A 114,160-nucleotide genomic window follows, 5' to 3' on the forward strand; every position below is an offset into this window, starting at 1 on the left:
TCGGTCGATCGCTATTTCGCCGAGATCGAAGGTCTGGAACCGGTGAACCGCGAACCGACCGTCGACCTGTTCCGTCAGGTCATCCTTCAAGACGAGATCGAATGCCCGGCGCCAGTTGCAGCCGCGCCTGCCCCGAGAACAACCACCACAACCAGAACACAAACGTCCCAGCCCGCGCCGCGCCCGGCGGCCCCAGCGCCCGCACCGGCACCCGCACCGGCCCCGTCTGGTGGCCTCAGCAACTCGAACCTTGGCGGGGTCTTCCGTTGACATGATCCGGAACCGGGGCGCAAAGCGATGAGTTTCGACGTCGATCCAAGCTTCAGGAACTCCGGCCAGCGGTCCCGCAAGCGGAAAACGCGGCGTAAGGCGCGCCGGGCCCTGTTGGCCCTCTCCGGCATTGCAGGGATCGCGATTTTGGGACTTCTGGGATGGGTGGGCGCAAAGGCTATCGGCAACCGCGACACATCTGCAGCGACGGTCACGGCCAACGAAGACGGATCGCTGCAAGTCGCGGATGATGGGTTCGCGATGGTCCAGACCGCCGGAAGCGCAGAGGCAGGTATTCTTGCCGCCCGCGCTGTGTTCATCGACATCGCCAAGGACCCGATGATCCTGCGATTTGACAGTTCGGGGCTGGAAGAAGGGTCGCGGCTGGAAGGGCCGACAGCCCTGCCCGCGGCGCGTGTCGGGTTCCCGCGTCCGGACAGATTGGCCCTGTTGCGGGACGATCTGGTGTTGCAGGAAACCCGGCTGGTAACAACGATCCCGTCTTCGCGCGAGGATCTGGCCTATTTCCAAGCCCAGCGCAGTCAGGGGATCGCAGCCCTCTCGGAAACCGGGCCACAATCCAGCGGCCCGCAGGTCGAAGCGGAAGCAGGTGACGTTGTTTCCGTCGACGGGGCGGACGGCAGTTGGGGCGAATTGATCGGTGGCTCCGATGGGGTGACCGAGGACGACACGGCCACCTACGTCGAAACCCAGATCGAGAACACCACCAGCGTCGCGTTTCTTCTTCGAGAGAGCGAGCGGCTTCCCCTTTACGAAGACAACATCGTGGTCAACCAGACGGCCCGCGACCTGACCGAGATCATCACGTCGGCCGGGATCGACGAAGCTGGTGCCGGCCTCGCCGCTTCGGCGGCGGCGCGACTGATCGGGATTGAAGGACAGGTGCCCGCCGGGGCCATCGTGGCAATGCGGGTCCGGCCCGATGTGCGCGGTCCGCAATTGGTGCAGATGTCCTATTACCTGGGCGAGGAATATGTGGGCACACTTGCGCAAGTCGGCGCGGGACGGTTCGACACCGGGGCTGACCCGTGGATCGACACCGATCTGCTAACCCTTTCCGACGACGTGCGACCCGCTGCAACCCAGCAACGCGATATCCGCCTGTTGGACGCGCTCTATTCCGCCGCGATTCGCAACGGACTTTCAACGACCCTGGTCGGTGAATTGGTGGTGATGATGAGCCAGCGGCACGATCTGGACCGCTTCGCGGCGGTCGGCGACCGGGTCACTATCCTTTATGCGACCGAGCCGGGCAGCGAGGGGGCCGGTGCCGGTCAGATTCTCTATGCCGGGGTGCGCGGCCCCTCGGGGACGATCGACTGCTATGTCGTGCCCGACCCGGTGACCGAAGGCTACGGGTGCTTCGCGCCCGGCGGCGGCGGTGCGGTCGGTGGGATTGGCGGCGGGCTGATCATCCCGGTCAGCGGCACCAAGACATCGGACTTCGGCCCACGGATGCACCCTGTGTTGCGCCAGCTGCGCAACCACAACGGTGTCGATTGGGCCGCGCCGACCGGCACGCCGATCCACGCCGCTGCTGACGGGGTCATCTCCTCCAAACGGGTCAGCGACAGCTATGGCAACGTCATCTACATTGACCATCCCGGTAGCAGGCAGACGCGATATGCCCATATGGACCGCTTCGCCGACGGGATCAGTCAGGGAAGCCAGGTTCGGGCGGGCGATCTGATCGGCTATGTCGGCACGACCGGGCGGTCCACCGGGCCGCACCTGCATTTTGAATTCTGGCTGAATGGCACCCCTGTCGACCCACTGACCGCCCCCGGAACCGGCGGGCGGCCCGGCGGCGGGTCGTCGTCGGACGCGGTCGAGGCGCTGGTCAACCAGATCATCGCAGTCGAAAGTGGCGGGCGTGCCGATGCCGCCAACCCCAATTCCACCGCCGTGGGGCTTGGCCAATTCATCGAAAGCACGTGGATCCGGATGATGAACAACTACCGTCCTGATCTTGCGCAATCCATGTCGCGGGCCGACCTTCTGGCCCTGCGGACCAACCCGGAACTGTCCCGCGAAATGGTCACCAACCTTGCCCGCGAGAACGAGGCCTACCTCCGGTCGCGCGGCCATACCATTACGCCGGGGCGGCTCTACCTGTCGCACTTCCTTGGTCCGGCGGGGGCGAACACGGCGCTGAACGCCCCGCCCGACGCGATGGTCGTCGATATCATGGGGGAAGGTGTGGTTCGGGCGAATGGCTTCTTGCGGGGGAAAACCATTGCCGACCTTTGGGCATGGGCCGACCGAAAGATGGGCAACGCGCCAACCGTCGCAATCGCCCGCGCACGCCCCGTCCCACCCGAAGTGCGGGCCTATATGGACCTGATCGAACCGATCATCGAAGAGGGCTAGATCGCTGCGTCGAAGGCCTCTTTGACGATCTTTTTGAACCCTTCTCGTATGACCATTTGCTTGATCGTGTTCGATGTCACAAGCACGGCAAGGCCACTTCCTGCCATCTTCACCCCTCGGGCAAAGTAGACGGTATAGATACCTTCCTTGATCAGGTCCTGGGCAAAAGACACCAGTTGCCCATAGGCCATCTGGCGAATGGCCGGGTCACGCATGGCGATGTCGGGGGTGGCATAGGCTTGCATTGCAACCTCGGCCAGAACACGGCCCTTCTTGCCGATGAAGGGCAGAAAGGACTGTGCCTTTTCCTTCCAGCTAACCGTTCCGTCCTGATTGAAATCATGGTCATCGTAGAAGGAAATGATGACTGCGGCCTTGTTATCCACGAACCCGACCGCACCGATGGCCTTGTCGTTCCGCCCTTTCACCAACATCCAATCCAACGCCATCCGCACCACCTCCAAATCGTATGACAAAATCTATTTGTAATTTGCTTTGGCCACCAGAAACAGCTTGTGCATCCAGGCCCAGACCGCGTCCCGGCCTTCCAGTTCCTGCTTCATCTTGACCTTGGTCTTGTCGATCTTGTGCAGGGCGTAGAGGCCAAGCACTCCGCCCGCCGCAAAGGTCGCGGCCTTGGTCTTGAATCCGGCGCCCACTTCCTCGATGTATCCGTCCTCGCCGGCCTCTTTCCATGGGCACCCGCCCATCGCGCCGTGGGTGCAGTGAAACGACCGCTCAAGGTAGAACACTTTGCCCGCCGCCTTGCGTCCGCAATTGCCAAAGATCTCGCGGCTTTCGGCGCTGTCCGCCCGAACTGCGTGAAAACAGTATTTCACATTGTCAGGGATGGTGTTCACGCGGTCGTCCACGATGGACCGATCCACCGCGTCGAATAGCAGCATCGCATGTACCGGAATCTTCGCCTCTTTCAGCTTGTAGGCCGCTTCGATCACGGCCGCCCCGCCCCGGCTGTATCCGGTCAGGAAAATCCGGGGCGGCTTCGGGAACAGCTTTGGCTTTTCCGCGTGCAGCTTGGAAAAGATCGTATAGGTGCCCTTGGCAAAGTCATAGGCGTGCCGGGCCTTGCCCACGGTTTCCAGTCCGTGGGTCGTGGGTCCACGATGGTAATCGTGGACCCGAAACCCGGGCGTGTTGCGGCAGAGTTTCTGAACAAAGCTGTCCTTGAAATCCTTCGCATAGGTATCGTCGCTGGACGGGCCAGTCCCGTCCACGCCGACGATGATATCGCTACTCATCCAGCTTCACCTCCTACTCGAAACCGTAGTCGAACGCCCCGTCCTTCACGCTGACCGTCACTTTCTTGATAGGCTCGCCGGATACCATGCGCCCAAGTACTTGCCGCGACAGGTCCGGCAGGATCGAATTGGTGATGATGTTGTCGATCATGCGGCCACCGCTGTCGGGGTCGCGGCACTGGTCGACGATATGGTCTGTCACGTCATCGCCATAGACCAGCTCTGCACCATGCGCGCCCTTCATCCGCTTCTGGACCGACTTCAGTTTCAGCTTGGTGATGCCGCCCAGAACCTCTTTGCCCAGCGGGAAATAGGGGATGGACACGATCCGGCCCAGCAGTGCGGGAGGGAAGACCTCTAGCTGCGCGGGCTTCATCGCGGCTTCCAGCACTTCGAGATCGGGGATGTCTTCACCGTTCTTCGACAGGTCCATGATCACATCCGTCGCCACGTTTGACGTCAGTAGGATCAGCGTGTTCTTGAAGTTGATCGGACGGCCGTTGCCATCTTCCATGATCCCCTTGTCAAAGACCTGGAAGAACAGCTCGTGCACGTCAGGGTGCGCTTTTTCCACCTCATCCAGCAGAACGACGGAATAGGGCTTGCGCCGGACCGCTTCGGTCAGGCGGCCGCCTTCGCCATAGCCCACATAGCCCGGAGGCGCCCCTTTCAGCAGCGAAACGGTATGCGCTTCCTGGAATTCGGACATGTTGATGGTGATGATATTCGTCTCGCCACCATAAAGCGCCTCTGCCAGGGCAAGGGCCGTTTCCGTCTTGCCGACGCCCGACGGGCCGCACAGCATGAAGACACCAATCGGCTTGTCGGGGTTGGACAGGCCCGCGCGGCTGGTTTCGATCCGCTTGGCGATCGCGGTCAGGCCGTGGTCCTGCCCGATCACCCGCTCCTTGAGGTGGTCGGCAAGGTTAAGGATGCTTTCCAATTCGTCCTGCATCATCCGGCCGGCGGGGATACCCGTCCAATCCGCAATAATGGTCGCAACAGATTGTGCATCGACATGGGCATAGACCATCCGGTCGTCAGGGCTGCCCTTCTCCAACTCGGCCATCGTGGCCTGCATGTCTTCGCGGGCCTTGGCCGGGTCCAGCTTTTCGGCCAATTCCTCCGCCGCTTCATCACTTGCGGCGTCTTCCTCTTCGGGCCGGGCATCGGGCACTTCGTCCACGTTGCCGCCTTCGGCGACCGCGATGGATTTGCGGAGTTCCAGAACCTTGTCGACCAGGGCCTTCTCGGCTTCGTACTTGGCCTCCAACTCGGCCAGCTGCGCCTCGGCCTCTGCCTTTTCAGCCTCGGCCTCGGGGATGCGGTCCTCGTTCGTTTCGCCCAGATCACGTTCGGCGATCTTGCCCGCGATCTCGGTCTCGATCGCCGCGATCTTCTGGCGCAGGTCTTCGATCCGGGCCGGGGTGGACGACTGGCTGACCGCCACCCGCGCACAGGCAGTATCCAAGAGCGACACCGCCTTGTCCGGCAATTGCCGCGCCGGAATATAGCGCGCGGACAGGGTCACGGCGGCCACGATCGCCTCGTCCGAGATTCGAACGTTGTGGTGTTCTTCCATCGGCGCAAGGATACCGCGCAGCATGTAGCAACACTTTTCGATATCCGGCTCGTCCACCTGCACCGGCTGGAACCGCCGGGTCAGCGCCGGGTCTTTTTCAAAGTATTTGGCGTATTCCGACCAGGTCGTCGCGGCGATCGTCCGCAGCGTCCCCCGCGCAAGCGCGGGCTTCAGCAGGTTGGCGGCATCGCCCGTCCCCTGCGCACCACCCGCACCGATCAGGGTATGCGCCTCGTCAATAAACAGGATGATTGGCGTTGGCGAGGATTGAACCTCGTCGATCACCGATTTCAGGCGCTGTTCAAACTCGCCCTTCATCGAGGCACCCGCCTGCATCGACTGAATGTCCAACTCGTAGAGCTTTGTGCCCTTCAGCTTGGGCGGCACCTCTCCCTTAGCCAGACGCTGCGCGAACCCTTCCACCACGGCGGTCTTGCCGACCCCGGCCTCGCCCGTCAGGATCGGGTTGTTCTGGCGACGCCGCAAAAGCACGTCGATGATCTGGCGGATCTCGTCATCGCGCCCCTTGATCGGGTCCATGCTTGCCGCGTTTGCGGTCATGTCCTTGGCAAACCGGCCCAGCGCGGTCGAGGCCCCGGCACGGGCATCCCCATCCGCGGCAGCCCCGCCGCCGGAGGACAGACCCGACCCGTCCATCGGCCGCATGTCGTCTTCTTCGCTGTCAGCCCAAAGGGTCCGCGCCTCTGCCGACAATTGATCGACTGAAATCTTGTCGAACTCCTTGGAACAGCGCAGCACCGCCCGCTTGAGGTTCTGATCGTTCAGAAGGGCGACGAGGACATGGCCGGTCCTGATCTGCGCCTCGCCAAACAGAAGGGTGGCGTAGGTCCATGCGTGGTTCAGCGCATCCGCCAGCGTTTCCGAAATGCCCGGCGTTTCCGTCACGTTCTTGTCGAGCGCGGCCATCGCCTGATCAATGTCCTTGAGCACCCGCCCACGGTCGAGCCCAAGGCCGTTCAGCGTGACGGAGATATCCGCATTCTGGTTGGACACCGCGTTGAACAGGAAATGGGGAATATCCACATATCGGTTCCGTTCGGTCCGCGCGTGACGCATCCCCTGGATAAAGGCGTCATAGCCGGCCCGGTTCATTTTGCCGGCATATTTCTCGATGCTGATATCAGTCATGTCCCTGTGTCCCCCTGAATTCGATTGCTGTTAATATCTTGTGCGTCATGCCGCCTGCGCCTTTTCCCCCGCGTCAGCATGGTGTTCGAGGTCCAGACGATAGTTTGTCCCCTGAACCAGCGCGTCGCTGCCCCCCGGCGGGGCAACGCATGCCATCCAACCCAGCTGCGCCGAGGTTCCAAGCTGGGCAGGCTCGACCTGTGACTGTGGCAGCCAGACGGCCACGTCCACCTCGAACGCAACACCCAGATACCCCAGCACGATCATTTCCAGATGGGCGTGATCCGGGCCGCCCGGCAGAAACCGGCGATAGGCGCCAAGTGTCCGGGTTCGGACATGCAGCCGGATCTTCTCGCCAATGGACTGAATGCGGCTGCCCAAATGGATGTCTTGCCCAAGCGTCGATCCCTGGGCTCCAAGCCGGGCCAGCCCGTCCGGTTCGAACTCCATCCAGCCGGGCACCATCTCTTCGACCCGAATGTCGGTATTAAGTAGCTTTTCAAGCATTTGCCGCAGCCGCGTCGGGCTCTTGACCCGACCGACGGACAGGCCGCTGTAGCCCAATCGCAGGGTATCGGGGAATAGTGCCTGTCCCCGGAACGCAGGCGTTCCAAGGCCCGCGAAAGACAAGAGGTATTTCTGGAACCTGTCATCATCGGGATGGTCGAATTGGGTGATGCTGCGGACATCGGCCCAGGCACGGTAGAACAGCTGCAGAAACCGGGTGGCGAAGATATCGGTAAACTCAACAAAGGCGCGGTCGCCCGTTTCTGTCCAGCGAAAGACCTCTTCGGTTGTATTCAGCGGCAGCGCGCCGAAGGGTCCAAAAAACCCAAGAAACCGGGGGCGGACCACGGGTGGGGATTTGGACACATCCACAGCGCTAAGGTCACTGTCCGGGAAGGCAAGGAACGGGTCCTGTCCCAGCCGGGCGATCTCTTCACGTGTGCGCCGGCTTCGTCCGATGCGTGGTTTGCCATCCGCTCCCCGTTCTAGCACCCGCAACAGAGACAAGTATCCATAAGCCGCGACATCGTCCGGGTTTTCTGCCGAAGCTGTCGCAGACGCCGGGGGCGGGCCTTCGGATCGTTCGGCTATCTGCTCTGCCGGGTGATCATCGGGCGACCCTTCGAACGGCGAGGCCGGGGCGATATCTTCCGCGATGTCGGGATCAGCGATCGTTTCGGGTTCTTCTTCGGGAACAGGAACCTCGTCTATGACCGGTTCTGGCGCGGTCGGGCCTTCGTCCTCCTCCAGGGTATCCAGATTGCCCCACGGGTCATCCTCGTCGTCGGTCGCCTCCGCGGCCTCTTCCTCGGTCAATTCGGCGGCAGTGACGAGGTCCTCCTCGACGGGCGGGTCGTCCGGTTCCTCAACGGCTGCGGGTTCTGCAAAGTCAGCGGCCTTCGGCGCCGACACGACTGGAAGCGGCATCATCACCGTCCGGTCATTATCCTCTTCGGGCGGAATGTCATCATCGCCGATCATAGGAGCGGACCCGTTCCCGACCGTGGCGGCCATGTCTTGATCACGCCCCGTTGAATCGAGGCAACAACGCATTGGGTAAAGGAGTTCACCGCCGCGTACTCGGCAAGAAACCTGTCGAGGATCGCGCCCATCAGGATCACGCCCGACCCTTCGAATTCGTCCTCGTCAAATGTCAGCTTGATCTCCAGCCCTCGGGCGGGGTGAAACCCGTCTTCGCGCCTGATCGTGCGGACAACGGGCCGCGTATCTACCGTCTTCAGACCTTCAATCTGGGCTTCGGTGATGCTGTCGGACAGGTTGGCGAACAGAGACAGAAGTTCGCGCATGGGGGCCGCGCCCGCGCCGCGCCTATCGTTCAGTATGCCGTGGAAACTGAGTGACAGGAAACTGATCAACCGCCAGTGACTGTCCCCATCGGCCGCGCGGTGGCCGCTGCGATGATCTACGTCCAGAAGCGATTCGCGAGGCGGAGTCGGTCCGGCCACACAAGACAGGGTCACCGTCTGATCCTCGCAAAGGTAGAATTCGTCTTTCGCCTGCGCGATGGGAAGATACTCGGTCAGGTGCCGGTTTGTGCACAGGGTCTTGATTTGTAACCGCTGGGCAGGTTCCGCCTCCGGTGGCTCATAAACGGAAATATAGGTTTCAGTCCCCCGATACCGATACCGCGATGCGCCGAACCTGCGCTCCTTCGCCGTCAAACGGCGGCCCTTCTGCCGCGAGGTATAGTAAAGGGTCTGCCGGGGGTCGCGCCCGTCTGGTGGCAGCCCATAGAGTGGATAGACCTTTTCCTTGTTCTGGTGCCCGGCGTAATGCGCCACCACATCGGTAATCTGATACACCTCGTAGTGGGTGACCGGGCTGCTGTCCGGCGTGACGACATATTCCGTAAACTTCTTGTCCAAACGAACAGAGTTGGAACTTTCGGCGAAGAGATTGACCGCGGGTACGCAGTAGAGTCCCAGGTGTTCCGCCTCGAGCCGGGCGGCAAGGTTCGGATTGGATGAGTCGAATTCGAGGATCAGCTGCATCTTTCCAGACTTGATCCGGCGTAGGGCCTGCTTCAGCCCTGTCAGCCGCAGGCCAAGGAACTTGCGTGGAAAGACAAAGGCATCCCGCAAGAGCGAGAAACCTTCGAACAGAACGCCATTATGCGGCAACAGCGGCCCCTGTTCGTCAAACCCGACCTGTTCGATTGCCTTGGGTGATAAGCGCAAGAAGACCGGATCGCCGTTCTTGTCTTCATACCGCAGCGAGGCGCGGGTCAGCCCAGCATGGACCTGTTCATAAAGCGGCACTGCTTCAGCCAATGGACCAATGAAATGGATCGGCAGGTCTTCGACATCCACTTCGGACAGGGGCTGGTCCGGCGCGGGCTTGCCCGAGGTGCCGATGCGTGACAGCTCTATCTCAAGCCCCGCTTTGGTGCCGGGGGCAACATCCTGGCCCAGCGCGCCGATGGTGCCTGCACCCTGATGATATTTCAGCCGGGTGATTGCCAGCGGCCACATCACCAGATTTCCCGCAAGACGGAACCGGCAAGATACACGCTTGTCCGCGTCGGTGAACCGCGCGTCCATGTATTCGCCTTCGGCGAAGCGCACCCCATTCACTATGTCGCTGTCGCCGAACGGCGGGTTGGCCTGAACCAGCATCGCGCTCGGCGTGGGACGCAAAGCATCGGGAAAAATCTGATCAAGGAGCTCGTGGGTGAAGGTCCGAAACTCTTCATCCATCTTCAACTGAACGCGGGCGGCAAGGAAGGCGGACCCCTCAAGAAGGCCAGCAATGGCCGGGTCCAGGTTTTCTTCCATCAGCCCGCCCAGCCGGTCGGCAAGGCCCGGATAGTCGGCGGCAAATTCGGTCGACCGTTCCTTCAGGATCGCGAGCTCGCGGTTATATGCGTCGCGGAATGCCTTTTTCACGATTGGACCCTCAGTGCCGACATATGCAGTTTGCCTGCCCCCAGATCGACTTCGGCATCAAAGTCGATCGGAACATCGACAGGGTCGCCCATCAATTCGGCGGTGACGCTGATCGAGAGACGATGCCGGTTTCCGCCGGCGCGCTCCGATACCTTTACATCAAGGCTTTCGGGGATGATCCGGGGTTCATGATCCAGCAAGGATTCGCGGATCGACTTGACGACCGAGCTGCTGTTGAGATCCTGCGCCGTCACATCCGACAGGTCGCGAAACCCGTAGTTCAGCACCGAATGCATGACATGCGGGGCGTCTTCCAGAGATACCGCGGAATCAAGCCGGATCGTGTTCATCAACGCGTTGAGATCGGCCTGAAGATGCCGCTTGAGCGAATCCTCGTCCATGCCTTCCCGGCGTTGCTTGCTGCGTTGGGTGATTTCCGTTTCACCATCTTCGGTGCGGGCACGGGCAACCCGGGCATCATGTTCGTAATGCGCCGAACGGAAGATATGCATCACTGACACCTTCGACCGTTCGCCGCGTTGCCAGCTGCGTTTGCCGCCTTGGTCCGAACTGCCACTTCTGGTTGCCATCTGGGTGTCGCCGCCCCGGTTCAGGAGAGAGTCTGGCCGACACCACTTTTCCGGTGTTCGAGCCTGGTCGCACCCGGTTCAAAGGGAAAAGGCAAAGGCCGGACAAACCCGCCGTCAAACTTGAATGGTATGGCAGGGCATCGCCAAGGGACGCCCCGCCAAAATCGTTGTCGCGGTCCGATCAGACGGCGACGTTCTTCTGGATATCCCAGCCGGCGGTGCTTTCCGGACCAGCCGATCCATCCATTTCCTGCTTGGTGTAGGTCACTTCGAACTTGGCGAAGTTGATCGAGATGGATTCGGAGATCCGGTCCAGCCCATCCTGCGACCCCTGCGTCTGGTAGGAGGTGATGATCAGATCGGTCAGGACCATCTTCCAGTAGACAACAGGCGCATCGCCACCGGCCTTCATCACGATCAGTTCGGCGGTCGGGATGTGCTTGCCGTTGCAGACATGCTTGATCAGGTCGTGGGTCGAGGCATCGACGAACTTGGTAACGTTCAGATCCTGAACAGAAACCTTGCCGCCGCCACCGCCCATACCTTCGTGGGTGGTGCCGGATTGGGTCGCGCCCCAGCTCCAGGCGTGGATCTGGATCCAGTCCTCGTATCCGTCGATGGGCGATTCACCTTTGATTTCATCACCCAGTTTGAGAACAATATTGTCGGCCATTCCTAATACTCCTTTCAAAACCGCCTCTAACAACTATGGCGGGAATTTTCGCTAGCTCAAATGGTTATTTGCCCTGCGGTAGTTTGGACACCAGGCTCATCCCGATATCCATGCCTTCAAGCTGGAAGTGCGGCTTGAGGAAGAACTTGCCCATGTAGTAGCCGGGGTTCAGCTCGTCCTCGATCACCTCGACCTTTGCGGCTGCAAGCGGCTTCTTGGCCTTCTCCAGCTCCGTTGCCGACTCCGGGTTGCCGGTAACATACTTGTTGATCCACGCCTGCAACTGCTTTTGCAGCTGCGACTTGTCCGGCGTTTCACCAATCTTGTCGCGCACCATGACCTTCAGGTAGTGGCTGAAGCGGGACACGGCGAACATGTAGGGAATGCGCGACGACATATTGTCGGATGCGGTCGCGGCATCATCCACGTACTTCTTCGGCCGGTACAGCGATTGCGCCCCGATAAAGGCCGCCTTGTCAGTGTGCTGCCGGTGGATCAGGCCGATCAGGCCCGCCTTGGACAGCTCCCCTTCGCGACGGTCAGTGATGGAAACCTCGGTCGGGCACTTGAGGTCCTTAGACCCGTCGCCGGTATCGAACACATGGGTCGGCAGGTTCTGAACTTCGCCGCCGGACTTCACACCGCGAATGCGGACAGTCCAACCATGTTCCTTGAACGCGCGGTTGATGTTCACGGCCATCGCATGGGCCGAGTTCATCCAGGCGTATTTCGCACCACCATGGCCGTCGGTTTCTTCGACGAAGTTGAACTCCTCGACCACCGAATTGGAGTTGGGGCCATAGGGTTCGCGGGCCAGAACACGCGGCAAGGTCAGCGCAAGGAAACGGGCGTTTTCGCTGTCGCGAAGGCTGTTCCACTGAGCATATTCCGGAGTCTCGAAGATCTCGGACAGGTCCGGCGGCGTCGCGATTTCGTTCCAGCTGTCCAGACCGATCAACTGCGGAGCAGCGGCGGAGATGAACGGACATAGCGCAGATTCCGCAATCTTGCTGATCGAGTTGAGCAGGTTCACGTCGGCACTGGAATGATCGAACTGGTAGTCGCCGATCAGGCAACCGAACGGCTTGCCGCCCAACGTCCCAAGGTTCTGTTCATAGACCATGTCATGCAGCGGTGACTTGTCCCACTTGGCCCCCGGATAGCGGCGCATCATCGCCTGCATTTCCGACTTCGAGGCGTTCAGAACCTTCACCCGCAGCGACGCATCCGTTTCGGAATTGTTCAGCGTATAGGCCAACCCGCGCCACGACGATTCGATCTTCTGGAATTCCTCATGGTGGAGGATTTCGTTCATCTGCGCGGTCAGCTTTTCATCAAGCTTGGCCAGCATCGCATCAATGGTGTCGATCACGTCGTCCGCTACGACGGACTGATCGCCCATCGCCTCGCGGACAAGCGCGACGACCGCGTTGTCGACTTCCTTGGCCGCGACTTCGGTGCGCGGCTTGATTGTCTGTTTCAGGATGTCAGAGAATTCAGAAAGTTCGTCGAGCGCTTCGCCTGCGGCTGCGCCTTCCTGTTGTGCTTCAGTTGCCATGTGTCAAATCCCTTCTTGCGAATACCGGTTTGGAACCTAGTCTTCGCCATCCCCATCATCTTCGTCCTTCACCCGTTCGGCCAGCGCGGCCATCAACTCGGGATCGGCAAGCAGTTTCTTGATATGCTCCTGCGCCTTCGGCTTTGCCGCCATGTAGCGCTGAAGGTTCGCAAGATGTTTGCGGGCCTCCAGAAGCTTGTTGAGCGCCGGAACCTGTTCGGCAATCTTGGCCGGTTCGAAATCATCCATCGAGTTGAACTGGAGGTTCACACCGATCTTGTCCTCGGAATTCGGGTCAAGCTTGTTCTGGGTCATGAACGTCACGCCCGGCTTGATTGATTCCATGTATTCGTCGAGCGTGTCCTTGGTCACGTCGGCAAAAGTGCGATCTTCGACCGCCGGTTTTTCGACACCGGGGTTGTTGCCCGAAAGATCCGACAGCACACCCATGACCATGGGCAGCTCGACCATCTTTTCGCTGTCATAGGGATCCTGATAGGAAATCTGGACCCGCGGAGGTCTGTTGCGCTTAATGAAGCCGGAACCAGTATCTGAAGCCATTTTTCTCTCCGAAATTTTCTTTGATTGAACGCCTTGTCAGGGGTGTGAGTCAACGGCTTTGCCGGGTCTACCCTTCCTGGCGGTTTGAACACCTATCCCTCTGGTCGCGGAATCAACTCGTCAACCAGGGCCTGGAAATCCTTGTCGAGATAGCTCCGCGCCCGCTGGAGCAAGATCGGAACCGGGCTGCTTTTCTCTCGACTGCGGAAGAAATCCTCGACCCCTCGCATGACTGTGGCCACATCGGCGCTGGATTGTATGTGCGGTGGATCACCAACTTCGGCATCGTCCACACCCGCTTCGGGAACCGGAAGGTTGTCGTCGCTCAGGGACTTCAGCCGATGTGCCGGAATTGCAAACCCGGTCTGCGGACCAAAGGCGACGATGGCCCGGCCACAGATTTCAGGCAATAGCGTTTCAAGCGCCGCAACAAGTGGCATACCAATCAACTGACGGGCCTGACGGACCAGCAACAGGGCCGCCGACGACGGCTCTTTCGTCTGGAAATAGGTTTCGCAGGCGACAAGGGCCTGCCGCGCTTCGGCATGGGATTTGACGGCAGTCGGCGGCAGGGCCGGCGCTGCCTGACCCGTCGGCGCTGTCGCCGGGGCCGCACCATCCGCGGCAACCTCTGCCGGCGCATCGGAACCGTTGTCCGCGTCCGCCATGTCGGCCTCGGCCCCGCGCAAATCGGGCCGGGCCGCGGTGATCGCTTCGCGCATCTCGGCAAGGACCGCCAGCGTCTGACTGAAATTCGGAGAGAATGGGGCGGATTCACTGACCTTGCAGGCGGATGAGATGCGGTTCAGCGCATCAGTCATCCGCATGAGCGCTGAATGGGCCGCATCGACCTTGGCCCGGTTGCCTGGCGACCCGAGCGTGTCGCGCAGCATCTGCGCGTTCAGGTCTTCTTCGCCCGTGTTCGGTGAAAATTTCCCATCCGCGACCTGCAACTTGCGCAGGGTTACATCGGTCGTGCCCGTCAATCCCATATAGCGCAGGGCCGTCACAATCGAAATCGGCTGGGCAAGTTCGGTCAGCGCATCGCGCCGTTCGCCCGGATCGCCCTCGATCGCCGGATGAACCACGTCTCCAAATGCCTTCAGAAGATCGGCGATGGTTTCGACGGCATCTGCCATCGGCTCGATCCGCCCGGCAAGGCATTCAAATTGTGCCAGCAGCGTCAGAAGCCGAATATCGCGACTGCGCTGAAGCAGGCCGTTGATCTGTTTCGCTTCGGTCTTGATGTCGATGGACTTGGGGTCAAAAATCCGGTCTTCGGTCCGGCGCCCCTTTTCAGTCTCCATACCCGGCGTGACATAGCGGTCGGGAATACGCCCCAACGCATCGAAATAATATTCGACGAATTCCTCATCGTCCGAAGTGTCAAGGTTGGGGCCGCACGGTTCGTCGTCCGAAACCGGCTCCAGCGCCCAATCAAAACTCATGTCTTCGCCCCCCATAGGCCATCCGTGCGTTTCCCGCTCCGGCTGCTTTGTGACCCATGGTTAAGCGGATTGATTGTCCGGTCAAGTCATTGATGCAAAAGGTAAGGAATGCCTCACCCCTGCATTCAGTCGTCCGCCTTGCCCGCCGCAGCGGCATAGGATTTGGCAAAGGCCGTCAGGAAAGCATCCAGCAGGCCGTTCTCTCCGGCCTCGGCCTTGGCATCCCAACGTTCGACATAGGTCTCCCAGAATTTGCCCTTGCTTGCCCCGCCAAGAATACCCGATCCGGCGCTGTCTTCGATCTCGTCAGGGGACAATCCGGACAAAAGCGAGGCCAAAGCGGGTTGCAAGGCGGCAAAGACCGCCGACTGGTGACGACGCACATCGCGCAGCGCATTGGAAAACCCGTCCGGGCCCTTCATGAACCCGTCCCGGTGCTTGAGAAACATGGTTTCAAGCGCCTGCTGGGAATCAGGAAGGAATTTCATAGGGTTGTTTCCCGTGGCGCTGCGCATGGTCCGTTCACCACCTTTGGTGAACTGCTTTACTGCGGCGCGATCCTTCAACATGGTCATGATTTCGTCAGAGGACCCGCGTACCACGGCACCAAGATCCCGGACAAGGCTTTCCACGTCCACACCCTGATAGTCGGCTGCGTTCAACCCCGCCCCTTCACAAAACGCCCGCAAGATTGCATCCCCACCGGCGACCGGGGCTGGGGCCGGGGCCTGCGGCTGCTGGAAGGGCGACGGCTGGAAGCCGTGCGGCGGAACCGAAGCGGCCTCGGGATTGGGCATCGGCACAGACGGCACGAAATCCTGCGCGACATCGTCAAGGTGATGCGGGTTGGATCGCTGCGGCAACGGATTGATCGGCTCTGCCGGTCCGCCGAAATCCCAGGGGTCATTATCGTCCACAGCAGGTGCCGATGCGGGTGCAGGCGCCTGCATCCCCGGCGGGGTCTGCAGCATCGACGGCGACTGGGTCGGCGTGGTCGGCTGCTGAACCGGAGCAGCGGTGCGGACATCGGCGGCGATCACGTAGTGACCCACGGTGAATCGGTCGCCGGTCTTGATCTGGTGTTCACCCTGAATCCGGTGGCTGCTGCCCTGAACGAAGGTCCCGTTCGTGGACGTATCAGTAAGAAAATAGGCGCCACCCCGAAACGCCACGGTGAAATGGCGGCTGGAAATGTGCCGTCCCGGATCTGGAAGAACCCAGTCCATCCCTTTGCCGCGTCCGATATCAGCGCCCTTGCGATCCAGAACGATGCTGGTCGGGCCTCCATGGTCGAGGACGTCGAAATTCTCGATTCGCAGGGTCAGGGTCATTGCGGCATTTCAATAGTTTTGTTGCAGAACCCTGACTTAGTAGGCCCTGAACAATGATTCCGCCAGAGTAAGAAGTTTCGCAAGGTGATGCGGGCGGTTGGCAAGGTTGCACTGCGCCAGTGCCGACAGCACAGCGGAATTGACCGCGCGGGGGGTCCGCTGCGCCGGAACTGGCGTCGGATCATTCGGCGCAATCTGGGGTCCGGCCCATCCTGCCGCAAGCCCAAGGACCACTGCGGCCGTGCGTTTCTCCGCGAACAGGGCGGTGCGCATAATATCGTAACGGACGTCCGTATCGCCATTGGTCGACCAGCGCGCGATCTTTTCAAGAAGCTCTCGGTCGTGGCTGCTGAAATCGGCGCGCAGGTTTCGCAAGCATTCATAGCCCCACCAGACGGACATTTTCGGGCGGGCAGCAAAAGCGGTGAAGGTAATCGCTTCTTCCGGTGTCTGCGATTCGTAGAGGCGGTGAAGAAAGTCCATCCCGTCCTCGTCATCGCGCGGACGCAACTGGGTCATTTCCCGCAACTGAGGGAAATTGGCATAGAGCTCGGATGGCGACGCATAGCGCAGCGCCGTCACGGGCGGACGTGTCTTTTCGCTGTCGTCGATGGTCGTGTCCCCTTCCATACCTTACAATCCCCGGCGATTGCCGCCCGGTCAACGAATTTTGCGCATCGCCGCGAAAATGACGAAGGGCGGACCGGCAAAACCGATCCGCCCCGCGCCAAACTAGTCTGAATCGACCCTAGTTCAGGTCGAAACGGTCTGCATTCATGACCTTGATCCAGGTGGCCACGAAATCAGCCACGAACTTCTCGGCGTTGTCATCCTGGGCGTAAACCTCGGCATAGGCCCGCAGGATCGAGTTGGACCCGAACACAAGATCAACGCGCGACGCCGTGAACTTCACCGCATCGGTTTTCCGGTCACGGATTTCATAGACCCCGTTTTCGACGGGAACCCAACGATAGTTCATGTCGGTTAGGTTCACGAAGAAATCGTTGGTCAACACGCCGGCCCGGTCGGTAAAGACCCCATACTTGGAACCACCGTGGTTGGTTCCCATGGCGCGCATCCCGCCGATCAGAACGGTCATTTCCGATGCCGTCAGACCCAAGAGCTGCGCCCGGTCGAGCAACAGTTCTTCCGCCGTCACAGCATAGTCAGCCTTGAGCCAATTGCGGAACCCGTCCGCCTTCGGCTCCAGCACCTCGAAAGCCGCTGCATCGGTCATGTCTTCGCTCGCGTCACCCCGGCCCGGTGCAAAGGGCACCGTCACATCGAACCCGGCTGCTTTCGCGGCCTGCTCGACGCCCACGTTCCCAGCCAGAACGATCACGTCCGCGACAGAGGCACCGGTTTCCGCAGCAATCGGTTCCAGAACCGAAAGGACACGGGAAAGGCGGTCAGGTTCGTTGCCTTCCCAATCCTTCTGCGGGGCAAGCCGGATCCGGGCGCCATTGGCCCCACCGCGCAGGTCGGACTGGCGGAAAGTGCGGGCGCTGTCCCATGCGGTCGACACCATATCGGCGACCGACAGGCCAGAGGCGGCGATCTTCGCCTTGACGGCATCGACGTCATAGCCGGTGGACCCCGCCGGGATCGGATCCTGCCAGATCAGGTCTTCCTGCGGCGCGTCCGGCCCGATGTAACGGGTTTTCGGGCCAAGGTCGCGGTGGGTCAGCTTGAACCAGGCGCGGGCAAAAGTATCGGCAAAATAGGCCGGATCAGCGAGGAACTTTTCGCAGATCGCGCGGTAGGTCGGGTCCATTTTCATCGCCATGTCAGCGTCGGTCATGACCAGCATCGCCTTCTTCGACGGGTCCGACGGGTCGGCGGGCAGATGCTCTTCCTTGATGTTGACCGGCTTCCACTGGTTGGCTCCGGCGGGCGATTTTGTCAGTTCCCAGTCATAGCCGAACAGCAGTTCCAGATAGCCCATGTCCCATTTGGTCGGGTTGGTGGTCCATGCCCCTTCGATGCCCGAGGTTACCGCGTTCGATGCCTTGCCACCCATGTTCGGGTTGATCCAGCCAAAGCCCTGGTTCTCGATCTCGGCGCCTTCCGGCTCGGCGCCCAGCGCCCCGGCATCGCCATTGCCGTGCGCCTTGCCGACGGTGTGGCCACCGCAGGTCAGGGCCGCGGTTTCTTCGTCGTTCATCGCCATGCGGGCAAAGGTTTCGCGCACCTGTGCGGCGGTCTTCAGCGGATCGGGCTTTCCGTTCACGCCCTCGGGGTTCACATAGATCAGGCCCATGTGGACCGCGGCCAGCGGGTTTTCCAGCGTCGACGGATCGTCAAGGTTGTCGTAGCGGTTTTCGCTCGGGGCAAGCCATTCGCGTTCCGCACCCCAATAGGTATCTTTTTCCGGGTGCCAGATATCTTCGCGACCGAAGGAGAACCCAAAGGTTTTCAGGCCCATCGATTCATAGGCCATCGTTCCCGCCAGCAGGATCAGGTCGGCCCAGCTGATCTTGTTCCCGTATTTCTTCTTCAGCGGCCAAAGCAGGCGGCGCGCCTTGTCCAGGTTGCCGTTGTCCGGCCAGCTGTTGAGGGGTGCGAAACGGATGTTCCCGGCACCACCGCCGCCCCGCCCGTCGGCAAGGCGGTAAGACCCCGCCGAATGCCACGCGAGACGGATCATCAGGCCGCCGTAGTGGCCCCAATCCGCCGGCCACCAATCCTGGCTGTCAGTTAGCAGCGCAACCATGTCTTTCTTGAGCGCTTCAACGTCGAGCGATTTGACCGCATCGCGATAGTTGAACCCTGCTCCCATCGGGTTGGTCTTGCTGTCGTGCTGGTGAAGGATGTCCAGGTTCAGGGTCTTGGGCCACCAATCGGTGACGCTCGCCTCGCCAGTCGTGATCGCGCCGTGCATCACCGGGCACTTGCCGGCATTATTTCCGTCCATGATATCCTCCGATCATTGTAATTTGAGTGGTTGATAGGACCACAGCGCGGGATGAATCCGCGCCAGCCATTTCATTTGTGGTGCAATGGCTATCAACACAAGTCGATATGATTAAGTTGCATTTTTCAATTGGTGCAATAATTTTTCCCTATGGCAAACATCACGCTTCGACAGCTACGCTATTTCGAATCCGTCGCCCGGCATGGGCATTTCGGGCACGCAGCCTCGGCTGTATCTGTCTCGCAACCCGCCTTGTCCGTTCAGATACGAGAGCTTGAGACCGAGCTTGGAAGCCCCCTATTCGAACGTCAGCCGCGCAAGGTATCCCTGACCCCTTTGGGGGAAGAGTTTCTGGGGCGTGTCCGGGACATCCTTCGGTCGGTGGATGAACTGAGCGATTTGGCCCGTGCGGCGCGGGGTGGCGTGGCCGGGCGGCTGAACATCGGCATCATCCCGACGATCGCCCCCTACATGCTGCCGACGCTTATCGGGAACCTGGGCCGCAGCTACCCCGGCCTTGACCTGCACATTCGCGAAACGCTGACTCCGCGACTTGTGCGTGAACTGGAGGACGGAGCTTTGGACGCGGCTATTCTTGCGCTTCCGGTCAACGAACCCAGCTTCAAGGAGGTGCCGCTGTTCGACGAAAGCTTTGTGCTGGTCCGACCAGAAGCGGAGGCCGACCAACCAGTACCCGACGGCGAGACCCTGCGCCGGATGCGGCTTTTGCTGCTGGAAGAAGGGCATTGCTTCCGCGACCAGGCGCTGGCCTTTTGCAATGTTCAATCTTCCCTGCCCCGCGACGGTTTGGATGGCAGTTCGCTGTCGACACTCGTTCAGATGGTGGGCGCCGGGATCGGCGTCACCTTGATCCCGGAAATGGCCGTTCCGGTTGAAACCCGGTCAGCCGCTGTTTCGGTCGCGCAGTTCAACACCCCGCGCCCCCGCCGGACCGTCGGGATGATCTGGCGGCGGTCGAATCCGATGGGTCCGCAACTGCACGATATCGCAGCCTTGGTCCGCACCTCTGCCGAGGACATGCGGACCGCCGCCCATTCCACCAAGGTGAGTTGAGTTCAACCGGGATAGCCCGTATCACCGACCCAACCGCAGACCGGCCAAAGGACGAGGCATGGCGAACCACCTTTATCAGAACGATCTGCCCGACGGGCTCGACCTTGGCCCGGTCGTCGCCATTGATTGCGAAACCATGGGGCTGAACCCGCACCGGGACCGGCTGTGCCTGATCCAGATGTCGGGCGGCGACGGCAACTGCCACCTCGTTCAGGTCTCCATCCGGCAGACCGAGGCACCCAATCTTGTCCGGATGCTGGAAGACCCCAATGTGCTGAAGCTGTTCCATTTCGGACGCTTCGACATCGCCGCGCTCTACAACACATTCGGGGCCACGACCGCGCCGGTCTACTGCACCAAGATTGCGTCGAAGATGGTGCGCACTTTCACCGACAGGCACGGGCTGAAATATCTACTTCAGGATCTGGTCGGGATCGACATTTCAAAACAGCAACAACAAAGCGACTGGGGCGCCGCGACGCTGACCGATGCGCAGCTGGAATATGCGGCCTCGGACGTTCTGTATTTGCACCGGCTCAAGGCTGAATTGGACAAACGCCTCGCCCGTGAAAATCGGACCGACCTGGCGCAGGCCTGTTTCGACTTCCTGCCGACCCGCGCCAAGCTGGATATCACCGGCTGGCCCGAAATCGACATCTTTGCGCATTAGGTGCCCATGTTGGATCGGTCAAAACTCCTCGATACCGCCCGTCAGGTGATCGGCGACGAAGCGCGCGCGCTGGATACCATGGCGGTCACGCTTGGCGATGGGTTTGTCGAGGCGATCGAGACCATCCTAGCCGCAACCGGCCGCGTGATCGTTTCCGGCATCGGCAAATCGGGGCACATCGGGCGCAAAATCGCCGCGACATTGGCCAGCACCGGCACGCCCGCGCAATTCGTTCACCCGTCCGAGGCCAGCCATGGCGACCTTGGCATGGTCACCAAAGCGGATGTCGTTCTGGCGATTTCCAATTCCGGCGAAGCGCCGGAACTTGCCAATCTCATCGCATTTGCGCGGCGGTTTGGTATCCCGCTGATCGGGTTATCCAGTCGGCCGGACAGCACGTTGATGTCCCATTCGGACGTCAAACTTCTTATCCCCGCGCTTGGCGAGGCCTGCGGCGAAGGAGTCGTTCCGACGATTTCCACGACCCTGACCCTTGCAATGGGCGATGCGCTTGCCGTCGCATTGATGCAGCACCGCGAGTTTACCGCCGAACATTTCCGGGATTTCCATCCCGGCGGCAAGCTTGGCGCACAGCTGTCCCGTGTCCGTGATCTAATGCACGCGGGCGATGCGGTTCCGCTTGTCGGGCTCCACACCCCCATGAGCGACACGCTGCTGACGATCAGCCAAAAGGGCTTTGGCGTGGTTGGAGTTCTTGATGACGATGGCCAGCTTGCCGGAATTGTCACTGACGGAGACCTACGCCGTCACATGTCGGGCCTCCTTGACCATACCGCGGGCGAGGTCATGACGAAATCCCCTCGGACAATAGGCCCGGACTCGCTCGCACAAGACGCAGTGGCGATCATGAACGACCGCAAGATCACCTGCCTGTTCGTGGTCGATCCGGATGGATCGCGGCGGGTCGCTGGCATCCTGCACATTCACGACTGTCTTCGAGTCGGTGTGGTGTAACCGGTGCGCGGAGAGGTCAATCGCTACAGCCAGTTTGTCGGCTGGCTGAAGATCATCCTGCCACTGGCCGCGATTGCACTTTTCTCCACGCTATTCCTGTTCGCGCAGGGGCGTGGGGGCAATGGGACGATTCCATTTGCCGAGGTCGAGGAGATTGCCCGGGAAAACAGGCTGTCGAGCCCGGATTTCACAGGGGTTTCCGACGACGGCACCTTATTCAGCTTGACAGCCACCTCTGCGCGCCCCCTGCCTGACCAGTCCCATATTGTCGCGATTGATGATATTCGCCTGTCGGTCGAAAGCCGCAAGGGACTTGGGGTGAATGTGACCGCCGGTGTCGCAAGCTTTGACAGCGAGACACGTGTCGCACTGATCGAAGGGTTGGCGCGCGTTGCGTCGACCGACGGCTACATGATGGAAACGCGGGGGTTGCGGGCGCAGATCGACGATGGACTGCTTGAAAGTCTCGGACCACTGGAGGTGCGCGCCCCATTCGGCGAAATGACTGCCGGTCATCTCGTTGTCAGCCGCAGCGCCAATGGGGATGGGCTTCAAATGCTTTTCAACCAAGGCGTCCGGCTGGTATACCAGCCCGAGAAATAGGGGATGTATGAAATGTCGGTTCTTCGGTTGGCTGCGATGGTGTTTGCCCTGCTTTTGTCGACACAAGCGATGGCGCAGGGAACGAACGTCACCCTTGGTGGCATAAACGCCGACCCGACGGCCCCAGTTGAAGTGACCGCCGAAAGCCTGAGCGTCGACCAGGAAAGTGGCACCGCAATCTTTTCCGGCAACGTGACGATCGGTCAGGGCGACGTGCGCATTTCAGCGGCCGAGGTTCGGGTGGTCTATGGGGAAAACACCGGCCAGATCGCACGACTTGTCGCTTCTGGAGGGGTAACTTTCGTCACCGCGACAGAGGCCGCCGAAGCCGAAAACGCAGACTATGACATAGAGAACGGTCAACTTGTCCTGACGGGCAATGTTCTTTTGACCCAAGGTGCCAGCGCACTTGCGGCGGAACGTATGGTCGTTGACCTGACCAACGGCACAGCCCGGATGGACGGGCGGGTGCGCACCGTCTTTCAGCAGCAGAACGGCGGCAACTGAACCATGGCCGAAACTCCTGAACTCTCCGTCACCGATGGGGCCGCCGGCCTCCGGGTGGAAAACCTGCGCAAAAGCTATCGAAAGCGGTTGGTGATTCGGAATGTCAGCCTTGAACTGGCACGCGGAGAGGTCGTAGCGCTGCTTGGGCCAAACGGATCAGGCAAGACCACCTGTTTCTATTCCATCGCCGGGCTTGTCACGCCCGAAGGCGGTCGCGTTGTGGTGGACGGCCGGGACGTGACAACGCTGCCGATGTATCGCCGGGCCAAGTTGGGGATTGGCTATCTTCCGCAGGAAATGTCGATTTTCCGTGGGCTTAGCGTCGAAGACAACATCCTGTCTATCCTCGAGATTGCCGAACCTGACCGCTCGGCGCGGCGCGAACGACTGGAAGAACTGCTCTCAGAATTTTCGATCGAACACCTGCGCCGGGCGCCGGCGCTCGCCCTGTCCGGCGGTGAACGACGCCGGGCCGAGATCGCCCGCTGCCTTGCGGCGGGTCCGAAATACGTGCTTCTCGACGAACCCTTCGCAGGTGTCGACCCGATTGCCGTGGGGGAAATTCGTCATTTGGTGTCCGACCTCAAAACTCGCGGCATTGGTGTCCTGATCACCGACCACAACGTGCAGGAAACACTCCAAATCGTGGACCGGGCCTATATTCTCCATGACGGCAAAGTCCTGATGAGCGGCACCACCGAAGAGGTCGTCAAGGACGACAATGTTCGGCGTGTTTATCTCGGGAACAGCTTCCGGGTCGGCTGAAATCCTCCGCATTCTCACCAGAGACTCATTGACAACCGCCGACCTCCTGTCGCCAAATGGAGGGGATGATAGTCCAGGTTTCCCATTGCCTTTCCGGTCGGGCGCTTTTGCCCGTGGAGTGCATTAAAACCCAAGGAAACCCGATCGTTATCATTATCCCCCCGCGCCTGACTTAACCCCAAAACAGGGGGAATACCTGTTGGGCGCACCAAGAAAGAAGAGGAGAAGCGATGCGGTATCAGATCAGCGGCAAGCAGATTGACATCGGTGAGGCCCTGCAAACCCACGTGCAGGATGAACTTGGCGCAACGGTGGAAAAGTACGCCGGGCGACCGACCGAAGCGTCCGTGGTCTTCTCGAAATCCGGAAGCGAGCTGAATTGCGAAGCAATCGTTCATCTGTCCACAGGCCTGACCTGTCAGGCAAAGGGTAGCGCCCACGAGATCTATGCCGCTTTCGATTCGGCGCTGGAGAAGATGGATAAACAGCTGCGCCGATACAAGCGCAGGTTGAAAGATCATCACAAGGAACGTTCGCAACCGGTTGAACTTTCCGGTGGCGCCTCATATATCCTCGCCGCATCGGAAGACAGCGACGAGGCCGAGCCGGACAGCGTCAATGCCATGATCATCGCCGAGACTGAAACGCGCATCCCCGCGCTTTCGGTCGGCGAGGCCGTGATGCAGATGGAGCTGGCCCATAGCCCGGTTCAGGTTTTCCGTAACGAGAAATCCGGCGGGATCAATGTGGTCTATCGTCGGGACGACGGAAACATCGGCTGGATTGATCCGGCGACCTAGGGTCGCCACCTTCTGGCCCAGAAGGCAGGTTCTATGCAACTTTCCGAGATCCTTTCGGCCGAGGGCGTCCGCATTGTCGGTGCGGCGTCCAGCAAGAAGCGACTGTTCCACGACCTCGGTGAACTTGCCGAATCCTGCTATGGGCTGGACGCGACCCGCGTGGTCGAAGCCCTGCTGGAGCGCGAAGCCCTTGGCCCGACAGGTGTCGGGCAGGGTATCGCGTTGCCGCATGCCCGGCTTGAAGGAATCGACCGGGTATCTGGCCTGTTTCTTCGGGTTGAAAAGCCGCTCGATTTCGACTCGGTCGACCGTCAGCCCGTTGATCTGGTTTTCGCGCTCTTCGCCCCGGCATCGGCGGGCGTTGACCACCTCAAGGCGCTGGCGCTTGTGTCCCGGACAATGCGCAATTCGTCGATCTGCGCAAAATTGCGGGCGAACTCTGACCCCTCGACCCTGCACACGATCTTGACGGAATCGGAAACGACGCAGGCCGCCTAGAGCATGTCGCGCAAGATCGGGGACCGGTTTTGCGCTTCCCGGTCATTCGAATTCAATCGCTTGGGGTGTGCCGCATGAATCTGAAAGAGCGCGACACGCTCTAGCTTGCCCAAGGCCGAAAACCGAACACCATATAGTCGCGCTGATAGACCTCTGCCGCCAGGGCCTCTAGGTCTTCGTCGTAAATCTCGGACAGTCGTGGCGCGTGCGGATCGGTTTTGCCTGTCATGTCCGGCGCATCATCGCGCCCGACTGTCAGGGCCAAATAGGCCAGATCGATCCGCATCCTGTCTTCGCGAACGATCAGGTCTGGCGACGCGAAGTAACCGAATCCCTGTATGACAGAGCTTTGACTGGCCCAATGCGGGTCGACACGAATGCTTGTCTGTGATCCCAGATTTGCCTTGAGGAATGTCAGAAAGCCCTGAAAGGCTTTGCGATGGGCAACCCTGTCATAGTCGGGGCCGGGATCGCCGTCGGGCAGCGGCACCGAAAACACCTGGCGAAGGGTCTTGCGGATTTCGGGATAAGTGCCCGGTCCGGTCGGCAGGATCAGGTCGCAGAACGCGGCATGTGCCCGGGCCAATGGATGCCGAACGACGGTAAAGCTCCGATGCCCTTTGTTCTGACGCCTCCACTGGCGCAACGATTTTTGGGTAAACCCGCGAATGAGTTGCTCTTCGTCGAGGTTGTCGAGCCGTGCAAGCCAATTGTGCACCGCCGCCTCGGGACCAGAGCGAACAGGCAGGTAGAGGAGTGGGGTCGTCGGGGCCGCAACATAGCTGGGCACGACCGGGGCCCGGCGCGGTTCAAAGTTCGGCGTGCGGGACAGATCGAACCGGTCTAACCGCGCAAGCGCCGTTTCCATCTCGTCGAAATTCTTCACCTTCTCGGAGTGCGGCGCCGGATTTTGTTTCTTGAGTTTCTTGTCCAGCGCATCAATTCGGTTCGGACAGCCTAGGAATGCGGCAAGTCCGTTCATCACCTCGATGTCCTGAAGGTCCTCGTAGGAAACATAGAATGCTGTCTGGCCGGTTGTTTGCAGGGCATTGAGCAACAGAACCTGAAAATCTTGAAGCGCCTGGAGATGAGTTTCAAACTCGGCGTGATTGAAACTGACCTTCTCGGTTCGCGCATTCTTGACGTTCGTCAGCTTCCACTGATCGGTAGCCTGTGCGATTTTCCGACTTACATAGCTGTCCACCGGGTTGCGGGTCAGGATGATCTTGGCACAGCGTCGATCTTGTAATGCGGTGTCCAGAACGCGGGGATCGTGATCGTTGAAGAACCGAAATCCCCCCAACCCTTTGCTTTGGGTTTTGATGGCCTCGATCAGGCGCTGGGGGTCCGCCTCGCGCATGGCTTGGGTCACGCCAAGAATCTCTGTTCGGTTCGGATAACCGATGAAATGCGGGTTGAACGCCTCTCCATGGCATTCGAGCCCGTCGAACGCGTTGATGTTCGCCTCCAGGAAATTTGACCCTGTCCGCATTTCGGCAAAGACGATGAAATAGTCGAACTGAGACATCGGATCTACCGGACCAGATAGGGTTTGCTGGGCTTGGTGGATTTGTGTGTCGGAGCTGGATCAACCGGGAAATCGCCCATCAGATAGGGGTGCATCCCCTGATTCTTGAGGTTCTGCAGGAATTGCCCAAACCCCTTCAAGTCGACCATGCGCGGCGCCTCGGCCAATCGCCGCACGTTCTTGTCCGCGATCTCGTCCACGACGCTTTGTAGCGCTTCCATCGGGGTCTCGATGAATTCTGCCAAAGTCCAGATCCGGATACGGGCCTTGGCATAGATCGACCGCAGAGCGCCCAGATGCTCGTCCTCGGTTCGCTGAAGCTCTGCGGCTTCGGTCCGCAAGTCAGCGAAATTGCGGTTCGACTGGAACAGCGGAATGGCCCAAGCGCCCGAAATGACCGAAATCTGTGCGTTGGGGTCCTTGGCTATGTCCCAACTGATATCCTGACGGTCGCCTGGGCCGAATTGGAAACACTGCCGTTCACCGCGCGTGTTCCAAACCAGATTTCGCAGGAACATTTGGGGGTTGTAGTCACGCAGCTTTGCACTGTCGGACAGCGCGCCGGAAAACGTGCTCTGCCGACTCTCGAACTGAACCCGTTCAGGCGCGTAGAGGTGCCCATGGACACGCGCGCCCGTCGCCTTGGCCAACCAAGGTTCGAAATCTTCGAACAACTCGGTGAACCCTTCGAAAACCGAATACGGCGCAGAGGTGAACCTGCTGTCGAAATACTCGGTCGGGAATCGGCTTTGCATATAAAGACCCTGACGACCGTGCAGGCGGCGTTCGACTGCGCGGGCAAAGATCCGGTCGATCTTGCCCGGGTTGGGTTCGGCCCCCTTCATCGCGGTCTCGGACTGGTCAAGGAAAGTCTTGTAAAGAAGATTGGCCCGTGGCCAGATCTTGCGCGCGACAAAGCAATCCGACCGGCGCAGAAGCTGCAGGTGATCGTCGTAAAAGATGTGTGGCTTGCCCTGAAAGTCGAACTTCGACAGGGTCAGAGACCGGCTTTCGATATTCGGGGAATAAAGCCGCGCGAGCGTCTGGAAATAACTTTCATCCGGGATCCAGACCTTTCGGAAATACTTGTCATAGGTCTCTCGCTCGGGGTCCTGCAGGATCGCCGAAAGGGTTTGACGGGTCAGGCACCACCATTGCGACCCCATGTGCGGCACGATCCCGGACGGAATGCGCCGCTTGAATCCGATGCGCCGCTGGAACGCGACGTATTTGTCGAACAGGTATCGGTGCTTCCGCCAGGAAAACGGAAACCGAAGCGTGAACCGTTCGTGGTCCAGCCCGCCGACAGTCCATGGCACATCCGCGGTTGTCGCGCTTTCGATGAAATCTGTGCGCGGTCGCGCCGCGAGGTAACTGCGCAATTCATGGATCGGACGCAGCGGCAGGCATGACCCGGAAGTCAGGTAGACATGTTCGACATCCAGGAACTGTTCCAACATCAGCTCAGCGGCGGACTGTGTCGCCGCCACCAGCCCCCAGGTGCCCCATTCACACCTATGCCGTTGGGAAAAGCGCACGTTCTCAAGATCGGACAGGCGTGAAACGAAACCGTCATAGCGTTTGCGATCAACGCTCCGATCAACATGCACCACCACGGGACAGCCACCTGCCACCCAGTGGCGCAACACCTCCTCGGCCCGGTCAAAGGCGGTGTGAACCAGCATGACAATCCCGATGGTCATGCCCAGTTTCCTTTCGACATCAGGCCAAGAATCTCTAGCTGTCTCCAGTTGATGTATTTCTCGGACCATTTGCACCACAGGTCCGGGTCGCGGCCAACCCCTTCGGCATAGGCCTTGTATTCCTGACTGTTGGCATAATGCTGGCCCCGGTTCAGTTCTTCTTCGGCCTTGGCGCTGAAGGTGTCCAGAAATTTGGTGTGCAGCAAGATGCCAGAGGCCTTCTCCCCGCCCCATTCATCGTAGGTGAGGTTCAAACCGCGCGGCAGCAGCATGTGCGTAGAGCTGACATAGGCAAACCGGCGGTCCCATTTCACAAGGGGTATCTTGTTCAGCGCAGGCGCCGCGGCCGGTGTATCAGCAAAGAACGCACGGGCCCGCGGGCCGCCTTGGATCCACAGATTTCGATATTCGGGGTTACGCGAAATCGAATAGTTTCCACTATCGAACCAATTGGCGATTTCCAGTGGATTTTGCCCCCTCCCATAGGGCTGCGCCGCCAGCCCGCCCTTGGGATACATATCAAGAAGCATCGCCCCGAACGAACGCAGCCCCGACGCATCCAGCCAGTCAGTCAGCGCCTGGATAGGGCGGGTATCGCAGAACGGATAGACAAGGAATTCATCCGGGTCGACGACAAGGCACCAATGGTTGTGCCCGTATTTCATCTGCAACCAATTTAGCCAATCTACGCCGAACCGGGATTTCTTGTAGCTGGCGCCCGTCGTCCAAAGTGACACGTCCGGCTGTTCGGACAGGTATTCCCGCCCTCCGTCATCGCTGTTGTTGTCAACCATAAGAAAATGGGAAACGCCCATATTTCTATAGTAATCAAGGAAGTAGGGTAGCCGCACATCCTCGTTCCGGAAGGTCGAGAAAACGAGAACATCGTCCGGGCGTATGTTCTGGGTCCTATCCACGACAGACGACAGCTCTCTGCGCTTACGCAAGGCCCGGACAAGCCACCGCCGCCGCCGAATGCGCAGCCGGTATGATTGCCAAAGACCCACTCTACGCCCTTCCTGCCCGGTTCAAGATCATAATGGCCAGACCTACACTGTCACCCTTAACATGATACTCACAATCGATCGGCCGATCTTCGGACGCCGTATTGACTGCACGCCTGCCGCTGCTTTCGGCTTGTTTCGCTTTGGGAAATAATATGCAACCGCTTCGTTTCCGTAAACTCTTGTGATTCAGCGCAATTGTCACGTCCATGCCCCCCGCGACATGAGGCCCAGCGCTTCGCAATGGCGCCAACCGCGATACTTGGTCGAAGAAGGGCACCACAGGTCCGGCTCTGACACCAGCCCATCATAGTAGTCGTCATAGAGCACGCTGTTGTTGAAGTGTTCTTGCCGCTGTTTCTCCTCCGCCGATTTGGCAACAACCTCTGGCAAGAACTTTGTATGAAGAAGCAAGCCTGATATCCGCTCGCCCCCCGTTTCATCGTAGACCCTGTTCAGCCTGCGGGGCAACGCGGCGTGCGTCGAATTTACATAGACATAGCGGCGGTTCCATTTGACCAAAGGAACCTTGTTGAGCGTGGGGGATCGCCGGGGGTCATCCGAAAAGAAAATCCGCGAGCGAGGCCCGCCCTGAATCCAAAGGTTCTGCAAAGGCTCTTGCTTCTGGATCATGTAGTTGCCGGCATCGAACCAACCCAACACCTCGGTCGGGTCCTGACCCGGCGCATAGACCTGCTGCCCCAGAGGCCCGCGCGGATACATATCCAGCATCATCGCAGGCATCGCCTCGATCCGCTGCTGGTCAAGCCAGTCCGTCAACGCGGACAGCGGCCGTGAATCGTGATGCGGATAGATAAGCAGTTCGTCGGCATCAAGCGTAAGGCACCAATGGCCATGCGCATGGCGAGCCTTCAGCCAGGTCAGCCAATCCAGCCCAAACCGGGACAGTCTGTAGCTTTCACCCGTTTCCCAAAGCGAGACGTCCGGCTGATCCGCAAGAAGCGCGCGGGTGCCATCGGTGCTGCCATTGTCGACAAAAAGAAAATGCGACACGCCGAGTTGGCGATAGTGCTGCAGGAAGTAGGGCAGCCGTGTCACCTCGTTCCGGACGACAATCGCGGCAAGGATACCGCCCGCCTGGATCTGTTCGGTGCGGTCCGAAACGACCGACAATTGGCCGCGCTTGCGAAGCGCCCGAAACAAAAGTCGGCGGCGCCTTATGCGCAGCTTGTAGGCCGTCCAAAGTTCCTTGCGATCCAACATCGGGCGAAATGTCCCTCTTGCAGACGTCAGACTATCGCAGCGGCGTCACTTGTCATAATGCCCATTCTGGTGCCACCGCCAGGCGTCTGCAATCATATGCGGCAGGGTCGATCTTTCCGGCCTCCAGCCAAGCTCCTCGGTGGCACGGCGACTGCCAGAGACAAGCCGCGTTGCATCTCCCGGCCGGCGATTGCCTTCGATAACCGGAACCTCGGCATTGGTGACCTTGGACGATTGCGCCACAACTTCCCGAACGGAAAACCCCGTTCCGGTGCCAAGATTGAACACCCGGCTTTCCTTGCCCGATTCAAGCCATTTCAGACCCTGAACATGGGCCTCGACCAGATCCATCACGTGAACATAATCGCGAATGCAGGTGCCATCGGGGGTGTCATAGTCCGATCCAAAGATCGTCAGCGCATCCCGCTTCCCCGTAATCGCATCCAGCATCAACGGGATAAGATGGGTTTCAGGCTGGTGAAACTCGCCAACCTCGGCCTCGGGGTCGGCCCCGGCCACGTTGAAATAGCGGAATATGACCGACCGCAACCCGTGGCTGGCGCCAAAGTTCTCCAGCATGTCTTCGATCGCGCGTTTCGATGCGCCATAGGCGTTGATCGGCATCTGGACACTGTCTTCGTCCAGCACCACGCCGTCCTGATCGCCATAGGTCGCGCAGGTCGATGAAAAGACAAAGTTCTGGCAACCCGCCGCAGCCGCCGCTTCGATCAGGGTCAGGCTGCCGACGACGTTATTGCGCCAATAGGCCCCGGGGTTGACCATGCTTTCGCCGACCTGGCTAAGCGCGGCAAAATGCATGACGGCCGCGGGGCTGTAGGCGGCGAATACCTCGTCCAGACGCGCCCGATCCAGCAGGTCGCCTTGTTCGAACGGGCCGAATTTCACCGCGTCTTGCCAACCCGTCACCAGATTGTCGTAGGTCACAGGCACATAGCCAGCCGCCTTCAAGACCTTGCAGGCGTGCGAACCGATATACCCGGCCCCCCAGTGACGAGAACTGTTGTCACGGACTTTCCTCCTGCCGGATCGCGCGGATTTACTGGGCAGCCTGACGCATGGAAATCAGCCCATGCAGGTAAGCTTCAAAGTCATCCCGAAGGTCTTCGCGGGCAAGCCCGAAGGCGACGGTCGCCTGCAGGAACCCGCTTTTTGATCCGCAGTCAAACCGCTGACCGTCGAACCGGTAGCCGAACACATCCCGACCTTGGTCGATTTCTGCCGCGATGGCATCAGTCAGCTGCAACTCACCCCCGGCACCCTTGTCGATGCTGCCAAGGTTTCGCAGGACCTGCGGCGACAGGATATAGCGACCGATCACCGCAAGGTTGGACGGCGCATCGCCGGGCGCGGGCTTTTCGACCATCCCGGCAACCGAAGCGACCGGGCCTCGTTCGGCCTTCACGTCAAGGATACCGTAGGAAGAGCTTTGGGCCGGCGGAACCTCCATCGCGGCGACCATCGAACCACCGGTTTCCTCGTATGCCTCTACCATCTGCTGCAGGCACGGCTTGTCGGCTGCAATCACATCGTCCGGCAGGATCACCGCGAACGGTTCATTCCCGACCAGCTTTCGCGCACACCAGACCGCATGGCCCAGCCCAAGCGGTTTGTGCTGGCGGATATACGCAATCGCACCACTGTCCATATAGGTGGACTTCAGCGTCTGAAGCAGATCTGTCTTGCCGCCCTTGCGTAGTACTGATTCAAGTTCGGGCGAGGTATCGAAATAGTCTTCAAGCGCGGATTTACCGCGGGACGTTACGAAGATGAAGTCCTTGATGCCCGCCGCACGCGCTTCGTCGATCGCGTATTGAATAAGCGGTCTGTCGACCAGCGTCATGATTTCCTTAGGCACCGACTTCGTTGCCGGCAGAAACCGGGTTCCCAAACCTGCTACCGGAAAGATTGCCTTGGTAACTTTCTTCTTCATTGTCCCCTCGATGCGCCACAGCGCAGTCCACTCGCATAGATCATTCTATCACTCATGAAGGTGACCACAAAATGGCAACAAACGATGAAATGTCAGGGGAAAGATCCAATCTTCACATCAAACACCAAGGATTGCGCGATTTTTGGCTTTGCTGCCCAACCATGTAGAAATTCGAATTCTTCCAAGAGTGACAATTCAGACTCAGTCTGCGCCCATCTCCGCAAGCATCTCTTCGATCCGCGGCACGTCTTCCGGGTTGTTGAGTTCCCAGAATTTTCGACCCTTGCCATCCACCTCGACGCACAGGACCTGTCTGCCTCTTTCAAGGAATCTAAGCTGTTCAAGCCCCTCAAGCGACTCAAGCGGGCCCATTTCCCAGCCCGGGTAGGCGGCAAGCGCCGCAGGGCGATAGGCATAGACTCCAACATGGTGGAAAACGGGGGTCTCTGCATCGTCTGCATAGGTCTGGCCGGTGTAAGGAATGACCTCTTTCGAGAAATAGAGGGCGTTCATATCCACCCCGAAAACGGCAGTGGTTCCGCCGACCCGCCCGGCCCGACGATCCGCCAGAAAGCCATTCAGCGCGGCGCCATCCGTCTTCAGGACGGGGGTCGCCACTTCGGCGGTCGCGTTGGCCTTCAATCCCGCAATCAGGTCTTCCACGAACCAATGCGGTGTCAGTGGAGCGTCGCCCTGAAGGTTCACAACGATATCAAACCCCCCGCCCAGCGCGGCATGGGCTTCGGCGCAACGCTCGGTCCCGTTCCGGCATGTGGTCGAGGTCATGACCACCTCGGCGCCGAATGCTTCGGATGCGGCGCGGATACGGTCGTCGTCCGTGGCAACCACCACCCGATCGACCCCTTTGACCGCCATCGCAGCTTGCCAGCTACGCTGGATCAGGCTTTTCGGCTGCCCGCTCGCGCCCCGAAGTTCAACCAACGGCTTTCCCGGATACCGGGTCGAGGCGTAGCGGGCGGGTATGACGACAAGTGTGGACATCATGCTTCTTTCAGATCTACGCCGGGCGCATAGGCAATGAAGAACGGGTTGGCGAACCCGTCCTTGCCATAGCGCAACGGCTGATGGTTGTCGAAACGGACAACATCACCACCCGCCCCGCACAAAACGGCGTGGCCCGCCGCCGTATCCCATTCCATCGTCCGGCCCACGCGGGGGTACAAATCCGCCTCGCCAGTCGCAACCAGACAGAACTTCAACGACGACCCCGCGCTGCGGCTATCCTTGACGTTGTATTTCGCGATGTAATCTTCGGTCGCCTGATCGCGGTGCGATTTGGACGCGACGATCAGCAGGGCATCATTGTCCGGCTTCGACACGCGGATCGGGGACAGTTGGCCCGTGACGTCCTTGTCGAACGGCCCCTGTTCTTCAACTGCGTTCCCACCCGCATCGGTATAGAACAACCGCCCCTTTGCCGGGGCATAGACAACACCACGCACCGGCGACCCATCGACTACATAGGCGATGTTCACTGTGAAATCACCGCGCCGGTGGATGAATTCCTTGGTCCCGTCCAGCGGGTCGACGATCAGGAACGTCGACACCGACTGACCGTGCGACGCCGCCTGTTCTTCGGTCACCAGCGGCACATCGGGAAAGGCCGCCCGCAGCCCAGCCGAGATAAGCGCGTCGGCCGCCTCATCCGCGACGGTCACAGGGCTTTCATCTGATTTCGATTTCACCTCGAAATCATCAGACTGGTAGATCTCCATGATCTTGTCACCCGCCTCAAGCGCGAGCCTGCGCATGACCTCTGTCAGTTTGTGAAGATCCATCCTGCCTGTTCCTAACTCACCGTGGTTACAATTATTGTGTTGCCGAGGCGCGCCCCTTATGCTGCCGCGGTAAGCGAACAGCAAGAATTTCGTGGGTATCAGGGCACAACCGCGCCCGTGGCAGGACCAAACCATGTTTGAACGCAGCACTCAAAGATCGACAATTGTCACTGCCTTCAACATGGCGGAGCTGATCTTTCACAGCACGGTCCGCAACGTCCGTAAGACCCATCGCAACGCCATTGTCGGGCTGCTGCTGAACATCCTTCAGACGATCGTCTTTGTTGCTGCCTTCTATTTCATGTTTTCCTTGTTCGGCATGCGGTCTTCGCCGATCCCGGGGGACTACATGCTGTATATCATGTCCGGCATCTTCCTGTTCCTGACCCATACCAAGGCGATTGGCGCGGTCTATGGGGCAGAAGGCGCGACCAATTCGATCATGAAGCACGCGCCGCTCAATACGATCATCACGATCTCTGCCGGTGCGCTCAGTTCGCTCTACTTGCAGGTCTTGTCCCTGTTCACGGTGCTGTTCGGCTACCACGTCATCGTGCGCCCGGTCGAGATTGACGATCCTGTCGGCGCAATGGGAATGCTTGTCCTGTCGTGGCTGTCGGGGGTTGCGATCGGCTTGATATTCTTGGCGATCAAGCCGTGGATGCCGAACTTTGCCAAGGTGGCGCAATCGGTCTATTCACGGGCCAACATGGTTGCTTCGGGTAAGATGTTCGTCGCCAACATGATGCCCGTCTGGCTGGTGTCGTTTTTCTGGTGGAACCCGTTGTTCCACACAATCGACCAGGCCCGCGGGTTTATCTTCCTGAACTACACACCACATGTGACGTCGATCAGCTATCCCATCTACCTCACGCTCGGGATCTTCATGTTCGGGATGATGATGGAATTCGTCACCCGGAAAAGCGCCTCGGTCAGCTGGGACGCGTCGCGATGATCCGCATTTGGGCTGCCGCCCTGGTCTTGCTTTCACTCTCGCCCGCGATTGCACAGGACCTGCCCGCCTTTTTCGACGTTGCGGGTGTCAGCCAGAACGATGTCCTGAACGTTCGATCAGAACCGACCGCCGGCAGCGACATAGTCGGCAAGCTTGCCGCCGGACAAACCGGGGTCGAGGTTGTTGCGGTGGACGACAGCGGGCGCTGGGGCCAGGTGAATGTCGGCGAAAGATCAGGCTGGGCATCTATGACCTATCTTGTCCGACAAACTCCAGACGGTTACGGCCCTGCACGACAGCTATCCTGTTTCGGAACCGAGCCATTCTGGTCACTCGATCTGATCCAGAACCAGGGCGGGGAATTCAGGGACATGGCGGAGACGACCTTGCACTTCCCACTTGGCCGGCTGTCGGACTCCGGCAATCTGATCGGACGGTACGGCACAATTGCCCAAACGGATGACGGAACTTTGGCGATCATTGTCCGGCGAGAGGCCTGCAACGACGGGATGTCGGACCGACAGTTCGGCCTGGGCATTGATCTTGTACTTGGCGGACCGGGAGCCTCTCAGACCCTCTCCGGCTGTTGCCGGATCGGCCAAAATTGAACGCCGCGACCCCAACCCAAATCGAAGTTGTATTTTTGTGACAGTTTGGACCTTCGACCCCGTTGCAGGGGCCTTGGCCTCTCCCTATATACCGCTTGATCCGCTCGCAGGGCATGACCCGGCGGGCGCAAACCAGAAAGGCGCGGATGCCTGAGCCGGGTTCGTGCCGCTCAAACCGCTTGAAGAAGGGATTTGAACAATGGGAAAAGTCATCGGGATTGACCTCGGGACCACCAACTCCTGCGTTGCCATCATGGATGGTTCGAAACCGCGGGTTATCGAAAACTCCGAAGGGGCGCGGACCACGCCCTCCATCGTCGCCTTCACTGAAGACGAGCGCCTTGTCGGCCAGCCTGCAAAACGTCAGGCAGTCACCAACCCGGATAACACGATCTTTGGCGTCAAGCGCCTGATCGGCCGCCGGTACGATGACGAACATCTGGCCAAGGACAAGAAGAACCTGCCCTTCGCGCTGATCAACGGCGGCAACGGCGACGCCTGGGTCGAAGCCCGCGGCGAAAAATACAGCCCCTCGCAAATTTCCGCCTTCATCCTGCAAAAGATGAAGGAAACCGCCGAAAGCTACCTTGGCGAAGACGTGACGCAGGCCGTCATCACCGTTCCCGCCTACTTCAACGACGCCCAGCGTCAGGCGACCAAGGACGCGGGCAAGATCGCCGGGCTTGAAGTGCTGCGGATCATCAACGAACCGACCGCCGCCGCGCTGGCCTATGGGCTCGACAAAGACGAAACCAAAACCATCGCCGTCTATGACCTTGGCGGCGGCACCTTCGACGTGACCATCCTTGAAATCGACGATGGCCTGTTCGAAGTGAAATCCACCAACGGGGATACCTTCCTGGGCGGTGAAGATTTCGACATGCGGATCGTCAACTACCTTGCGGACGAGTTCAAGAAAGAGCACGGCGTCGACCTGACCAACGACAAAATGGCCCTCCAGCGCCTCAAGGAAGCCGCTGAAAAGGCCAAGATCGAACTGTCGTCTTCCAGCCAGACTGAGATCAACCAGCCGTTCATCTCGATGGGGTCGAACGGGCAGCCGCTGCACATGGTGATGAAGCTGACCCGCGCCAAGCTGGAAAGCCTTGTCAACGACCTGATCAAGGCCTCGATCAAGCCGTGCCAGGCCGCGCTGAAAGACGCGGGCCTGTCCACCAGCGACATCGACGAGGTCGTGCTCGTCGGCGGTATGACCCGGATGCCGAAAGTCATCGAAGAGGTGACCAAGTTCTTCGGCAAGGAACCCCACAAGGGGGTGAACCCGGACGAAGTGGTCGCCATGGGTGCCGCCATTCAAGCCGGTGTGCTTCAGGGTGACGTGAAGGACGTTGTCCTTCTCGACGTGACCCCGCTGTCGCTGGGCATCGAAACGCTGGGTGGCGTGTTCACCCGCCTGATCGACCGCAACACCACCATCCCGACCAAGAAGTCCCAGGTCTTCTCGACCGCCGAGGACAACCAGAACGCCGTGACCATCCGCGTGTTCCAGGGCGAACGGGAAATGGCAGCCGACAACAAGATGCTTGGCCAATTCAACCTTGAAGACATCCCGTCGGCGCCGCGCGGCATGCCGCAGATCGAAGTGACCTTCGACATCGACGCCAACGGGATCGTGTCCGTCTCTGCCAAGGACAAAGGCACCGGCAAGGAACAAAAGATCACCATTCAGGCCTCGGGCGGTCTGTCCGACGAGGACATCGAAAAGATGGTCAAGGACGCCGAAGCCAACGCCGAATCCGACAAGAAACGGCGTGAACTGGTCGAGGCCCGCAACCAGGCCGAAAGCCTGATCCATTCGACCGAAAAGTCGATCGAGGATCACGGCGACAAGGTCGACCCCTCGACCGTCGAGGTAATCGAACTGGCCATTGCCGCGCTGAAGGACGAACTGGAAAATGACAACCCGGACAAGATCAAGGCCGGTATCCAGAACGTGACCGAAGCCGCGATGAAGCTGGGCGAGGCGATCTACAAGGCCAGCCAGGACGAGGCCGAGGGCGAAGACGGCCCCAAGGCCGCTGATGCCGGTGACCAAGACGATATCCTCGACGCAGACTTCGAGGATCTTGACGACAGCAAGCGCGGGTAATCCCGGCGTATGTGGTGAAACGGGAAAGACCGGCCTGATCTGACCGGGCCGGTCTTTTCATTCCCGAAGGAACACCTCTCTCATGGCGAAACGCGATTACTACGAAACGCTCGGGGTCTCGAAGGGTGCCACGGCCGACGAGATCAAGAAGGCCTATCGCACGAAGGCGAAGGAACTGCATCCCGACCGGAACGCAGACAACCCCGATGCAGAGGCCCAGTTCAAGGAAGCGAACGAAGCCTACGAAGTGCTGAAGGACGCGGACAAGAAGGCCGCCTACGACCGCTTTGGCCACGCCGCGTTTGAAAACGGCATGGGTGGCGGCGGCCATCCCGGCGGCGGGTTCCGGGGGCAGGGCGATTTCGCCTCGGCCTTCTCGGATGTGTTCGACGATCTGTTCGGTGACTTCATGGGCGGACGCGGTGCTGGCGGCGCGCGCAGCCGGGCCACGCGTGGCAACGACCTGCGCTATAACCTGCGGATCTCACTCGAAGATGCCTACAAGGGCCTGCAGAAGACCATCAACGTCCCGACCTCGGTTGCCTGCGGGTCGTGTGACGGCACCGGCGCCGAGGGCGGCAGCGAGCCTGTCACCTGTCCCACCTGTTCGGGTATGGGCAAGGTCCGTGCCCAGCAGGGTTTCTTCACCGTCGAACGCACCTGCCCGACCTGTCAGGGCATGGGCCAGACCATCAAGAACCCCTGCAAGACGTGCCACGGCCATGGCCGCGTCGAAAAGGAACGGTCGCTGTCGGTCAACATCCCCGCCGGCGTCGAAACCGGCACCCGCATCCGGCTTGCCGGAGAGGGCGAGGCCGGCCTGCGTGGCGGCCCGTCGGGCGACCTTTATATCTTTATCGAGGTCAGCGCCCACAAGCTGTTCGAACGCGACGGTATGAACCTTTATTGTCAGGTGCCCGTGTCGATGGTTACGGCGGCGCTGGGCGGCGACATCGAAGTCCCGTCGATCGACGGTGGCCGCAGCCGGGTCAAGGTTCCCGAAGGCAGCCAATCCGGCCGTCAAATGCGCCTGCGTGGCAAGGGCATGCCCGCCCTGCGTGGGGCAGGGCAGGGCGACATGTTCATCGAACTGGTCGTAGAAACCCCGGTGAAGTTGACCGCGAAGCAGAAGGAACTTCTGCGGGAATTCGACGACCTGAGCGCCGAAAACAACCCGCAAAGCTCCAGCTTCTTTTCCTCGGTGAAGAGCTTCTGGGATTCGATGAAGGGTTGAGGGTCGGCAGGGGGCCGTTAACCCCCTGCTAACCGATTCCGCGGCAGTCTGCGGCCATGAGCCAGACCCGCCGCGATTTCGCCGAAGCACAGCTTCCTTTTTTCGACCCGGACCCGCTGGACCGGGACGAGGTGCAGATCGTGCCCGCAGCGAAAGCGGGCGCGCGATTGCCGTCCTATATAAAGGATCACCGCAAGCGGCTGCGCGACCGGTTCATGACCGGCGGGGCGACTGCGCTGCCGGACTATGAAATGCTCGAACTCGTGCTGTTCCGGGCAATTCCGCGTCAGGACGTGAAACCACTGGCCCGGCGGTTGATGGACCGGTTTGGCGATTTCAACCGCGTCGTCACCGCCCCACCGGGTCAGCTGGCGCAGGTCGATGGGGTGGGTGACGCCGTGATCTGCGAACTGAAAATCGTAGAGGCCGCGGCGCAACGCCTTGCCCGGGCCCGGGTCATGCAACGGCACGTGATTTCAAGCTGGGATGCGGTTCTGGATTACTGCCACACGGTCATGGCGCACCGGGACACCGAACAGTTCCGCATCCTGTTTCTTGACCGGAAGAATACGCTCATCGCGGACGAAGAACAGGCGCGCGGCACGGTCGACCATGTGCCCGTCTACCCGCGCGAGGTCGTGAAACGTGCGCTTGAGTTGAACGCCAGCGCCCTGATCCTTGTTCACAATCACCCCTCGGGCGATCCGACCCCGTCGGACAGCGATATCCAGATCACCGGTCAGATTGAAATGGCCGCGCAGGCGCTGGGCATCACGCTGCACGACCATCTGATTATCGGCAAATCCCGCGAGCTGAGCTTTCGGGCGGAAAGGCTGATTTAACGAGAGGCGATTGTCAGGTCGTTCAGCATCGTGCTGAGCACCAGGAAATCCCCGACCGTATCGCAGGGCGGCATCGTCAGGCTCAGGTCCAGCGCATTGGTTTCCATGTCGGGCGCGATCTGGATGCTTTGCGCGGCGACATCGCGGGCGCAGTTTCCGTACGTGATCTCAGCCTCGACCGACAGGATCACCTGCCCGCTTTGCGGCGCGGCCCCTGTCGGGAAAGTATAGATCTCGGCCATCATCGGGTTTTCCAGCGTGTCCTTGCCAAGCCGGACAAGGAACCCGCCGCCCATTTCCGCCGCCTCGGGCGACCGGGGGGCACCGTTCCAGACATGGCCCTTGGACCCATATTCCGCGCCGAATTCCCGCGCATGGATTTGCAGGCCGCTGTCGCCCTGCCACAGCAAGACGGCGCGGTCGTATTCCGCTACATCCGGGACGGTGACGGTGGCAACGGCCCCGTCCCCGCCGGGGAAGGCGGCGATGAACACCGACATTTCGGCCAATGCGGGCACGTCAACATGGGCAAGTCCGTCACCGTCAGTCACATCGGTGAACATCATTCCCTGATGATGCACGGTGAACCGGGCGCTGGGATGGCAGGGAGCGTCGATGTCGATGGACACCATCGCCGACGCGCCGGACTGTGCAAACATAGACGGGGTACAGTCAACCTCGGCCTGTTGTTCGACCGGCGCAACCAGCGGGGCCTGAACATCGGGCGCAATGGCCGGTGCGTCCATCTCCACCGCGGCCAGTTGCAGCGGCGCCTCGACGGTTTCCGGCGCGGACAGTTCCGGCTCGGGCATCGCCATGGCAGAGCCCAGGACCGGCTCGATCATGGCCTCGGAGGGCGCAGGCTCCTCGATCGCGGGCTCAACGACCGCGACGGTCTCGACTTGGGGCGCTTCGACCGGGATGGGCGGAGGAAGGTCCGACGCCGACCCGAACCGCGACGCCAGCGCATCGCCATTTTGCATCACAAAGCCAATCCCAAGCGCGACGGCAAAAGTGCCGCCCGCCATAGCAATCTTCCGGGTCTGGGACATGACTGTCTCCCTCTCCACCATAGGTTTGAGAAGGAGACTGCCGTTTCAAAGTGTCGCCCGAAGGACGTCCACGGGGAAAGATTCCGACCGAATTGCGGCGGTGATCAGGCGAGGCGCCCGTGGCAATGCTTGAATTTATTGCCAGAACCGCAGGGACAGGGGTCATTCCGGCCCGGATTCCCCCAGGTTTCCGGCTTGGCCTCGTCGAACCCTTCGATCGCCGCACCGGCAGCAACCGCCCCCGCCGTGGGCCCGGCAGCGGCAGCTCGGGCCTGCGCCTGAAGCCGGGCCTGCTGTTCGCGCAGCTGGTCCATCATCGCGCGCTGTTCTTCCTCGGTCATTGGGCGCACCTGCGCCAGCTTCTGGGTCACCTCGGTCCGCAGACCGTCCAGAAGGGCTTCGAACAGCTGGAAGCTTTCGGTCTTGTATTCATTCAGCGGGTCGCGCTGCGCATATCCGCGGAACCCAACGACCGAGCGTAGATGTTCAAGCGTCAGAAGGTGTTCGCGCCACTTTGCGTCGATGGTCTGAAGCAGGATCTGCTTTTCGATGGACCGCATTGTCTCGGCACCGAAAACTTCGGCTTTTTCGACCATCGCCTTATCGGCCGCTTCGATCAGCCGTTCGCTTAGATCGGACTGGTCCACGCCTTCCTCGGCCGCCCATTCGGCGACGGGAGCTTCCACGCCAAGGAATGTCTTGGCGTCGTTGGCCAGCCCCTCCGCATCCCATTGGTCGGCGTAGGAGCGGGGCGGCATGTGTTGATCGACCAGATCATCCACAACCTGATGCCGCATGTCGGCAACGATCTCTTCCAGATCCTGCGCCTCCATGATTTCGCGGCGCTGCGAGAAAATGACCTTCCGCTGGTCGTTCATCACATCGTCGAACTTCAGAAGTTGCTTGCGAATGTCAAAGTTGCGGCCTTCGACCTTGGCCTGCGCCCGTTCAAGCGACTTGTTGACCCAAGGGTGAACAATGGCTTCGCCCTCCTTCATCCCAAGCGACGACAGCACCTTGTCGAGCCGTTCGGACCCGAAGATGCGCATCAGGTCATCTTCAAGCGACAGGAAGAACGACGACCGCCCCGGGTCCCCCTGACGGCCGGACCGGCCGCGCAGCTGGTTGTCGATCCGGCGGCTTTCGTGGCGCTCAGTCGCAAGAACGAACAGACCGCCAGCGGCTTTCACCGCGTCTTCGTCCGCCTTGTGATCGGCCTCGATCTGGGCGCGGATCGCCGCGTGGTCGCCATCAGGGTTCGCGGCAATGGCTTCCATCACCTTGAACTCGACGTTGCCGCCCAGTTTGATGTCGGTCCCACGGCCCGCCATGTTTGTGGCGATGGTCACCGCGCCGATCTTGCCGGCGTCGGCCACGATCTGGGCTTCCTGCTCGTGCTGCCGTGCGTTCAGCACGTTGTGCTTGATGCCCGCGTTGTTCAGCAGGTTCGACAAAAGTTCGGACTTCTCGATCGAGGTGGTGCCAACAAGGATCGGCTGGCCCTTCGCGTGGGCTTCCTGGATCGCCTTGACGATACCGTCGTATTTTTCCTTCGCCGTGCGATACACCTGATCGTGTTCGTCGATCCGGGCGATGGGACGGTTCGTCGGAACCTCGACCACGCCCAGTTTGTAGATTTCCATGAATTCCTCGGCCTCGGTCAGGGCCGTGCCGGTCATGCCAGCAAGCTTGGAATAAAGACGGAAATAGTTCTGGTAGGTGACACTGGCCAGCGTCACGTTTTCGGGCTGGATCTGGCAGCCTTCCTTCGCTTCGATCGCCTGATGCAACCCATCGGACAGGCGGCGGCCAACCATCATCCGGCCGGTGAATTCGTCGATCAGCATGACCTGACCGTCACGCACCATATAGTCCTTGTCGCGCTGGAACAGCTTGTGGGCGCGCAGCGCCTGGTTCACGTGGTGGACAAGCGAGGTGCTTTCAGGATCGTAAAGGCTCTGTTCTTTCGGTAGCAGACCTTCGAACCGGAGCTTCCGTTCCAGATATTCGTTACCATCATCGGTGAAGGTGGCCGAGCGCGCCTTTTCGTCCAGCGTGAAATGCTCGTCCTTCAGGTCCGGGATCATCTTGTCGATGGTGACATAGAGGTCCGACCGGTCCTGCGACGGACCTGAAATGATCAGCGGTGTCCGGGCCTCGTCCACAAGGATCGAGTCGACCTCGTCCACGATGGCAAAGTTGTGCCCGCGCTGCATCATCTGGCCCAGTTCGGACTTCATGTTGTCGCGCAGATAGTCGAACCCAAGCTCGTTATTGGTGGCGTAGGTAATGTCGCAGTTATAGGCGGCCTTCTTCTCGGCCTCGGGCTGCTGCGAATAGATCACCCCGGTGGTGAGGCCCAGTGCGCCATAGACCTTGCTCATCCATTCCGCGTCACGACGGGCGAGGTAATCGTTCACCGTAACAACATGCACACCCTTGCCGCTCAGCGCATTCAGGTAGGCCGGGAAGGTCGCAACAAGTGTCTTGCCTTCACCGGTCTTCATTTCGGCAATGTTACCCTGATGAAGGAAGATACCACCCATCAACTGCACATCGAAGGCCCGCAGGCCGAGGGCGCGGCGCGCGGCCTCTCGGCAGTTGGCGAAGGCTTCGGGCAGAAGCGCATCAAGGCTTTCGCCGCCCATTGCGCGTTTTGCCAGTTCCTCGGTCTTTTCTTTCAGCCCCTCGTCGGACAGTTTTTCAAAGTCCGGTTCCAGCGCGTTGATCTTGTCTATGATCGGACGGGTTGCCTTGACCTTGCGATCGTTCGGGGTGCCAAAAACCTTCCTGGCAAGCGTTCCGATACCCAGCATGTTCTCTCCATGCCCCGGAGACCGGAGCCTAACTGACGTCTATATGATGAGGAGGTTGCTTGTAGGCCCCGGGACAGCAGCCTAAACAGGGTCCAAGACGGCCCCCTCGGAGCCTGCAAAGGATGTAAGGGCCGGGTTATGGAGTGTCAACGCCGCGCGACCCCGTGGGGCCAAGCAAGGGATCAACAAATGCTGAAATCTGCCACCATTCTTGCCGCCGGACTGTTTGCGGTCACATCGACCGCCGCTCTGGCCGAAGACCCGACCGCGCAAACGGTCGTTGCAACGGTGAACGGAACGGACATCACGCTTGGCGAACTGATCGTCGCCCGCAGCCAACTGCCCGCCCAGTATCAGCAGCTTCCGGCAGAGGTACTGTGGGAAGGTCTGGTTGACCAACTCGTGCAACAACAGCTTCTGGCAGATCAGCTGGACGCAATTCCGGATCGGGTTCAGATCGCGCTGGATGTCCAGTTGCGGTCCATGCTTGCGGGCGAGGTGATCACCGACATCACCGATGCCGCGGTTACCGAGGAAACGCTTCAGGCTGCATATGAGGCTCGCTTTGCCAATGCGGCGCCGGAATACGAATTCAACGCCTCGCACATCCTTGTCGAAACCGAAGAAGAGGCCGCGGCTGTCATCGTCCGTTTGAACGACGGCGCCGATTTCGCGGAAACCGCCCGTGAAATCTCGACCGGCCCCTCCGGCCCGAACGGGGGCGAACTTGGCTGGTTCGGTGCAGGCATGATGGTGCCGGAATTCGAGGCCGCCGTTGTCGGACTCGAGGTCGGCGCCATTTCCGAGCCGGTTCAGACGCAGTTCGGTTGGCACGTCGTGAAACTCAACGATAGCCGCATCAAGGAAGCGCCGGGCCTCGACCAGGTCCGCGATGAACTGGTTGCGCAAATTCAGCAAGAGGCGCTTGAATCCGCCCTTGCCGATTTGCAGGAAAGCGCGGAAATCTCGCTGCCAGAGGACGGGGCGTTTGACCCTGCGATTCTCAACAACCTTGATCTTCTGGACGAATAATCACCCATGGCCATCTCTCCGCTTGCCCCCGCCGCCTTTCCGTCGCTGCCCGTCATTGACGGAGTTCGATTTGCCACCGTGGCCGCCGGGGTGCGCTACAAGGGGCGCACGGATGTGATGTTGGCTGAGTTGGCCGAAGGGTCCACAGTCGCCGGGACGTTCACACGCTCGGCGACCCGATCCGCGCCGGTGCGGGATTGCGAGGCGAAGATCGGGCAGGACGGCACCGGACCGGCCGCGATTCTCGTGAACTCTGGAAACTCCAACGCCTTCACCGGGGGCGCCGGGGAGCGGTCCGTGGCTGAAATCGCCGCCGCTGTTGCCCGCGTGACGGGAACGGATGCCGCCCGCATCTTCACCTCGTCGACCGGCGTGATCGGCGAACCGTTGCCGCATGACCGGATCATCGCCAAGCTGGAAGAGCTGAACAGCACGCTGGACGCAGGCGGGATCGAAGCCGCAGCCCGGGCGATCATGACCACCGATACCTTCCCAAAGGGTGCCAGCGCCGAGATCACGGTGGATGGCAAGCCGGTGAAAATCGCGGGCATCGCCAAGGGATCAGGCATGATCGCGCCCGATATGGCGACGATGCTGGTCTATATCTTCACCGATGCCAAGATCAGCCGTGCCGCGCTTCAGGATGTGGTCAGCCGCCTGACCGACGTGACCTTCAACTGCATCACCGTCGACAGCGACACATCGACCTCGGACACGCTTCTGGTCGGGGCGACCGGGGCGTCGGCCGCCAACTGCGACGGCAACGCCGAGTTTGAGGCGGCGATGAAATCGGTGATGATGGACCTTGCCCATCAGGTCGTCCGCGACGGCGAAGGGGCGACGAAATTCGTCGAGGTCGCCGTGACCGGCGCGCGGAACAACGCCGATGCCCACCGGGTGGCGCTGGCCATCGCCAATTCACCCCTGGTCAAAACGGCGATCGCCGGGGAAGACGCGAACTGGGGCCGGGTCGTCATGGCTGTCGGCAAATCCGGGGCAGAGGCCGACCGCGACCGCCTGTCGATCCGGTTTGGCGATATTACCGTGGCCGAAAACGGCTGGGTCTCGCCCTCCTACAGCGAAGAGGCGGCCTCGGCCTATATGAAGGGGCAGGAATTGGTCATCGGCGTGGACCTCGGGCTTGCCGATGGCGCCTCGACCGTCTGGACCTGCGACCTGACCCACGGCTACATCGACATCAACGCGGACTACCGGTCGTGACGAAAAAGGTCGTCCTCGTCTCTGCCGTGGCGCTGATCGACGCCGACGGGCGGATCCTTCTGGCCCAGCGGCCAGAAGGGAAATCCATGGCGGGGCTGTGGGAGTTTCCGGGCGGCAAGGTGGAAGCGGGCGAAACGCCCGAGGCCGCGCTGATCCGGGAACTGCACGAGGAACTGGGGATCGACACATGGTCCTCATGCCTCGCGCCGCTGACCTTCGCCAGCCACAGCTATGACGATTTCCACCTGCTGATGCCATTGTTTGCGTGCCGCAGATGGGAAGGAACGCCCGTCGCGCAAGAGGGGCAAACGCTCAAATGGGTGCGGGCCAAAGACCTGCGGGACTACCCCATGCCCCCCGCCGATATCCCCCTGATCCCGATCCTGCGGGATTGGCTTTAAATACGCTCAGAGCTCTTGTTGCAGCTCTCTCCGTGCGATTCTCAACAGCCCCCATCAGCACTCGGATTCGATCCAACGGTTTGTGGAGAAGGTGCGGTTACCCCCGATGCTTTGAAGTTGAACGGAGGCACCTCCGCCAGCCATGTCGAAACGGGCGTCAATTGTCGATATGACGCCGACACCAGAAGGAAAGCTAAGGATCTGGATTTCTGGCCGGCCAAATTCGAGCTGCATCGAGACAACGAGGGCCGTGAATTGTTCGAAGTCGCCCGTCAGCATCTCGGAGACCGAGGAGACCACCCCGTTGCAAATAATCAGAGAAAGGTTCGTGCCTTCGACAGTCCAGCTCCTAGGCAGATTTTCTGAAATCGGCGCAAGCGTCCATTCCTGTGCGCGCGCATGGTCTTGCGCTTCTTTCAATGTCCAGCCCAACATGAAGCCCCCGAGGTCCGCTGGATCGGCGGCATGGGCGATCGAGGTGACAAGTAGGCCAAATGCGTTTGCCAAAAAGAATGTGCCGGACGGTTTCATCAGCATTTCCACTGTTGGATCGGTTGAACTTCGCAGAAACCGGCGAGAAAGCAACGACAGCGTCGTCCCGCATGGCTACCATTTCGCAAACAAAAAGGGCGGCTCGATTGAGCCGCCCTTTTGCGATTGGTTCGACTGATCAGAGCGACCGTTCGATTTCTTCCCGTTCGAAGATTTCGATCACGTCGCCCGGGCGGATGTCGTCGTAGTTTTCGAACGCCATCCCGCATTCCTGGCCCGAGATGACTTCCTTCACCTCGTCCTTGAAGCGCTTGAGCGTCTTCAGCGTGCCTTCGTGGATCACCACGTCGTCGCGCAGCAGGCGGACACCGGCGGACCGGCGGGCGACCCCTTCGGTGACCAGACAGCCCGCAACCTTGCCGACGCCGGACACCTTGAAGACCTCTTTGATCGACGCATAGCCGATGAAGTTTTCGCGGATTTCGGCGGACAGCAGGCCGGACGCGGCCGCTTTCACATCGTCCACAAGGTCATAGATGACCGAGTAGTAGCGGATCTCGACGCCCTTTTGGTTGGCGGCGTTCCGCGCAGGCGCGTTGGCCCGGACGTTAAAGCCGATGACCGGCGCACCCGATGCTTCGGCAAGGCCGATATCGGTTTCGGTGATCGCGCCCACACCATAGTGCAGCACGCGCACGCGCACCTCGTCGTTGCCGATCTTTTCCATCGCCTGAACGATCGCCTCGGCGGACCCCTGAACGTCGGCCTTCACCACGATGGGCAGTTCGGACACGTTCTTGTCGTCCTTGGCCTTCTGCATCAGCTGTTCAAGGGTGGTCGCGGCACCGGCGGCGGCACGCTTGTCCTTGGCAGCCTGCTGGCGATAGTCGGCGATTTCACGGGCCTGCGCCTCGGTGTCGACAACGTTCAGAACGTCGCCGGCCTCGGGCGTGCCGTTAAGACCCAGAACCTCGACCGGAACAGACGGGCCGGCTTCTTTCACGCGGTCGCCACGGTCGTTGATCAGCGCACGGACCTTGCCCCACTGTTCGCCCACGACAAAGATGTCGCCCTGACGCAGCGTGCCGTTCTCGACCAGAACGGTCGCGACCGGGCCACGGCCCACGTCAAGCTGTGCTTCGATCACGGCGCCCTTGGCGGACCGTTCGGGGTTGGCCTTCAGTTCAAGGATTTCCGCCTGAAGCGCGATGGCTTCCAGCAGTTCGTCCAGACCCTTGCCGGTGACAGCAGACACCTCGACGTCCTGCACATCGCCGGACATCTTTTCGACCACGACTTCGTGCATCAGAAGGTCGGTGCGGACCTTATCGGGGTTCGCGCTTTCCTTGTCGCACTTGTTGATCGCGATGATCATCGGGACCTTGGCGGCCTTGGCGTGGTTGATCGCTTCGATGGTCTGCGGCATCACCGCGTCATCGGCAGCGACAACCAGAACCACGATATCGGTCACCTGCGCGCCACGGGCCCGCATCGACGTGAACGCCGCGTGACCCGGGGTATCAAGGAAGGTCAGCACGGCGCCACCATCGGTGGTGACCTGATAGGCGCCGATATGCTGGGTGATTCCACCCGCTTCGCCCGCGGTCACATTCGCATTCCGGATCGCATCCAGAAGCGAGGTTTTCCCGTGGTCAACGTGGCCCATGATTGTAATGACCGGCGGACGCGACTGAAGGTCTTCGGCCTTGTCCTCGACCGTGTCGATCACGTCTTCGACGTCGGCATCGGACACGCGAACGATACGATGGCCGAATTCCTCGATGATCAATTCGGCGGTATCCGCGTCGATGGTCTGGTTCTGGGTCGCCATGATGCCGTTCTGCATCAGCGCCTTGACCACATCAGCCACACGTTCGGCCATCCGGTTGGCAAGTTCGCCAACCACGATCGCCTCGGGCACCTGAACGTCGCGCACGACCTTTTCGCGCTCGACCTGCTGGCCCATGGCCTTCTGGCGGGCACGTTCCTGTTTGCGCTTCATCGACGCAAGTGACCGCTGGCGGCCGCCTTCGCCAGACAGCGCCTGGTTCAAAGTCAGCTTGCCAGACCGGCGACCTTCGTCTTCACGGCCCGGCTTGGCCCGGTTCGCCTTGTTCGCATCACCTCGGTCGCGTTCGCGGTCGGGTTTGCGGGCACCGGCGGACGGACGCGGACCACCGGCGGCGGCATCGTCACCAGCGGCGGGGACGTTTTGCGCGGCAGCGGCGGCCTTGCGGGCGGTTTCCTCGGCCTTGAGCTTCTTGCGCTCTTCTTCTTCGGCCTTCTGGCGCGCACGTTCTTCACGCTCGCGATCCTCCCGCTCCTTGGCTTCAACCTCGGCGCGGCGGCGTTCGCGTTCTTCGGCACGGGCCTTTTCTTCGGCCTCGCGCTTGGCGGCTTCCTCAGCCTCGCGGGCCTTGGCCATCGCAAGCGCCTTCATCCGGCGTTCAAGCTCCGCATCCGAAATCCCGGCGGGCCGCTTGGACGGATCGCCCTTTACAGGCGAGGAGGACGCGCCCGCAGCCCCGGCGGCACCCGGCTTGGGCACCACCACGCGCTTGCGCTTGGTTTCCACCACGACGTTCTTGGTCCGGCCATGGCTAAAGCTTTGCTTCACATTGGAAGGCCGCGAGCCACCGAGACCCAGAGTCTTTTTGCCGTCGTTATCGCTCATTTAGCTACTTTTTCCTTTCCGGCAGCCGCTTTGCCGCCGTCTTCTTCGCGCATGCCCTTAAGCTTCAGGGCTTCCTCTACAACACGGTTGCTGAGTCCGCCAGTCGCGAGCGCGCCATGTATCACACTTTGGCGCCCAAATGCCAAACCCAATTCCTCAGCCGTCAAACAGCCGAAATAGCGAGCGCCTTCGGGGGTCCAGAGCTTAGCCTTGCCACGCTCGGACCCGTTGGAGGCCTGCAAGAGGACACGCACTTGCGCGCCACCTGCCAGCCAACCTTTCACCTTCTCGAAACCGCAAACCGCGAGTCCGGCCTTGCGGGCCATCGCAATCAGGTCAACCACCCGGCGGGCAAGCTGCCGCTCGACCTCTTCGACCAGCCCATCGGGCACGGTCACGGGCTGTTTCGCGGACCGGGAAAACTGGCCTTTGCCCGCCTTCCCGATGGTTTCGCGATTTGCTGTGACCCACATGCCCCGCCCCGGAAGCTTTTCCAGGATATCGGGCACGACCTGCCCATCGGGGCCGATCACGAAACGGATCAACCCCGTCTTGGGCTGGACCTCACCGGTGACGATACACCGGCGTTCGGTCTCTTCGGACCGGTCCTTGTTGTGGCCACCACGCGCCATTGCGGTTCATACCAAGGCCTGAGATCAGGCCTCGGCCCCTTCTTCGGTTTCGCCGTCTTCGGCGTCTTCATCCGCCACAAGATCGGCCGGATCGACCCAACCCAGCATAACGCGGGCGGTCATGATCAGGTCCTGCGCCTCTTCAAGGCTCAGGTCGAACTTCTCGAGCAGGCCATCGTCCTTGACCCGTTCGCCGTCGATGGTGGTCCAGCCACCGGCCAGCTCCCAGTCGGCGCAAGTTGCGAAGTCTTCCAGCGTCTTCACGCCGTCCTCGGCCAGCGCCTCGACCATCTGCGGGGTCAGGCCCTCGAAGTTCACAAGGCTGTCTTCCACGCCCAGTTCGCGGGCATGTTCCAGCGCCTTGCGGTTCTGCGCATCAAGATAATCGCGGGCGCGGGCCTGCAATTCTCCGGCAGTGCCTTCGTCCACGCCATCAATGACCAGAAGCTCGTCCACTTCGACATAGGCCACTTCCTCAAGCGAGGTGAAGCCTTCGGCAACCAGAAGCTGGGCAAAGAATTCGTCCAGATCGAGGGTTTCCATGAACAGCTTGGTGCGTTCTTCGAATTCCTTCTGACGGCGGGCCGATTCTTCTTCCTCGGTCATGATATCGATGTCGAGGTTGGTCAGCTGCGAGGCAAGGCGCACGTTCTGACCGCGGCGGCCAATGGCCAGCGACAGCTGCTCTTCGGGAACGACGACCTCAATCTTGCCGGCCTCTTCGTCCAGAACCACCTTGGAAACCTCGGCGGGCTGAAGCGCGTTCACAAGGAAGGTCGGCATGTCTTCATTCCACGGAATGATGTCGATCTTTTCGCCCTGAAGCTCGTTCACAACGGCCTGAACACGGCTACCGCGCATACCAACGCAAGCACCGACCGGGTCGATGGAGTTGTCATAGGACACAACAGCGATCTTGGCGCGGCTGCCCGGATCACGGGCCACGGCCTTGATCTCGATGATGCCTTCGTAGATTTCCGGCACTTCCATCTTGAACAGCTCGGCCATGAATTCCGGTGCGGTCCGCGACAGGAATACCTGCGGGCCGCGGGGCTCGCGGCGCACGTCCTTGATGTAGCAGCGGATACGGTCGTTCGGGCGATAGCTTTCGCGGCCGATCTTCTCGTTCCGGCGCAGAACGCCTTCGCCCGGGTTCAGGTCAACGATGACGTTGCCGTATTCCTCGCGCTTGACGAGCGCGTTGATGATTGTGCCGGCGCGGTCCTTGAACTCTTCGTATTGCTTGTCCCGCTCGGCTTCGCGGACCTTCTGAAGGATCACCTGCTTGGCCGACTGCGCCGCGATCCGACCCAGTTCGACGGGCGGCACTTCCTCGGTAAAGGTATCCCCGACCTGCGGGTTGTCCATATACTGCTTGGCCTGTTCGACGGTGAATTCAGCCTGGTAGTTTTCCAGATCCTCATCGGCCACGACGGTGCGGACGCGGGTAAATGTCGCCTTGCCGGTCTTGCGGTCGATGGACACGCGGATGTCCATCTCGCTGCCGTAGCGGGACTTTGCCGCGCGGGCGAGGGACTCTTCCATCGCCTCGACCACCAGGTTGGGGTCGATCATCTTTTCGCGGGCCACGGCCTCTGCGGTTTGCAGCAGTTCAAGCTGGTTGGCGGATGTGATTGCCATGGGTCTTACTCCTCGTCCCCATCAATGATGGTCTCAACTTCGTCAAACTGGGCCTCGTCGATCTGGCCCGCATCCTTGCGCCCGCGCAGAACGTCGCGGATCAATTCGTCTGTCAGCACAAGCTTGGCATCGGACAGCCAGTCGAATTTCAGCCCGATGGTCAGCTCTTCGCCTCCTTCTTCGATGGTGATCAGAACCTCGTCCTCTTCGGTCCCGGCAAGGATGCCTTTGAACCGGCGGCGGCCGTCGATCATCTCGGTCGTTTCGATCTTGGCGACATAGCCGTCCCACAGACCGAAATCCTTCAGCCGGGTCAGGGGCCGGTCGATGCCGGGGCTGGACACTTCCAGCGTATAGGCGTCGACGATCGGATCTTCGACATCCAGAACGGCGGAAATCGCCGTTGAAATCTGGGCACAGTCATCCACTTCTATGGTGCCGTCAGGGCGCTGCGCCATCACTTGCAGCGTGGCGCTTTTGCCGGTCATCAGGCGCACGCGCACAAGTTCATACCCCATGTCTTCGATCACGGGGGCGATGATTTCGGCGATGCGGCGGTCAATGGCCGCGCGGGCGATCAGGTCGTTCATGTCATCCAGACGTCTGTTGCAGGCACCGGCCACAAAAAAACGGGCCAGCGGCCCGTCGATGTTTCCCGGTGGAGCCTTGGGTTTGGACGCCAAAGCACCGCTGTTGCAAGCCATATAGACCCGGCCCCGCGAGTCTGCAAGCCGCAATCGTCGCGGTTAAAGACCCAGCATCTGGTGAAGTTCGGCAAGCGCCGCAGGCGACAGGTCGCGCCCATCCGTCAGCACGGCAAGGCTTTGCTGCATCATACCTTGCGCGCCCTGCGCATCGGCCAAAGCACCGTTGTAGGCTAACGCCGCGGCGGAAACGGCAGCTTCGTAGCCGCCATTGGGATAGGCGGCGGCAATCTGGGCGTCGGTCAAAGTCGCAAGTTGTTGATACTGGTCATAGAGCGTCTGAGCGGTTTCAAGCGACGTCGCCGCCTCCAGGTAGGATTGGCGATAGGCGTTCAACTTTGCAGGCATCGAATTGCCCGCGGGGTTCGCGGCATTGTTCCGCGCCGCATTTGCGCCGCGCAATTCGCGTGCGGTCTGGCCACGCCCGTTGTTGCTGTTGGCGTTGTTGTTGCGGTTTCCGTTTCCGTTGCCGTTCCCATTTCCATTGCCCGCTTCAACCACAGACGGCACGGCAAGGTTCACGGCGGCACCCGACGCGACGCACAGCATGGCGACAAGAAGTGGTTTGATGATTGACGGCGCAGACATGGCAGCTCTGGTCCCGAAACGAATCCTGATCTTCAGGATGGGCGACAAAGATGGTTCAATCACAACGTGAATTGGGCCTTTTCAGGGCGGCCCATTTCCCGGTCGGACTCAATGCCTGGCAATCTGCTGCATTGTTCGCAAAAGTTGGTCACTGATCCCAGGTTCAGACAATGCGTGGCCCGCGCGACCGACCATGTGCAAACGGGCATTGGGCCAGCGGCGGGCCAGTTCATGGGCCGAAACGGGGGGGCAAATCATGTCATATCGGCCCTGCACGATGACGCCGGGAATATGGCTGATCCGATCCATGTTCGACAGGATCTGCTGGTCTGGCGACAGAAAGCCACCATTGTGGAAATAGTGGCATTCCAGCCGGGCAAAGGCGCGCGCATAGTCGGCCGGCGCTTCCCCACCGACCCCGTCGCTCGCCATCGAGGCAAGCGCATTTTCCCATTGAACCCATGCCCTCGCGAATCGGATTTCGGTCATCCTGTCCTGCCCGAACAGCCGTCGATGGTAGGCAGCGATCATATTGCCGCGCTCTGCTTCGGGGATCTGGTTTTCGAAACGGTCCCATAGGTCCGGCCAGAACCGCCCAGCGCCGCCGCCATAGAACCAGTCCAGTTCCGGCTGCGTCATCAGGAAGACGCCACGCAACACAAGTGCGGCCACCCTGTCGGGATGGGCCTGCGCGTAAACCAGCGCCAGCGTCGCCCCCCAGCTTCCGCCAAAAGCAATCCATTGGTCGATCCCCAATGTTTCGCGGATCAGCTCGATATCGGCGACAAGATGCCAGGTGGTGTTCGCCTCGACGACCGCATGGGGCCGCGACCGGCCGCATCCGCGCTGGTCAAACAGGATGACGCGATACACCTCCGGGTCGAAATACCGGCGCATGGCAGGGCTACACCCCCCGCCGGGCCCACCGTGCAAGACCACCACCGGGCGCCCGTTTGGATTGCCACATTGTTCAACATAGACGGTATGCCCATCACCAACGTCCAGCATTCGCTGGTCGAACGGTTCGATATGGGGATAAAGATGCGTCACCCTGCGGCTTTGACCACTGATCCTGTCCATGATTGACCTATATAGCCGATGAACCCAACACGCCATCACCCGGACCAGAAAATGACCGAAACAGCCCAGACCAACACGGTAGACCCCGCCGAGATTTCGAAATTCGAGGCGATGGCCGCCGAATGGTGGGATTTGAACGGGAAATTCAAGCCGCTGCATATGATGAACCCGGTTCGGCTCGATTACATCACCCGGCAGATCGCGGCAGAGTTCGGGCGCGACCTGTCCGCCAACCGCCCGTTCGAAGGGCTGCGCCTTCTGGACATCGGCTGTGGTGGCGGGCTGTTGTGCGAACCCATGGCGCGGCTGGGCGCAACCGTTGTCGGCGCGGACGCGGCGGAACGTAATATCCCGGTGGCCCGCATTCACGCCGAACAGTCGGGGCTGGACATCGATTACCGCCACACCACGGCAGAAGCGATGGCAGAGGCGGGCGAGCAGTTCGATGTGGTGCTGAACATGGAAGTGGTCGAACATGTCGCCGATCCGCTGGCGTATCTGACAGCCTGCCGGATGTTGCTGAAACCCGGCGGCCTGCACCTGTGTTCCACGATCAACCGCAACCCGAAAAGCTATGCCATGGCGATCGTGGGCGCCGAATACGTCATGCGATGGTTGCCGAAAGGCACCCATGACTGGGCCAAGTTCATCACCCCGGACGAATTATTCGACCTGTTGACGCGGGCCGGCCTGACCCCGGTGGACCGCAAGGGTTATGTCTTCAACCCGATCCTGTGGAGCTGGAGCATCTCGGAAAAAGACCTGTCGGTGAACTATGTCACCGCCAGTGTGAAGCCCTAGTCCTCCGCCGACAGCTTCAGTCGCAATTCCCGCAGGACCGGCAGGGCTGAGCGGACTTTTTCTGCGCCGATCTTGTCCACCACCTCGGCAATGACCGGGGTGATCGCCGCAAGCGCTGCATCCCGGGCCGCCAAGCCCGCCGGGCTGATCGACACCAGCTTGCGCCGGGCGTCTTCCCAATCCGGGCGGACGTGGACCCAACCCGCCCATTCCAGTTTGGTCAGGGTATTGGTCATCGCGCCGCGGGTCAGGTGAAAGCTCCGGGCCAGCTGCGCAGGGGTCTTTTCCCCGCCCGCATGGGCCAATTGATTCAAGACCGAGAAATGCGACAGCTCCATCCCTTTGGGAAGAACCTTGGCCACTGCCATGCGGGCAAGCTGATCCACCGTCAGAATTTCACTGAACAGGGATACGGCAAGGTTTTCGTTCTGGGCATTCATTGGCGATCAGGGGCCTTCAAATGGGCGGTCGTTGAACAGCGAGGGAACCCGCCCCCGTGCTTTTGCCACCTCTTCAAGGTCAATATCAACCGTGACGACCCCCGGCTCTGTTCCGCCGTCGGCCAGAAGCTCGCCCCAAGGGGCAACGGCAAGACTATGGCCATAGGTCCGCCGGGTGGGTCCGACTGTCTTTGGATGGGTGCCGGTTTGCGCCGCCGCCAACACGAAACAGCCGGTCTCAATCGCGCGTGCCCGCAAGAGCGGTTCCCAATGCGCCGCGCCGGTGACGGGCGAGAATGCCGCCGGTGCGGTCAGGATCATTGCCCCCGCCTTGGCCAACGCCCGGTGCAGATGCGGAAACCGCAGGTCATAGCAGACGGTCAGTCCGACCTTGCCAAACTCTGTATCAGTCACCACGGCCCGATCCCCCGGCCGATATCCGGCGGATTCACGGAACGTTTCTTCCGGCGTCACATCCACGTCGAACATATGGATCTTGTCATAGCGGGCGCGAACGGACCCATCGGGGGCAATCAGGAAGGATCGGTTTGCAAAACGCCCATCGGCGTCCCCGGTCTTCAACCCGAGCGATCCAATGGACAGCCAGACGCCCAGCGCCGCAGCCTCCGCTCGCAGACCGGCAAGGGTGATATCCGCCTCTTCCGTCTGCAAGACCCCGGCCTGCCAGTCCCGGTCAAGTGACACGCAATTGGTCACTTCCGGCGTCAGGATAAAGGTCGCACCCCGCGCCGCAGCCTCCCGAACCATACCGATGGTCCGGGGCAGGTTCGCGGCGGGATCATCCCCCGAACACAACTGAAGAAGCGCGGCCCTCACGTGGCCAGCAGCGGATCAAGCTTGCCCATCTGGTCAAGCGCATAAAGGTCGTCGCAGCCACCGACATGCTGATCGCCGATAAAGATCTGCGGCACTGTCCGCCCACCATTCGACCGCTGAATCATCGCCGCGCGCAGGTCCATGTCTCCCGCGACATTGATCTCTTTGAACTCCACGCCCTTGGACGCCAGCAGCCGCTTGGCCGCATGGCAAAAGCCACAGGTCGGGGTGGTGTAGATTTCGACAGGTTTCATCGGAGCCTCGTAGAAAGGGTTTCCGACTATCTAGGTATCTTTCACCACGCGCGCCAGCACCAAGACACAAACCTGTGTTGCGCCCGCGGCATGTGCCGCCTCGGTCGCGGCGGCTAGTGTCGCGCCGGATGTCATCACGTCATCGACGATCAGGACGGATCGCCCGGCCAGAACACCCGCCTGTCGCGGGTGAGGGCGGATCGCGTCCTGCAAGGTTGCAAACCGTTCATCCCGGCCCTGACCTTCAAGTGAGACTGTCCGACGCACCCTGACGAGTGCATCGGGTGCATAAACGGCCCCCGGCAGCCGCCCTGCCATTGCCTGTGCCAAGAGGGCGGATTGATTGAACCGGCGTTTGAGCATCCGGGTCCAATGCAGCGGCACAGGAACAATCGCCGGTGCATCGCCAACAGGAAGCGCCGCCGCGACCCGCGCGAGCATCGGCCCGGCCGCGCGGGCCATCTCCGCCCGGTCGCCGTGTTTCAGGGACAGGATCATCTTGCGCACCGACCCGGAATAGCGGGCAACCGCCCGGCCCCTATGCCAGGGCCGGGCAATCCGGTGGCAGTCTTCGCAGACAAGATCAGCAGCATCCGAGGGTCCGGGCACCGGCGCCCCGCACCCCATGCAGACCGCCCCATCAAGGAAATCCGCATCCGACCAGCAAGTCCCACACAGGCCGAAATCCGCCTCGGTCGGATGGCCGCACAGGACACAGGCGGGTGGATAGATCGTGCGAACCACGCTTTCCAACAGCATGGAATACCCCTAAGTCATGGGGTCATGACGACCCCGCCCCTGTTGACAGACCGCACCGCCCTGTCCCGCAACCGCGCCCGCGCGGGCCGCGATCCGGTGACGTTCCTGCACGACGCCATCATCGATGAGGTCAAGGAAAGGCTGGAACTGGTTAACAAGTCGTTTACCAAGGTGGCCATCATCACCGGGATGCCCGGCCCCTGGCAGGCCGCATTCCCGGATGCGCGGATCGTTGCGGATGACGATATTCTGGCACTTGACCCCGGAATGCATGATCTGGTGATCCACGCGCTGGCCCTTCACTGGGCCAATGACCCGGTCGGCCAATTGGTGCAGTGCCGCCACGCGCTGCGGCCCGACGGGCTGATGATCGCCGCGCTGTTCGGTGGGCAGACCCTGCATGAATTGCGGGCCGCCTTGGCCGAGGCGGAGTCGCGTGCCACGGGTGGCCTGTCACCTCGCATCGCACCGATGGGGGAAATCCGCGATCTTGGCGGGTTGCTGCAGCGGGCGGGATTTGCGCTGCCGGTCGCGGACGCCCTGCCATACGATGTGTCCTATGCCTCGGCGCTTCACCTCATGCAGGACTTGCGCGGCATGGGGGAAACCAATGCCTTGGCCGGGCGGCTCCGGTCACCGACACGGCGCGCGGTCCTGTTCGGCGCAGTCGAAACCTATGCCCGGCACTTCGGAACCGACGACGGGCGCGTTCCGGCAACCTTCGAAGTGGTCGTCCTGACCGGCTGGGCTCCGGACCCGAGCCAGCAGAAACCGCTGCGCCCCGGATCGGCGGCGCAGCGGCTTGCCGATGCCTTGGGTGCCACCGAAACACCACTTTCCGACAGCAACGATTGACCCATTCAGATATCCGGCTATGTCAGGCCGGACCGATGACAGACGGACGGACCCAATGAAGGACATGGATACACCCAAGATCACCGGCGGCACGGCGGTTTGCCCTGCCCACGCCCCGGCGGACCACCCCAAGGTGAAACCCGCAAAGATCGGGGTACTGATCGCCAACCTTGGAACCCCAGACGCGACCGACTACTGGTCCATGCGCCGCTACCTGAGCGAGTTTCTCTCCGACAAGCGCGTTGTCGACTATTCCGCATGGCTCTGGCAGCCGCTGCTGCAATTGATCATCCTGTCCCGGCGCCCCTTCAAATCGGGCGAGGCCTATGCCTCGATCTGGAACACGGAAGCGGATGAAAGCCCACTTTTGACCATCACAAAGGCCCAGACTGCGGCCCTGCGCGACCGGATGGAAGTGGCCTATGGCGGTGAGGTCCTTGTCGATTTCTGTATGCGCTATGGCAATCCGTCGACCGAAAGCAAACTTCGGGAAATGGTCGATGCAGGCTGTGATCGGATCGTGTTCATGCCGCTGTACCCGCATTACGCCGGGGCCACTTGGGCCACCGCGAACGACCAGTTCTTCCGCGCCCTGATGAAAGAGAAATGGCAGCCCTCGGTCCGGGTCGTGCCGCCCTATTTCGAAGATCCGGCCTATATCGACGCGCTCGCTGCCTCGGTGGAAAAGGCCTACGCCGATTTGGATCAGCGGCCGGACCGTCTGGTGGTGTCCTACCACGGGATGCCGCACCGCTACCTGACCAGCGGCGATCCCTATCACTGCCAATGCCAAAAGACGACGCGGCTGCTGCGCGAACGGCTGGGCTGGGACAAGGACCACTTCGTCACGACCTTCCAGTCGGTCTTTGGCCCGGAAGAATGGCTGAAACCCTATACGGTGGAAGAGGTCGCCCGACTGGCCAAGGAAGATGGCCACAAGCGAATCGCGGTCATCGCGCCCGCCTTTTCCGCCGATTGCGTCGAAACGCTTGAAGAGATTCAGGAAGAGATCAAGGAAAGCTTCGAAGAGGCCGGTGGCGAGACCTTTACCTACATCCCCTGCCTGAACGACGATCAGGCCCACATGGATGCACTGGCCGAAATCCTGAAACGGAACCTTGCTGGCTGGATCTGATCCGCCCAAAGGAAAAGGGCAGAGGAAAACCTCTGCCCTTCCAAACTCAAACCGAAGCTTGAATTATTCGGCGGTCGACGACGACGACATGGCGGCGGCGATCAGCGCGATCAGGATCAGCGGGATGATCAGGCCGGCCGAGGAAGAGGAGCCAGCGGCTTCTTCAACGATGACCGGTTCCATTTCCATGACGGGAGCAGCCATGCCACCAGCAAGGGCAGCGGAAGCCGAACCGACAAAGCCAGCAATGGCGAGAGCGATTTTCTTCATGTGTTTTCTCCAGTTTTTGCCCGCCGCCATATGTTGAGGGCGACGGCAGGCACCCAAGACTTACCTCGTATCGTCGGATTAATCAGGAAAATCGGTTGATGCAAAGGGTTATCGGGTGTTTTCCGCCTTGGTTCAGGCAAATGTCGTCAAATTAGCAACACTTGCGTTCCAACCTTCGTCAGGCTGAACAATTCGGCGATATGTTCGTTGTAAAGGCCAATGCAGCCATTCGACGAACGGCGGCCGATCTTGCGCGTATCGTGGGTTCCGTGGATCCGGTAATACTGCCACGACAGGTAGAGGGCATGGGTGCCCAGCGGGTTTTCCGGACCCGGCCCGATGTAGGACGGCCATTCCGGATTGCGTTCCAGCATCGACGGGGTCGGGCGCCATTCCGGACCGACAACCTTTCGGATTACCTCGGTCCGGCCTCGCCGGGTCAGGTCCTCGGTCAGCGGCACACTGGTCGGATACAGCTTGTAGATGCTCTGGTCTTCCGACCAGTAATGCAGGGCCCGCGACTGCGTATCGACAAGGCAGGCGCCGTTCCGCAGGTCCGAGAAATAGGGCTGCCAGTCCAGCGACCGGAAGCTCGAGATATTCCGGCGGATCGTCTGCGATACCTCGGATTCGATCTCGGTCGAATTCTCGGTCTGGGCGAAGGCGCGGGAACCGACGGCGGCGGCGGCGGCCGCAACGAAAGTTCTCCGGCTCAGCTTGGAAATTGTGTTGTCAGTCATCTTGATCACTCCGATCACGGGACGGTCTGTTTGCCCGTTGCATATGGGGTTGGGCGGGGCATCGCAATTCAAACATGTGTCATATCGGCAAAGGCTGGCCGATGCGGGTTTGAAGTGCAACGCAGGGCCGGATAAGAGGAACCGACACGTTCAGGGGTATTCTAGATGAATCGTCGTTTTCTTCTTGCGGGCCTTTCGCTGGCGGCTGTTGCGGCCTGCACTACCAATTCCGCGCGGATCGGGCCCGACGGCCTTCCCTTGCCGCAGATCTACCGGATCTCTGAGGGCGATGCCGATGGTGTCATGTTCCGCATGCTGGACGGCGTGAATTCGCTTCGGTCCGCGGCAGGTATTGCGCCTTTGCAGTTCAACGACCGGCTGAACGCCGCTGCCGCGACCCATTCCCGCGATATGGCAATCCAGAACCGGCCTTGGCACTTCGGGTCTGACGGGTCCTCGCCGCTCGAACGGGCGCGCCGGGTTGGCTACACCGGCCAGATTCTGGGCGAAAACATCTCTGAAACCTACGAGACAGAGCTGGAAACCCTTGCCGCCTGGATGGGTCAGCCAGACACCCGCGCCGTGATCCTGGACCGGAACGCCACGCTGATGGGCTTCGCCTGGCATCAGGAACCCGGTGGCAAGCTGTGGTGGACGTTGGTGACCGGGCGCCTGTAACTACGGAAAGATGTGGATCGGGGTGCCATCCCGAACCATCGCATAGATGTCTTCCATCTCGCGATTGGTGACGGCGATGCATCCGGCGGTCCAGTCGTCCTGTCCGAGGTTCAGATCGGGCGTCCCGTGAATGAAGATATCTCCGCCGGGCGAAACACCCCGCGCCTGCGCCTGTGCCCTGTCCTGCGCGTTGGGATAGGAAATCCCGATCGACAGATGGAAGGCACTGTTGGGGTTGCGGCGGTTGATCCAATAGGCCCCTTCCGGCGTCCGGCCGTCTCCCTCTTCAGTCTTGTGGCCGTCCGGCGCAAACCCCATTTCAATGTCAAAGGCCCGCAGGACCTGATCGTGATGCATCAGGTACATCCGGCGGTCCCCTTTCATGACGACAACGCGGGTCACTTCCGGGCCGTCATAGGTTCGGAACTTATTGGCGCAGCCGGAGAGGCCCACCACTACCACGAGGGAAAGAAGGATTGAAAGAAACCGCATTGCCTGCCTATCCCGGGTTATCCCGGTCATGTTGATTGCCGGGCTTTTACCTGAAATGCGCGGATTGCGATAGCGGGGAAATCATGATCTGCCGCTCACAGGCGCGTGAACGCGGCGACCACCTCGACGTGGGAGGACCAGCGGAACTGATCCACCACCCGAACCCAATTCAGCCCATATCCGCCCGACACAAGGGGCTGCGCGTCCCGTGCAAAGGTGACGGGGTTGCAGGACACCATCGCGACGACCGGAACGCCCGATCCGATGATTTCGGCCACTTGCGCCTCGGCCCCGGCGCGCGGCGGGTCGATCACCACCGCGTCGAATTTCGCCAGCTCGTCCGACAAAAGCGGACGGCGGAACAGATCGCGGGTTTCGGTCGTGACCTGCTTCAACCCACTTGATGCCCGCCATCCGGCATCAAGCGCCTGCATCATCGCTGCTTCGCCTTCGACGGCGTGCACCTGCGCACCTTCCGCCAAGGGCAGCGCAAAGGTGCCGCAACCAGCAAAGAGGTCCACGACCTTGCCTGCGGTCCCGACGATTCTGCGCACTGCCGATACCAGCGCCGCCTCGCCCGCGCGGGTTGCCTGAAGGAAGGAACCCGGCGGCGGAACCACCCGGGCCTTGCCAAACTGCTGCTGCGGCGGGGTCATGGTGACGATGGGTTCGTCGCCCCAGACAAGCCGCGCAAACCCGACCTGGCGCGCGAAATCCGCAAGGGAAATCCGCAGTTCCGGCGTCAGGTCTTTGGTTGAAAAATCAAGATGCACATCCAGCCCGCCAAGGCTTTCGGTAACGGTCAGGGCAACCTCGCCCTTGCGCGATCCGACCAGCGCGGTCAGCCGTTCCAACGCCGGGATGGCCACCATCAGCGCAGGCGTCAAAAGCTGGCAATCCGGAACCTCGATCAAAAGATCAGAAGCGCGGGCGTGGAACCCGACCATGGCGCCTTTCTTGGTCCGGCGACCGGACAGCTTGGCTCGCCTGCGGGACCGGGGCGGCGAGGTATCGACGCCTTCGATCTGCGCCTCGATCCCATGCGCGGACAGCGCCCGGGCGACAATGCCGGCCTTCCAGCCTTCGACGAAACCGTCCGACGCGTGCTGCATCGCGCAACCGCCACAGGCCTTGTAGTGCCGACAGGGGGGCGAAACGCGATCCGGCGAGGGGGACAGAATACGCGGCACGCCATCGGCGCCGACTTCAACCGTTTCCCCCGGCAGGACACGCGGCAGGAACTGCCCGTCGTCCGTCCGTCCAAGCCCCGTGTGAGTTAGCCCGATTACCTGTGTCATGCATCGCCGTCCGTTCCGATGAACCCACCCGACTGCCGGTTCCAATAGCGGGCATAGGTCCCGCCCAGCGCCAGCAAGTCGTCATGGCTTCCTTGTTCGACGATCCGCCCGTTTTCAAGGACGATAATCCGGTCCATGTCGGAAATCGTGGACAGGCGGTGCGCGATGGCCAGCACGGTCTTGCCCTCCATCGCGCGTTGAAGCGCAGACTGGATCGCCGCTTCGACCTCGGAATCGAGCGCCGATGTCGCCTCGTCCAGAACAAGGATCGGTGCGTCTTTCAGCATGGCGCGGGCCAAGGCGATCCGCTGTCGCTGACCGCCAGACAGTTTCACTCCCCGCTCGCCAACAAAGGCGTCGTAGCCGGTTTGCCCCTTGTTGTCGCGCAGACCGGTGATGAACTCATGCGCCTCGGCCTTGCGGGCGGCGGCGATCATCTCCTCCTCGGACGCATCGGGCCGACCGTAGAGAATGTTCTCGCGGGCGGTCCGGTTGAACATCGCGGTTTCCTGCGTGACCATGCCGATGGCGGCGCGCAGGCTGGATTGGGTCACACCGCGCAAGTCTTGCCCATCAATCAGGACCCGCCCCTCTTCCGCATCGTAAAGACGCAGAAGCAGCGACACCAAGGTCGACTTCCCTGCGCCCGAGGCGCCAACGATCCCCAGTTTCTCGCCCGGCGCGATCCGAAGGGAAATGTCGCTGATCCCACCGGTGTCGCGCCCATAGCCAAAGCTGACGTTGTCGAACCTGATCTCTCCCCGTGTCACCGCCAGAGGCCTGGCATCCGGCGCATCGGTGAGCGCATAGGGCGGGGTCAGGGTGCGCATCCCGTCCTCTGCCTCGCCCAGATGGCTGTAGATTCCCATCAGCGTGAAGCTGACCCAGCCGGTCATCTGGCTGAGCCGGATAGATACCGCGCCGATCGCGGCAATATCGCCCGGCGTCACGCTGCCGGAGAAGCTCCAGACAAGGCCGAACCCGACCATCGTCACCGGCAGGATGCCCGCCAGCGTGATCAGGCCAAAGCGGAACAGGGTCGAAACCTCGCCAAAGTCCAGTGCCCGTTCCCACAGGGTTTCCATCGCGCTATGGGCGGCGTCCTCTTCATGCCGGTCCCCGGCGAACAGCTTGACCGTCTTGATATTGGTGATCGTGTCCACGACCTGCCCGGTGACCTGCGCCCGCGCCCCGGCCCGCGCCTTGGAACGCAGCCGGATACGCGGCAGGAAAAACCGAAGAAACCCCAAGTAGACCGCGAACCACAGACCCAGAACGACAAGCAACCGGGCATCAACAAACGCCACCAGAACCGCGGCCCCGATGACCGAGGCCAACGCAAAGAGAATTGCGTTGACCGTTTCGATCACCACCTCGGTCAGCGATGTCGCGGTCTGCATTTGCTTTTGCGCAAGCCGTCCGGCGAAATCATTGTCGAAGAAGGTGACAGACTGACCAAGCGTCCAGGAATGCAGGCGCGACAGGACCAGCCGAAAGATATTCGGCCCAAGCACGACCGACTGAAACGTTGCCGACAGCCCAAAGACGATGGGCCGGACCAATACCAGAAGAACAAGCGCCGAGATCAGAAGTGGCCCATATCCACCAAGCCCATCACCGGCAGAGGCGATATCGACCACCTTCCCTAGAAAGAACATGGCCAACACTTCGGTCGCCCCAGCAATGCCAGATACCAGCGCGGCAATCAGGATAACCCGCCAGCTGCCCCGAAGACACCAGTTGATAAAGGCGCGTAGGGTGCGGGGCGGCGCACCGATGGCGGGCTGGGGCGAAGGGATCAGCCCCCCGGCCCAGCGCAACCACGTCTTATAGGCTTCTCGCATTATTCCGCGGCCTCCGCCTCGTCGCCCAGGAACCCGCCCGACTGTCGCTGCCACAGACCCGCGTAGATTCCGCCGTGATCCAGAAGCGCGTCATGGCTGCCCTGTTCAACGATCCGGCCACGATCCATGACAACGATCCGGTCCATCTGGGCGATGGTGGACAGGCGGTGTGCAATTGCGATCACCGTCTTGCCCTGCATCATGCCGTATAGGGTCGATTGAATGGCCGCCTCCACTTCCGAATCCAGGGCCGAGGTTGCCTCGTCCAGCACAAGGATCGGCGCGTTCTTCAGCATCACCCGTGCAATCGCGATCCGTTGCCGCTGTCCGCCGGACAGCTTCACGCCCCTTTCGCCCACATAGGCCGAATAACCAGACCGGCCACCGGGATCCTCCAGCGACAGGATAAAGTCATGCGCCTCGGCCTTGCGGGCGGCCGCGAACATCTCTTCGTCGCTGGCAAGGGGGTTGCCATATAGAATGTTGTCCCGGATCGACCGATGAAGAAGCGAGCTGTCCTGTGTCACCACGCCAATGGCCTTGCGCAGGCTGTCCTGCGTGACCTGCGAAATATCCTGCCCGTCGATGCGGATCACCCCTCCCTCCGGATCACGGAACCGCAGCAACAGGTTGACCAGCGACGATTTCCCGGCCCCCGACCGGCCAACCAGACCAACCTTTTCGCCCGGCGCGATGTCCAGCGTGATCCCGTCGATCCCGCCAACACCCTTGCCATAGTGGTGCACAAGATTGTCAAAGCGGATCGCGCCATCCGTGACCGTCAGACGCGTGTCGGACTTATCCGTCACCGCATGGTCAACGGACACGGATTGAAGCGCCTCGCGCACTGTGCCTGCGTGTTCGAACAGGCGCACGGTGACCCACAGAATCCAGCCCGACATGCCGTTCAGCCGCACGGCCAGCGCGGTCACCGCCGCGACCTCGCCCACGGTGCTTTGCCCATTGGTCCAAAGCCAAACCGCCGCGCCGATCACCCCGACAAATAGGATCGCGTTGATTACGTTCAGGGCGAACGACAGTTCCGTCATCAGCCGCAGGAACCGGTGAAACCGCAGGCGCAGCCGCTTGAGCGCGTTGAGGACAAAGGCCTCTTCCTGTTCGCCATTGCTGAACAGCTTGACCGTTTCGATATTAGTATAGGCGTCCACGATCCGGCCATTGGCCAGCGACCGCGCATCGGACCATTTTTCCGATGCCTTCGACACGCGAACGGCCGTCCAATAAGTATAGCTGGCATAGGCCGTCAGCCAGATCACCAAGGGAACGGCGACGCGCCAGTCTATCCCTGACACAAGGATCACGGCGGTGACCGCATAGGACAGGGCATACCAGACCCCTTCGAACATCATGTACAAGCTGTCTTCGGTGGATTCCGACAGCTTCATCACCCGGTTCGACAAGCGTCCGGCAAAGTCGTTCTGGAAAAACCCGATCGACTGGCCCAGCATGTGTTTATGTGCCCGCCAACGGACCCGCTCCTGCATGTTTCCGGCAAGAGCCAGTTCAAGAAACGCGTGCTGGGCAAGGATCGCAGCGGGCCGCAGGAAGGTCAGCGCGAATGCGACGATCAGGATTTCCACCCTGTGGGTCGCCCAGAAATCGGCGGCGCCTGTCGCGTTCATCACGTCAACCAGCCGCCCGGCGTACCAGATCATCCCCGCCTCGAAGAGCGCGACAATCAGGCCTGTTAGCAACAGCCAGGGGACGATGCGCCGAAACGGGCGCATGGCTTCACGGTAGAAGGCCCACAACGTCGCGGGTGGCGTGCCGGAATCGCGTGCGGAAAAAGGATCGACTAGATTTTCAAAGAAGCGGAACATCGGAGGGGCCTTTCAAGCCACTGGAAATCACTATGGGTGAGGCGGTGTGTCTGCTGACCAGACCGCCCAAACGGGACCAGACTGATCAAATCAGACGTGGATCAATCCCGTTTCGCATAGTGCAATCCTCCGTTGTGCTACTTGTCCTTACCCCGGCAATTGCCGTCTGTCATCCGTTTTTATCGGAAGGTCAGCAATTCATCGCGGGTCATCCGGAACCCCGATGCGACCCAGCGGTCTTCCAGATCACGCAGCGCTGCGCCGAGTGCTGGCCCGGAGACACCCGGCATCAGGTCAGCGGCGGCGATAGGAAATCTCGCCTCTGACCCCATCCGAGCTTGTTCAAGTTCATCCTGCGTTGCAGTCCGGTTTTCCATCACGGCCCGCAAAAGCAGCGCGTCGGTCGCGGCCTCAACCCCGTGCCGATAGCCCAGTTCCGCAGGTCTTCCTCCGCTCTCAAGCGCGTTGCGCACCCGGTCGACCTCGCGAACTTCCGCCTTCGACAGCCGCAGACGGTCATCCGCATCCTCGCCCCCCAGCGCAACAAAGCGACGGATCAGGCCGGGGCAAAACCCGGCCTCCTCTTCCACATGGACCAGCACCGGGATCTGCGCAGCAGAGGCCCCGGGCAAAAGCCGCATCAACACCCCGCATCGGGCCATGGATGCAAGGGCCGGGCCCGGATCGGGTGCCTGCAGCAGCTTGCGGATTTCATGCCCGATCCGTTCGCGTGACAGGGTCTCGACCCCTTCCGCCAGCTCGGCACACGCGGCCAGACCATCAGGGTCCAGCCCCTCGGAAGGATCGCCATACCAGGCGTAGAACCGAAAAAACCGCAGAATCCGCAGATAATCCTCGCGGATGCGGTCGAACGGATCTCCGATGAACCGGATGCGGCGGGCCAGAAGGTCGGGCAACCCTCCAAGCGGATCGACCACCCGGCCATCCGGTCCGGCGTAAAGCGCGTTGATCGTCAGATCGCGCCGCGCGGCATCTTCTTCGATAGTGTCGGCAAAGGCGACGACAGCCCGCCTCCCGTCGGTCGCCACGTCCCGCCGATAGGTGGTGATTTCATAGGGGATGTGATCGACCACGACCGTCACGGTTCCGTGGTCAATGCCTGTGGGAACGGCCGTCAGCCCCTTGTCCTGCGCCAGCGAAAGCACCTGTTCCGGACGCGCGTTGGTGGAAATATCCAGATCGGCCACGGGTTCATCCAAAATCGCGTTGCGGACGCAGCCGCCAACGAACCACGCATCATATCCCGTGTCCGTCAGCATCGCACAAACCCGGCGCGCGCCGTCAGAGGTCAACCAATCCGCTTCGATCCGGAGGGCTTCTGTCATCGCGTCAACCTGTCCGCCAGACCCCGCAGGATGCGCGCGGTCGCGCCCCAGATATAATAGGGGCCAAATGGCGCGGTGAAATAGTACCGCTTCCGACCCTGCCAACGCCGACCTTCAACGCGAAAATTCATCGGGTCGGCAAGATGCGCGAACGGGACCCGAAACACCTCTTCAACCTCGCCAGCCTCTGGCCGGAAAGATGGCGCGCCGTGGACCAGTCCGACGATCGGCGTGACCGTAAAACTGGTCACCGTCTCATGGGTTGGCAGCGCACCCAAGACTTCGACCATGTCTCGCGACAGGCCAATCTCCTCTTCCGCCTCGCGCAGGGCGGTGTCCGCAAGGGTGGCATCGGTCGGGTCCTGCTTTCCTCCGGGAAAGGCGATCTGCCCGGGATGGTGTTTCAACCGGGCAGAGCGCTTGGTCAGAACGATGTCGTTCCCTTCAGCCATCACAGGGACAAGAACCGCCGCGGGGCGCAGCACCCGATTGGGCGGAAGGGCGACGTCGGGATTCAGATCGAAATCCGACGACGCGCCGTCGTTCCGGGTCAATGCGGCCAGAAGCCTGTCCCTGATCTCAGTTTCCGTCATCCGGGCCTTTCGTCGCCTCGAACCCAAGGGTGGTCGGGTCGAATTCGTAATGCGCGCCGCAAAACTGGCAATCGGCGGTCACGATACCATCGTCGGTGGTCATATGGGCAATGTCCTTGGCCGAATAGATCGACAGGCTTTCCCGAACGCGGTCCGCCGAACAGGAACATCCGAACTTGACCGGTTGGGCATCAAAGACCCTCGGCGCTTCCTCATGGAACAGCCGGACAAGCAGATCCGTCGGCTGCACCGTCGGTCCGATCAGCTCAAGATCCTCGACTGTATCCAAAAGCACGTTCGCCCGGGTCCAGCTTTCAGTCTCATCCGTGTTCAGCATATCTTCGGCCTGCAACAGCCCGTCTTCGCCGCTGCCCCCGTCCGAGGCGACAAAGGGCGATGCTTTGGGCATGTGCTGCAACATCACGCCACCGGCGCGCCAATGTTCCGCCTCGCCCGGCATCTGCGACCGCCCATAGGACAAGGAAAACCGGGTCGGAAGCTGTTCCGATTGCGCGAAATAGGTTTCCGCGCAGGCCAGAAGCGACCCGCCCGAAATCGGCGTGATCCCCTGATAGGGGGTCATGCCCTTGCCCTGGTCGATCAGGATCGCGAAATACCCCTTGCCGACCTGAGTGAACGGGTCCGCCCCCGGCTCCAGCCGATCCGCGTCAAAGCTGGCGTAGGCCCGGACGCGGGCGGCCGCGCCGTCTTCGGTGGGGCCGTAGTAATCGGTTGCGATCAAACGGATGGGCCCGTCACCGCGCACCTGCAGCGACAGCTTCCAACGCAGTTTTACCGTCTGCCCAATTAGCGCGGTCAGCAAAGCCATCTCAGCCACAAGCGCTTCGACTTCAGGCGGATAGTCATGTTGCGCAAGGATCTGATCCAGAACCCCATCAAGCCGGGCCACCCGGCCCCGAATGTCGGACCGGTCCAGTTGAAACGGCAGGACGGTGTCGTCCCAGGCGATCTGGCTGCCAAGGGTCATCGGCTCTTCCTTGTTGTGCGGGAGTGGAATACCGCGCCGATATAGGTCCGACAAGTCGCGGGTCCAAGGTCCATTTTCGAAAGAAAAGGGCAGAAGGTTGCCAAAGGTCAGGTATATTTGGCGAAATCCCGCGAATTGTGGCGACACCCGAGCATTAACCTAGATTCGCCGCAATTTGTCCTTTTTCTGGTGCCAAAGACCAAAGCAGCCACCTGCCAACCGAGACATTCGAGGATGCCATGACCGCTCGCAAAATGCTTTCCGCCGCCCTGTGCGCCACTCTTTCGCTGACCGCCCTAAGTACGGTCACCCTGTTCACGACCGCCGACACGGCCTTTGCTGCCGGCCGGGGAAACGGAAACGGGAATGGAAACTCCAACCGCGGCCGCGACCGGGATCGCACCAACCGTGGGTCCGAACAGCGTGGCAACAGCCAGAACACGGGCCGCCCCGAGAACCCCGGCGCAAACGGCAACGGCGCGATTGCCCGCGAACTGCGCAACCTGAACGCTATGTGCGCCAATGAAAATGCAATGGCGAACGCCAGCGCGAACAGCAACGTCGGCCGCATCAGCACCTTCTATGTCGCCAAAGCCGAAGCAGATACCGCCCGCGACGCCCTGTCGCCGGAACTGTCGGCGCTGAGCGATGAAGAACTTGCCGATCAGGTTGCCGTGATCGACGCCACGATCACGCAGAACACTGGTGCGATCACCGATCTTCAGGGCCAGCTGGCCGGGCTGGACCCGACCACCCAGCAGACCGAGATCGACGCGATCAACGGTCAGATTTCCACCCTGCAGCAGGCCAACCTGTCGCTTGAGGCCGACAAGACCGCAATCGACCAGTATCTGGTTCTTGCGGATGCAAAGAGCGTTGCGCTGAACGACGCCACTGGCGGCCGCGAGCTTTCGCCCGAAGCACTCGCAGTTTTTGAAGCCGGGTGCCAGAAGTAAGAACCGGCCCCTCCCGGGCTCATGAAGGGCAGGCGCACTCGTTGCGCCTGCCCTTTTGATTTGCGTGCGACTTGCCAACTTTTTCGCCGGATGCCATTCCGGTGGCCGGGAAATTCTGACGGAACCAATCATGATCCGAAGATACGGAGAGCCGGTTGTCGCAGGGCAAGATTATCGTATCCGGCCCGGTGTATACGTGATGCTGCCGCGCGGGGGCGACATTCTCTGCACCTTTCAGGCGGGACAGTTCAACGAATTCCAGCTTCCCGGTGGCGGGATCGACCCCGGCGAACACCCGATCCCGGCGCTTCATCGAGAGGTTCTGGAAGAAACCGGTTGGCGAATTGCCGAACCGTTGCGCGTCGGGGCCTACCGCCGGTTCTGTTACATGCCGGAATATGACAGATGGGCGGAAAAGCTGTGCCACATCTATCTGGCGCGCCCGGTCCTTCGCCTTGGTGATCCTGTCGAAAAGGATCACACGGCCGTCTGGCTACCGATCGCAGAGGCGGCGCACCTGATCGCCAGCCCGGGTGACCGCGCCTTTGTCAATGCCTTGACCCAATAGGAATGCGCGCCCGATTGGGCGCGCATCAATCCTGACCACCAAACCGATCAGTCGATCAGAGGTCGACCTTCGACGACATGTCCATAAAGGGTGGTCAAAAGGCTTGCACCGACCATCAGCGTAACCCAGGTCACCCCAAGGTTGAGGATCGCACCGATGATCGGAATCCCGGCCGAAACCAACGAAACCACAAGCGTCGCCACCACGTTGAGCGCCACGATGATAAGTGTTGTCTTGAAAATCGTTCCGGACAGGGCCGCGGTCGCTCTCCAACCTTCGCCGATCTTCATCGGCTTCCCGATCGCAGTCCCCGGAAGGACAATCGCGGTCCGGAACCAGATCCACGACAGAATTGCGCCAATGATTAGGCCCACGATGGCTCCGACCACCATCGCACCACCCATTCCGCCGCCGCCCATCGACACGCCCGCGCCCAAAAGCCCGATAACGAAAACCAGCGGGATGGAAACCAGACCAATAAGCAGGCCGATCAGGATCGACTTGCCAATGTAGCTCCAGATCGGGCGGCCCGAGATGGCAGGAACCGACGCGGGATATTCTTCCAGCAGAACATAGCGGTGCCAAGTCACGGCAATCCAGCCGAAGACGAATACATACACGACAATGATCAGGAGAAGGCCGAGATAAGCGCTGGCCGGGGGGGTCATCATCATCATCTGTGCCGGATCACCGCTACCCGACACCATGGACAAGGGCATCTTGAAGACGACTACCGCGATCAGGATCGCGGCAACCGCCACCAGGATCGGGACCAGTGACGCCTTGATCGCGTCCGACAGGTTCCCGAAAACCATTGAAAATGCGTGCTTAACAATTTGCCAACTCATGGTCAAAATCTCCACTAACCCAAAATTTCCCGAACAGTTGCATTGGCCCCTTTGCAGGTCAATCCGCTTTGCTTGCAGGCAGGTGAAAAAACCCGTATTTCGCCCCGGACTGTAAGACGAAGGAACGCGGAAATGTCTGCCCCCAAGAAAGTCGTGCTTGCCTATTCAGGCGGCCTTGATACCTCGATCATCCTCAAGTGGCTGCAAACCGAATACGGCTGTGAGGTTGTCACCTTTACCGCCGACCTTGGTCAGGGCGAGGAACTGGAGCCCGCACGCAAAAAGGCCGAGCTTCTGGGGATCAAGCCAGAGAACATCTACATCGAAGATGTGCGCGAGGAATTCGTGCGCGATTTCGTCTTCCCGATGTTCCGCGCCAATGCAGTCTATGAGGGGCTCTATCTACTCGGCACCTCTATCGCCCGTCCGCTGATTTCCAAGCGTCTGGTCGAAATCGCCCATGAAACCGGGGCAGATGCGGTCGCCCACGGCGCCACTGGCAAGGGCAACGATCAGGTTCGTTTCGAACTGTCTGCCTATGCGCTCGACCCGAATATCAAGGTCATCGCGCCCTGGCGGGAATGGGATTTGTCCTCGCGCACGAAGCTTCTGGCCTTTGCCGAGGAAAACCAGATTCCGATTGCCAAGGACAAACGCGGCGAGGCCCCGTTCAGCGTGGACGCCAACCTTCTGCACACCTCCTCCGAGGGGAAGGTTCTGGAAGATCCCGCCGAAATGGCACCCGATTACGTCTACCAGCGCACGGTCAGCCCCGAGGACGCGCCGGATTCGCCCGAGTATGTCGAGATCGGCTTTGAAAAAGGCGATGCGGTCTCCATCAACGGCGAGGCAATGTCGCCCGCCACGATCCTGACCAAGCTGAACGAACTCGGCGGCAAGCACGGCATCGGACGGCTGGATTTCGTCGAAAACCGATTTGTCGGCATGAAATCCCGCGGTATCTATGAAACCCCGGGCGGCACGGTCCTGCTCGAGGCCCATCGCGGCATCGAACAGATCACGCTGGACAGCGGCGCGGGCCACCTCAAGGACAGCCTGATGCCCCGCTATGCCGAGCTGATCTACAACGGTTTCTGGTTCTCGCCGGAACGGGAAATGCTGCAGGCGGCCATCGACAAGAGCCAGGAACACGTGACCGGCACGGTTCGCCTGAAGCTCTACAAGGGTTCGGTGAACTGCGTTGGCCGCTGGTCCGACCACTCGCTCTACTCAGAGGCGCATGTGACCTTTGAAGACGACGCCGGTGCCTACGATCAGAAAGACGCCGCCGGCTTCATCCAGCTGAACGCGCTGCGGCTAAAGCTGCTCGCCGCGCGGAACAACCGGCTGAAGTAATGGCCTTGGAACGGCGCCCGGTTGACCGAGGGTCGCTTCGGGCGCTGTTCCGCCTCAAGGTGCTGGAGAACCAGCAACCCCTTGTTGCACCTAATGAAATCACCATCGCGCAGCAGGCCTATGAACCGGCCTCTGCCGTTTGGGGGCTTTGGGATGGGGAGACGGCTGTCGGGTTGCTTGCGATGATCGACATGTCCAGATACCCCGACCCGGAAGAAGCCGACGACCGCAAGTCTGCCTATATCTGGCGGCTGATGATCGGGGCGGATTATCAGGGCAAAGGCTATGGCCGCGCGGCGATTGCCGAGGCAGAAGTCGTCGCTCGGGAGTGGGGATTGTCCCGCCTGTCGTTGTCATTCGTGGACGTGGAGGACGGTGCCGAGGGGTTCTACCTAAGGAACGGGTTTGTTCGCACCGGGCATCTGATCGACGGCGAGGTGCAGATGGTGAAGATCCTGTCGGACACGTAACCCCTTGATCACATGGACAATGTATGACGATTGACGACATATTTTCGATGATGCAAGCGGGCGCGTCGAAAGTCACTTTCGAAGACCGGCTCAAGTTTGACTGTGGGGATGATGGCGTCATCCTGCTGTCGCAAGAGGGCGTCAGTCGCGTTGACACGGACGCGGATTGTACCATCAGGATCAGCGCCGATAATTTGGGTAAGCTATTGACTGGAAAGCTTAACCCGATGACCGGACTGGCCCTCGGCAAGCTCAGGATCAGCGGCAACCCCGCCGTTGCGATGAAGCTGGCGAGCCTGCTTAAAGGGTGATCTTTTCCGCGGCGAGGGCTTCGTAATACGGTAGGGCCGCTGCGGCGAGGCGCGCGGCCTCTCCGGACAGGGTGGGAAGCGGGCCTTCCGCCCCGGCGAAACCCGTGGATTTGTGGATCGCGCCATACCAGTGGCTGGCCCAGATGCCGTCCTCAGTGCGGCCACCGGCAGGCCAGTGCAGCGCAGCGGGATTCCAATCCAAACCTATGGTTTCACACAGTTTTTTCAGCATTCCTTCGGGGTTGTCGCGGATGTCGGAACTGTCGATCACCAGGCCAGGGAACCGTTTGAACAGCTCCAGATGTTGACGGTAGCCAATATCATCAAGGGTCGGGTTTTCCCGCTTGGCCGCATAGGAGGCGATCACGCGGGCGGGGTGCCGGATCAGGTGCACATTCACGCAGTCCCCCGCCCAATCGAGCGGGAATCCATCGATCATGTGAAGCGGCATGTGCTTCATATACCAGTGTTTTTTCCCGTTCGGCACCGGACCAGCGCAGCGTGCGGCGACCTTTGCCGGATCGCTTTCATGGGTCGCGATGATCTTGTCCCGCATGGGGTGGTCAAGGCCCGTCGCCGCCAGATAGGGCGCATAGAACGGTTCGTCCCAGATGGCGAAATCATCGCGGGCGCCGAAGGAATACATCATTGCGGTCGACAGGTTTCGCGGCCCGCTCCACATCGCGATTTTCATGCTCTGCCTCCGAAGTTGTCCCGGTTTGTACAATTACGACAGGTGGCAATGCCCGGTTTGTACATCGCCTAACGCCCTGCATCCGCCGCGACGAGCGCCTTGTAGAGGTCGCGGATGCGGCGCGTCATCGGTCCCATTTCGCCCGTGCCGATCTGGCGGCCGTCGATTTCGCCAACCGGCGTTTGCGCCCCAAAGGTGCCGGTCAGGAACGCCTCGTCCGCGCCATATGTATCGACAAGGCTGTAGTTGCGTTCGAACACCGGGATACCTTCTGCCCGACACACGTCGATCACCTTTTGCCGGGTAATCCCGTTCATGCAGTAGTCGCCGGTGCTGGTCCAAACCGCGCCCTTGCGCACGATGAAGAAGTTGCAGGCGTTGGTCGTGTTCACGAAGCCATGCACATCCAGCATCAGGGCCTCGTCTGCGCCCGCCTTTTCGGCGGCGATACAGGCAAGGATGCAGTTCAGTTTTGAATGGCTGTTGAGTTTCGGATCCTGCGTCATGGGAAGGCCCCTGATATGCGGCACCGTGGCAAGCCGGATCGGACGCGGAATCGACGGTTTGGAATGTTCCATGATGATCGTCACGGTCGGCCCCTGACGCGACAGCGAAGGGTGCTGGAAGGGACGCGTCTTGACCCCTCGTGTCACCATCAGCCGCGCATGGGCGTCGGTGGTCATGCCGTTGGCCTTTTGCGTCTCTAACAAGGCGGAAATGACCTGGTCCCGCGTCATTCCGATATCAAGGTCGATGGCCTTTGCCGCCTCGAACAGCCGGTCCATATGTTCGCCAAGAAAGGCCCAGTGTCCGTCATAGAGGCGCAGCCCTTCCCACACCCCATCGCCCAGCATGAAACCACTGTCATAGACGCTGACCATTGCCTGCGCCTTGGGCACGATCGTGCCGTTGAGATAGATCAGGATGCTGTCATTACGGGCGTCTTCCGCCGCCTGGTGCGTTGTTACATGATCGGTCATCGGGCCCTCCGTTTCGGCGCAGGCTAGGGCGGCGCCGGAAATGTTCCAAGGGGTAAAGAGCGCGTGAACTCACGCGGGGGTGAGTGGACAGTGTGGGCCGCCTTCGCCAGCGTGACCGCAAAGGAGAGCCCCATGTTTATCAAGATTGAAACGTTCAAAACGGCCGCGCTGGCGGTTGCGATTTTTGTCGGTGCCGCGCTGACGTCCCAGCCCGCGCAGGCCCGCGATATCCAGCGCATGGCCGTGGCGGGTGGCTGTTTCTGGTGTGTCGAGTCCGATTTCGAATCTGTGCGCGGCGTGCGCGAGGTGGTGTCGGGCTATACCGGCGGCACGCTGGCCAACCCAACCTATGACGATGTGAAGACCCAGCGCACCGGCCATTACGAGGCGGTCGAGATCACCTATGACGCGGATCAGATCAGCTATCGCCAATTGCTGGACCTGTTTCTGCGGTCCGTTGACCCGACCGACGCGGGTGGTCAGTTCTGTGACCGGGGTAGCAGCTATCGCACAGCGATTTTCGTCTCTACACAGGCGCAAGAGGCCGCGGCGCGGGCCGCGATCGCCGATGCGCAATCGGCCCTTGGCCAGCGGATCGTGACCCCGATCCTTGCCGCCGCGCCGTTTTACGAGGCGGAGGCCTATCACCAGAACTATTACCGTGGGACGTCCGTGGTTCTGACCCGGCGCGGGCCGAAGACACAGGCGAATGCCTATGCGTTTTATCGCGAGGCCTGTGGCCGGGATCAGCGGGTTCGCCAGCTTTGGGGGGATGCCGCACCCTTTGCGCGCCACTAAGGCCGGAAGGCGCGGACCTCTTCCAGGGTCGGGATCACGTCAGAGGTGCCGTGCCGGGTGACCATCAGCGCCCCGGCACGGGACGCCAGTGACAGCGCATCGGCCATGCCCTGCCCCAGATCGAGCCCGGCGAGGACGTAGCCGGTGAAGGTGTCCCCTGCGCCAGTGGTATCGACGGGCGTGACCGGAACCGGGGCAATCTCGACCGGGCCTTCTGCGCCGAACCATGTCGCCCCATCACCGCCACGGGTGACGATCACATCGGCGACCGGAAGGTCCGACGGGGCCTGACCGGTTGCCGCCTGAAGCTGTCGCGCCTCGACATCGTTGAGGATCAGGAAATCCAAAAGCGGCAGCACATCCTGAACGGCCCGGGCCGAAAACGGAGCGGCAGCATAGGCGATCCGAAGGCCGCGTTCCTTGCCCAGCGCTAGGGTTTCGGTCTGAAGCGTGGTTTCGTTCTGGGCGACGAGCCAATCATCCGGGCGCGCATGGGAAAGCGCCGCCTGCACACGGTGAAACGGTATCGCGAAATTGGCGCCGTGGTGCAGAATGATGGCGTTTTCACCCTGCGGATCGACCATGATGATTGCCTGCGCGGTTTCCACGTCGATCACCGCGATATCCTTGGTCCCGACGCCGTAGTCCCGCAGCCGGTCAATCGCCCAGCGCCCGTCTTCGCCCACCGCACCGATATGCCGGACAGTGGCCCCGGCCCGCGCGGCGGCGACGGACATATTCGCGCCCTTGCCACCTAGATACAGCTTGCGCCCGGTTGACCCCAGCGTTTCGCCCGGTTCCGGGATATGCGGCACGGAATAGACGAAATCCGCGTTGATAGAGCCGAGATTCCAGACCGTCATCAGCCCACCTTGGACGCGGCAAGCGCGGCCATATTGACGATGTCGTTGACGGTGGAGACGGTCGAACAGATCTGGATCGGTTTTTCCACACCGGCAAGGATCGGGCCGATCACGGTGGCCCCGGCCATTTCCTGCATCAGCTTGACCGAGATCGAGGCCGAGTGCCGTGCGGGCACGACCAGCACGTTCGCCGGACCGGTCAGGCGCGAGAACGGATAATATTCCTGCGCTTTCGGGTTCAGCGCCACGTCGACGGTCATTTCGCCTTCGTACTCGAAATCCACGTTACGGCTGTCCAGAACCTTTGGAGCGCGGTGCATCTTCTCCGCCCGTTCAGACACCGGGTAGCCGAAGGTCGAGAATGACAGGAAGGCCACGCGCGGCTCAAGCCCGAAGTCGCGGGCGACGGCGGCAGAGCGGACCGCGATATCGGCCAGATCATTTTCGTCCGGCCATTCGTGCACAAGCGTGTCCGAGATCAGCACGATCCGCCCGTTGTGCAGCACGGCAGAAACCCCGACCGCGCCCGAGGTGATATCGGCGTCGAAAACGTGGTTGATCAGTTCCAGAACATGGGCGGATTTCCGGGTAGCACCGGTCACCATGCCGTCGCCATGCCCGTGCGCCAGCATCAGGGCCGAGAATACGTGCCGGTCCCGCGCGGCAAGCCGGTGAATATCGGTTCGGTCAAAGCCTTTGCGCTGGAGCCGGTCGTACAGGAAGCTTTTGTAGCTATCGAGATGCGCGGTGTTGGCGGCGTTGACCACCTCGATCTCGGACACGGCATCGGCCAGACCTTCGGCGGTCAGCTTCTCGCGCACGTCGCTGTCACGCCCCACGACCAGCGCCTTGCCCAGACCGGACCGCTGATATTGCACGGCGGCACGCAGAACGCGGGGATCGTCGCCTTCGGCAAAGATCATCGTGGCCTGCGCGGCGCGGGCGCGGGCATGGATGCCGCGCAGGATATGCGCCGTCGGGTCCATGCGGGATTTCAGCGAAAGTGTATAGCCTTCCATGTCGATGATCGGGCGGCGGGCTACGCCGGTTTCCATCCCGGCCTTGGCTACGGCAGGCGGGATCACGTGGATCAGTCGCGGATCGAAGGGGGTCGGGATGATATAGTCGCGACCGAAGGTCAGCTTGCGCCCATAGGCCATGGCGACCTCGTCCGGCACGTCCTGCCGGGCCAGTTCGGCAAGCGCCTCCGCACAGGCGATTTTCATCTCGTCGTTGATCGCGCGGGCGTGGATATCGAGCGCACCGCGGAACAGGTAGGGAAAGCCGAGCACGTTGTTGACCTGGTTCGGATAGTCAGACCGGCCGGTGGCGACGATGGCATCCTCGCGGACCTCATGCGCCTCTTCCGGGGTGATCTCCGGGTCGGGGTTGGCCATGGCGAAAATGACAGGGTTCGGCGCCATCGAGGCGACCATATCGGGCGTGACTGCCCCCTTTGCCGACACGCCAAGGAAGACGTCGGCATCTTTCATCGCCTCTTCCAGGGTGCGGGCGTCGGTCACGGCGGCATGAGCCGATTTCCATTGGTTCATGCCCTCGGTCCGGCCCTGATAGATCACGCCCTTGGTGTCGCACATGATACAATTGTCATGGCGCGCGCCCATTGCCTTGACCAGTTCAAGACAGGCGATCCCGGCGGCCCCGGCCCCGTTCAACACGATCTTGCAGTCTTCGATCTTCTTGCCGGACAGGTGCAGCGCGTTGATCAGCCCCGCCGCGCAGATGACCGCCGTGCCGTGCTGGTCATCGTGGAAGACGGGGATGTCCATCATCTCTTTCAGGCGGCTTTCGATGATGAAGCATTCCGGTGCCTTGATGTCTTCGAGGTTGATGCCGCCGAAGGTGGGGCCCATCAGCTTGATCGCGTTGATGATCTCTTCGGGGTCTTCGGTATCCAGTTCGATGTCGATCGAGTTGACGTCGGCGAAGCGTTTGAACAGGACCGACTTACCCTCCATCACCGGCTTGGAGCCGAGCGCGCCAAGGTTGCCAAGGCCCAGAACGGCGGTCCCGTTCGAGATGACCGCAACAAGGTTGCCCTTGTTGGTGTAGTCATAGGCGAGTTCGGGATTTGCCGCGATATCCTCGCAAGGCACGGCGACACCGGGGGAATAGGCCAGCGACAGGTCGCGCTGGGTGGTCATCGGCACGGTCGCCTTCACCTCCCATTTGCCGGGGGTGGGTTCCATGTGGAACCGAAGCGCCTCTTCGCGCGTGTGCTTTACCTTGGCCATGCCTGTCTTTCCTCCGAAACCGTCCTTTCGGCATAACTGCACGACATTCAGCCCGCAATGGTCAGCTTTTCGGCTTTCGTCGCTAACATCGGCTGGTTAGGTTCTGCCGAAACACGTCCACGGGGGATATCATGGCAGCTGCCGGCGTTACGCCGATGATGGCGCAATATCTGGAGATCAAGGAGAACCATCCCGGGTCGCTCCTGTTCTATCGGATGGGCGATTTCTACGAGATGTTCTTTGACGATGCGGTGGCGGCCGCCGAGGCGTTGGATATCGCGCTGACCAAGCGCGGTCAGCATCTGGGCGAGGACATCCCGATGTGCGGCGTGCCGGTTCATGCCGCCGAGAATTACCTGCTGACCCTGATCCGCAAGGGGTTCCGCGTGGCCGTCTGTGAACAGATGGAAGACCCGGCCGAGGCGAAAAAGCGCGGATCGAAATCGGTGGTGCGGCGCGACGTGGTGCGGCTGGTTACGCCCGGCACGCTGACCGAGGATTCCCTGCTGGACGCGCGGCGACACAACTTCCTTGCGGCCTTCGCCAAGGTCCGTGATGCGGCGGCACTGGCCTGGGTGGATATTTCCACGGGCGCGTTTTCGGTCATGGCCTGCACCGAAACCCGTCTGGGTCCGGAACTGGCCCGGCTTGCGCCGAAAGAGGTGGTGCTGCCCGAAGGATCAGACCCGGTTTTGGCAGGAATAGTGTCTGATTCCGGCACATCCCTGACGGAACTGGGCCGCGCGGCTTTTGACAGCACGAATGGCGAGGCGCGGCTGTGCGATCTCTACCGCGTCGCCTCTCTGGACGCGTTTGGCAGCTTTGGCCGGGCCGAGGTCGCGGCCATGTCGGCGGTGGTGAACTATCTGGAGATCACCCAGAAAGGGAACCTGCCCTTGTTGCGCCCGCCGGTTCTGGAGGGGCAGCGCGCGGCGATGCAGATCGACGCGGCGACCCGCAAATCGCTGGAACTGACCCATGCGCTGGGTGGCGGCCGGGCCGGATCGTTGCTTTCGGTGGTGGATCGGACGGTGTCGGCCGCCGGTGCGCGGTTGTTGGAGCGGCGATTGTCCAGCCCCGCCTGTGATCTTGCCACGATTCAGGCGCGTCAGGACGCCGTCGCGGTGTTTCACGATGCCCCGCGCCTGACCGAAGACCTGCGAAGCTACCTGCGTGGGGTGCATGACGTGGACCGCGCTCTTTCGCGCCTATCGCTGGACCGGGCGGGGCCGCGTGACATGACCGCGATCCGCAATTCACTGGAACAGGCAGAGCGGATTTCCGGCGTACTGGACGGTGTCGACCTGCCCGCGCTTCTGTCTACGGCCTGGAGCGACCTGACCGGGCATGACGCACTGCTGGATTTGCTGGAACAGGCGCTGGTGGCGGAACCGCCGCTTTTGATTCGGGATGGCGGATTCATCGCGCCGGGATACGACGCCGATCTGGACGAGGCACGAACCCTGCGGGACGAGGGGCGCGGTGTGATCGCGAAAATGCAGGCCGACTATGCAGAGTTGTCCGGCATTTCGTCGCTGAAGATCAAGCACAACAACGTGTTGGGCTATTTCATCGAAACCACCGCGACCCACGCGGACAAGATGATGAAGCCGCCCCTGTCCGAGACCTTTATCCATCGGCAGACCACGGCCAATCAGGTGCGGTTCACCACCGTCGAGCTGAGCGAGATCGAAACCAAGATCCTGAATGCTGGCGGGCGGGCGCTCGAGATTGAAAAGCGGCTCTATTCAAGCCTGAGAGGCGCGATTTTGGATCGCGCGCCACAGGTCGGCGCCCTTGCCCGCGCCCTTGCCGAATTCGATCTTGCGACTGCGCTCGCCACCCTTGCCCGGGGCGAGGACTGGACGCGCCCCCGGATCGACGACAGCCGCGCCTTTGAAATTTCGGGCGGTCGGCACCCTGTCGTCGAACAGGCGCTGCGTAAATCCGGTGAGAGTTTCGTTGCCAACGACTGTGACCTAAGCGGGCCATCCATCTGGCTGCTGACCGGGCCGAACATGGCCGGTAAGTCGACTTTCCTGCGGCAGAACGCGTTGATTGCGATCCTTGCGCAAATGGGCAGCTATGTTCCTGCGAAAGAGGCGCATATCGGGATTGTCAGCCAGATTTTCAGCCGGGTCGGTGCCTCGGATGATCTTGCCAGCGGACGGTCGACCTTCATGGTCGAGATGGTCGAAACCGCCGCGATCCTAAATCAGGCGGATGACCGGGCACTGGTGATCTTGGATGAAATCGGGCGCGGCACGGCAACCTATGACGGGCTGTCGATTGCATGGGCCACATTGGAACATCTGCACGACGTGAACCGGTGCCGGGCGCTGTTCGCAACCCATTACCACGAGATGGCCGGGCTGGCAGACAAATTGGACGGCGCCGCGAACGCCACTGTCACGGTCAAGGAGTGGGAGGGCGAGGTCGTCTTTCTTCACGAGGTGAAGAAGGGAACCGCCGACCGATCCTACGGGGTGCAGGTTGCCCGACTGGCCGGATTGCCGCCGATGGTCGTGGAACGGGCGCGGGTTGTATTGGAGGCCCTGGAAAAGGGGGAACGCGAGGGCGGACAGGCGCGGGAATCGCTGATCGACGATTTGCCGCTATTTTCGGCAACCCCCGCCCCCAAACCGGCCGCCCCGGCCAAGGAAAGCGTGGTTGAAGAGCGGCTGAAAGAGGTGCTTCCCGATGCGCTGACGCCACGGGAAGCCCTGAACCTGATCTACGAGCTGAAGGGCCTGATCTAGCTTGCCGGCATCGACGACACGCCAACCTGCGCCGGGCGCAGAAGGCGGTCGTGCAGCAGGAAGCCGGTGGTCGAGACGTCGATGATCTCGCCCGCTTTGGTGCCAGGAACCGGCGCTTCGAACATGGCCTGATGCATCTGCGGATCAAACTTGTCGCCCGGTTCAGGGCGGATCGGCTCGATCCCGTGCTTCTTGAACACGTTCACCAGCTCTCGCATGGTCAGTTCCACGCCTTCCAGCAGGGCCTTGTCGCCCTCTTTACCGTCTTCGGTCGCCATGCGAAGGGCGCGTTCAAGGTTGTCATAGACCGGCAGCAGATCGCGGGCGAGCTTGGACCCGCCATAGTTCTCGGCCTCGCGCCGGTCCCGCTCGGCCCGTTTGCGGGTGTTTTCCGCATCGGCCAGCGCCCGCATGAAACGATCCTTGAAATCGTCCCGTTCGGCGCGCAGCGTTTCCAGCTCTGCGTTTTGCTCTACCTCTGCCGCGTCCATCTCGTCGCCTTCGGCGGCCAGTTCTTCAAGCGATTTCGGTTCGGCGTTCTGCTCTGCCATTTTGTCTTCCCTTCACGACCGGTCGGAGAGCATCCGCCCGATCAACTGTGCTGTGTAATCCACGATCGGAACGACCCGCCCATAATTGAGTCGCGTCGGACCGATGACGCCAACGGCGCCAATAATCTTTCGGTCGGCGTTCATATAAGGAGAAACGACCAGAGAGGAACCCGAAAGTGAAAAAAGCTTGTTCTCTGAGCCGATAAAAATGCGCACACCTTCGCCGCCTTCGGTCAGTTCAAGGAATTCGGCGATGTCCCGCTTGCGTTCAAGGTCGTCAAACAGCGCGCGGATGCGTTCTAGGTCTTCGCCGGATTCGTCGGACGACAAGAGGTTGCCACGGCCCCGGACAATCAGACGTTCGGTCGGTTCGCCCTCATTGGTCCAGACTGCCGCGCCGCTTTCGACAAGATCGCGGGCAAGCGTGTCGATCTCCTGCCGGCGGCTGGCGATTTCGCGTTGAATCACGCGCCCCAGCTCGGACAGCGTGTGCCCCTCAACGATGGAATTCAGGAAATTCGCCGCCTCACGCATGGAGGACGGGGTCTGCCCCGGTGGCGGGGTGAAGATACGGTTTTCCACATGCCCATCGCCAAAGACCAGAACCACAAGCGCCCGGTCCGGCCCCAGCGACACGAATTCGACGTGGCGGATTGGCGCCTCGTGCTTGGGCGTCAGGACAAGGCTGGCGCCATGGGTCACGCCGGACAGGGCCGACCCTACCCGGTCCAGAAGCGTGCCGACGTCGGATTCATTTGTGCCAAGCGTCTCTTCGATCTTGCTGCGGTCGTCGTTGTTGGGCGAGGACACCTCGAGCAAACCATCGACAAACAGGCGCAGGCCCGACTGCGTCGGCACCCGCCCGGCGGAAATATGCGGGCTGCCCAGAAGACCAAGAAATTCCAGATCCTGCATGACATTGCGGATCGTCGCGGCGCTGACCTTTTCCGACATGCTGCGCGTCAGTGTCCGGGACCCTACCGGCGCCCCGGTTTCAAGATAGCCTTCGACCACCCGACGAAACACTTCGAGCGACCGTTCGTTCATCTCGTCAAACAGCGGGTTCTTCGACATCTTCCCAATGTCCCTGACTAAGGCGCGCCAATTAAAACCGTGGGTCCCGGAACGTCAATCGGGGTTGGATTTCGGGTCCGCGCGGCGTATCCCCCCGAATATAGGAACAGGAGACCGAATATGCGCCCGTCTGGCCGGAAAATTGATGAAATGCGCCCCGTGTCGATCGAAATCGACGTGACCAAGCACGCCGAGGGGTCTTGCCTGATCCGTATGGGGGACACCCATGTGCTGTGCACGGCCAGCGTGGATGAAAAAGTGCCGCCGTTCATGCGCAATTCCGGCCTTGGCTGGGTCACTGCGGAATACGGGATGCTGCCCCGCGCAACCACCACCCGCAACCGGCGCGAGGCCGCGGCTGGCAAGCAATCCGGCCGGACGCAGGAAATTCAGCGGCTGATCGGCCGGTCGCTGCGGGCCGGGGTGGACCGCGTTGCCCTGGGCGAGCGCCAGATCGTTGTCGATTGCGATGTGATTCAAGCCGATGGCGGCACCCGCTGCGCCTCGATCACCGGCGGTTGGGTCGCCCTGCGCCTTGCGGTGAACAAGCTGATGAAGGCGGGCACGATCACCACCGACCCGCTGGGCGATCCGGTTTCGGCCATTTCGTGCGGTATCTATGCGGGACAGGCGGTGATGGATCTGGACTATCCCGAGGACAGCGAAGCCGGGGTCGACGGCAACTTCGTCATGACCGGTGGCAAGTTGATCGAGGTGCAGATGTCTGCAGAAGGCGCGACCTTCAGCCGGGAACAGATGGACGCGCTGATGGATCTGGCGATGGCTGGCGGCGAACAATTGGCGGCGGCCCAGCTGGCGGCGGTGAAATGACCCGCCGGTTCGACGCGCCCGAACTGCTGATCGCGACGCATAATCGCGGCAAGCTGGAGGAGATCGCCGATCTTCTTGCGCCCTATGGCGTTAAGGTGTCGTCGAACGCCGATCACGGGCTGCCCGAACCGGAGGAAACCGAAGCCACATTTGTCGGAAACGCCCGGATCAAGGCCCGCGCGGCGATGACGGCCACCGGCCTTCCCGCGCTTGCCGACGATTCCGGGATCGAGGTTGAGGCGCTGGGAAATGCGCCGGGAGTCTACACCGCCGATTGGGCCGAAACGCCGAATGGCCGCGATTTCAACATGGCGATGACCCGCACCTGGACTGAGTTGGAGGCGGTGAACGCCGCTGAACCCCGCCGCGCCCGGTTCTGTTGCACGCTTGTTCTGATTTGGCCGGATGGACATGAAGAGGTGTTCGAAGGCGCAATGCCGGGCCGGATCGTCTGGCCGATGCGCGGGGATCAGGGCCACGGATACGACGCGATCTTTCAGCCCGACGGTTATGACCAAACCTTTGGCGAAATGGATCGTTGGGAAAAGAACCGGATCAGCCATAGGGCCGATGCCTTTGCCAAGCTGGTAAAGGGTTGCTTTGCCTGAGGATTGGGAAAACGGGGGCTTTGGCCTCTATATCCACTGGCCGTTTTGCCAGTCAAAATGCCCCTATTGCGACTTCAACAGCCACGTCGCGGCCAGCATCGACCAGAAACGCTGGGCCGCGGCCTACCTGAGCGAGATTGACAGGGTCGGCGCGCTGACGCCGGACCGCGTTTTGCGGTCTGTCTTCTTTGGCGGCGGCACGCCCAGTTTGATGGAGCCAGAGATCGTCGGCGCCATCCTGGATCGGGTTCGCGCGACATGGCCGACGACCAATAGCATCGAGATCACGCTGGAGGCGAACCCGACTTCGGTCGAGGCGGGGCGCTTTGCCGGATATCGCGACGCGGGGGTCAACCGGGTGTCGATGGGCATTCAAGCGTTGAATGATCCGGATTTGCGCGCCCTTGGCCGCCTTCATACGGTCAAAGAGGCCTATCAGGCCTTCGACATCGCCAGAGGTGCCTTTGACCGGGTGAGTTTCGACCTGATCTATGCCCGTCAGGGGCAAGCGCTGGATGCCTGGCGGACAGAACTGCGCGAGGCGCTGTCAAAAGCCGTCGATCACCTGTCGCTGTATCAACTGACCATCGAGGAGGGCACCGCCTTTGGCGACAGATACGCCGCCGGGAAGCTGCGGAACCTGCCCGATGACGATCTTGCCGCGGATATGTACGAGGCGACGCAGGACATCTGCGGCGAGATGGGTTTTCCGGTCTATGAAGTGTCTAATCACGCCAAACCCGGATCTGAATCGATCCACAACCTGATCTATTGGCGCTACGGGGATTACGCCGGAATCGGCCCCGGCGCACATGGGCGCCTGACCTTCGGCGGGCGGCGCTTTGCCACCACAACCCCGCTTGCCCCCGGCGCCTGGCTAGACCGGGTAGAGAAGACCGGAACCGGCGCCCTGCCCGACGAAGGGCTGGACCGTCAGGATGAAGCGACCGAGTTTTTGCTGATGGGGCTGCGCCTGACCGATGGGGTGTCGTTGGACCGGCTTTCCGCCCTCGCGGGCGATCGGTTTGCGCCGCGCATTGCCGCCCTCACCGACATGGGATTGCTGGAACAACGCCACGGCCACCTTCAGACCACCGATGCGGGGCGGCCCGTGCTGAATGCGGTCCTTCGAGAGCTTTTGTCGGACTAACCCCCGGACAGAAGCCGAAGCAGATCATCCAGTTGTTCCAATGACTTATAGCGCAGCGTCAGCTTGCCGCTTTCCTGCCCTTCGGCGTGGTCGATGCTGACGTCCATCTTAAGCGTCGCGCCAAGTTCCTTTTCGATCTGGATCGTATCTGGATCTTTGCGGGCCGGTCCGCTGGACCGGTTTTGCGCAGGACGCTTCGACGTTGGGGCCTTGACCAGCTTTTCGACCTCGCGCACCGACAGGCCTTCAGCAATCACCTTCCGCGCCAGCGCCTCTGCGTCGTCCCGCCCGATCAGCGCACGGGCGTGCCCGGCGCTCATCCGGCCTTCGACGACATGGGTCTGAACGGCCTGCGGCAGCGTCAGAAGGCGCATCAGGTTGGTAATATGGCTGCGGCTTTTGCCAAGGGCCGAGGCAAGCTGTTCCTGCGTGTGGCCAAATCGATCAATCAGCTGGCGATAGCCTGCTGCTTCGTCAATCGGGTTCAGATCGGCGCGCTGGATGTTTTCGACAATGGCAACTTCCAGAACCTCGGAATCCGTAAATTCCCGAACGATTACAGGGACTTCATGCCGTTTGGCGATTTGCGACGCGCGCCAGCGGCGTTCGCCCGCGACGATTTCGAACAGCGCGGGATCTTTCGGATCCGTCCGCACGATCAGTGGCTGGATCACGCCCTTTTCGCGGATCGACGCGGCCAGTTCTTCCAGCGCATCCTGGTTGAAACTGCGCCGGGGCTGGTCCGGGTTTGGCCGGATCCGGTCGACCGGCACCATCTGGTCGGGCTTCGCGGGGGCGGCCGGGTTGGCATCACTGGTGGCGGTCACATCGGACATCAGCGCGGACAGACCGCGCCCAAGGCCGCGATTCCGGTTCGTTTTCTCGGCCATCGGATGTCCTTTCCTAAGTCGTTTCTCTTTGGATCAGCTCAGCCGCAAGGGCGCGATAGGCTTCGCTTCCCTTCGAGGCTGGATCGTATTGCAGGATCGGCATGGCGAAGGACGGCGCCTCGCTCAGCCGCACGTTCCGCGGGATCATTGTTTCGAACACAAGCCCCTCAAGATTGTCGCGCGCATCCGCCTCGACCTGTTGGGACAGATTGTTTCGCTTGTCATACATGGTCAGGACAATGCCTTCGATCCGCAGGTTCGGATTCGCGGTCTGGCGGACCTCACGCAGGGTCAGCATCAGTTGCGACAGACCTTCCAGCGCGTAAAACTCACTCTGCAACGGCACAAGCACGGAATGGGCGGCGACCATAGCATTGACTGTCAAAATGTTGAGGCTGGGCGGACAGTCAATCAATATATAGTCGAGCGCGAAGGCATCCATCGCGGATTGGCGCAGCGCGTCATGCAGCAAGAAGCTGCGTTTTTCATTCGAAATCAGCTCGATATCGGCCGAGCTGAGGTCGGTATTCGCCGGAACGATCAGCAGGTTTTCGAAACCAGTCTCCTTGACCACGTCAAAAATCGGCGCATCTCCGGCCATGAGGTCATAGGTGGTGTGATCGCGCTGGTCGCGCTCGATGCCAAGCCCGGTCGATGCGTTCCCCTGCGGATCAAGGTCAATCAGCAGGACGCGCTGCCCCGATTCCGCAAGCGCCGCAGCCAGATTCACCGCCGTTGTCGTCTTGCCCACGCCACCCTTTTGATTGGCGATGGCGATGATTTTCGGAGCGCTGACGCGGCTAAGGTCTGGCACGTTGGATGTTCCTGATAGTTAGGATTCTTGCCTCGGGGTCGGTGATACTTTGCGTTTCCTGAAGATCAAAGGTCCAATTTTCCCGGGCCTGCGCGATTTCCTCGTCAGCGCGACGCCCTTTCGGAAAGATCGCGACGCCATCCAGGGCAAGGTGTTGTTCTGCATAGGCAAAAAGACCGTCGAGCGCGGCGAGCGCTCGCGCGGTCAGCACATCGGCGGCCTGAGGCGGCGCCTCTTCGATCCGCTCGGTCCGGACAGTAGCCGCAAGATCCAACTCACGGATCGCAGTCCGCAGGAAGGTCGCCTTGCGCTGGTCGCTTTCGATCAGGGTCATGGTCAAGTCGGGCCAATGATCCCGTGCCACAATAGCAATGACGATCCCCGGAAAACCGCCACCGGACCCAAGATCCACCCAGCGCTGGGGCGTTCCCGGCACAAGCGGGACGAGTTGGAGCGAATCGAGGATGTGCCGCCCCCAGATGTCCAAAAGATCGGATTTCGAGACCAGATTGATCCGAGGCGACCATTTTGCCACTAATCCTTCGAACGCCTTGAGGCGTTCATATGTTTCACGTGAAACATCCCCCGCCCCGGTCGCGACCGAAGTCATGCCGAACGTGCCTTTTCGGTCCGGCGAATCTTCGACAGAACCAGCATCAGGGCCGCAGGCGTCATCCCGTCGATCCGCGCCGCCTGCGCTATATTGGACGGACGCACCTTTGACAGTTTGGTTGCCAACTCCGTCGAAAGCCCCGAGATGTCTTTGAAATCAAGGGTTTCCGGGATTAGCACCGCCTCGTCTTTGCGCAACACCTCGATGTCACGGTTTTGCCGCGCGATGTAATGGGCATAGAGCGCGTCGCGCTTTACCTGTTCCGCAATCTCCGCCGGAATATCCGCCGCTTCGGGCGCGAGGGATGTCAGATGCGCGAATTCAAAATCGTTCAAGGACAGCGCGTCGAGTGCCGAGCGGCTTGGCCCATCGGGGTTCAGGTTCGCTCCGGCCCCGGCAATCTGCCGGGCCGACAGGGCGATATCGGAAAGCTGCGCCTTGGCCTGCATGAGTTGATCGAGCTTGGCCGAGAACGCCTCCCACCGGCGAACACCGACAAGACCGGCCTCGCGTCCTTTTTCGGTGAGCCGCTGGTCCGCATTGTCCGCACGCAGGGACAAGCGGAATTCGGCGCGCGAGGTGAACATGCGGTAAGGCTCAGAAACTCCGCGTGTGACCAGATCATCCACCATGACGCCGATATAGCTGTCAATCCGGCTAAACTCGATCGGATCAAGCGACCTGGCCAACCGCGCGGCATTCAGCCCGGCAACAAGGCCCTGCGCCGCCGCCTCCTCGTATCCCGTGGTCCCATTGATCTGCCCAGCGAGGAACAGGCCGGGCACGTCACGCAGTGACAATGTGTGGGTCAGCGCGCGCGGATCGACGTAATCGTATTCGATGGCATATCCGGGCTGTGTGATCGCCACCTGTTCCAGCCCCTTGATCGAACGAACATAGGCCTCTTGCACATCAACAGGCAGAGAAGTCGAAATGCCGTTTGGATATATTGTCGGGTCATCAACCCCTTCGGGTTCAAGGAAAATCTGGTGCGAAGTCTTGTCGGCAAAGCGCACGATCTTGTCTTCGATCGACGGGCAATAGCGCGGACCGACCCCTTCGATATGGCCGCCATACATCGCCGAGCGGGTCAGATTTTCCCGGATGATGTCATGGGTCCGCGCATTGGTGTGGGTGATGCCGCAGGAAATCTGGCGCGCGGATACCCCTGTAGACAGGAAGGAAAACAGCGCCGGGTCATCGTCGCCCGGCTGCATTTCCAGCCCGTCCCAATTGATGGTCCTGCCGTCAAGACGGGGCGGCGTTCCGGTTTTCAACCGCCCAATTGGCAGGCCGAACCCATAAAGTCGGTCCGCCATGGCGACCGAGGGTCGTTCGCCCATGCGCCCGCCCGGCCTGGACACGTCGCCAATATGGATGACCCCGCGCAGGAATGTTCCAGTGGTCAGAACGACGGCTCCCGCCGATATGCCCGATCCGTCCGCGAGTTGAACTCCTGCGACACGGTCCCCATCCATGATGAAGTCGGTCGCTTCGCCCTCGACGATCGAGAGATTGTCTTGCGCCTCGGTCAGGCGGAGCATTTCCCGGCGGTAGATTGCGCGGTCCGCTTGGGCGCGTGGGCCCTGAACGGCCGGCCCTTTCTTACGGTTCAAAAGCCGGAATTGAATCCCGGCAAGGTCGGCGACCACACCCATCACACCGTCAACCGCGTCAATCTCGCGGACGAGGTGGCCCTTCCCCAGCCCGCCGATGGCAGGGTTGCAGGACATCACCCCGATCCCGTCACGGCGCAAAGTAACAAGAGCTGTGCGCGCGCCGGTGCGGGCGGCGGCATGAGCGGCCTCGGTTCCGGCATGTCCGCCGCCAACCACGATTACGTCGAAGTCGCGATGTTTCACGTGAAACACTCCTTACTTCCCGATGCAGAAGCTCGAGAAGATTTCGTCCAAGAGGTCTTCTACATCAACCCTGCCGACAAGAGATTCAACCGCCCGGACGGCGCTGCGCAGGTCTTCGGCCACAAGATCGGCCATTTCTGACCCGGATCTGATCTGGTTTTCTGCGGAGTCCAGATGCTCGGCGGCCCGAACCATTGCCATGCGATGCCGTTCCCGCATGGCGATTCCGATATTGGCGACCCGGCCCGACAGGGTTTCCGTGACCTGATCGATCAGGCGTTCAACACCTTGCCCGGTCTTGGCGGATAACCCATCCGCCAGATTCCGTTCGTCGGCCCGGGCCTGAATGGCAATGTCATCATCAACCAGATCAAGTAGAGGTTGATCCCCGTCCCCCAACATATAGATGCGAAGATCGGCCAGCCGCGCCCGCTCCAACCCGCGGTCGATGCCGATCTTTTCGACCACGTCATCGGATGCCCGCAGGCCTGCGGTATCAAGGAAGGTCACCGGAAGCCCGCGCAGGTCCATCTTCACCTCGATCACATCGCGCGTGGTGCCGGCAATCTCAGAGGTGATGGCGGCCTCGCGGCCCGCGAGCCGGTTTAGAAGCGTGGACTTCCCGACATTGGGGGCACCGACAATCGCCACTTCGAACCCGGCGCGAACCCGCTCTGCCGCTGCGACGCCGGCGGATTCGGCGCGCATCTCGGCCTGAACGGCACCGATCAGGTCCAGAACTTCGGGCGAGACATCGACGGGAACTTCCTCGTCAGCGAAGTCGATGGTCGCCTCGATCAGCGCGGCGGCGCGGATGAGGCGTGTTCGCCAGCTTTCCGCCTTGTCCCCCAAGGCCCCCGAAAGAACGCGCATCGCCTGCCGCCGCTGCGCCTCTGTCTCGGCCTCGATCAGGTCGGCAAGCCCTTCGACCTGCGCGAGGTCAAGCTGCCCATTTTCAAGCGCACGGCGGGTGAATTCCCCCGCTTCTGCTTGTCTGAACCCCGGTAGTTCAGACAACAGGTGCAAGACGCGGCCGGTGATCGCAGGGCTGCCGTGCAAATGCAGCTCGACCACCTCTTCGCCGGTAAAGCTGTGGCCCTTTGGGAAGGTGAGGACCAGCGCCTGATCAACCGGTTCGCCGTCGAAATCCCGAATGGTCCGAAGCCCCCGTTCCGGCAAATCCCGCACCAGACGCCCGACCCCGGACACAGCATCCGGCCCGGACACGCGCAGAACCGCAACGCCTGCCTTCCCCGGCGCAGAGGCCAGGGCAAAGATCGTATCCATGTCCAACCCCCTTTGGCCCGCGGGTCAGGTGTTCATCGAATCGAAGAAGTCCGAGTTTGTCTTGGTCTGTTTCAGCTTCGAAATCAGGAATTCGATCGCATCGGTGGTGCCCATCGGGTTCAGGATGCGCCGCAGAACATAGGTCTTTTGCAGGTCCACCTTGTCGACCAGAAGATCTTCTTTCCGGGTGCCCGACTTGAGAATGTCCATCGCCGGGAACACGCGCTTGTCCGCAACCTTGCGGTCCAGAACGATTTCAGAGTTACCAGTGCCCTTGAATTCTTCGAAGATCACCTCGTCCATGCGGCTACCGGTGTCGATCAGGGCGGTGGCGATAATGGTCAGCGAACCGCCCTCTTCGATGTTCCGGGCGGCGCCGAAGAACCGCTTGGGCCGCTGCAGGGCGTTGGCGTCCACACCGCCAGTCAACACCTTGCCCGAGGACGGAACAGTGGTGTTGAAGGCCCGGCCAAGGCGCGTGATGGAGTCGAGCAGGATCACCACGTCGCGCTTGTGTTCGACCAGTCGCTTGGCCTTTTCGATGACCATTTCGGAGACGGCCACGTGGCGGGACGCCGGTTCGTCGAAGGTCGAGGAGACGACCTCGCCCTTCACCGACCGCTGCATGTCGGTCACTTCTTCGGGGCGTTCGTCGATCAGCAAGACGATCAGATAGCATTCCGGGTGATTGCGTTCGATCGAATGGGCAATGTTTTGCAGCAGCACGGTTTTACCGGTCCGCGGCGGCGCCACGATCAGCGACCGCTGACCTTTGCCGATCGGCGAGACAAGGTCGATGATCCGGGCCGAGCGATCCTTGATGGTCGGATCGTCTTCGATCTCCATCTTCAGACGCTCATCCGGATAAAGCGGCGTCAGGTTGTCGAAGGCGACCTTGTGCCGGGCTTTTTCCGGATCTTCAAAGTTGATCGATTCAACAGTGACCAGCGCGAAGTAGCGTTCGTTGTCATTGGGTTCCTTGATCACCCCTTCGACGGTATCGCCAGTGCGCAGGCTGTACTGCTTGATCATCTCGGGGCTTACATAGATATCGTCCGGGCCGGGCAGATAGTTTGCCTCGGGCGAGCGCAGGAAGCCAAAGCCGTCCTGAAGCACCTCGAGCACACCATCGCCGCCGATGATCCAATCCTCGTCCGCGCGTTCCCGCAGGATCGCGAACATCATGTCGCCTTTGCGCATGGTCGAAGCGTTTTCGATCTCGAGTTCTTCAGCGAGGGAGAGAAGATCCTTAGGGCTTTGCGCCTTGAGATCGGCAAGGTTCAGACGGTGCTGGGACATGGAATACGGCCTTTGACAGCCTCGGGGCTGATCATGCTGGAAATGGGTATGGAATCCTCCCCACCGGACGGCAGGGCACGTCCCACATAGGCAGGCGCGCAAGCCCTGTCAATCTTGGGTCAGTATTTCACCACGACGGAGAATACGATCAGGAACATCATCAGCGTCGGCACTTCGTTGATCATCCGGTAGGTCCGGCCGGTGCGGGTATTGGTGCCAGCGGAAAATTCCTTGCGCCGCAGAGCCAGCCAGTGATGCGCCCATGTCATCACGATCACGGCGAAGGCCTTAACCCAGGGCCAAGGCTGCGACCAGTCCACGATCCCCGGTGTGAAAACTAGGCAAAGGCCAAAGATCCATGTCGCGATCATCGCCGGGTTCATGATCACGCGCAGCAATTTCTGTTCCATGACCTGAAAGGTCTGATCCAGTTCTGACCCGGTGGTAGCCCGTTCAGCGTGATAGACGAACAGCCGGGGAAGGTAGAACATACCCGCCATCCATGAAATGACAGAGATGATGTGCAGGGACTTGATCCAGGGATACACGGCGATCAGCAGATCAATGATCCAGTCTTTCATTGTGATCATGTAGTCCCCCTGTCTGCCCTTCTTAAAATATAAAAGATAAAGAAAAGAAAGATGATGTTGTTTGGGGTGGGGATAAGCCGTGTTTCCCGAGTTTTCCCCGGAGTTGTCCCACGTTCGTTCACTTGGGCCAAGCGCAATGGGTTTTCCGGAGGGCCATTTTCATAATATTTTCATATGTTTAATTACGCGATGAAAGCACAAAGACAAAAGAAGTCATCTTGACTCGCCACGCACAGCGGATTCGTCCACATCCCCCGACTTTTCCTTTCCCACCGTGGAAAACCCTTTGGTGACTCAGCTGTTTGAACAGCAAAATTGCACTCGGTCCGATGCAGCTCTAGAAGTCACAGAACCATCCCGATGATTGCCCAAAGGCTTACCCGCAGGATTATCCACATGACTGACCGTATCATCCTGGCGTCTGGTTCTGAAATCCGGGCCACGCTGCTGCGGAACGCCGGCGTGACGTTCGACGTGATCCCCGGGCGCGTGGATGAAGAGGCGATCAAAACCGCGCTTCTGGCGGAAGGGGCCAAGCCGCGTGATATCGCGGATGCGCTGGCGGAAATGAAGGCCCGGAAGATCGCCGGCAAACATCCTGAGGCGCTGGTGATTGGTTGCGATCAGGTTTTGGCCTTCGACGGTTCGATCCTGTCAAAGCCGCGGACGCCCGAGGAGGCCCTGTCGCATCTTCAGGCGATGCGCGGCAAGACCCACGAGCTGCTGTCTGCCGCGGTGATCTATGTAGAGGCAGAGCCGCAGTGGCGGTTTGTCGGGAAGGTGCGTCTGACGATGCGGAGCCTGTCCGACGCCTATCTGGCCGATTACGTGGAGCGTAACTGGGACAGCATTCGCCACAGTGTCGGCGGATATAAGCTCGAGGAGGAAGGCGCCCGGCTGTTCGCCCGTGTCGATGGCGATTATTTCACCGTTCTGGGTCTGCCGCTCTTGGAACTCTTGTCTTACCTCTCGCTTCGCGGAACATTGCCGTCATGAGTGACCATAAGATCCCCCTTGCCGGTGTTATCGGCGCGCCCATCGCCCATTCGAAATCCCCGCGTCTGCACGGCCATTGGCTGCGGACCTACGGGATTCCGGGGCATTATGTCCCGCTGCACGTGGAACCGGATGACCTTGAGACCGTGTTGCGGACCCTGCCGAAGATGGGGTTTCGGGGGGTGAACATCACCATCCCGCACAAGGTGGCCGCGCTGGAGATCGCCGATCAGATCTCCGACCGGGCTACCCTGATCGGGGCGGCAAATACGCTGACGTTCCGCGCGGATGGAAAGATTCATGCCGATAATACAGACGGTTACGGATTTCTGGAGAACCTGAAGCAAGGCGCGCCGGGATGGAAACCCAATGCCGGTCCGGCGCTGGTTCTTGGCGCGGGTGGCGCCGCGCGGGCGGTGATTGTTGCCCTGATGGAAGCGGGCGCGGCGGACATTATCCTGACCAACCGCACCCGTCCCAAGGCGGACGAATTGCGCGCCGCCTTTGGCAAGAAGGTGCGCGTGGTTGATTGGGTCAAGGCGGGCAATGCGGTGGAGGAAGCCGCGACGGTCGTCAATACGACGTCGCTTGGCATGGTCGGCGCGCCGGAATTCCGGGTGCCGCTGGACGGGCTGCGCCCCGGAACGGTTGTCACCGATATTGTTTATGCTCCGCTGCGCACCAAGCTTCTGGAGGCCGCCGATGCGGCGGGCTGCATCACCGTCGACGGGCTGGGCATGCTGTTGCATCAGGGCGTTCCGGGATTTGAACGCTGGTTCGGTGTCCGGCCCGAGGTGGATGTGAACACCCGCGCCGCGGTGCTGGGATGAGCTGGCTTCTTGGCCTGACCGGCTCCATTGGCATGGGCAAGTCGACAACGGCGCAGATGTTCCGCGATGAAGGCATACCGGTCTGGGATGCGGATGCAGCGGTGCACAGGATCTATGCCAAGGGCGGCGCGGCTGTTGCGCCGGTGACGGCCGCGCTGCCGGATGCGGTGGTGGACGGCGCGGTGTCCCGAGACGCATTGAAGACCATGATCGCGAAAGATGCCGGGGTTCTGAAGACATTGGAACAGATCGTGCACCCGCTGGTCGCTGCGGACAGAGCCCGATTTCGCGAGACGGAAACAGCGGATATCCTTGTATTCGACATCCCCCTTCTGTTCGAAACCGGTGCGGACAGCTGGCTGGATAGCGTTCTGGTGGTCACCGCCCCGGCGGAGGTGCAGCGTGCCCGCGTGCTGGACCGTCCCGGGATGACCGAGGCGCAGCTGGAGACCATTCTGGACCGGCAAATGCCGGATGCCGAGAAACGCGCCCGAGCCGATAATGTGATCGAGACCCTGACTCTCGACAGCACCCGCGCCGCCGTGCGAGACCTGATTGCCGAGATCAGGGGGAAGATGTCCAACCATGCGTGAAATCGTTCTCGATACTGAGACCACCGGGTTTGATCCGGAATCCGGCGACCGGATCGTTGAAATCGGCGCGATCGAGCTGGTGGGCCATATGCCGACCGGTCGCACCTATCACCAATACATCAACCCGGAACGGTCCATGCCCCGCGAGGCGTTTGAGGTGCATGGGATTGGTCCTGACCTGCTGGAACCGCCGGAAGAGCCAAAGCCCGGCGCGGTCATCCTGCGCGACAAGCCGGTGTTCAAGGCGGTCGGACAGGCATTTGTCGATTTCATTGGCGATGCCAAGCTGGTGATCCACAATGCCGCTTTCGACATGAAGTTCCTGAATGCTGAACTTAAGTGGATCGGCCTGCCAGAGATTGCCTGGGAACGGGCGGTGGATACGCTGGCCATCGCGCGGCGCCGGTTTCCGGGGTCTCCGGCCTCCCTTGACGCGCTCTGCCGCCGGTTCGGGATCGACAATTCGTCGCGGACGCTGCACGGCGCGCTTCTGGACAGTGAAATCCTTGCAGACGTCTATCTGGAACTGATTGGCGGGCGGCAGCCGGATTTCGCGCTCCAGGCGAAACCCCAGCAAAACGGCAGGTCGGATTCGTCGGGTGAGGGAAGCGAATGGCGGGCCTATCAGCGCCCCAATCCTCTGCCCGCGCGGATCACGGAAAAAGAAGCCGCCGCCCATGCTGCGTTTGTCGAGGCATTGGGCGACGGCGCGCTTTGGAAAAAGGGCAGCTGACGCCGCCCCAAGGTCGATCAGTTGGCCTTGGCCTTCTGTTCTTCGACCCGACGGGCCAGTTCCTGACGATACAGCGCCAGAAAATCGATGGTGTCGAGGTTGACCGGCGGGAAGCCCCCGTCGCGGGTCACGTCGCTGACCACGCGGCGCAGGAAGGGGAAGGTCATGCGCGGGCATTCGATCAGCAGATAGGGGTGTAGCTGTTCTTCCGGCAGGCCGTCGATGTGGAACAGACCGGCATATTCCATCTCGAGCAGGAACAGCGGGCTTTGGTCCGATTTGTTGTTCGAGGTCACGGTCAGCTTGGTGATCACCTCGTACTGGTTTTCACCGCGCTTGCGGGCGTCAAGGTTCACCTTCACGGCAAGTTGCGGCTGAACCTCACCCTGCGCACCCTTCTGGGCGAGGATGTTTTCGAACGACATGTCGCGCACGTACTGCGCGAGGATCTTCGAGGTTACTTTCGGCTGCTCGGCGGTCGGGGCGGCGCCGGCGGTTTCGTTTTCGGCCATGGGTTCCATGCTCCTGCAAAAAATTTCCAGCTGTTCCTATCAGCCAGCGGCAGAAGGCTCAATGCCCGCGCGGACCGTCGTCCGGACGGGTCCAGCCAGAGGGTTTCCGGGGGCCATCGTCGACCACTTCGAAATCCCCGTCGATGACATCGGCGCGCTGCGGGTGCTGCGGCCGGGGCGTGCCGAATTCGACGACATTCACACGTTGGCGGACCCAACGAAATGCGGCGGCCCGAACGGGCGGCACCAGTAGGGCAAACCCGACCGCATCGGTGAAAAGCCCGGGTGTCAGCAGAAGCGCCCCGGCAAACAGGATCATCGCCCCGTTGGCCAGCGGTTCGGTCGGATCGTTCAGGTCGTTGAAGGATTGTTTCAGCCGCGACATCTCGCGCGCGCCCTGGCTGCGCACCAGATTTGACCCGATCACCGCCGTAATCACCACAATCGCCAATGTTGGCCACAGCCCGATTGCCCCGCCGACGTTGATGAACAGCGCGATCTCGATCAGCGGAACGAGGATGAAGGCGACAAGGAGCCACATGGGATGATTTCCTTTCCAGCCCGTGTGTGGACTTGATTGGGGGGCTGACATACATAAGTCCAATCGCAGATGTAAACGAAGCCCTTCCTGTTCAAGAGGTCCCAATGAACGCACCTATCATACAGCTTTTGGTTCTGGCCGGTATCGCCGTGTTCCTGATCCTCAAGCTGCGGAGCGTCCTTGGGACGCGCGAAGGGTTTGAAAAACCGCCCGTCACCATTGAACGCCGCCGTAATCCGGGGTTCGAGGTGATCGAAGGCGGCCCGGACCGCGATATCGTGGACAATGTCCCCGATGGTAGCGACGCCGCCAAGGCGTTGGCAGCGATGAAACGGGTCGATGGTGACTTTGCCGTGGGCGATTTTGTGCAGGGCGCGCGCGGTGCCTATGAAATGATCCTGATGGCATTTGAACATGGTGAATTGGCTGATGTGAAGCCGTTTGTCTCGGACGAGATATACGAGGCGTTTGCCGATGTGGTCGAAGATCGGGCCCAGCGCGGCCTGACCATCGAATCCGAATTCATCGGCGTGTCTGACATTGCCATCACCGAGGTGGAGTTTGACGAGGTCAGCCGCGAGGCCGATGTGACTGTCCGTTTCATCGGCGAACTGACCTATCAGGTGCGCGATGCGGCGGGCGATGTGATCGAGGGCAACGCGACCACGCCCAAGCGGCAGAAGGACGTCTGGACCTTCTCGCGCGTGATGGGGTCCGACGATCCGAACTGGATTCTTGTCGCCACCGGGGAATGATCCCGGCGCCATCGGCGGGGTAGAGCCAAGAGGGCTGGCATGACCGCTGTCCGCTATCATGTTCTGAAATTTTCGGACCTGACCGGCTGGGCAGCGGATGATCACGCCGCCGCGCTCGAGGCTTTTGCGCGAACATCCGATGTCCTGACAGGGCCAGACTGGGCAGAGGCCGTGCGGGAAATGCGCACCGGCGGAACCGCCCGCGACTGTCTTGAAAACGCGCTGTGTCCGATCCTGATTGACGATGGCAACCCTGCCCATTTCACCGGATATTATGAGCCCGAACTATCGGGCAGCCCGGTCCGGACCGCTGACTTGTCTCACCCGATCCACGCCCTGCCCCGCGATCTGCCCGATGGCCCCTGGCTGACCCGGCAGGAGATCGAGGAGGGCGATGCGCTGACCGGGCATGAGTTGCTTTGGCTGGCCGACCCGGTTGACCGGTTCTTTCTTCAGGTGCAGGGGTCGGGGCGGATCAGGTTCCCAGATGGGGCGGTTGTCCGGGTCGGATATGCGGGGCGCAATGGCCATCCCTACGCCTCGGTCGGGCAAGAGCTTGTCCAGCGGGGTATTTTCACGGCGGATCAAGTCTCGGCCCAGGCGATCAAGGACTGGGTCCGGGCAAGGCCGGACGAGGGCCAGCGCCTGCTTTGGCACAATCCATCCTATGTCTTCTTCCGGCTTCTGGAGGGGATCGACCCGGACGATGGCCCTATCGGCGCGCTGGGCAAGCCTGTCACGGGGGGCCGGACGGTTGCCGTGGACCCGGACTATGTGCCATTGGGGGCGCCGGTCTGGATCGAAACACAAGGCAAGGACGCCATGAACCGCCTGATGGTTGCACAGGATGTCGGATCGGCGATCAAGGGCGCGCAGCGGGCCGATATCTTTTTCGGCACCGGGGATGCCGCCGGACTGGCCGCGGGCCGGACCAATGCGGGCGGGCGGATGGTTGTCCTTTTGCCCCGGGCCATGGCCGCCCGGATCGCCGAAGGGCTGGACTGATGCGCAGGCCCCGGCACCTGTCACCCGAGGAGCGTGCGTTGTGGGACATGGTCGCCCGCCGCGCCAAGCCGATGCACGACGGGACGCGCGACAGGCCGGAGCCGCTGGAAGGTCTGTCGAAGAAGCCGAAAAAAGCGCCGGCACCAAAGGACTTTCCGGATATCGAGCCTTTCCAGCTTGGCCAGAAGGCAGGCCAAACGTCCCCGGGTCACGATCTTCAGCCCGGAATTGCCCAGCATCTGGCCCGCGCACCCGTTCAGATGGACGCGAAGCAGCATGTCCGGATGAAGCGGGGCAAGCTGTCGCCCGAGGCGCGGATCGACCTGCACGGGATGACAGTGGCCGAGGCGCATCCGGCGCTGGTGTCGTTCATCCTTGGCGCCCATGCCGACGGGTGCCGTCTGGTTCTGGTGATCACCGGAAAAGGCAAGGACCGGGACGACGGCGGGCCGATCCCGACCCGGTTCGGGGTGTTGCGTCATCAGGTGCCGCAATGGCTGCACCTGCCGCCCCTGCGCAACGCGGTGCTTCAGATTACCCCGGCCCATATCCGGCACGGCGGCAACGGGGCCTATTACGTCTATCTACGTCGCGGGCGATAACCGCCGCCGCGCGCTGCGCACCGGATGCACCATCGCGATCCCGGCAAGGGCGAAGCAGGCGGCATATCCCAGAAGCTGCCGCTCGAACCCGATCCCAAGGTCGATCATCCACCCGGACAGTCCAGGACCGATGGCCGACCCAAAGACCATGACAGCCGCGATTCCCGCCTTGATAGAGCCGAGATTCCGGGTTCCAAACAGCTCTGCCCAGCAGGCGGAAAGCAGGGTCGCCTGCCCGCCACCGGCAAGCCCCATCAGGATCACCCCGATTGCCGTCCAGAAAACAGTGGCCGTCAGGGCGTGAAGGGTGAAGGCAACGATCAGGGGCAAAAGGTAGATCGGCAGAAGGCGCACCGCGCCAAACCTGTCGATCCCGAACCCGTAGAGGACCGTGGAAAAGGTCAGAGTCAGCGTCCCCAGCGGAAAGACCGCGACAAGCGACAGGTGGTCCCAGCCCTTGATCTCGGCGAAATGGACCTGCTGGAACCAGAAGGCGGTGCCGAAGGCGGGAAAGAAGATCAGCGCCGGGACAAGGGCGAAGAACAGCGGCGAGGTCAGCGCCTCTTTTCGGGTCCAGTGCCGGTTGTCCATGCCGGGGGCGCTGTTGGCCTCGATATCGGCGGCGGGGGTGCGTTCGGTCCGAAGGAGGAGAAGCAGGACGGGAATGACGACGACAAGAAAGATCGCGGCGCCGGTCCAGATCAGCCGCCAGTCGAAATACTCCTTCAGCCAGACGATCGTGACCGGCAGCGTCGCCTCGCCCAGCGCGAACCCCATAGAGGCGATGGCCAGCGCCCGGCCCCGGGTCGCGACGAACCAGCGCGCCATGGCCACCATCGACAGATGCGTCGACATCCCCTGCCCGCCGAACCGCAGGGCAAAGATCACCACCGGCAACAGAAGCGCCGACCAGTTGAGCGCCATGGAAAGGCACGCCAACGCAAAGAACAGAAGGACGAAGATGCCCACGACCCGGACCCGAAACCTGTCGGCCAGCCCGCCCGCGAAGACCATCGCGATGGCCGAGGCGGTGGTGCCCAGCGTGTAGATGCCGCCCCATTGCCCGTGGCTGAGGCCGAAGCTGTCGCGAATCTCGCCCGCGAAGATCGAGATGAAGAAGGTCTGCCCAAAGGATGACAGGAACGACAAAAGCGCCCCGGCGGCAAGCCAGGGCGCGTTTTCGCGGATGAAGCGGAATGTATCCATGGCCCTGCCTTTCGGCGCCACATTGCGCCGAAAGCGGAGCCTTGAAAAGGGTCAGAGGACGTAGCGGCTTACATCTGTTGACCGGCTGAGTTCGCCAAGGTGTTCTTCGACGAAATCGGCATCGACCTTGATGGTTTCCCCACCCCGGTCGGGCGCGGTGAAGGACAGATCCTCGAACACCCGCTCCATGACGGTGTAAAGCCGCCGCGCGCCAATGTTTTCAACGCTTTCGTTGACCTCGGCCGCGATATGGGCCAGCGCCTTGATCCCGTCTTCGGTAAAGGCAACCAGCACGTCTTCGGTGCCCATCAACGCGGTGTATTGCCGGGTCAATGCATTGTCGGTTTCGGTCAGGATGCGAACGAAATCATCCTCGGTCAGAGCCCGCAGTTCGACCCGGATCGGCAGGCGGCCCTGAAGTTCCGGTAACAGGTCTGACGGCTTGGCGACATGGAAGGCGCCCGACGCGATGAACAGGACATGGTCGGTCTTGACGGGGCCGTGTTTGGTGCTGACGGTGGTGCCTTCGACCAGCGGCAACAGATCGCGCTGTACCCCTTCGCGGCTGACATCGGCGCCACGTGCCTCGGCGCGGGCGCAGACCTTGTCGATCTCGTCCAGGAAAACGATCCCGTTTTGTTCGACGGCCTCGAGCGCCGCCTTCTTCACTGTTTCATCGTCCAGAAGCTTGTCGGCCTCTTCGCTGATCAGCACGTCATAGCTTTCGGCGACGGTCAGTTTCTTGCGCACGGTCCGCTGGAAGGCTTTGCCGAAAAGTTCTCCCAGATTCATCATGCCCGGCATCCCTGCCCCCGGCTGACCGGGGATTTCAAAGCCGCCCATCGGGTTGGACTGATCCTGCACCTCAAGCTCGATGACGGTGTTGTCCAGCTCGCCCGCCCGAAGTTTCTTGCGAAACGCCTCGCGGGTGCCTTCGCGGGCGGCCTCGCCTGCGATGGCGTCGATCACCCGCTCTTCGGCGGCTTGCTGGGCGTTGGCCTTCACCTCGTCGCGCATGTGTTCGCGGGTATCCAGGATGGCCACATCGACAAGATCGCGGATGATCTGTTCCACGTCGCGACCGACATAGCCGACTTCGGTGAACTTCGTTGCCTCAACCTTGATGAAGGGCGCGCGGGCGAGCTTTGCCAGACGGCGGCTGATCTCGGTCTTGCCGACGCCGGTCGGCCCGATCATCAGGATGTTCTTGGGATAGACCTCGTCGCGCAGGTCGTCGCCCAGCTGCTTGCGCCGCCAACGGTTGCGCAGCGCCACGGCGACGGCCCGTTTTGCATCCTTCTGTCCGATAATGAAACGGTCGAGTTCCGAGACGATCTCGCGGGGGGTCAGGTCAGTCATTTCGAAAGGCTTTCCACGGTCAGGTTGCCGTTTGTGTAGACGCAGATGTCAGCGGCGATCGCCATGGCCTTGCGCGCGATGGTTTCTGCGTCGTGGTCGCTGTCCATCAGCGCGCGTCCGGCGGCGAGCGCGTAGTTGCCGCCCGATCCGATCGCCGCGATGTCATGTTCCGGTTCCAGCACATCACCGGCGCCGGTAATCACGAAAAGCTCGGACCCGTCGGTGACGATCAGCATCGCCTCGAGTTTTTGCAGGTATTTGTCGGTGCGCCAGTCCTTGGCCAGTTCGACGCTGGCGCGGGCAAGCTGGCCCGGCGTCGATTCAAGCTTCTTTTCCAGCCGCTCAAGCAGGGTAAAGGCATCGGCGGTGGACCCGGCAAACCCGGCAACCACATCATGTCCACCGGGCGACAGGCGCCGGACCTTGCGGGCGGTTCCCTTGATCACGGTCTGGCCAAGGCTGACCTGCCCGTCACCGGCGATGACCACCTTGCCGCCCTTACGGACCCCGATGATCGTGGTGCCGTGCCACCCGGGAAACTCTTCTTTCGACATCGCTTTGGCCCCTTGTTTGTTCCCGCCCTATATGGCGGCGGTCGGACCATCCCGCAACCGGCGCAACGAAAAAGGGCGCCACCGGGGCGCCCTTTCGCAATTCATTCGGCTGCGATCAGATGGAGGAGCTGATCCAGTCGGACAGCGCTGCCTTAGGGGCGGCGCCGGCCTTGTTCGCGACAACCTCGCCATCCTTGAAGACGAACAGCGCCGGGATGCCGCGCACGCCAAGTTGCGACGGGGACATTGGGTTTTCGTCGACGTTGACCTTTACCACCTTGACCTTGCCGGCCATCTCTTCCGAGATTTCTTCCAGGGCGGGGCCGATCATCCGGCAGGGGCCGCACCATTCGGCCCAGAAATCGACAACCACGGGGATGTCGGACTGACGCACTTCGGCGTCAAAGGTATCGTCGGTGACTGCTACGGTTGCCATCGGGCTTCTCCAGTTGCGTACTTGGGTCGGGGGCGGAAGGTAGGCAGCCACCGGGACAGGGTCAAGGTGCATCAACGCGCAGAAGGGCCGCCGTAACGGCACTTTCCTCCAAAGTCATCAATTTTTGTGCAGAAACCCAAAGTATTGCGGGTTCGATCACCTTGTCGGGATAAATCTGGTGGAGAGCGGCCGTATAGGCCCCCATCTGCCGCATGAGGCCTTCGGGCACGTCTTCGGGCCGATCTGGGACAACCCTGTTCGATTTGAAGTCGATCACCCGGACCCGGTCGTCTTCGACGATCAGCAGGTCGATCGCCCCCCGGATCTGCCGCCCGCCAAGTTCGGTAAGGGAGGCGGCGATTTCGACCTCGGACAGGGCGGGGCGGTCAAACAGGGGGGACAGGTCGGGGTGGTCAAGCAGGCCGATAGCCAAGGCGACAAGCCCGCCGGCGTCGGGCACCAAAACTGCGTCCGGTTCGCCTGCGATAATGGCCTTCCCAACCGTTTCGCGCTTGTCTGCCGCAATGCCGGGAAGATGCTCCAACAGCCGGTGGATCAGGGTGCCGCGCAGCTTGGCCGTGTCTTCGTCCAGCCCGTCGGTTTCGCCAAACAACGCCTTGGCGCCGCCAAGGTCCGAAGGCGACAGGGGCTTTGGCCTGATGGGGGTTTCGGCGACAGGTGGAAAGGCGGGCGGCGCGGCGGCTACGTCCGTGACCGTCTCGCGGGGTTTTGCCGTTGGCAGCCCATCCCAGTCGCCCGTCTGCAACCGTTTGCCCGGACCCGCGGGCGTGACAAGGTCGATGGTTGCCACCCCGTCCCGCCCGAAAGCCGCCGAAACCATATCGTGCCACCCGCCGCTACCCGGGACGGATTTGCCAGCGGCCGCGACGATCAGCCATTTTTCGGCCCGCGTCATCGCGACGTAAAGTAGGCGGCGGCGTTCGCGTTCTTCTTTGGCGTGGGCGGCGTCTTTCAGCGGGCTGAGAACCGAAGGGAACATGTCCGATTTAGGCCGCCACACGACACCCCCGGCATCATTGGGCATCAGTTGACCACGGTCCCGAATATCGCGGTCGGCGGTGTCGGGCAGGATCACGATGGGCGCTTCCAGTCCCTTGGACCCGTGCACCGTCATCACCCGGAGCCTGTCCCCCGCGCTGTCCATCTGGCGTTTGATGTCTTCGTCGTCCCCGTCGATCCATGCCAGAAAACCGGTCAGGCTGGGCGTGTTTCCGCGTTCGTAGGCCAACGCCTTGGACAAAAGAGCGTCGATCCCGTCTTCGGCTTCGTCCCCTAGCCGGGCGATAAGGCTTTGCCGACCCCGGTGCCGGGTCAGAACCCGCGCGATCAGGTCGTAAGGCCGCAGGAAATCGGCCCACTTCCGCAGGTCGGTCAGGATATCGAAGGTGTCGGCGTGATCTGCGGACCGCTCGCGCAGAACCTGCCACAAATACCGCCCCTTGGGCCGCCCCTTGGCGAGTGTGAAAAGCCGCTGTTCGGTCCAGCCAAACAGTGGCGACTTGAGTGCAGAGGCGAGCGAAAGGTCATCTTCGGGCAGGGCAAGAAACCGCAGAAGCGCGAGGATATCCTTTACCGCAAGTTCGGCATTCAGTTTCAGCCGATCCGCCCCGGCAACCCTCAGGCCGAGCGATTTACATTCCTTGATGAGGTTTGAAAACAGCGCGCTGCGTCGTTGAACCAGCACCATGATATCGCCTTCGGTGATCGGGCGCAGTTCAAAGGTGCCGGTATTGCCGATCTCGGTTGGGATCGGAGTGCCGATCATGGACTTGATGTGGCTGGCAATGCTGCGGGCCAGAACCACATCGGCCGCGTCAGGCGATTTGCGATCGACGGGATCGGTCCATTTGCCCTCTTCTGGTTTTTCGGGCGGGTCGATGAGCGGCCAAAGATCGACCCGGCCGGGCATGTCGGTCTTGAACGCGCGGTGAAAGATCTCCCGGTCGACCCCCTCGGCCCAATCCCCTTTGAAGGTCTGGTCGACCAGGCCAAGGATCGCGGTGGCGGAGCGGAAGGAGAATTGCAGGGTCTCCGGGCGAAGCTGCTTGCCGGCCCGGTCCAGTTCCCCCTCGAAATGGGCCTGCATCCGGTCCAGCTCGTCCGGGTCCGCGCCCTGGAAGGAATAGATGGATTGCTTCTTGTCGCCGACGACAAAGATCGTCCGGTCGCGCCCGTCGCTGCCACTGCCGAATTCATCGGCCAGTGCGCGGATGACCTCCCATTGCACCGGGCTCGTGTCCTGCGCCTCGTCCACAAGGATGTGGTCAATCCCGCCGTCCAGTTTGAACAGAACCCATTGGGCCACGGCCCGTTCGGTCAAAAGGGCGCGGGTCTTGCGGATCAGGTCGTCGAAATCGAGCGCCCCGCGCGCCAGCTTCCGCGCCTCGTATGCGGGGATGAAGGAGCGGGCAAAGGCATAGAGGGCGCGGGTTTGCTGGTAGGCCTTAACGGCGCGGATATGTTGGAGCGCCACCTCGGTCCGGTCCATCCAGGCATGAAGGTCTTCGACAATCGGGGCGAAGGCCTCGACCGCCTTCGTGTGGTCGGAGATAGGGAAATTGCGGGATTTGGAGGTTTGGTCTGCCGCATAGAGGAACAATTTGAACAGTGAGGTTAGCGTCGTCAGGTCGGGCGCGTCCAAATTGGCCTCAAGCAGGGACGCGGCGAAAGTCTTGTAGGTCTTGGTTGTGCCCGCGGCGATTTCAGCGATCTCTTCCGCAAGGGCCTTTTCACCCCCGATGAACGCTATGGAAACCGCATCTTCGACCTTGGAGTCGGGGGTCAGGCCGAACCACCCCGCGATCACTTCGTCCGTCACGTCAGCCCCGAAAGCATCTTGCCAGCGCATGATATCGCCAAGCAGTTTTGGCAGGGTTTGGTCGCTCAGCTGGCCCAGAACCGACAGCAGCACCCCGGCGTCCGGACCTTCGGCCATCTGGTCCAACACCTCCATCCGAAGCCGTTCGGCATCGCGGTCTTCCATCTCGGCAAAGGCGGGGCTGACGCCGGCCTCGAGCGGGAAGCGCCGCAGGATCGACGAACAGAACGAATGGATCGTCTGGATCTTGAGCCCGCCGGGCGTTTCGATCGCCTTGGCAAACAGGGTGCGTGCATGGGCAAGTTCTTTGGGTGAAAGCTTCCGCCCGACGCCAAGATCATGCAGGTCGGCAGTCAATGTACCATCGTCCTTCATCGCCCAGTCGCCGAGGCTCTTGAACAGGCGGTTCTGCATCTCGCTCGCCGCGGCCTTGGTGTAGGTCAGGCACAGGATGTTCTGCGGCGATACCCCGTTCAGCAACAGCCGCGCCACCCGGTTGGTCAGTACGCGGGTCTTGCCCGATCCGGCGTTCGCGGTCAGCCAGGTGGACCGTTCGGGGTCTGCCGCCCTGATTTGGTCTAACGTCGCCTCGTTCCAGCCGGTCATGTCAGATCCTCCGGCGTCACATCGTCGGCATCTGACCATTCCCCGTAGCGCGACAGGTGGTCATAGTCGCTCTTGTCGTCCGATTTCTCCATCGCCATGCGGGCGCTGTATCCACGGGTTGGCCGCTGCCATTTCGACAGAAGATCAATAAGCCCCTCCCACGTGTCGTCGGGGGATTCCTTGTCCATCGGGGCGGCGACGACTGTTGGCGTGGACCCAAGCCCGATGAAGGCCGCCGAGTGCGTGGGCGCGGCCCCGATCTGGGCAAAACCGCCGCGCGCGGCCATGGCAGCCTGAAGCAGCAACTGTTTGTCGAACTTCAGCTGTTGTTTGTTGTTTGGCGGGGTGCCCGTTTTGTAATCGTAGATCACGATCTGCCCGTCCGGTGTCCGGTCGATCCGGTCGGCCCGCGCCGTGAGCCTGACGTTCACGCCGGGCAAGTCGATCTGGCCCGTCGCCTCGCGCTGGGCCGGGGTGGCGGTTGCGAGGCGCTGCACCTCATCCTCCAGAAAGCCGTCGACGACATTTTCGAACCGCGCGATCCAAAGTTCCCGGATCGTGGGCCATGGACAGCCTTCGGCAAAGACGGTTCGGGCGGTTTGCATCAGGGCGTCCCGCGCGGAGGGATCGGTGGGGTCCGGCCCGTCAAAGATGAATCGTTCCATGATCTCGTGGATCAGGATACCCCGCAGGGGGGCATCCGGTTCCGGCACCAAAGGGTCAACGGGTTTCAGTCCGAGCACATCACGGGCGTAGATTGCATAGGGGTCGCGAACCAGCTTTTGGACCTGAGTGACGGAAATCTGCCGTGGCCTGTCTTCGACGGGCGGGCGTGGCGACGGGCGGTGCGCGGGCGCGGACCGTATGTCGGGCTCCTGAAGCTTTGCCGCCTGCGCCAGCCATAGATCGCCGCGCCGTTTCATCTCTTTCAAGGCTTCGGGGCCGCCGGTTTCGGTCAGGCCGTTCAGAAGATTGGTCAGGCGGTTGAGCCAGCGGGACGGGATCGTTTCCGCCTCGTCCGACCGGACCGATCGGCTTAGCCAGACGTCGGGTGCCGCGACCGCCTGCTGAAAATCATGCGCGGCCAACCCGATCCGCCGTTCTGGCAGCAACAGGCCCGCATCTGCCCGCATGCGGCGGTTCAGCCAAGGATCCGGGCTGGGTGCGGCGGGCCATGTCCCGTCATTCAGGCCCGCAAGAATAACAAGATCCGCGCTTTGAACCCGCGCCTCTAGCGTGCCCCAGAAAAGCACTCGCGGATGGCCTGTATCGGGATTGCGTACCTCTCCTTTTGCAAGGACCGCATTGAACAGCGATTGGAAGTCACGGCTTGTCATCGGCCCTGCTGCATCGGCGGCTTCGGCTAGGTTAGACACTGTTTTCAGGGCTTCGCGACCGGCGGCCTCGGCCCAAAGCGCGCCAGTTCCCTCTACCCGAGGTCCGGCGGCGAACCTCTCTGCCAGGGTTTTGTGAAGGTCGAGGAACCCGGCCAATGTGGTCTGTTCAACATCGCGCTGGACCGTATCAATCAGGTCGGCAACCCAATTGGCCCAGATCGCGGCGTCGCTGTCCGTTCCGACGCGAGCTCCGGCCCAGTTCCGCAGGGTGTCACCTGTTGGAAAGGGCGGACCGTAGCGCCGAAGGTGCAATTCCAACTCACGCGCGAACCGCAGATGAGGCCCCCGGTCGGTTGCCCCGCTCGCGGCGAGGGGGTGTTTCAGCAGAACCAACAAGGTTTCAGCGGTGACAGGACCGACAAAAAGGTCGCAAACATGGCGCAGGAACCGCCCCGGCGGGGATAGCTGCAGCGGCTGGCCAGCACTGTCATCCGGCACGATATTCCAGCGATCCAGCGCTGCCGCGACCTGCCGGGTCAGGTTTCTGTCCGGTGTGATCAGCGCGGCGGTCTTGCCGTTGTCAACAGCGGCCCGCAGGCGTAGGGCAATGGTTTCGGCCTCCATCCGGGGCGACGGGGCCTGAAGCAGGCTGATCGACGCTGTCGCCTTTGCCATGTTCCCTTGTTCCGGCCCTTCTTTCAGCCAGCCATCGGTGACCGGGGCCGGGCGCAGTGCGAGCGAAAGAAGCCTGTTCCTGTCCGGGTCCGGGGCAGACCCGTCAGACCACGGCACAATGTCGGCCGGTCCCAGCCCCAACGCGTCCATCAGGCGTTTGAACCGGTATTGAGGATGGTCTTCGAACCCGTCGGCCTGGGTCATCCGGTTCCAAACCCGGTCGGGCATGTCAAAGTCGAAACCCGGTAGGATCACAGCGCCGTTCGGCAGTTTCGCTACGGCTTCCATCAACAGGGCGGTCGCCCCGCGCGAGCCGGTCGAACCCGCGACGATGATCGGGTGGTCAGGAGGCGCCTTTCCCCAATCGGCTACCAGCCGTTCGACGACCATGCGCTGCCGGGTCTCAAGGTCTGGCGGCGAAGCCCCGGCGTCGAAAAACTGCCGAGCGATTTGCAGGAATTTCAGCGACCTGTCCCAATGTTCGGACAGGTCCGAAACATCAAGGGATTCCAGCCGGTCCAGCGATACCCCTTCACCGTGCATTTCGTCGAACAGGCTGGCAAGGCTGTCCGACAGATCGAACAGGGCGGCACGCGGCGCGATGTCTGGGTCCTGTTCCAGCAGCCGGGCAACCAGTTGAGTCAGCTCAAGCCGCCTGCGAAGGGGGGACACCGCCGGGGGAATATCAGCCAAACCCGGATCCTGAGCCAGATCGGTGACCAGTCGGAACCGCGGGAGCAGCCGCGCCTGCCCGGGGTCGAACGCCGACTGCATCCGCCGCATCATCCGCCGCGTGTTGACCAGAACCTCGACCCGGGCGAGCGCGTCTGCTGGGTGGTCCCTAGTGAGGTTGAGAAGTCCGTCGACCACCGCCTGTCCAAAGTCGACCCCCGGTGCCAGCCCAAAAACACGCGGCTTGTCGGTTGGGTCAAACATCCTTGGCACCTTTCAACATCCCTTCGGCCAGTGGCAGGCTTTCGGGTCGGCCAACGTCGCACCACTTTCCGTGGTGCACCACCCCAAAAAGCCGCCCGCGCACAATCATGCTGTCCCAAAGAAGGTTCAGCGAAAAGACATCATCGCGGATGTTATGCAATCCCTCGGGCCGGATGATCTGGGCACCGGAGTAGACGTGCCCCGGTCCGCGCGTCAGCCGCCCACCATCTGACAGGAAATCCCCGGCGGCCTGATGGCCGATCGCGTTCTTGGGCGGAATCAGAAGCAACAACGCATCCATCCGCGCTGGGTCCCAGGCCAACCGAAGCTGTTCAAAGGGGTTCATTCCTGTCCAGACGGCATCGGTGTTCATGGTGAAGATCGGGCCCGGGGGCAGCAGGGGCAGCGCCTTGCGCAGGCCGCCGCCGGTTTCCAATAACCGGGTCCGTTCGTCCGAGACGGACACATTCCGACCGGACAGCACTGGCAGCAATTGTTCGGCAAGGTAGTGGATGTTGGCCGCTTTCGTGCCGATCCCGGCCTCGTCCGCAAGGTCGATCGCGTGATCGATCAGCGTCGTTTGTCCGACCTTGATCAGCGGTTTTGGCGTTTTGGCTGTCAGCGGCCTCATCCGCGTTCCCAGCCCGGCCGCAAAGAAAAAGACAGCGTTAGGGGTCATGCCGGATAGGTTGTTGGGGGGATCAGATCATTGATCAGAACCCGTAGTTTGTGGAGCGCGGGGTGATCCAGATCCCGCCGAATGTGGGCAACGACCCTTGGAATGAAATCCTGATAGCGGGGCTTAGCTTCTTGGAAAATGAGCCTGTGAAAGATCCCGATGATCCGCAGGTTTCGCTGCACCGAAAGGATCGCAACCTCTTGATCAAGTGTCGAGCGATCCATCCCAGTGCCCGCGGCGAAGGCGTCCAGAACCTGCTGCTCGGTCGATGGGCCGACATCCCGTCGCGCATCCCGCAAAAGCGACACCAGATCATAAGCGCCCGGTGCAATGAACGCATCCTGAAAGTCCAGAATTCCCACCTTGTCCAATCCGGTGCGACCCGGCCGCCAGATCAGGTTTTCGGCGTGAAAGTCCCGAAGGGAAAGGGTCTGCGCGGGCCGGATGCAGCCGGAAAACAGGTGTTCAATCTCCGCCTCTACTTCGGACCGGGGGGCGCCGGGCGCGGCATGATCGAAGAACGGCGACAGCATTTGCGCGGCGATATCGGGTGTCAGGCGCGGCAGATCCGCCAAGACAGGGCAGGTCTGGAGCGCCAGAAGTACATCGGTCACGGCGGCATAAACCGGGCCTTCGTCTTCTGGCCGGGCCGTGAGATGAAGGGAAACCTGATCCGGTCCAAGGTCTTCGAGAAGAAGCAGGCCCAAATCGTGGTCAGCGCGAAGAATGCGAGGTGCCGACAGGCCGCATGTCACAAGGTGATCTGAAATGCGATGGAACGCGTGGGTGTCTTCGCCGGTCTCTGGCGAGGCATCCATCAAGATCGCGGAGTCGGCGTTTCGGAGCAGGCGAAAGTAGCGTCGCCGCGATGCGTCGCCGGGAATGGGCTCGGCCCCATCACGCGCCCATCCGGCTGAGGCGAGGAATGCCGCGACGGCTGCGTCACGCATGTGCAAGGACACGATCCAGCCTTTCGGCCCAGGCGGCGGGCCCCCGAAAAGAAACCCTATGCTCGTCCTGCCAGGCTTCGAACCGGAGCGTCAGTGCCGAAGGCGGCGAAAGCCAATCCAAACGATCAGGCCATTCGATCAGGCAGATTGCCGACACGAACGCCTCGTCCAGACCAAGTTCCAGCGCCTCTTCCGGGGAAGAAAGGCGATAGAGATCGCAGTGCCAGATTTCGACATCATGGTCGTTGTAGGTTTGAACAAGCGTGAAGGTTGGTGAGGGGACGTCTTCGTTCCTGCCAAGGCGGGCGCGGATCAGGGCGCGGGAGAATGCCGATTTTCCGGCCCCGACGTCCCCTTCCAGCAAGAGGGTATCGCCACGGCCCAATTCAGCCGCGAAAGCGCGGGCAAGCGCCTCGGTATCGGCTTCGGTTGCGAGGAGATGGGGCCCGGTTTCGACGTGCATGATCACAGACTACGCACGTCGTGGGGAGCTTCAAGCCCTGTCAGACGCCTTGCTGCATCCGGCCTTCCAATCCGAGGGGTTGGTGAATCGTCGGGGCCATGTCGCGAACCCTTCTAAATGCGGCAAGCGTTGCCCCGCCGGGAAGAGGAGAGACCTTGCAGGAGTAGTGACGCCCATCGTTCATGATCACCAACTCTTCCCAGGCACTGCGTTCGCCGATCCGTCCGACGAAATTGCAGACTTCGCCCCAGACGGGGGTCGGTGCACAGGATTCCTGCCACTGTCGGGCTTCGTCTAGAATCCCACTTTCGGTCAGGCCGGTGGCCGGTTTGTGCCAAAGCTTGCAATAGGCGCTGTTTGCCATTGTCATCGTGCCAGAGGCGTTGAAGACCGCGACCGCTTCGTCAAGGGAATCGAGAACCGCGTGGCTGAGTTCAATCTCGGACCGGAAGCGACGGGTCAAAGACACCTCCGCGCTGATGTCTTCGAAAAGAAACGCGATGGCGCCGTCCGGATGGGGGCGTCCGGTGACCCGGTAGGTGCGCCCGTTCGGAAGCTCCCACGTCTCGCAATAGTTTCCATCCTTCGCGGCGGATTCCAGCGCGGCTACTTCCTCTCGCCAGGTCTTGTAGTTCTTTGGTTCCGGCAGCATCTGACCTTCGCGCAACCGGTCAAGAACGGCATTCACGGTCGGTTGGCCGCTGAGAAATTCAACCGTCAGGTTCGTCAGATCGATCAGGGCCGGGTTGAAGATCATCAGCTTTCGGTTGCGGTTGAAGATGGCAAGCCCGATGGAAAGTTCGGCGAAGGTTTTTCCAAGGGTGGTGACAAAGTTCCGTTGCGTGGTTTCGGCCCGGACAATGGCTGAAACGTCGATTGCAAAATGCACCACCTCGGCACCGTGTCGGATACTTGTTACTTCGTACCAGGAGGGGTCAACCTGATCGGGCAAGTGAACGGGCGTGCGCCCGGTCACGCGTTCGCCGTCGTCTTCGGGGCGGTCGAGATTTTCGAAGATTTGCTGCGGCGGCCATGTTGCAATACCGCTTGCCAGACCGTTCTGAACCCCGTCTGCCTTGGCGAGGTAGGCCCGATTTGCCCAGATGATCGACCTGTCTTCGTGTTCCTTCCAGATCAGCATGGGGGAATCTTCGGCGATGGCCTGATAAGATTCGATCTGGGCCTCGATCGCCTTGATTGTGGCCTGATTTGCAAGGCTGTGACCGTTGGCCCCGCGCGCGTCTTCGTAGACGAGCCGGGCCATTCCGTCCCAGTAGTCGGCAACAATCCGAATGTCGGGGCTGTCCGGCGACGTGATGATCTTGTGCCCGTCTGTTGCCAGGGTGGACAGATGGCGCCGCAAGTGCGGAAATTGCGGCCCGAATACCGAAATGAACGCCTCCCAATCGGTGCGGCTGTCGGTCGGGTGCCGAATAAGGGTCTGGGCCGCCGGTGTCGCGTCAACAAGGTCAACGTCATCGAACAGGAAGGCGATGTTCGCCTCTGCCCGGGTCAGGTATTCGCGGGCGGCGGCCCGGTCCGATGTCGCCGGTCGCGAGAAGAAGGCAAGCAACGCGCCACCGGCAAGAAGCGACACGATGGCGACAAAGATCAGTTGCATACTATCGGAAAG

General features: G+C 61.2%; 107 protein-coding genes and 1 pseudogene (1 of these 108 running past the window's edge). 39 read left to right on the forward strand and 69 right to left on the reverse strand.

What is annotated here, in order from left to right; genetic code table 11:
* Positions 1-270, forward strand: partial view of a peptidoglycan-binding domain-containing protein gene (locus U3648_RS02915; protein ID WP_420857749.1) — the 3' end only. It extends 1,155 nt beyond the left edge of the window; only the last 270 of its 1,425 coding nucleotides appear in the window; the start codon falls outside the window, past its left edge; it ends in the stop codon at positions 268-270.
* Between the two features lie 27 nt (positions 271-297).
* Positions 298-2,661 (forward strand): peptidoglycan DD-metalloendopeptidase family protein, encoded by a 2,364-nt coding sequence (locus tag U3648_RS02920; RefSeq protein WP_420857750.1) that lies wholly within the window; start codon positions 298-300, stop codon positions 2,659-2,661.
* Here the strand turns inward: U3648_RS02920 and U3648_RS02925 are convergent.
* From U3648_RS02925 to katG, 13 genes are all read right to left on the reverse strand, one after another.
* Positions 2,658-3,110 carry a hypothetical protein gene (locus tag U3648_RS02925; RefSeq protein ID WP_420857751.1) on the reverse strand — a complete coding sequence of 151 codons (453 nt, stop codon included), beginning with the start codon at positions 3,108-3,110 and terminating at the stop codon, positions 2,658-2,660. The two genes, U3648_RS02920 and U3648_RS02925, sit on opposite strands and share 4 nt — an antisense overlap.
* A 30-nt stretch (positions 3,111-3,140) precedes the next feature.
* Positions 3,141-3,920, reverse strand: coding sequence for a hypothetical protein (locus U3648_RS02930; protein WP_420857752.1), 780 nt, complete (start codon positions 3,918-3,920; stop codon positions 3,141-3,143).
* Positions 3,921-3,933: 13 nt separating this feature from the next.
* Positions 3,934-6,651, reverse strand: a complete 2,718-nt coding sequence (gene tssH, locus U3648_RS02935; protein WP_420857753.1) for a type VI secretion system ATPase TssH — start codon at positions 6,649-6,651, stop codon at positions 3,934-3,936.
* A gap of 45 nt (positions 6,652-6,696) precedes the next feature.
* Positions 6,697-8,139 (reverse strand): type VI secretion system baseplate subunit TssG, encoded by a 1,443-nt coding sequence (tssG, locus tag U3648_RS02940; protein ID WP_420857754.1) that lies wholly within the window; start codon positions 8,137-8,139, stop codon positions 6,697-6,699.
* Complete coding sequence (gene tssF / locus U3648_RS02945; protein ID WP_420857755.1) at positions 8,136-10,064, reverse strand: type VI secretion system baseplate subunit TssF; 1,929 nt, start codon at positions 10,062-10,064, stop codon at positions 8,136-8,138. Before tssF ends, tssG begins: the two co-directional genes overlap by 4 nt.
* The gene (gene tssE / locus U3648_RS02950) at positions 10,061-10,576 is read right to left on the reverse strand and encodes a type VI secretion system baseplate subunit TssE (RefSeq protein ID WP_420857756.1); all 516 of its coding nucleotides are present in this window, start codon (positions 10,574-10,576) and stop codon (positions 10,061-10,063) included. The genes tssF and tssE overlap by 4 nt, the downstream gene beginning before the upstream one ends.
* 259 nt (positions 10,577-10,835) lie before the next feature.
* The gene (locus U3648_RS02955; protein ID WP_129682314.1) at positions 10,836-11,327 is read right to left on the reverse strand and encodes an Hcp family type VI secretion system effector; all 492 of its coding nucleotides are present in this window, start codon (positions 11,325-11,327) and stop codon (positions 10,836-10,838) included.
* A 64-nt stretch (positions 11,328-11,391) separates the two neighbouring features.
* On the reverse strand, positions 11,392-12,885 hold the full coding sequence (gene tssC, locus U3648_RS02960; RefSeq protein WP_420857757.1) for a type VI secretion system contractile sheath large subunit: 1,494 nt from the start codon (positions 12,883-12,885) through the stop codon (positions 11,392-11,394).
* Between the two features lie 36 nt (positions 12,886-12,921).
* Entirely contained in the window at positions 12,922-13,446 is a 525-nt protein-coding gene (tssB, locus tag U3648_RS02965) for a type VI secretion system contractile sheath small subunit (RefSeq protein WP_420857758.1), read from the reverse strand.
* A 92-nt stretch (positions 13,447-13,538) separates the two neighbouring features.
* Positions 13,539-14,894, reverse strand: a complete 1,356-nt coding sequence (locus tag U3648_RS02970) for a type VI secretion system protein TssA (RefSeq protein ID WP_420857759.1) — start codon at positions 14,892-14,894, stop codon at positions 13,539-13,541.
* Positions 14,895-15,019: 125 nt separating this feature from the next.
* The gene (gene tagH / locus U3648_RS02975; protein ID WP_420857760.1) at positions 15,020-16,225 is read right to left on the reverse strand and encodes a type VI secretion system-associated FHA domain protein TagH; all 1,206 of its coding nucleotides are present in this window, start codon (positions 16,223-16,225) and stop codon (positions 15,020-15,022) included.
* A 36-nt stretch (positions 16,226-16,261) separates the two neighbouring features.
* Positions 16,262-16,855 (reverse strand): DUF6931 family protein, encoded by a 594-nt coding sequence (locus U3648_RS02980; RefSeq protein ID WP_420857761.1) that lies wholly within the window; start codon positions 16,853-16,855, stop codon positions 16,262-16,264.
* A gap of 118 nt (positions 16,856-16,973) precedes the next feature.
* Complete coding sequence (katG, locus tag U3648_RS02985; RefSeq protein WP_420857762.1) at positions 16,974-19,139, reverse strand: catalase/peroxidase HPI; 2,166 nt, start codon at positions 19,137-19,139, stop codon at positions 16,974-16,976.
* Positions 19,140-19,289: 150 nt separating this feature from the next.
* Here katG and U3648_RS02990 point away from each other — a divergent pair, with 150 nt between their 5' ends.
* From U3648_RS02990 to U3648_RS03025, 8 genes are all read left to right on the forward strand, one after another.
* The gene (locus U3648_RS02990) at positions 19,290-20,213 is read left to right on the forward strand and encodes a hydrogen peroxide-inducible genes activator (RefSeq protein ID WP_420857763.1); all 924 of its coding nucleotides are present in this window, start codon (positions 19,290-19,292) and stop codon (positions 20,211-20,213) included.
* Positions 20,214-20,271: 58 nt separating this feature from the next.
* On the forward strand, positions 20,272-20,883 hold the full coding sequence (locus U3648_RS02995; RefSeq protein ID WP_420857764.1) for a ribonuclease D: 612 nt from the start codon (positions 20,272-20,274) through the stop codon (positions 20,881-20,883).
* Positions 20,884-20,889: 6 nt separating this feature from the next.
* The gene (locus tag U3648_RS03000) at positions 20,890-21,858 is read left to right on the forward strand and encodes a KpsF/GutQ family sugar-phosphate isomerase (RefSeq protein ID WP_420857765.1); all 969 of its coding nucleotides are present in this window, start codon (positions 20,890-20,892) and stop codon (positions 21,856-21,858) included.
* A gap of 3 nt (positions 21,859-21,861) precedes the next feature.
* A complete protein-coding gene (locus U3648_RS03005) occupies positions 21,862-22,461 on the forward strand; it encodes a hypothetical protein (RefSeq protein ID WP_420857766.1) in 600 nt (199 codons plus the stop codon).
* Positions 22,462-22,473: 12 nt separating this feature from the next.
* On the forward strand, positions 22,474-22,968 hold the full coding sequence (gene lptA, locus U3648_RS03010; RefSeq protein ID WP_420857767.1) for a lipopolysaccharide transport periplasmic protein LptA: 495 nt from the start codon (positions 22,474-22,476) through the stop codon (positions 22,966-22,968).
* Between the two features lie 3 nt (positions 22,969-22,971).
* Positions 22,972-23,733 carry an LPS export ABC transporter ATP-binding protein gene (lptB, locus tag U3648_RS03015; RefSeq protein ID WP_420857768.1) on the forward strand — a complete coding sequence of 254 codons (762 nt, stop codon included), beginning with the start codon at positions 22,972-22,974 and terminating at the stop codon, positions 23,731-23,733.
* A 230-nt stretch (positions 23,734-23,963) separates the two neighbouring features.
* Positions 23,964-24,533: a ribosome hibernation-promoting factor, HPF/YfiA family gene (hpf, locus tag U3648_RS03020; protein WP_420857769.1), complete on the forward strand. Its 570-nt coding sequence runs from the start codon at positions 23,964-23,966 to the stop codon at positions 24,531-24,533.
* 33 nt (positions 24,534-24,566) lie between these two features.
* The gene (locus tag U3648_RS03025; RefSeq protein WP_420857770.1) at positions 24,567-25,031 is read left to right on the forward strand and encodes a PTS sugar transporter subunit IIA; all 465 of its coding nucleotides are present in this window, start codon (positions 24,567-24,569) and stop codon (positions 25,029-25,031) included.
* Between the two features lie 100 nt (positions 25,032-25,131).
* Here U3648_RS03025 and U3648_RS03030 read toward each other — a convergent pair whose 3' ends face one another.
* The 8 genes and pseudogenes from U3648_RS03030 to cysQ form a co-directional block, all read right to left on the reverse strand.
* Entirely contained in the window at positions 25,132-26,559 is a 1,428-nt protein-coding gene (locus U3648_RS03030; RefSeq protein WP_420857771.1) for a sulfotransferase family 2 domain-containing protein, read from the reverse strand.
* Between the two features lie 5 nt (positions 26,560-26,564).
* Positions 26,565-28,262, reverse strand: a complete 1,698-nt coding sequence (locus U3648_RS03035) for a DUF5927 domain-containing protein (RefSeq protein ID WP_420857772.1) — start codon at positions 28,260-28,262, stop codon at positions 26,565-26,567.
* Positions 28,259-29,269, reverse strand: coding sequence for a glycosyltransferase family 2 protein (locus U3648_RS03040; protein ID WP_420857773.1), 1,011 nt, complete (start codon positions 29,267-29,269; stop codon positions 28,259-28,261). The genes U3648_RS03035 and U3648_RS03040 overlap by 4 nt, the downstream gene beginning before the upstream one ends.
* A 198-nt stretch (positions 29,270-29,467) precedes the next feature.
* Positions 29,468-30,490, reverse strand: a complete 1,023-nt coding sequence (locus U3648_RS03045; protein WP_420857774.1) for a glycosyltransferase family 2 protein — start codon at positions 30,488-30,490, stop codon at positions 29,468-29,470.
* Between the two features lie 45 nt (positions 30,491-30,535).
* Positions 30,536-31,518: pseudogene (gene galE / locus U3648_RS03050) on the reverse strand (UDP-glucose 4-epimerase GalE).
* Between the two features lie 29 nt (positions 31,519-31,547).
* Positions 31,548-32,441: a UTP--glucose-1-phosphate uridylyltransferase GalU gene (galU, locus tag U3648_RS03055; RefSeq protein WP_420857775.1), complete on the reverse strand. Its 894-nt coding sequence runs from the start codon at positions 32,439-32,441 to the stop codon at positions 31,548-31,550.
* A 201-nt stretch (positions 32,442-32,642) separates the two neighbouring features.
* On the reverse strand, positions 32,643-33,443 hold the full coding sequence (locus tag U3648_RS03060) for a 3-deoxy-manno-octulosonate cytidylyltransferase (protein ID WP_420858096.1): 801 nt from the start codon (positions 33,441-33,443) through the stop codon (positions 32,643-32,645).
* Complete coding sequence (cysQ, locus tag U3648_RS03065) at positions 33,443-34,240, reverse strand: 3'(2'),5'-bisphosphate nucleotidase CysQ (RefSeq protein ID WP_420857776.1); 798 nt, start codon at positions 34,238-34,240, stop codon at positions 33,443-33,445. Before cysQ ends, U3648_RS03060 begins: the two co-directional genes overlap by 1 nt.
* A gap of 133 nt (positions 34,241-34,373) precedes the next feature.
* Here cysQ and U3648_RS03070 point away from each other — a divergent pair, with 133 nt between their 5' ends.
* The 5 genes from U3648_RS03070 to radC all read left to right on the forward strand — a co-directional run bounded on the left by U3648_RS03070 (position 34,374) and on the right by radC (position 39,989).
* On the forward strand, positions 34,374-35,195 hold the full coding sequence (locus U3648_RS03070; RefSeq protein ID WP_420857777.1) for an ABC transporter permease: 822 nt from the start codon (positions 34,374-34,376) through the stop codon (positions 35,193-35,195).
* A complete protein-coding gene (locus U3648_RS03075; RefSeq protein ID WP_420857778.1) occupies positions 35,192-35,803 on the forward strand; it encodes an SH3 domain-containing protein in 612 nt (203 codons plus the stop codon). Before U3648_RS03070 ends, U3648_RS03075 begins: the two co-directional genes overlap by 4 nt.
* A gap of 199 nt (positions 35,804-36,002) precedes the next feature.
* Entirely contained in the window at positions 36,003-37,913 is a 1,911-nt protein-coding gene (gene dnaK, locus U3648_RS03080) for a molecular chaperone DnaK (protein ID WP_420857779.1), read from the forward strand.
* Between the two features lie 82 nt (positions 37,914-37,995).
* Complete coding sequence (gene dnaJ / locus U3648_RS03085; RefSeq protein ID WP_420857780.1) at positions 37,996-39,147, forward strand: molecular chaperone DnaJ; 1,152 nt, start codon at positions 37,996-37,998, stop codon at positions 39,145-39,147.
* 56 nt (positions 39,148-39,203) lie between these two features.
* Complete coding sequence (radC, locus tag U3648_RS03090; RefSeq protein WP_420857781.1) at positions 39,204-39,989, forward strand: RadC family protein; 786 nt, start codon at positions 39,204-39,206, stop codon at positions 39,987-39,989.
* Here the strand turns inward: radC and U3648_RS03095 are convergent.
* Both U3648_RS03095 and secA read right to left on the reverse strand, forming a co-directional pair.
* Positions 39,986-41,041: a hypothetical protein gene (locus U3648_RS03095; RefSeq protein ID WP_420857782.1), complete on the reverse strand. Its 1,056-nt coding sequence runs from the start codon at positions 41,039-41,041 to the stop codon at positions 39,986-39,988. The two genes, radC and U3648_RS03095, sit on opposite strands and share 4 nt — an antisense overlap.
* A 104-nt stretch (positions 41,042-41,145) precedes the next feature.
* Entirely contained in the window at positions 41,146-43,857 is a 2,712-nt protein-coding gene (secA, locus tag U3648_RS03100; protein WP_420857783.1) for a preprotein translocase subunit SecA, read from the reverse strand.
* A gap of 189 nt (positions 43,858-44,046) precedes the next feature.
* Here secA and U3648_RS03105 point away from each other — a divergent pair, with 189 nt between their 5' ends.
* Genes U3648_RS03105 through mutT form a run of 3 tightly spaced genes read left to right on the forward strand, consistent with a single transcriptional unit; the run spans position 44,047 to position 46,511 of the window.
* A complete protein-coding gene (locus tag U3648_RS03105) occupies positions 44,047-44,889 on the forward strand; it encodes a peptidylprolyl isomerase (protein ID WP_420857784.1) in 843 nt (280 codons plus the stop codon).
* Positions 44,890-44,895: 6 nt separating this feature from the next.
* On the forward strand, positions 44,896-46,110 hold the full coding sequence (gene argJ / locus U3648_RS03110) for a bifunctional glutamate N-acetyltransferase/amino-acid acetyltransferase ArgJ (RefSeq protein WP_420857785.1): 1,215 nt from the start codon (positions 44,896-44,898) through the stop codon (positions 46,108-46,110).
* Positions 46,107-46,511 carry an 8-oxo-dGTP diphosphatase MutT gene (gene mutT, locus U3648_RS03115; RefSeq protein ID WP_129682252.1) on the forward strand — a complete coding sequence of 135 codons (405 nt, stop codon included), beginning with the start codon at positions 46,107-46,109 and terminating at the stop codon, positions 46,509-46,511. Before argJ ends, mutT begins: the two co-directional genes overlap by 4 nt.
* A gap of 54 nt (positions 46,512-46,565) precedes the next feature.
* Here mutT and U3648_RS03120 read toward each other — a convergent pair whose 3' ends face one another.
* The 7 genes from U3648_RS03120 to pip form a co-directional block, all read right to left on the reverse strand.
* Positions 46,566-47,048, reverse strand: coding sequence for a hypothetical protein (locus tag U3648_RS03120; protein WP_420857786.1), 483 nt, complete (start codon positions 47,046-47,048; stop codon positions 46,566-46,568).
* Positions 47,049-47,181: 133 nt separating this feature from the next.
* On the reverse strand, positions 47,182-49,677 hold the full coding sequence (gene infB / locus U3648_RS03125) for a translation initiation factor IF-2 (protein ID WP_420857787.1): 2,496 nt from the start codon (positions 49,675-49,677) through the stop codon (positions 47,182-47,184).
* Complete coding sequence (locus U3648_RS03130; protein ID WP_420857788.1) at positions 49,674-50,309, reverse strand: RNA-binding protein; 636 nt, start codon at positions 50,307-50,309, stop codon at positions 49,674-49,676. Before U3648_RS03130 ends, infB begins: the two co-directional genes overlap by 4 nt.
* A 24-nt stretch (positions 50,310-50,333) precedes the next feature.
* Positions 50,334-51,950 (reverse strand): transcription termination factor NusA, encoded by a 1,617-nt coding sequence (nusA, locus tag U3648_RS03135; RefSeq protein ID WP_420857789.1) that lies wholly within the window; start codon positions 51,948-51,950, stop codon positions 50,334-50,336.
* Positions 51,951-51,955: 5 nt separating this feature from the next.
* Positions 51,956-52,540, reverse strand: a complete 585-nt coding sequence (gene rimP / locus U3648_RS03140; RefSeq protein ID WP_129682244.1) for a ribosome maturation factor RimP — start codon at positions 52,538-52,540, stop codon at positions 51,956-51,958.
* 156 nt (positions 52,541-52,696) lie between these two features.
* Positions 52,697-53,242, reverse strand: coding sequence for a hypothetical protein (locus U3648_RS03145; protein WP_420857790.1), 546 nt, complete (start codon positions 53,240-53,242; stop codon positions 52,697-52,699).
* Between the two features lie 108 nt (positions 53,243-53,350).
* Positions 53,351-54,322: a prolyl aminopeptidase gene (gene pip, locus U3648_RS03150; protein WP_420857791.1), complete on the reverse strand. Its 972-nt coding sequence runs from the start codon at positions 54,320-54,322 to the stop codon at positions 53,351-53,353.
* Positions 54,323-54,373: 51 nt separating this feature from the next.
* Between pip and ubiG the strand changes: the two genes are divergently transcribed.
* Entirely contained in the window at positions 54,374-55,123 is a 750-nt protein-coding gene (gene ubiG, locus U3648_RS03155) for a bifunctional 2-polyprenyl-6-hydroxyphenol methylase/3-demethylubiquinol 3-O-methyltransferase UbiG (RefSeq protein ID WP_420857792.1), read from the forward strand.
* On the opposite strand, the gene U3648_RS03160 is transcribed toward ubiG, so the two are convergent.
* The 4 genes from U3648_RS03160 to U3648_RS03175 are packed head-to-tail and all read right to left on the reverse strand — an operon-like array spanning position 55,120 to position 57,413.
* Positions 55,120-55,563, reverse strand: a complete 444-nt coding sequence (locus U3648_RS03160) for a MarR family winged helix-turn-helix transcriptional regulator (RefSeq protein ID WP_420857793.1) — start codon at positions 55,561-55,563, stop codon at positions 55,120-55,122. The two genes, ubiG and U3648_RS03160, sit on opposite strands and share 4 nt — an antisense overlap.
* 6 nt (positions 55,564-55,569) lie before the next feature.
* A complete protein-coding gene (locus U3648_RS03165; protein ID WP_420857794.1) occupies positions 55,570-56,400 on the reverse strand; it encodes a carbon-nitrogen hydrolase family protein in 831 nt (276 codons plus the stop codon).
* Positions 56,397-56,654, reverse strand: coding sequence for a glutaredoxin 3 (gene grxC / locus U3648_RS03170; RefSeq protein ID WP_420857795.1), 258 nt, complete (start codon positions 56,652-56,654; stop codon positions 56,397-56,399). The genes U3648_RS03165 and grxC overlap by 4 nt, the downstream gene beginning before the upstream one ends.
* Positions 56,655-56,684: 30 nt before the next feature.
* Positions 56,685-57,413: a ComF family protein gene (locus tag U3648_RS03175; RefSeq protein WP_420857796.1), complete on the reverse strand. Its 729-nt coding sequence runs from the start codon at positions 57,411-57,413 to the stop codon at positions 56,685-56,687.
* A 24-nt stretch (positions 57,414-57,437) separates the two neighbouring features.
* Here U3648_RS03175 and U3648_RS03180 point away from each other — a divergent pair, with 24 nt between their 5' ends.
* Positions 57,438-58,268: a methyltransferase domain-containing protein gene (locus U3648_RS03180; protein ID WP_420857797.1), complete on the forward strand. Its 831-nt coding sequence runs from the start codon at positions 57,438-57,440 to the stop codon at positions 58,266-58,268.
* A 55-nt stretch (positions 58,269-58,323) separates the two neighbouring features.
* Positions 58,324-59,403 carry a ferrochelatase gene (gene hemH, locus U3648_RS03185; protein WP_420857798.1) on the forward strand — a complete coding sequence of 360 codons (1,080 nt, stop codon included), beginning with the start codon at positions 58,324-58,326 and terminating at the stop codon, positions 59,401-59,403.
* Positions 59,404-59,466: 63 nt separating this feature from the next.
* Here the strand turns inward: hemH and U3648_RS03190 are convergent, their stop codons facing one another.
* Both U3648_RS03190 and U3648_RS03195 read right to left on the reverse strand, forming a co-directional pair.
* Positions 59,467-59,673 (reverse strand): ferrochelatase, encoded by a 207-nt coding sequence (locus U3648_RS03190; protein WP_129682228.1) that lies wholly within the window; start codon positions 59,671-59,673, stop codon positions 59,467-59,469.
* A gap of 146 nt (positions 59,674-59,819) precedes the next feature.
* On the reverse strand, positions 59,820-60,413 hold the full coding sequence (locus tag U3648_RS03195) for a L,D-transpeptidase (protein WP_420857799.1): 594 nt from the start codon (positions 60,411-60,413) through the stop codon (positions 59,820-59,822).
* Positions 60,414-60,578: 165 nt separating this feature from the next.
* On the opposite strand from U3648_RS03195, the gene dalA reads away from it, so the two are divergent.
* A complete protein-coding gene (dalA, locus tag U3648_RS03200; protein ID WP_420857800.1) occupies positions 60,579-61,091 on the forward strand; it encodes a divisome-associated lipoprotein DalA in 513 nt (170 codons plus the stop codon).
* Here dalA and U3648_RS03205 read toward each other — a convergent pair whose 3' ends face one another.
* The 7 genes from U3648_RS03205 to hslO all read right to left on the reverse strand — a co-directional run bounded on the left by U3648_RS03205 (position 61,092) and on the right by hslO (position 69,493).
* Complete coding sequence (locus tag U3648_RS03205) at positions 61,092-61,583, reverse strand: L,D-transpeptidase family protein (RefSeq protein WP_420857801.1); 492 nt, start codon at positions 61,581-61,583, stop codon at positions 61,092-61,094.
* A 95-nt stretch (positions 61,584-61,678) separates the two neighbouring features.
* Positions 61,679-62,881: a class I SAM-dependent RNA methyltransferase gene (locus U3648_RS03210; protein ID WP_420857802.1), complete on the reverse strand. Its 1,203-nt coding sequence runs from the start codon at positions 62,879-62,881 to the stop codon at positions 61,679-61,681.
* Positions 62,878-64,725 (reverse strand): ABC transporter ATP-binding protein, encoded by a 1,848-nt coding sequence (locus U3648_RS03215; protein WP_420857803.1) that lies wholly within the window; start codon positions 64,723-64,725, stop codon positions 62,878-62,880. The genes U3648_RS03210 and U3648_RS03215 overlap by 4 nt, the downstream gene beginning before the upstream one ends.
* Positions 64,725-66,566, reverse strand: a complete 1,842-nt coding sequence (locus U3648_RS03220; RefSeq protein ID WP_420857804.1) for an ABC transporter ATP-binding protein — start codon at positions 66,564-66,566, stop codon at positions 64,725-64,727. The genes U3648_RS03215 and U3648_RS03220 overlap by 1 nt, the downstream gene beginning before the upstream one ends.
* A 179-nt stretch (positions 66,567-66,745) precedes the next feature.
* A complete protein-coding gene (locus U3648_RS03225; RefSeq protein ID WP_420857805.1) occupies positions 66,746-67,912 on the reverse strand; it encodes a CCA tRNA nucleotidyltransferase in 1,167 nt (388 codons plus the stop codon).
* On the reverse strand, positions 67,909-68,505 hold the full coding sequence (locus U3648_RS03230) for a CoA pyrophosphatase (protein WP_420857806.1): 597 nt from the start codon (positions 68,503-68,505) through the stop codon (positions 67,909-67,911). The genes U3648_RS03225 and U3648_RS03230 overlap by 4 nt, the downstream gene beginning before the upstream one ends.
* Positions 68,492-69,493 (reverse strand): Hsp33 family molecular chaperone HslO, encoded by a 1,002-nt coding sequence (gene hslO, locus U3648_RS03235; RefSeq protein ID WP_420857807.1) that lies wholly within the window; start codon positions 69,491-69,493, stop codon positions 68,492-68,494. The genes U3648_RS03230 and hslO overlap by 14 nt, the downstream gene beginning before the upstream one ends.
* A 239-nt stretch (positions 69,494-69,732) precedes the next feature.
* On the opposite strand from hslO, the gene U3648_RS03240 reads away from it, so the two are divergent.
* Both U3648_RS03240 and U3648_RS03245 read left to right on the forward strand, forming a co-directional pair.
* Positions 69,733-70,449, forward strand: coding sequence for a hypothetical protein (locus U3648_RS03240; protein ID WP_420857808.1), 717 nt, complete (start codon positions 69,733-69,735; stop codon positions 70,447-70,449).
* Between the two features lie 130 nt (positions 70,450-70,579).
* Positions 70,580-71,017, forward strand: a complete 438-nt coding sequence (locus U3648_RS03245; protein WP_420857809.1) for an NUDIX hydrolase — start codon at positions 70,580-70,582, stop codon at positions 71,015-71,017.
* A gap of 47 nt (positions 71,018-71,064) precedes the next feature.
* Here the strand turns inward: U3648_RS03245 and U3648_RS03250 are convergent, their stop codons facing one another.
* Complete coding sequence (locus U3648_RS03250) at positions 71,065-71,832, reverse strand: hypothetical protein (RefSeq protein WP_420857810.1); 768 nt, start codon at positions 71,830-71,832, stop codon at positions 71,065-71,067.
* Positions 71,833-71,997: 165 nt separating this feature from the next.
* Here U3648_RS03250 and U3648_RS03255 point away from each other — a divergent pair, with 165 nt between their 5' ends.
* From U3648_RS03255 to U3648_RS03265, 3 genes are read left to right on the forward strand one after another with little or no spacing between them, the layout of a single operon-like run.
* A complete protein-coding gene (locus tag U3648_RS03255; RefSeq protein ID WP_420857811.1) occupies positions 71,998-73,221 on the forward strand; it encodes an argininosuccinate synthase in 1,224 nt (407 codons plus the stop codon).
* Positions 73,221-73,691, forward strand: a complete 471-nt coding sequence (locus U3648_RS03260) for a GNAT family N-acetyltransferase (RefSeq protein ID WP_420857812.1) — start codon at positions 73,221-73,223, stop codon at positions 73,689-73,691. Before U3648_RS03255 ends, U3648_RS03260 begins: the two co-directional genes overlap by 1 nt.
* Before the next feature lie 23 nt (positions 73,692-73,714).
* A complete protein-coding gene (locus U3648_RS03265) occupies positions 73,715-74,002 on the forward strand; it encodes an SCP2 sterol-binding domain-containing protein (RefSeq protein WP_420857813.1) in 288 nt (95 codons plus the stop codon).
* On the opposite strand, the gene U3648_RS03270 is transcribed toward U3648_RS03265, so the two are convergent.
* Both U3648_RS03270 and U3648_RS03275 read right to left on the reverse strand, forming a co-directional pair.
* Positions 73,992-74,696, reverse strand: coding sequence for a sulfotransferase-like domain-containing protein (locus U3648_RS03270; protein WP_420857814.1), 705 nt, complete (start codon positions 74,694-74,696; stop codon positions 73,992-73,994). The two genes, U3648_RS03265 and U3648_RS03270, sit on opposite strands and share 11 nt — an antisense overlap.
* Positions 74,697-74,764: 68 nt before the next feature.
* A complete protein-coding gene (locus tag U3648_RS03275) occupies positions 74,765-75,676 on the reverse strand; it encodes a D-amino acid aminotransferase (RefSeq protein WP_420857815.1) in 912 nt (303 codons plus the stop codon).
* Between the two features lie 132 nt (positions 75,677-75,808).
* Here U3648_RS03275 and msrA point away from each other — a divergent pair, with 132 nt between their 5' ends.
* Complete coding sequence (msrA, locus tag U3648_RS03280) at positions 75,809-76,474, forward strand: peptide-methionine (S)-S-oxide reductase MsrA (RefSeq protein ID WP_420857816.1); 666 nt, start codon at positions 75,809-75,811, stop codon at positions 76,472-76,474.
* Here the strand turns inward: msrA and U3648_RS03285 are convergent.
* Both U3648_RS03285 and U3648_RS03290 read right to left on the reverse strand, forming a co-directional pair.
* The gene (locus tag U3648_RS03285) at positions 76,471-77,337 is read right to left on the reverse strand and encodes a ribokinase (protein WP_420857817.1); all 867 of its coding nucleotides are present in this window, start codon (positions 77,335-77,337) and stop codon (positions 76,471-76,473) included. The two genes, msrA and U3648_RS03285, sit on opposite strands and share 4 nt — an antisense overlap.
* Positions 77,337-79,592, reverse strand: a complete 2,256-nt coding sequence (locus U3648_RS03290; protein ID WP_420857818.1) for an NADP-dependent malic enzyme — start codon at positions 79,590-79,592, stop codon at positions 77,337-77,339. The genes U3648_RS03285 and U3648_RS03290 overlap by 1 nt, the downstream gene beginning before the upstream one ends.
* 131 nt (positions 79,593-79,723) lie before the next feature.
* Here U3648_RS03290 and mutS point away from each other — a divergent pair, with 131 nt between their 5' ends.
* Positions 79,724-82,351: a DNA mismatch repair protein MutS gene (mutS, locus tag U3648_RS03295; protein WP_420857819.1), complete on the forward strand. Its 2,628-nt coding sequence runs from the start codon at positions 79,724-79,726 to the stop codon at positions 82,349-82,351.
* Here the strand turns inward: mutS and U3648_RS03300 are convergent.
* Both U3648_RS03300 and hrcA read right to left on the reverse strand, forming a co-directional pair.
* The gene (locus tag U3648_RS03300) at positions 82,348-82,902 is read right to left on the reverse strand and encodes a nucleotide exchange factor GrpE (RefSeq protein ID WP_420857820.1); all 555 of its coding nucleotides are present in this window, start codon (positions 82,900-82,902) and stop codon (positions 82,348-82,350) included. The two genes, mutS and U3648_RS03300, sit on opposite strands and share 4 nt — an antisense overlap.
* 12 nt (positions 82,903-82,914) lie before the next feature.
* Positions 82,915-83,976 (reverse strand): heat-inducible transcriptional repressor HrcA, encoded by a 1,062-nt coding sequence (gene hrcA / locus U3648_RS03305; RefSeq protein ID WP_420857821.1) that lies wholly within the window; start codon positions 83,974-83,976, stop codon positions 82,915-82,917.
* 120 nt (positions 83,977-84,096) lie between these two features.
* Between hrcA and rph the strand changes: the two genes are divergently transcribed.
* The 3 genes from rph to hemW are packed head-to-tail and all read left to right on the forward strand — an operon-like array spanning position 84,097 to position 86,565.
* Positions 84,097-84,807 (forward strand): ribonuclease PH, encoded by a 711-nt coding sequence (gene rph, locus U3648_RS03310; protein WP_420857822.1) that lies wholly within the window; start codon positions 84,097-84,099, stop codon positions 84,805-84,807.
* Complete coding sequence (gene rdgB / locus U3648_RS03315) at positions 84,804-85,415, forward strand: RdgB/HAM1 family non-canonical purine NTP pyrophosphatase (protein WP_420857823.1); 612 nt, start codon at positions 84,804-84,806, stop codon at positions 85,413-85,415. Before rph ends, rdgB begins: the two co-directional genes overlap by 4 nt.
* Complete coding sequence (hemW, locus tag U3648_RS03320; RefSeq protein ID WP_420857824.1) at positions 85,408-86,565, forward strand: radical SAM family heme chaperone HemW; 1,158 nt, start codon at positions 85,408-85,410, stop codon at positions 86,563-86,565. Before rdgB ends, hemW begins: the two co-directional genes overlap by 8 nt.
* On the opposite strand, the gene U3648_RS03325 is transcribed toward hemW, so the two are convergent.
* From U3648_RS03325 to hemJ, 7 genes are all read right to left on the reverse strand, one after another.
* The gene (locus U3648_RS03325) at positions 86,562-87,455 is read right to left on the reverse strand and encodes a ParB/RepB/Spo0J family partition protein (RefSeq protein WP_420857825.1); all 894 of its coding nucleotides are present in this window, start codon (positions 87,453-87,455) and stop codon (positions 86,562-86,564) included. The two genes, hemW and U3648_RS03325, sit on opposite strands and share 4 nt — an antisense overlap.
* Before the next feature lie 13 nt (positions 87,456-87,468).
* Positions 87,469-88,269 (reverse strand): ParA family protein, encoded by an 801-nt coding sequence (locus U3648_RS03330; protein ID WP_420857826.1) that lies wholly within the window; start codon positions 88,267-88,269, stop codon positions 87,469-87,471.
* Positions 88,256-88,879: a 16S rRNA (guanine(527)-N(7))-methyltransferase RsmG gene (gene rsmG / locus U3648_RS03335; protein WP_420857827.1), complete on the reverse strand. Its 624-nt coding sequence runs from the start codon at positions 88,877-88,879 to the stop codon at positions 88,256-88,258. Before rsmG ends, U3648_RS03330 begins: the two co-directional genes overlap by 14 nt.
* Complete coding sequence (gene mnmG / locus U3648_RS03340; RefSeq protein ID WP_420857828.1) at positions 88,876-90,744, reverse strand: tRNA uridine-5-carboxymethylaminomethyl(34) synthesis enzyme MnmG; 1,869 nt, start codon at positions 90,742-90,744, stop codon at positions 88,876-88,878. The genes rsmG and mnmG overlap by 4 nt, the downstream gene beginning before the upstream one ends.
* Positions 90,745-90,756: 12 nt before the next feature.
* The gene (gene mnmE / locus U3648_RS03345; RefSeq protein WP_420857829.1) at positions 90,757-92,031 is read right to left on the reverse strand and encodes a tRNA uridine-5-carboxymethylaminomethyl(34) synthesis GTPase MnmE; all 1,275 of its coding nucleotides are present in this window, start codon (positions 92,029-92,031) and stop codon (positions 90,757-90,759) included.
* A 24-nt stretch (positions 92,032-92,055) separates the two neighbouring features.
* Positions 92,056-93,330 carry a transcription termination factor Rho gene (rho, locus tag U3648_RS03350; protein WP_420857830.1) on the reverse strand — a complete coding sequence of 425 codons (1,275 nt, stop codon included), beginning with the start codon at positions 93,328-93,330 and terminating at the stop codon, positions 92,056-92,058.
* A 119-nt stretch (positions 93,331-93,449) separates the two neighbouring features.
* Entirely contained in the window at positions 93,450-93,911 is a 462-nt protein-coding gene (hemJ, locus tag U3648_RS03355) for a protoporphyrinogen oxidase HemJ (RefSeq protein ID WP_420858097.1), read from the reverse strand.
* A 405-nt stretch (positions 93,912-94,316) separates the two neighbouring features.
* Here hemJ and U3648_RS03360 point away from each other — a divergent pair, with 405 nt between their 5' ends.
* Genes U3648_RS03360 through dnaQ form a run of 4 tightly spaced genes read left to right on the forward strand, consistent with a single transcriptional unit; the run spans position 94,317 to position 97,072 of the window.
* Positions 94,317-94,916, forward strand: coding sequence for a Maf family protein (locus tag U3648_RS03360; protein ID WP_420857831.1), 600 nt, complete (start codon positions 94,317-94,319; stop codon positions 94,914-94,916).
* On the forward strand, positions 94,913-95,746 hold the full coding sequence (locus U3648_RS03365) for a shikimate dehydrogenase (protein WP_420857832.1): 834 nt from the start codon (positions 94,913-94,915) through the stop codon (positions 95,744-95,746). The genes U3648_RS03360 and U3648_RS03365 overlap by 4 nt, the downstream gene beginning before the upstream one ends.
* A complete protein-coding gene (coaE, locus tag U3648_RS03370; protein WP_420857833.1) occupies positions 95,743-96,339 on the forward strand; it encodes a dephospho-CoA kinase in 597 nt (198 codons plus the stop codon). Before U3648_RS03365 ends, coaE begins: the two co-directional genes overlap by 4 nt.
* Positions 96,332-97,072 (forward strand): DNA polymerase III subunit epsilon, encoded by a 741-nt coding sequence (gene dnaQ, locus U3648_RS03375; RefSeq protein WP_420857834.1) that lies wholly within the window; start codon positions 96,332-96,334, stop codon positions 97,070-97,072. Before coaE ends, dnaQ begins: the two co-directional genes overlap by 8 nt.
* Positions 97,073-97,089: 17 nt before the next feature.
* On the opposite strand, the gene secB is transcribed toward dnaQ, so the two are convergent.
* Together secB and U3648_RS03385 are read right to left on the reverse strand one after the other, a co-directional pair.
* On the reverse strand, positions 97,090-97,584 hold the full coding sequence (gene secB, locus U3648_RS03380) for a protein-export chaperone SecB (RefSeq protein ID WP_129682157.1): 495 nt from the start codon (positions 97,582-97,584) through the stop codon (positions 97,090-97,092).
* A 58-nt stretch (positions 97,585-97,642) separates the two neighbouring features.
* Entirely contained in the window at positions 97,643-98,125 is a 483-nt protein-coding gene (locus tag U3648_RS03385) for an FxsA family protein (RefSeq protein ID WP_420857835.1), read from the reverse strand.
* A gap of 104 nt (positions 98,126-98,229) precedes the next feature.
* Between U3648_RS03385 and U3648_RS03390 the strand changes: the two genes are divergently transcribed.
* From U3648_RS03390 to U3648_RS03400, 3 genes are read left to right on the forward strand one after another with little or no spacing between them, the layout of a single operon-like run.
* A complete protein-coding gene (locus U3648_RS03390; RefSeq protein WP_420857836.1) occupies positions 98,230-98,880 on the forward strand; it encodes a Tim44/TimA family putative adaptor protein in 651 nt (216 codons plus the stop codon).
* Between the two features lie 39 nt (positions 98,881-98,919).
* Positions 98,920-99,885: a murein transglycosylase A gene (gene mltA, locus U3648_RS03395; protein ID WP_420857837.1), complete on the forward strand. Its 966-nt coding sequence runs from the start codon at positions 98,920-98,922 to the stop codon at positions 99,883-99,885.
* Positions 99,885-100,487, forward strand: a complete 603-nt coding sequence (locus tag U3648_RS03400; protein ID WP_129682149.1) for a Smr/MutS family protein — start codon at positions 99,885-99,887, stop codon at positions 100,485-100,487. The genes mltA and U3648_RS03400 overlap by 1 nt, the downstream gene beginning before the upstream one ends.
* Here the strand turns inward: U3648_RS03400 and U3648_RS03405 are convergent.
* The 10 genes from U3648_RS03405 to U3648_RS03450 form a co-directional block, all read right to left on the reverse strand.
* The gene (locus U3648_RS03405; protein WP_420857838.1) at positions 100,470-101,693 is read right to left on the reverse strand and encodes an MFS transporter; all 1,224 of its coding nucleotides are present in this window, start codon (positions 101,691-101,693) and stop codon (positions 100,470-100,472) included. The two genes, U3648_RS03400 and U3648_RS03405, sit on opposite strands and share 18 nt — an antisense overlap.
* A 51-nt stretch (positions 101,694-101,744) precedes the next feature.
* Positions 101,745-103,052, reverse strand: a complete 1,308-nt coding sequence (hslU, locus tag U3648_RS03410; protein WP_420857839.1) for an ATP-dependent protease ATPase subunit HslU — start codon at positions 103,050-103,052, stop codon at positions 101,745-101,747.
* A complete protein-coding gene (gene hslV / locus U3648_RS03415; RefSeq protein ID WP_420857840.1) occupies positions 103,049-103,606 on the reverse strand; it encodes an ATP-dependent protease subunit HslV in 558 nt (185 codons plus the stop codon). The genes hslU and hslV overlap by 4 nt, the downstream gene beginning before the upstream one ends.
* Before the next feature lie 115 nt (positions 103,607-103,721).
* On the reverse strand, positions 103,722-104,042 hold the full coding sequence (trxA, locus tag U3648_RS03420) for a thioredoxin (protein ID WP_420857841.1): 321 nt from the start codon (positions 104,040-104,042) through the stop codon (positions 103,722-103,724).
* A 61-nt stretch (positions 104,043-104,103) separates the two neighbouring features.
* Positions 104,104-107,487, reverse strand: a complete 3,384-nt coding sequence (gene addA, locus U3648_RS03425; RefSeq protein ID WP_420857842.1) for a double-strand break repair helicase AddA — start codon at positions 107,485-107,487, stop codon at positions 104,104-104,106.
* Complete coding sequence (addB, locus tag U3648_RS03430; RefSeq protein ID WP_420857843.1) at positions 107,484-110,435, reverse strand: double-strand break repair protein AddB; 2,952 nt, start codon at positions 110,433-110,435, stop codon at positions 107,484-107,486. The genes addA and addB overlap by 4 nt, the downstream gene beginning before the upstream one ends.
* Positions 110,428-111,114 (reverse strand): nucleotidyltransferase family protein, encoded by a 687-nt coding sequence (locus tag U3648_RS03435; RefSeq protein WP_420857844.1) that lies wholly within the window; start codon positions 111,112-111,114, stop codon positions 110,428-110,430. Before U3648_RS03435 ends, addB begins: the two co-directional genes overlap by 8 nt.
* A complete protein-coding gene (locus tag U3648_RS03440; RefSeq protein WP_420857845.1) occupies positions 111,111-112,064 on the reverse strand; it encodes an aminoglycoside phosphotransferase family protein in 954 nt (317 codons plus the stop codon). The genes U3648_RS03435 and U3648_RS03440 overlap by 4 nt, the downstream gene beginning before the upstream one ends.
* Entirely contained in the window at positions 112,057-112,527 is a 471-nt protein-coding gene (gene tsaE, locus U3648_RS03445; RefSeq protein WP_420857846.1) for a tRNA (adenosine(37)-N6)-threonylcarbamoyltransferase complex ATPase subunit type 1 TsaE, read from the reverse strand. The genes U3648_RS03440 and tsaE overlap by 8 nt, the downstream gene beginning before the upstream one ends.
* A gap of 40 nt (positions 112,528-112,567) precedes the next feature.
* Positions 112,568-114,148, reverse strand: coding sequence for a PAS-domain containing protein (locus U3648_RS03450; protein ID WP_420857847.1), 1,581 nt, complete (start codon positions 114,146-114,148; stop codon positions 112,568-112,570).
* Between the last annotated feature and the right edge of the window lie 12 nt (positions 114,149-114,160).

It is taken from the genome of Marivivens marinus, from assembly GCF_035969385.1.
Classification (GTDB): Bacteria; Pseudomonadota; Alphaproteobacteria; order Rhodobacterales; family Rhodobacteraceae; genus SELP01.

Excerpts from the sequence above, each read along its gene's own strand:
- U3648_RS02920 (WP_420857750.1), top strand. The coding sequence starts at position 298 with ATGAGTTTCGACGTCGATCCAAGCTTCAGGAACTCCGGCCAGCGGTCC.
- U3648_RS02925 (WP_420857751.1), bottom strand. The coding sequence starts at position 3,110 with ATGGCGTTGGATTGGATGTTGGTGAAAGGGCGGAACGACAAGGCCATC.
- U3648_RS02930 (WP_420857752.1), bottom strand. The coding sequence starts at position 3,920 with ATGAGTAGCGATATCATCGTCGGCGTGGACGGGACTGGCCCGTCCAGC.
- tssH (WP_420857753.1), bottom strand. The coding sequence starts at position 6,651 with ATGACTGATATCAGCATCGAGAAATATGCCGGCAAAATGAACCGGGCC.
- tssG (WP_420857754.1), bottom strand. The coding sequence starts at position 8,139 with ATGATCGGCGATGATGACATTCCGCCCGAAGAGGATAATGACCGGACG.
- tssE (WP_420857756.1), bottom strand. The coding sequence starts at position 10,576 with ATGCATATCTTCCGTTCGGCGCATTACGAACATGATGCCCGGGTTGCC.
- U3648_RS02955 (WP_129682314.1), bottom strand. The coding sequence starts at position 11,327 with ATGGCCGACAATATTGTTCTCAAACTGGGTGATGAAATCAAAGGTGAA.
- tssC (WP_420857757.1), bottom strand. The coding sequence starts at position 12,885 with ATGGCAACTGAAGCACAACAGGAAGGCGCAGCCGCAGGCGAAGCGCTC.
- tssB (WP_420857758.1), bottom strand. The coding sequence starts at position 13,446 with ATGGCTTCAGATACTGGTTCCGGCTTCATTAAGCGCAACAGACCTCCG.
- U3648_RS02970 (WP_420857759.1), bottom strand. The coding sequence starts at position 14,894 with ATGAGTTTTGATTGGGCGCTGGAGCCGGTTTCGGACGACGAACCGTGC.
- tagH (WP_420857760.1), bottom strand. The coding sequence starts at position 16,225 with ATGACCCTGACCCTGCGAATCGAGAATTTCGACGTCCTCGACCATGGA.
- U3648_RS02980 (WP_420857761.1), bottom strand. The coding sequence starts at position 16,855 with ATGGAAGGGGACACGACCATCGACGACAGCGAAAAGACACGTCCGCCC.
- katG (WP_420857762.1), bottom strand. The coding sequence starts at position 19,139 with ATGGACGGAAATAATGCCGGCAAGTGCCCGGTGATGCACGGCGCGATC.
- U3648_RS02990 (WP_420857763.1), top strand. The coding sequence starts at position 19,290 with ATGGCAAACATCACGCTTCGACAGCTACGCTATTTCGAATCCGTCGCC.
- U3648_RS02995 (WP_420857764.1), top strand. The coding sequence starts at position 20,272 with ATGGCGAACCACCTTTATCAGAACGATCTGCCCGACGGGCTCGACCTT.
- U3648_RS03000 (WP_420857765.1), top strand. The coding sequence starts at position 20,890 with ATGTTGGATCGGTCAAAACTCCTCGATACCGCCCGTCAGGTGATCGGC.
- lptA (WP_420857767.1), top strand. The coding sequence starts at position 22,474 with ATGTCGGTTCTTCGGTTGGCTGCGATGGTGTTTGCCCTGCTTTTGTCG.
- lptB (WP_420857768.1), top strand. The coding sequence starts at position 22,972 with ATGGCCGAAACTCCTGAACTCTCCGTCACCGATGGGGCCGCCGGCCTC.
- hpf (WP_420857769.1), top strand. The coding sequence starts at position 23,964 with ATGCGGTATCAGATCAGCGGCAAGCAGATTGACATCGGTGAGGCCCTG.
- U3648_RS03025 (WP_420857770.1), top strand. The coding sequence starts at position 24,567 with ATGCAACTTTCCGAGATCCTTTCGGCCGAGGGCGTCCGCATTGTCGGT.
- U3648_RS03030 (WP_420857771.1), bottom strand. The coding sequence starts at position 26,559 with ATGTCTCAGTTCGACTATTTCATCGTCTTTGCCGAAATGCGGACAGGG.
- U3648_RS03035 (WP_420857772.1), bottom strand. The coding sequence starts at position 28,262 with ATGACCATCGGGATTGTCATGCTGGTTCACACCGCCTTTGACCGGGCC.
- U3648_RS03045 (WP_420857774.1), bottom strand. The coding sequence starts at position 30,490 with ATGTTGGATCGCAAGGAACTTTGGACGGCCTACAAGCTGCGCATAAGG.
- galU (WP_420857775.1), bottom strand. The coding sequence starts at position 32,441 with ATGAAGAAGAAAGTTACCAAGGCAATCTTTCCGGTAGCAGGTTTGGGA.
- U3648_RS03060 (WP_420858096.1), bottom strand. The coding sequence starts at position 33,443 with ATGTCCACACTTGTCGTCATACCCGCCCGCTACGCCTCGACCCGGTAT.
- cysQ (WP_420857776.1), bottom strand. The coding sequence starts at position 34,240 with ATGGATCTTCACAAACTGACAGAGGTCATGCGCAGGCTCGCGCTTGAG.
- U3648_RS03070 (WP_420857777.1), top strand. The coding sequence starts at position 34,374 with ATGTTTGAACGCAGCACTCAAAGATCGACAATTGTCACTGCCTTCAAC.
- U3648_RS03075 (WP_420857778.1), top strand. The coding sequence starts at position 35,192 with ATGATCCGCATTTGGGCTGCCGCCCTGGTCTTGCTTTCACTCTCGCCC.
- dnaK (WP_420857779.1), top strand. The coding sequence starts at position 36,003 with ATGGGAAAAGTCATCGGGATTGACCTCGGGACCACCAACTCCTGCGTT.
- dnaJ (WP_420857780.1), top strand. The coding sequence starts at position 37,996 with ATGGCGAAACGCGATTACTACGAAACGCTCGGGGTCTCGAAGGGTGCC.
- radC (WP_420857781.1), top strand. The coding sequence starts at position 39,204 with ATGAGCCAGACCCGCCGCGATTTCGCCGAAGCACAGCTTCCTTTTTTC.
- U3648_RS03095 (WP_420857782.1), bottom strand. The coding sequence starts at position 41,041 with ATGTCCCAGACCCGGAAGATTGCTATGGCGGGCGGCACTTTTGCCGTC.
- secA (WP_420857783.1), bottom strand. The coding sequence starts at position 43,857 with ATGCTGGGTATCGGAACGCTTGCCAGGAAGGTTTTTGGCACCCCGAAC.
- U3648_RS03105 (WP_420857784.1), top strand. The coding sequence starts at position 44,047 with ATGCTGAAATCTGCCACCATTCTTGCCGCCGGACTGTTTGCGGTCACA.
- argJ (WP_420857785.1), top strand. The coding sequence starts at position 44,896 with ATGGCCATCTCTCCGCTTGCCCCCGCCGCCTTTCCGTCGCTGCCCGTC.
- U3648_RS03120 (WP_420857786.1), bottom strand. The coding sequence starts at position 47,048 with ATGCTGATGAAACCGTCCGGCACATTCTTTTTGGCAAACGCATTTGGC.
- infB (WP_420857787.1), bottom strand. The coding sequence starts at position 49,677 with ATGAGCGATAACGACGGCAAAAAGACTCTGGGTCTCGGTGGCTCGCGG.
- U3648_RS03130 (WP_420857788.1), bottom strand. The coding sequence starts at position 50,309 with ATGGCGCGTGGTGGCCACAACAAGGACCGGTCCGAAGAGACCGAACGC.
- nusA (WP_420857789.1), bottom strand. The coding sequence starts at position 51,950 with ATGGCAATCACATCCGCCAACCAGCTTGAACTGCTGCAAACCGCAGAG.
- rimP (WP_129682244.1), bottom strand. The coding sequence starts at position 52,540 with ATGAACGACCTGATCGCCCGCGCGGCCATTGACCGCCGCATCGCCGAA.
- U3648_RS03145 (WP_420857790.1), bottom strand. The coding sequence starts at position 53,242 with ATGTCTGCGCCGTCAATCATCAAACCACTTCTTGTCGCCATGCTGTGC.
- pip (WP_420857791.1), bottom strand. The coding sequence starts at position 54,322 with ATGGACAGGATCAGTGGTCAAAGCCGCAGGGTGACGCATCTTTATCCC.
- ubiG (WP_420857792.1), top strand. The coding sequence starts at position 54,374 with ATGACCGAAACAGCCCAGACCAACACGGTAGACCCCGCCGAGATTTCG.
- U3648_RS03160 (WP_420857793.1), bottom strand. The coding sequence starts at position 55,563 with ATGAATGCCCAGAACGAAAACCTTGCCGTATCCCTGTTCAGTGAAATT.
- grxC (WP_420857795.1), bottom strand. The coding sequence starts at position 56,654 with ATGAAACCTGTCGAAATCTACACCACCCCGACCTGTGGCTTTTGCCAT.
- U3648_RS03175 (WP_420857796.1), bottom strand. The coding sequence starts at position 57,413 with ATGCTGTTGGAAAGCGTGGTTCGCACGATCTATCCACCCGCCTGTGTC.
- U3648_RS03180 (WP_420857797.1), top strand. The coding sequence starts at position 57,438 with ATGACGACCCCGCCCCTGTTGACAGACCGCACCGCCCTGTCCCGCAAC.
- hemH (WP_420857798.1), top strand. The coding sequence starts at position 58,324 with ATGAAGGACATGGATACACCCAAGATCACCGGCGGCACGGCGGTTTGC.
- U3648_RS03190 (WP_129682228.1), bottom strand. The coding sequence starts at position 59,673 with ATGAAGAAAATCGCTCTCGCCATTGCTGGCTTTGTCGGTTCGGCTTCC.
- U3648_RS03195 (WP_420857799.1), bottom strand. The coding sequence starts at position 60,413 with ATGACTGACAACACAATTTCCAAGCTGAGCCGGAGAACTTTCGTTGCG.
- dalA (WP_420857800.1), top strand. The coding sequence starts at position 60,579 with ATGAATCGTCGTTTTCTTCTTGCGGGCCTTTCGCTGGCGGCTGTTGCG.
- U3648_RS03205 (WP_420857801.1), bottom strand. The coding sequence starts at position 61,583 with ATGCGGTTTCTTTCAATCCTTCTTTCCCTCGTGGTAGTGGTGGGCCTC.
- U3648_RS03210 (WP_420857802.1), bottom strand. The coding sequence starts at position 62,881 with ATGACACAGGTAATCGGGCTAACTCACACGGGGCTTGGACGGACGGAC.
- U3648_RS03215 (WP_420857803.1), bottom strand. The coding sequence starts at position 64,725 with ATGCGAGAAGCCTATAAGACGTGGTTGCGCTGGGCCGGGGGGCTGATC.
- U3648_RS03220 (WP_420857804.1), bottom strand. The coding sequence starts at position 66,566 with ATGTTCCGCTTCTTTGAAAATCTAGTCGATCCTTTTTCCGCACGCGAT.
- U3648_RS03225 (WP_420857805.1), bottom strand. The coding sequence starts at position 67,912 with ATGACAGAAGCCCTCCGGATCGAAGCGGATTGGTTGACCTCTGACGGC.
- U3648_RS03230 (WP_420857806.1), bottom strand. The coding sequence starts at position 68,505 with ATGACGGAAACTGAGATCAGGGACAGGCTTCTGGCCGCATTGACCCGG.
- hslO (WP_420857807.1), bottom strand. The coding sequence starts at position 69,493 with ATGACCCTTGGCAGCCAGATCGCCTGGGACGACACCGTCCTGCCGTTT.
- U3648_RS03240 (WP_420857808.1), top strand. The coding sequence starts at position 69,733 with ATGACCGCTCGCAAAATGCTTTCCGCCGCCCTGTGCGCCACTCTTTCG.
- U3648_RS03245 (WP_420857809.1), top strand. The coding sequence starts at position 70,580 with ATGATCCGAAGATACGGAGAGCCGGTTGTCGCAGGGCAAGATTATCGT.
- U3648_RS03250 (WP_420857810.1), bottom strand. The coding sequence starts at position 71,832 with ATGGTTTTCGGGAACCTGTCGGACGCGATCAAGGCGTCACTGGTCCCG.
- U3648_RS03255 (WP_420857811.1), top strand. The coding sequence starts at position 71,998 with ATGTCTGCCCCCAAGAAAGTCGTGCTTGCCTATTCAGGCGGCCTTGAT.
- U3648_RS03260 (WP_420857812.1), top strand. The coding sequence starts at position 73,221 with ATGGCCTTGGAACGGCGCCCGGTTGACCGAGGGTCGCTTCGGGCGCTG.
- U3648_RS03265 (WP_420857813.1), top strand. The coding sequence starts at position 73,715 with ATGACGATTGACGACATATTTTCGATGATGCAAGCGGGCGCGTCGAAA.
- U3648_RS03270 (WP_420857814.1), bottom strand. The coding sequence starts at position 74,696 with ATGAAAATCGCGATGTGGAGCGGGCCGCGAAACCTGTCGACCGCAATG.
- U3648_RS03275 (WP_420857815.1), bottom strand. The coding sequence starts at position 75,676 with ATGACCGATCATGTAACAACGCACCAGGCGGCGGAAGACGCCCGTAAT.
- msrA (WP_420857816.1), top strand. The coding sequence starts at position 75,809 with ATGTTTATCAAGATTGAAACGTTCAAAACGGCCGCGCTGGCGGTTGCG.
- U3648_RS03285 (WP_420857817.1), bottom strand. The coding sequence starts at position 77,337 with ATGACGGTCTGGAATCTCGGCTCTATCAACGCGGATTTCGTCTATTCC.
- U3648_RS03290 (WP_420857818.1), bottom strand. The coding sequence starts at position 79,592 with ATGGCCAAGGTAAAGCACACGCGCGAAGAGGCGCTTCGGTTCCACATG.
- mutS (WP_420857819.1), top strand. The coding sequence starts at position 79,724 with ATGGCAGCTGCCGGCGTTACGCCGATGATGGCGCAATATCTGGAGATC.
- U3648_RS03300 (WP_420857820.1), bottom strand. The coding sequence starts at position 82,902 with ATGGCAGAGCAGAACGCCGAACCGAAATCGCTTGAAGAACTGGCCGCC.
- hrcA (WP_420857821.1), bottom strand. The coding sequence starts at position 83,976 with ATGTCGAAGAACCCGCTGTTTGACGAGATGAACGAACGGTCGCTCGAA.
- rph (WP_420857822.1), top strand. The coding sequence starts at position 84,097 with ATGCGCCCGTCTGGCCGGAAAATTGATGAAATGCGCCCCGTGTCGATC.
- rdgB (WP_420857823.1), top strand. The coding sequence starts at position 84,804 with ATGACCCGCCGGTTCGACGCGCCCGAACTGCTGATCGCGACGCATAAT.
- U3648_RS03325 (WP_420857825.1), bottom strand. The coding sequence starts at position 87,455 with ATGGCCGAGAAAACGAACCGGAATCGCGGCCTTGGGCGCGGTCTGTCC.
- rsmG (WP_420857827.1), bottom strand. The coding sequence starts at position 88,879 with ATGACTTCGGTCGCGACCGGGGCGGGGGATGTTTCACGTGAAACATAT.
- mnmE (WP_420857829.1), bottom strand. The coding sequence starts at position 92,031 with ATGGATACGATCTTTGCCCTGGCCTCTGCGCCGGGGAAGGCAGGCGTT.
- rho (WP_420857830.1), bottom strand. The coding sequence starts at position 93,330 with ATGTCCCAGCACCGTCTGAACCTTGCCGATCTCAAGGCGCAAAGCCCT.
- hemJ (WP_420858097.1), bottom strand. The coding sequence starts at position 93,911 with ATGAAAGACTGGATCATTGATCTGCTGATCGCCGTGTATCCCTGGATC.
- U3648_RS03360 (WP_420857831.1), top strand. The coding sequence starts at position 94,317 with ATGACTGACCGTATCATCCTGGCGTCTGGTTCTGAAATCCGGGCCACG.
- U3648_RS03365 (WP_420857832.1), top strand. The coding sequence starts at position 94,913 with ATGAGTGACCATAAGATCCCCCTTGCCGGTGTTATCGGCGCGCCCATC.
- coaE (WP_420857833.1), top strand. The coding sequence starts at position 95,743 with ATGAGCTGGCTTCTTGGCCTGACCGGCTCCATTGGCATGGGCAAGTCG.
- dnaQ (WP_420857834.1), top strand. The coding sequence starts at position 96,332 with ATGCGTGAAATCGTTCTCGATACTGAGACCACCGGGTTTGATCCGGAA.
- secB (WP_129682157.1), bottom strand. The coding sequence starts at position 97,584 with ATGGCCGAAAACGAAACCGCCGGCGCCGCCCCGACCGCCGAGCAGCCG.
- U3648_RS03385 (WP_420857835.1), bottom strand. The coding sequence starts at position 98,125 with ATGTGGCTCCTTGTCGCCTTCATCCTCGTTCCGCTGATCGAGATCGCG.
- U3648_RS03390 (WP_420857836.1), top strand. The coding sequence starts at position 98,230 with ATGAACGCACCTATCATACAGCTTTTGGTTCTGGCCGGTATCGCCGTG.
- mltA (WP_420857837.1), top strand. The coding sequence starts at position 98,920 with ATGACCGCTGTCCGCTATCATGTTCTGAAATTTTCGGACCTGACCGGC.
- U3648_RS03400 (WP_129682149.1), top strand. The coding sequence starts at position 99,885 with ATGCGCAGGCCCCGGCACCTGTCACCCGAGGAGCGTGCGTTGTGGGAC.
- U3648_RS03405 (WP_420857838.1), bottom strand. The coding sequence starts at position 101,693 with ATGGATACATTCCGCTTCATCCGCGAAAACGCGCCCTGGCTTGCCGCC.
- hslU (WP_420857839.1), bottom strand. The coding sequence starts at position 103,052 with ATGACTGACCTGACCCCCCGCGAGATCGTCTCGGAACTCGACCGTTTC.
- hslV (WP_420857840.1), bottom strand. The coding sequence starts at position 103,606 with ATGTCGAAAGAAGAGTTTCCCGGGTGGCACGGCACCACGATCATCGGG.
- trxA (WP_420857841.1), bottom strand. The coding sequence starts at position 104,042 with ATGGCAACCGTAGCAGTCACCGACGATACCTTTGACGCCGAAGTGCGT.
- addA (WP_420857842.1), bottom strand. The coding sequence starts at position 107,487 with ATGACCGGCTGGAACGAGGCGACGTTAGACCAAATCAGGGCGGCAGAC.
- addB (WP_420857843.1), bottom strand. The coding sequence starts at position 110,435 with ATGTTTGACCCAACCGACAAGCCGCGTGTTTTTGGGCTGGCACCGGGG.
- U3648_RS03435 (WP_420857844.1), bottom strand. The coding sequence starts at position 111,114 with ATGACCCCTAACGCTGTCTTTTTCTTTGCGGCCGGGCTGGGAACGCGG.
- U3648_RS03440 (WP_420857845.1), bottom strand. The coding sequence starts at position 112,064 with ATGCGTGACGCAGCCGTCGCGGCATTCCTCGCCTCAGCCGGATGGGCG.
- tsaE (WP_420857846.1), bottom strand. The coding sequence starts at position 112,527 with ATGCACGTCGAAACCGGGCCCCATCTCCTCGCAACCGAAGCCGATACC.
- U3648_RS03450 (WP_420857847.1), bottom strand. The coding sequence starts at position 114,148 with ATGCAACTGATCTTTGTCGCCATCGTGTCGCTTCTTGCCGGTGGCGCG.